A 115,343-nucleotide genomic window follows, 5' to 3' on the forward strand; every position below is an offset into this window, starting at 1 on the left:
ATTAATTCATATCAAGGTTATTATATAATATCTTATAACAGGATTAGAATATAAATATTGTAGGGAGAAATCATCGTATGCTAAGTCTAAGAACAATAAAAACAACTTTTATGTTAATATCTACATTAATGATTTTTAACGGATGTACAAAAAAATCAACCAAGATCAATTTTAAAGATATTGGCTTAAATAGCAATAAAATGAATTCTTTAATAATAACTTCAATGAGCTCAACAGAAGAATCACAATTTTATGAATACAATATTCGAATCCCTAAATTAATAATTGAGGGAAAAGAAAAAGGAAATCTTGAAGAATTAAATACCGAGCTTAATGAATATGTGAGCCAAATTGTAGCAAGACTTGAAATTGTTAGTAAAGAGCTTAAACCCGAGAATAAAAAATTCAACTTAAAAATAGACTATGAAATTCACCATGGATACAATATTTATACAATAATACTTATTGCAACTCAAGAAATCAATGAAAGCCCTATTACAAATTACAGAAGCTATTACATTCAAGATAAAGGAAATTATATTTATAACATTGACGACATAATTAAAACAAACGAAGCATTTCCATTTTTTATAAAAAAAATTAAAGAAAAAATTTTACCTAACGAATTATTATTTGATTTACAACAAGCAGTAATTTACTTTGAAAACAAAAACCTTATTATTAAATTCCCTGAATATACATTTAAACTAGACGACACAGAGGAGCTGCCAAACATATTTGAATTTAATGAAAGTGAAATAGCACAATTTGTAAAGTAAGGATTAAAAACATAAATGAAAAAGAAAAAAATTTTCAAACTAATTTCGAAAACTTATTTAGAAGAACATGATGCAGAAGGATTGTATTTTAAACACGACAGCGGTCTTGAAGTATTTCACTTAAAAAGTGATTCTTTTAAAGAAAATGCATTTTGCATAGCTTTCAAGACAATACCTTCAAACAATACTGGGGTTGCGCATGTTTTAGAACACACAATTTTTTGCGGCTCTAACAAATATAAAATAAAAGATCCATTTCTTTACCTATTAAAGGGAAGCCTAAATACATTTTTAAATGCAATGACATTCCCAGACAAAACAATCTACCCAGCAGCATCAACAATTGAAAAAGACTACTTTAATTTATTTAATATCTATGCCGATTCTATATTTAACCCATTGCTTAAAAAAGAATCATTTATGCAAGAGGGATACAACATAAATCCAAAAGATTTTAAAGTATCTGGGATTGTCTTTAATGAAATGAAAGGTAACTATTCAAATAAAAATTCTCTAATAAACGAAATAGCAAGTAGTTCTCTTTTTGAAGAAGGAGCATATAAATACGATTCGGGCGGAATCCCAACAAATATTATTGATCTTACCTATGAAAGTTTTTTAGATTTTTATAAAAAATACTATACACTTGAAAACTGCAAAATATTTTTATGCGGAAACACTCAAACTGAAAAAAATCTAAATTTCATTGAAAAATACATAATAAGGCCTTATAAAAAAGAAAAGAGCAATGTTAATGTTGACATAAAAAACGTTAAAAGATGGGATAAGGGGAAAAAATTAACATACAAAATTCCTAAAGAAAACGACAATTCTCTTGGGGTATACACAATAAATTGGCTTTGCACAGAAATTAACAATATTGAAGACAGCATTGGTCTTGAAATTCTCTCAGAAATACTCCTGGATGATTCTTGTTCATTCACAGTCAATATCTTAAAAAGCGGAATAGGTGAAGACATAGCCCATATTAGCGGAATCAATACGGATTTAAAAGAATCGGTTTTCTCATTTGGACTCCAAAATGTTGTTGAAAACAAAGAAAAAGAATTTAAAAATTTAGTTTTCAGCGAGCTTAAAAATTTAGTAAAAAATAAAATCCCAAAAGAATTAATAAAGGGAATTCTTTTTGGCTACGAATTTGCTTTAAAAGAAGAAAAGGGACAAAATTTCCCCATTGCCTTAATGATAAAAAGTCTCAAAGGCTGGTTAAATGGTCTACACCCAATCAAAACATTACAAACAAGCTACTATATAAATGAAATTACAAATAAACTGGAAAAAGGAATTTATTACTTCGAAAATTTAATTGAAAAATATCTAATATTTAATAATCACCATACATTAATAAGCTTTGTTCCATCACACGACAAAGAAAAGGAAATGGAAGAAGAAATTGAAAAAAAATTAATGGCAAAAGAAATTGAACTCAAACAAAATCCAGAAGAATTTTTACAATTTAAAAAAGACTATAATCAGTTTAAAAAATGCCAAAATAAAAAAGACTCTAAAGCAGATATAGCAAAACTTCCCTTACTAAAAATAGAAGATTTGCCAAAAGAAATAGAAAAAAGTTTGAATCTTAATGAAATAAAAGAACTAAATCTACATTCTTTCAAATTTAAGAATAACAATATTTTTAATGTAAATTTATTTTTTAAACTAAATTTTTTAGAAAAAGAAGATTATGTATACCTATCTTTATTCAAAAGAGCTCTCCAAGATTTATCTACAAAAAATTATTCTTACGTAGACATTAACAATAAAATTCAAAATACTTTGGGACAAATAAATATATCTGAGAGTTACGACGAGGATATTGATGGAAATATTTTAAATTCATTTAATATCAGCTTTAAATCTTTTAATAATAAAGTTAAAGAATCATTTGAACTGATAAAAGAAATTTTAACGAATATTAACTTTCATGATTATGAGAGATTAAAAGAAATAACACTAAGCTTAAAAAATGATTTTAAAGCCCTATTAATTCCCAAAGGACATCTTTTGGCAATGTTAAGGTCCAAATCAAAACTAAAATTAAACGAATATTTAAAAGAATTGCAAAATGGAATAACAGGTAGAGAATTTTGGCAAAAAGCAAAAACCGATACAGAATCTTTAAAAGAAATTGCAAATAAATTAGACAATTTAAAAAATAAAATAATTTTAAAAAATAATCTATCTGCACTAATAATGGGAAATACTGATGATATTCTTAAAAACCTAGAAAATGAATTTTTCAATCTAAAAGAAAGCCTGGAAGAGAGTAATTATTACGATAGGTTGCTCAATCTTGATACAAACAACAAAACATTAAGAGAAATAATGATCATCCAATCAAAAGTAGCTTTTAATGCTATATGTTTTCCCAGCTACAAAATCAACGATGAGAATTATCCAAAAGCAAACTTTTTAGAGCATGTATTAAGAAGTGGAATTTTTTGGGAAAAAATAAGGGTAATGGGGGGTGCATACGGAGCAAGTGCATCAATCGCTAATGGAATTTTCTCTTTTGCGTCCTATAGAGATCCTAATTTCACCAAAACGTACCAAGCTTTCGAAAATTCCTTAGAAGAATTAGCTAATAATAAAATGACAGATGAAGAGATTTATACCTATTTGGTAGGTTTAATAGGGACTAACATCTATGTAAAAACTAAAGCTACAGAAGCTTTACAAAGCTATAGAAGAAAAATGCTAAATATTACCGACAACTTAAGACAAGATATTCGAAATGCCTACTTTACAATTACACCGCAAGATATTAAAGAAATATCTGCAAAGATTCTAACACAAATAAGACAACACAACAGCATTGCATCTTTGGTAAATAACCAAACATACGAAGAAGAAAAAAATAACCTAGAAAAATTAATAGGAAAAGAATATAGTGTAAAAAAAATTTATTAATATTTTATCAAAATTTTATACAAAAAAACCAATTTTTAGGACTTTTTATACCTTTTATTAAATTTGTCAATTCTCCCTGCTGCATCAACAAACTTTTGTTGGCCAGTATAAAAAGGATGAGATTTGCTTGTAATCTCCACAGTGATCAATGGATATTCCTTTCCATCAGTATATTTAATGGTTTCCTTTGAGTTTAGAGTAGACCTAGTTAAAAACATTGCTCCATTTGATCCGTCTTTAAATACCACCAAATTATTTTTAGGATGTATATCTTTTCTCATAAAACCTTCCTCTTAATCTTCAATAAAGTTTAATTGACATTAGAAATAATGTCAATTAATTTAATTACCATTGCTCATTGTCTTTAAAAAAATCTCATTGTTTTTGCTTTTTTTCATCTTTTCTATGAGAACTTCAACTCCCTCGTAATCATCAACACCTCCGAGTATTCTTCTAATAAGCAAAATCTTAGAACGTTCCTCTTCACTAAGAAGTAATTCTTCTTTTCTGGTACCTGATTTTTTAATATTAATAGCAGGGAAAAGCCTTCTGTCTGCCAAACTTCTATCAAGAATTAATTCCATATTACCGGTACTTTTAAATTCTTCAAAAATAACCTCATCCATTTTACTACCGGTATCAACCAAAGCAGTAGCTATAATGGTCAAACTTCCCCCTTCTTCTATATTTCTAGCAGATCCAAAAAACCTCTTTGGCTTATGAAGAGCATTAGAATCTACCCCACCCGATAAAATTTTACCAGAAGTTGGCATAGTTTGATTATATGCCCTTGCAAGCCTTGTAATAGAATCAAGCAAAATAACAACGTCTTTTTTGTTTTCAACAAGCCTTTTTGCCTTTTCAATAACCATCTCTGCTACCTGAACATGCCTACTGGCCTGCTCATCAAAATTAGATGCAATTACTTCGCCTTTAACGCTACGAATCATATCTGTAACTTCTTCTGGTCTCTCGTCAATAAGCAATATCATTAAAATAACATCCGAATAATTAGTAGTTATTGCGTTAGCTATTTTTTGAAGCAAGGTAGTCTTTCCCGCTTTTGGAGGAGAAACTATTAAAGCCCTTTGTCCCTTACCTATAGGCGAAAAAAGATTAATAAGCCTTGTAGAAATATTGCAATTTTCATATTCAAGATTCAATTTTATATTAGGATAAAGAGGGGTTAAATTATCAAAAGGTATTCTGTTTTGAGCAAATGTAGGATCTTGATCATTAATAGATTTAATTTTAACCATTGCAAAAAATCTCTCACCATCTCTAGGAGATCTAATCTGGCCATATAAAATATCGCCTGTCCTTAAATTAAAAAGTCTAATCTGAGAAGGAGATACGTAAACATCATTGCCTCCTGAAAGATAAGAATTCGATGCGGTTCTCAAAAACCCATAGCCATCACTAAGTACATCAAGCACGCCCGTAAATAAAACATTAATATTATTCTCGCTTAATATTTTTACCAATAAAAATATTAATTCTGTTTTTTTCATTGTTACAGCAATAGTATGATTAGTCCCAAGGCCTTCAACAATTTTTCTAACCTCTGTAATTGGTTTATCATAAAGTTTTTCAATCTCTACATAATCTTTACCATTAAAAAACTTGATGATATTACTTTGCTCTAAAGTTTTAATATTATTTTCTAAACCTGAAGAAGGAATATCATAATCAAATTCAGGGAATACTACACCGTTTGAATCATTTGCGCTACTTAAATCTGCAGATTTTACCAAGTTAGATGCAGAATCCTTTTTTGCAACAACTTTAACCACTTTTTTTTTCGAATTATCTTCGATCTTAAACTCTTTAGAAACATCAAACCGCCTTACTTCACTTTCTAAATCAAATCCACCATTTTTTTTATCCATATTTTCCTCTAAGAATTAAATTTTTAAGAAAGGATTTTATAAAAATCTACTTATTATTAATTAATAAAAACACTGACCCTATTGCAAAGTATCTTTTATTTGCGAAACGGTGAAAGAAAATAAATCTACAATTTCATTAGACTTTATCATTTCACACTTTCCATCAAAAATTATATTATCATTAATAAATATTTTTTTTGTTTTTACATCCCCATATATTTTACAACCGCTGTTTAAATAAACTTTACTAGTAGCATTAACATTGCCCTTCAAAATTCCTTCCACTATTAATGTATCACAAATCACCACATTGGTAATAACCTTGCTGTTCCTGCCAATAAAAAGCACACCTCCTTTCGAAGATATTTCACCTTCAAAAGAAGAATCAAGATACAAAGTTCCTTCAAATTTTAATTTTCCCCTAAAGGTTAAACTAGAATCCAACTTACAATCCCATTTATAATAATCTACAATATTGACCGGCATTTAACCTTTAATACTCCACACTCTCTCTTTCAAGTCCTTGCCTGGACGAAAATAAGCAACATGATGATCCAAAACCTTAACATATTCCCCTGTTTGAGGATTGCGAGCATTTAAACGTCCCTTTCTTTTTCTAACTTCAAATGTACCAAAAGATCTAAACTCAATAACATTATTCGAACAAAGATTACTTTTAAGCTCTTCAAAAAAAGCATCTATTACAAGTCTTATGTATTTTTTTTCTAATTTTAGATTATTATTTCTAATATTTAAAGATATTTGATCAACAATGTCTGACTTAGTAACCTTTGGTCTTCTTGAAAAAGACATAAACTAATTTCCTTACTTTAACAGCAAAACACTTAAACGAGATTTTTTTCTAGCAGCTTTATTTTTATGAATTATTCGCTTTCTAGCAGCAGTATCTAGTTTTTTTGCAACAAACTTAAAAAATTCAATAGCTTCGTCTTTTTTGCCCGCTTTTATCATGTTGACACAGCGTTTTTCTATTGTTTTTAATTCACTTTTTACACTTACATTTCTAATCTTTCTTTTTAAATTTTGACGAGAGCGCTTCAATGCAGATGCATTTTTTCTCAAATTATACTCCTTAATCATATTATTAAACAACAATTTTAATATATCAACTAATTTAAATATAGTCAATCAAGACTCTTAAGTTAATTTGGTGCAACAGTTTTGATTAATATATTCAAAAACCTTATGCATGGAATAAGAAATTTTTTTATTCAAAATATATACTTTTTTTGTTTGATGATTTCTTTTATACAAAAAGCATAAATAATTTTCATTGTTAAATTCAAATTCTCTAGCAATAAAAATTTTTTCAAAAAATTCATAAAAATAAATTTCACTTTTAAAAATTTTCCTTTCACAAACTGAATCTTTTCTAAACTCGTAAAACAACACTATATTGCTAATAACTGAAAAATCCCCCAATAAAACTTTAATATCAATCAAACAAATAAATAAAAAAATAAATATATTGCTCAATGAAATATAATAAACAAACAAACCAATTATAATGCGCGCTAAAAACATGAAAAGATAAGTATAAGACAAATAATATCTTATTGGAAAATTTTCCAATTTTGAGACAAACAAATCTTTTCTTTTGATTTTAAGTTCTTTGAATAATTCACTTGAACCATTGCCAGTCCAAAAACAAACCTTAATCTTTTTTTTATTTTTTAATTTTAAAATCAAAACATTGTCTGATAATCTTTTTTCAAACAAAACAATATCATCAAAATTAAAATTATAACTTAAAAAAATACCCTTATAATAAATTTTAGATCCCTTAAACAAAATAGAACAAAAATATCTTAAATAAAAAAAAATTACAAAAAAATTTACTAAAAGAAGCGCCAGAACAAAATAAAAAAAACTTGCATCATAGAAAAACAAATACAGCAAACAAATCACACTATTAAAAACAAACAAACTAATTAATTTCACATTATTGGAAAATAAATTACGCATAATATAAAAATAAATCTATACATTAAATTTAAAAAAGATTACATCTCCATCTCTTACAATATATTCTTTGCCTTCAATTCTAACAAGCCCCTTCTCTTTTAGTTTTTGAACACTCTGATGTTTAAATAAATCTTCACAAGAATAAACTTCTGCTTTAATAAAACCTCTCTCAAAATCACTATGAATTATTCCAGCAGCTTTAGGTGCTCTCATTCCCTGCTTGAATGTCCAAGCTCTAACTTCTTGCAAACCTGCTGTAAAATAGGTTCTAAGGCCCAAAGTATAATAAGCTTTTTTAATTAAATTACCAAGGCCACTACCATTTATTCCAAATAATTCTAACATTTCATTTTTGTAAGATATATCCTTTATTTGGGCAAGTTCAGATTCAATTTTCGCACATAAGATTAAAAAATCATTTCCTTCTTTTAAGGCAATATTTTTTACAATATCTGTATATTTATTGCCGCTAAGTGAATTTTCATCAACATTACAAACATACAAAACTTTTTTAAAAGTCAAAAGATTTAATGATCTAATAAAGTTGTATTCAAAATCATCAAATTTAAACTCAACAGCCGGATTCATATTGCTTAAATGGTCTTCAAGTCTTTTTAGCATTAAAACAATTGCCTTAGAAGATTCACTAATTTTTTTATCGGTGCTTTTAGCATTTTTCTCTTGTTTTTGAAGACTTTTTTGAACAGTTTCAAGATCAGATAGACAAAGCTCAACATTAATCGTACTTATATCTCTTTCGGGATTAATATCATCATTAATATGAATAACCTCTTTTTCTTCAAAACATCTTACAACATGAACAATAAGATAAACTTCACGAATATTAGCCAAAAATTTATTGCCAAGCCCTTCGCCTGTTGATGCTCCTTTGACAAGGCCTGCAATATCCACAAATTCCATAACAGCAGGAATAATTTTGCGTGGAACAATGCACTCTGCAATTTTTAAAAGCCTTTCATCAGGAATCTCTACTATTCCTATATTTGGCTCAATGGTACAAAAAGGATAATTTGCGATCTCAACATTAGATGATGTCAAAGATGAAAATAAAGTAGATTTACCCACATTGGGAAGTCCTACAATCCCCGCATTAAGTCTCATAACCTAAACCTCTAATAAAATCAAAAAGCAATCTAATTAACAAAATATGCAAACTCTCCTCTTCCCGTCTGTTGATTTATATTTGCCTCAACAGATAAATTAAAATATTTATTGGGCTCTTGAGGGCCTGGATAATAATATTCCAGCAAATAAGTACCTGTTTTTTGTTCTAAAATTAAATCATAAACTTTAGATACTCCTTCATAAGATGAAAAAGGAATTATGGCGCCGCCTGTTTCATTAACTAAATGCTGAAGCTTACTATTAACAGGATCATTGCCAAATAATATTAAATAAAACCTTATATCATTATTTTTATAATAGCTTACTATTGTATCTAAAGAGTACTTTTCAAAAGCTTTACGATTTAAAATACCACCACTAAAATAAACTACGGCTCTTCTTGAGCTTTTTGACATAAGCCCAGAACCTGCCAACTTCAAACTAACGTCTGTTTTTACAGCATCTGTACTATAAGGGCCAAGAGAACTTGTGTTTCTAATGCTATTTGTCAAGCTTTCAATATTATCTATAATAGGCACACTTGTTGCATTTATAAAACTAAAGTTTTTATTTTTTGATAACTCCATTAAAGCATTCAAACCTACGATTTGATCTAGATCATATTTTTTCATATAAGAAGATTTATCAAAAACAACTGCTATATTAATGTCTTTTGAAGCATTTACATTATACGCTACCTTAGGATTGACAATGTAATAATTTTCATTTGAAATTGAAAAATTTTCACTTTTAAGTCCAACAACTGGTAATCCGCTTTTGCTGCTAACATTAAGCTCAACGTAAATTTTAGGCCCCCCAAGCCTAACTATTCTCCTAACATCAACATTTAAACTGTCATAAAGACTTGAATCACTCTTGTAAACTGAAACTTTGGCATTATTAAAATCTGAAACAATCATCTGATAATTAGCATCCAAAATAGATGAAGAAATTTTAGAATTCATTTTGTCTGCTTTTAAAATTTTTGTAATTGTTTTTTTAGCAATATTATATTTATAAACACCATCTTTTGAGGATACTATAACATTGTTGCCGACAAAATCACTACTAAGTCCCTCTATTCCCTCAATAGCAGTAAAAACTGAATACAAATGATTACCACTAGTATCAAAAACTTCAATGGTATTTCTCAGAGAATCTGCAACATAAATGTTTTCATTTAAATACGCAATGCCTGTGGGACCCAAAAGACCCTTATAGCCTAAAGTCCTAGAGCCAAAATGCAAAATAAAATCACCCTCAAGCCCAAACTTACTTACTCTTTTATTTCCCCATTCGCTTACATAAATGTAGTTTCTCTTATCAATAGCCATATACTGAGGAGCAAGTAATTCGCCATCTTTTGTACCCTTTTTCCCAATAGAATTCCTTTTAACTCCAAGAACCTTGTCATAAACACCAATTTCATCACTTGAATAAAGAGTCACATAAAGCAAATTATTAGCTTCAACAACATCATAAGGTGATTTTAAATAACTAAAGCCATCTTTAACCAAAGTATTAACATTATTATTAACATCAAAATACAATATTTCATTACCTACAAAATTAGCAGCATAATATCCACCGTACTTATCAGCCCTCAAAGATGTAATCTGATACCCGTGAGGCCTTTTATAAATAGAATTATCAAGAGAAGCAACTTTTACAAGTTTTTTAAAATTAAGTTCATAATTTGAAAAAATACCTCTCCTTTGCTCAATAGTAGAAATCAAATGTCTAAGATAGGGAACCTTATAGCCTTGATCTTTTAAATTTCTCCATTCCATTAAAGCTTCTTCAACATAACCCAATCTATAATAAACATTACCAGTCCAAAAATGATAATCAAGATTATTAGGATCAAAGCTTAAAATTTTTTTAAAAGATAAAAGAGCATCATCATAAATTCCATTATTATAAGAATTAAGAGCCCATTTAAACTCTTCTTGAGCATCTTTATTGGTAACTATTCCTTGAGCATGCAAACTAAAAATATTTAAAAAAAACAAACCAATAAAACCAAAAAATAACATAATCCCCTTTACTCTTTAAAAACCTATTATAAGTGTAAATTTTCCAAAAAATAATACAAAAAAATTAATACTATCATATAAAATTATTAATGATAATGTTAAACATATTACACCATTATGTTACTAATAATAGTAAAAAAGAGGAAAAATGAAAACTAGATGCTTTTGCCTAGCCGCATTTTCAGGAATTCTTACAACACTTGCAATTCCAAATGAAATTAAAGAAACCGGATACTCAATCCTGGGATTTGTTGCTTATGTGCCACTTTTTATAGCCTTAAGAAAACTAGAAGATAAAAAAACATTAATAGTATTAACAGTATTTTACTTCATAATAGCCAACAGCTTGCAAAATTTTTGGCTTGGATTTTTTCATGCATTTGGATGGATTACATTCATCGGGGTGGTAATAGGGTACATTCCATATTCATTAACTTTGAGCTATTTCCTTTATTACTCTTTAAAAAGCTTTAAAAATAAAGCCATGAGCATAACAATGCTTTTTACATTTTATGATTATTCAAGATCAATTGGATTTTTAGCATATCCCTGGGGACTTGCAGCTTTTACCGTAAATAATTTCAATAATTTAATCCAAGTAGCAGACATTTTTGGCGTATTTTTTGTATCATTTGTAGTCTATTTTTTAAACTCGGGAATTTCAGACTTTCTAATCCATAAAAACAAAACAAATTTGCTAAATATAACACTTCCAACATTATTAATAACAACATCTTTTATTTACGGAATGTTTAAAAAAACAGAGTTAAAAAGCTTATTAGCAAAAGAAATAGACAGCCTAAACATTGCAGCTATTCAGCTTAACACTGATCCATGGTTGCCAGGAAATGACAAAAAAGGAATAAGGGATTCTATTGAAATCACAGAACAAGCTTTAAAAGAAAATCCAAAAATAGAATTTGTAATCTGGAGCGAAGGAGTACTAACATATCCTTTTGGCGAAGAAGATCAATACTTTAAAAGCTCTGACTTGCATAATGAGCTTAAAAACTTTATAAAAGAACGAAAAATCCCATTTGCTATTGGAGCCCCCTCAAATGTGAACAAAACCATAGGGGTTCAACAAAATTCTATTTATATGATAGAATCAAACCTTAACATTGCAAACATATACTCTAAAATATTCTTAGTCCCTTTTGCAGAAAAAATTCCATTTTACGAATATGAATTTGTAAAAAACTTTTTTTTACAAAATTTTAGAATTTTAGGACAGATAGAAGGAAATAAAATTGAAATATTAAAATTGAAAAAGTTTAAATTTGCTCCCTTAATATGTTATGACGATGCATTCCCAGAACTTTCAAGGTTTTATAAAACCCAAGGCGCTAATACATTGCTAAATTTTTCAAACGACTCTTGGTCAAAAACAAATTCAGCAGAATGGCAACACTTTGTTGTGGCTAAATTTAGAAGCATTGAAAACGGAATCAAAACTATTAGAGCTACAAACTCAGGAATTACTGCTGTTATCAACGAATACGGAGAAAGCATTAAAAGATTAGAAACTTTTAAAAAAGGATACTTATTATCAACTGTAAAACTGTCCCCAACATTTACAACCATTTATGAAAAAATTGGAGACTTGTTTATACATATATTGGTGATGATGTTTTTAATTACAACACTAAGATTTCAATTTATAGAAGACAAAAACCAATTATTATCATCCTCTTTAGTAAAAATTAAAGTCTGATGTTCTTTCCAAAATGGAAAATTTTTAGTAACATCATTTTTTTTGGCATTTACATTAACAGAAAAAGAAGTATCGTTTGATTTTGAAATTTTCAAAGACTTTAAATCATAATAATCATCAACTGATAAATACTCCAACTCATCAGCATCAACCTTGGATGAAGCACTTGATAAAGTTGATATAAAATCATTTTTTGATTCAAATTGGCCCATTACATTAACTTTATTTGCAATAACAGAATCAAACAAATCAAAGTTTCTGGAAATTAAAGCTCTTGCAAACTTTCCAAATTGAAACTTAATAATTTTATCTTGATTTTTGGCTCTCTCTTTTTGAGCAATATATTCTATTTTAGGAGCATTTGTAAACTCATTGATTTCTATTTTTTCGTGCACTATTCCAGGTATCTCTTCAAGCTTAACATCTTCAAGCATAACAACCTTGGAATTGTCATCCTTAATCCTAGCATCAAGCTCTTTAACTGCAAGCTTGATATTAACTCCCTTTTTCAAATCTGGATAAATTTTTAAAGCTTTTGCTTGGAAAAGCTTTCCCTTTTTAACTTTACCAACGTTTATATATCTTTGGCCAACCTCGTAATAAAAAATAGCAAGCTCTTTTTGCTTATCAACATAAGAAGAACTACCTTGAGCAAACAAATTCAAAAAAACAAAAGAACATAAAAAATACAGAAGAAATAATCTTCTCATAAGAACCTCCATTAACACTCAACCTTAAAATAAAAGAATGTCAATCCACTATAAATAATTATAATACAAGTTTATCTCTAATTAAAGAAATCACTTTATTCTTATCTTCTTCACTAAAAATATTTATATTATCGTAAGAAAATTTTATTTTTGACGACAAGTTGTATTCATCGTACCACTTTAAATATTTCCTATTAAGCCCCTCAAGATAATCCCTTGGAATATTCATTTCAAAGCTTCTATTTCTATTTTTAATTCTGCGCTCAACCTCATCAATACTACAATCAAGGTAAACAAGCAAACTTGGTCGCTGAGAATGTTCAAGCATATTGTCAAGAAGATCGATATATATTTTATATTCCTCATCAGAAATGTGCCCATCACAATTTAAAAGAGACGCAAACACACAATCACCATAAATAGATCTGTCTAATATGCCCCCTTTTGTTCTAAATACACCTTTTATTAATTTAAACCTCTCATTAAGAAAATTAATTTGAACTGGAAATGCCCATCTGGATTTATCCTTATAAAATTTGTCCAATACAGCCAAAGTAAAATCATTATTCAGTTCACTGTAAAAAGGAACTTCCAGCTCCCTTGATAAAATATTTCCAAGAGTAGTTTTTCCTACCCCAATTAAACCTTCTATTACAATCACCAAGTCTACCTCCAAAATAACTTAAATAAATTCACACACAAATTAAAAAAGAATTACTAAAGAATAAAACTTCATTAATCAAAAAATCCAATGTAAAAATTTTAATATAAAATAAAAAATCCTTAAACAAATTTTAGAAAAGAAATCCACAATTTAAAAATTAAAATTCTTAAATTATTGACATTAATCTTAATTAAAAATAAGATATTAAATATAATTTTAATAAAATTTTTATTAAAAATATTAATTATTTTTAGTAAAAAAGACTAAAATATAAAAATTCTAACCATCTTGCAAAAAATACAGTGATATTTAATTAAAAAATTTAATATATTCGAATTCAAAAATCAAAAATTAAAACTTTTTAATAAAAAATAAAAATTATTATAAAAATAAGGAGATATAATTATGAATTATACAAAATTCCAAGAATTTATATCGGAATTTTTGGGAACATTCATTCTATTGGCTTTAGGAACTGGATCTGTTGCAATGACAGTATTATTTCCCTCAAGCCCCGAAGTACCAGGAGAAATAATAAAAGGCGGATATACAAATATAGTATTTGGATGGGGATTAGGTGTAACTTTCGGTATTTATACAGCAGCAAGAATAAGTGGAGCACACCTAAATCCGGCTGTTAGCATAGGATTAGCAAGTACTGGAAAATTTCCCGTTTCAAAACTTTTGCATTACATTGTGGCGCAAATATTAGGGGCGTTTACAGGCGCATTAATGACACTTGTCGTATTTTATCCTAAATGGATAGAAATGGACCCTGGGCTTGAAAATACTCAAGGAATAATGGCAACCTTCCCTGCTGTTCCTGGATTTTTGCCTGGATTTATTGATCAAATTTTTGGAACTTTTTTACTAATGTTTTTAATTTCTGTTGTTGGAGATTTTACAAAAAAACACAGCGACAACCCATTTATTCCATTTATTATAGGAGCAGTGGTTTTATCAATAGGAATAAGTTTTGGAGGAATGAACGGTTATGCTATTAATCCTGCAAGGGACTTGGGACCAAGACTTTTACTCTTATTTGCTGGATTTAAAAATCACGGCTTTAACAACCTTAGTATATTTATTGTACCAATAATCGGCCCAATAATTGGAGCAATTTTGGGAGCTACAATTTACGAATTTACACTAAAAAATAACAAAGACTAAAAGAAAAGATATTTATCTTTTTTAAAGAAAAAAGGAAAAAACTATGAAATACATTTTATCTATTGATCAAGGTACTACTAGCTCGAGAGCAATGGTATTTGACAAAAATGCCAACATAAAAGGGTTTGCTCAAAAAGAATTTACTCAAATTTATCCACAACCAAGTTGGGTGGAACATGATCCTACCGAAATATGGGGGTCACAACTTGGAGTTATAACAGAAGCTATGGCAAATGCAAGAATTTTACCAAATGAAGTTGATGCTATTGGAATAACTAATCAAAGAGAAACTACAGTTGTATGGGAAAAAAATACAGGAAAGCCCATCTATAATGCAATAGTGTGGCAAGACAGAAGAACTGCAAAAATTTGCGATCAATTAAAAAACGAAGGGAAAGATAAAATTATTTTGGAAAAAACAGGCTTGGTGCTAGATTCTTATTTTAGTGGAACAAAAATAATGTGGATCTTGGATAATGTAGAAGGAGCCAGACAAAAAGCTGAAAATGGCGAATTGTGCTTTGGAACAATAGATACATGGATATTGTGGAATCTGACTCAAAAAAAAGAACATGCAACTGATTACTCTAATGCTTCAAGAACATTATTATTAAACATTAAAACATTAAAGTGGGATGATGAACTTTTAAGCATATTAAATATTCCAAAAGCAATTTTGCCTAAACTTAAAGAAAGCTCTACAATATATGGCAAAACAGACAAATCACTATTTGGAGCAGAAATTCCTATCGCAGGAATTGCTGGAGATCAATTTGCAGCAACATTTGGACAAGCCTGTCTTAAAAAAGGTATGGCCAAAAATACCTATGGAACTGGCTGCTTTTTAACAGTTAATATAGGAAAAGAGCCAATCATTAGCCATGACAAGCTTTTAACCTCAATTGCATGGGGAAGAAAAAAATCTGTAACTTATGTTCTTGAAGGAAGTGTTTTTATTGGCGGAGCTGTAGTTCAGTGGTTAAGAGACGGTCTTGAATTTTTCAGAAAAAGCTCAGATGCAGAAGCATTAGCAAGCTCTGTCTTAGATAATGGTGGGGTTTATTTTGTGCCAGCATTTGTTGGACTTGGTGCACCCCATTGGGATTCTTATGCAAGAGGAACAATCATCGGAATAACAAGAGGATCAACAAAAGCACACATTACAAGAGCTGCTCTTGAAAGCATCGCATTTCAAAGTTTTGATATACTAAATACCATGAAAAAATCCATTTCCAACTTTGAAATTCAAGAATTAAGAGTAGACGGGGGAGCAAGTCAAAACAATCTATTAATGCAATTTCAAGCTGATCTTTTAGAATGCAAAGTTGTAAGACCAAAAATAACAGAAACAACCGCTCTTGGGGCTGCCTACCTTGCAGGACTTGCAACAGGTTATTGGCAAAGCGCAGAAGAAATTATAAGTCTTTGGCAAGTAGATAAAATATTTGAACCTTCAATGCCTAAAAATCAAAAAGAAATGCTCCTTGAGAATTGGAACAGAGCAATTGAAAAATCAAAATCCTGGATACAAAATTCTAATGGTCTATAAAAATTCAAAACAAGGCTTTGAATATCTATTGATATTGTGCATGCATTCAAGAAATAAACTGCCTAAACTTTATAAAAAGGTCAATTCATTGGAGTAATACAAAAAATGATTAATATCATATTAAATCTAAAGAAAAATCACAAAAAATTGAAAAATTTATCAGCGCAATTGGTCTATAGTGCTTATTCAATAAAATTAAAACAAATGGTCTGTCTTTTCGAATTTCTTAAATCTAGCATTTAACTAAAAAGAAAAGAAATTAACCAAAACGGAGGAATATTTAAATTTCATGAATAATAACAAAGAAACAAAATTAAAAGATCTTGAAAATCAAGAATTTGATCTTATAATAATTGGAGGAGGCGCAACAGGGCTTGGCATTGCAGTAGACGCAATTACACGGGGATATAAAACAATACTTATAGAAAAATTTGATTATGCAAAAGGCACTTCCTCTAGGTCAAGCAAATTAATTCACGGTGGAGTAAGATATTTGGCCCAATGGAATATTTCTTTAGTTAAAGAAGCTTTACACGAAAAAGCCATTCTTGAGAAAAATGCACCCCATTTAATTAACGAATGCGCACTTATCACTCCTATTTATAATGTTTTAGAAATACCTTATTATTATTTTGGATTAATTTATTACCACAATCTTATGGGTAAAGAAAAAACGGCCAAATACAAAACTAAATTACTATCCAAAACATCTACCATTGAAAAAGCTCCTAATATTAAAACAGAAGGCCTTAAATGCTCTATTCTATATTACGACGATTCATTCGATGATGCTAGAATGGCAATAACATTGTTAAGAACTTTTACCGAGAAAGGGGGCATTGCTCTTAACTATACAGAACTTAAAAAATTCAACAAAGAAAACGGAAAACTTTCGGGGGTTCTCATACAAAACAAATTGTCAAAAGAACAAATTTCATTAAAAAGCAAATGTATAATAAACGCAACAGGAATATTTTCAGATGAAATAAGAAGATTGGATGATGAAAAAGCCTTAAACATTATCAAACCTTCCCAAGGTAGTCATTTAATAATCAAAAAAGACAAATTTCCCAAAAATCATGCAATATTAATACCTAAAACTAGTGATAATAGAATTTTATTCGCTATTCCTTGGTATGATAGTGTTGTTTGTGGAAGCACTGATATTCCAATAAAAGAAATAGAAGAGGAACCTAAAAGATTTGAAGAAGAGATTGACTTTATAATAAATAATTTAAATGGCTATTTAAATATTAAAATAGAAAAATCTGATGTAAAAAGCGTATACACCGGAATAAGGCCATTAGTAATGGATCCAAAAGCTAAGGGAAACACTTCAAAAATCTCAAGAAATGAAAAAATATTTATATCAGATTCAAATCTTATTACAATAGCGGGGGGCAAATATACTACATACAGAAAAATGGCAGAAAAAACCTTACTTAAGGCAATAGAAAAAAATTTAATACCAAATTGTGCACCAACTACAGAAGATTTAAGGTTACACGGCTACCTTAAAAAAGAAGAGGCAATGAAAATTCCTGAACCTTTTCGAGCTTATGGCAGTGACTTTGAAATTCTAAAAAATATGCAGGGTTTTGACAAAAAGATACACGAAAACTTGGATTTAAATGAAGCTCAAATAGCTTTTTCAATTGACTTTGAACAAGCCAAAACGATTGAGGATGTTTTAGCAAGAAGAACAAGATCACTGCCTTTAAATCCTCAAGCCACAATTGAGGCTGCTCCAAGGGTTGCTGAAATAATGATGAAAAAATTAAATAAATCTGAAGAGTGGAAAAATGAACAAATAAAAAGCTTTTTAGAAATAAGTAAAAAATATATAATTTAAAATTAATTTAATTTATGCTATTAAACAAAGGGATTGTTAAACAATCCCTTTTAATTTAAAACTTAAAATATTAAAATCCTCAAACCCAATTCACATTAGCAAATTCACAAGCAAGCCTTGAATCTCTTCAATGCTATCTAAAAGTTTAATCTGGGTCATTTGATTTTGTAAAACAGAATAAGCAAGTCTATCCAACTTATCGTTAATAATTTTAATAATTCTATACTTAGGACGCTTAGGATCCCCCAAACTTCCCCCTTTTTGTTCTTTCAAGCAAACAGAAGATGATATAATAATGGATATAAACTCTGAAATAACTTTTTTGTAAAAAATCACATTTTGCCTGGAAGGTTCACTCAAAAGTTTCTCACCAGTCTCATTAATTCCATCCAACATGCTTTTAATTAAATCAAGATTAAATTCTCCATTTTCAAGTAAAATAAAATGCTTATCCTCTTTAACACTTTCGGTCTGAAACACCGAAGAAAAAAGATTGTTCTTATCAAAAGATACCTTTTTGCCACTTTTTTTATAATCTTTTGAATTAAGATTTAATGCCCCAGCAATCAAATTATTTACTTTCATCTATTTTGTTCACAATACTTGAAAAATATTTATCATCTTCCCCTTCTAAAAGTTGAAAAGATTTTTTTTCTTCTTGATGTTCCTTATTGATTTCAATTAAAAAATCTTCGTTGACCTTGTAAGAGCCAGTATAAAAAAATGTATTTCTTTCAGGAGCTCTAAGATACTCAGCACCAATATCCATATACCCATCAATAATGGCGCCCTCTTCAACTTCAATCGATTTACAAGAAATATTTCCAATAACACACCCCGATGCAAATATTTTAATCTTGCTTTTAGCATAAATATTACCCACAACCATTCCAGAAATAACAAGTTCATTAGCATCAATGCTAGATTTAACTCTACCACTCTCTCCAATAATTACCCTTTTAGTAGAGCTAATAGTGCCCATAAAATCACCATCAAGCCTAATAAAATTATTTGAAACCAAGTCTCCTTTAAAAAAATCACCAACACCCACTATTGTTTTTATTTCATCAAAAATAAACAAAGGCGGGGCTTTTCTTTCTTTTTTCACAGTCAAAAAATTTAACATCTATTTCGAAGCTCCTGTTGCTAAATTTAAATACATATCGGGATTAATAACTTGAGAACCTACACGAACCTCATAATGAACATGAGGACCTGTTGCATAACCTGTCTGCCCCATAAATCCAATTATCTGTCCCTTTTTAACATAAGACCCTTTAGAGGTATTAAGACGCGACATATGTGCATAAAGAGTCGCAAGCCCATACTTATGCTTAATTTGAACAAAATTGCCGTAGCCTGCCGACTGATAACTTGCTCTAACAACTTCCCCATCAGCAGTTGCAACAATAGGAGTTCCAATTCTAACTCCCCCAAGATCTATGCCCTTGTGAATATACCACTGCCTAGTAAAAGGCTCAATAGCAGGGCCAAAATGCAAAGTAATAATTCCAGCTCCACCAGCAAGAGGCCAAAGAGAAGGAATATCATTTAAAAGCTTGTCCTGAGCATGCAAGACCTTAACTATGCTTTTAAGAGGAGGAATTGAACTTTCTATTTTGCTTTTAATATTTTTAAGATCGCTAAGCTCTTTTATTGAATTAGCTTCTAAAATTTGCAAATCAATAAAATCAGAAAGATCTCCATCTAATTTATTTTTATTTAAATCAATGCCATTAGAATTGATTTTTAAAGAAGTTTTAAGCTCATCTAAAACTTTAGAAAAATTTTTTGCAACAGAATTAATTTCTACAACTGTATTTCTAAAATCTTCAATCTCAGATTCTGCTAAAGAGTAATTTTTCTCTGTGGATTTAACAATTGATGAGAGAGTAACATAATTAACGGCAAGCAAAACAAACCCTATAAAACCGCCTAAAAAAAAAGTAGAAAAGAAAAATAAAGTCAAAAAAGAAATCTTAATATTTTTTACATTCCCTTTAACATGGGGAATAATAATAAAGCTAATATTTTGCTTAAAAAAAGAATGTATAACTTTAAGGGCTGTAAACAAAGAATTATAAATAGCTAAAAAAAACTTTAAAATTCCTTTAAAACCCAAAATAATCTTAAATTTAATTCTTTTCTTCATAACAAACCTTATCAAAAATTACCATGCTCAAACAAAAAAATTAAAAATTTATTTTAATACCTTAGACAAAAATCCAAATTTTTCGATAAAAACCTGGTACAAAAATACTTAACAAATAAACAAAATTAAAAAGAATAATACTTAAAACCAATATAATTATACAATTCAACTCATAAATACTTTATTATTATATAGATGAAAACACTATTTTTTGCAACAACAAATGAAAATAAAATAAATGAAGTAAAAAATATATTAGATATACCTAATTTAAACTTAATAGTCCCTCAAAATTTTAACATAAAAGAAACAGGAAAAACATTTAAAGAAAACTCTTTGATTAAAGCAAAAGCACTGTTTGAAATTTTAAATAAAAATCAAAATGTTTTCGGAGAAGACTCTGGGCTGTGCATTGAGGCACTAAACTTGGAGCCTGGAATTTACTCTAAAAGATATGATACTTATAAAGTATGTAAAAAATTAAGCACTAATGAAAAAAATCAACTAATTTTAGATTTAATGAAAAATGAGAAAAACAGAAAAGCATATTTTATATGCAACATAAGCTATATATCAAAAAATGGACAAATATTAAATTTTGAAGGAATTATTAAGGGAGAAATTGCCCTAAGTTTAAATGACAAGCAAAACTATGGATTTGGTTATGATTCAATATTTTTAACTAAAAATAATAAAAAACTTAGTGATTTAACACTTGAAGAAAAAAATAAAATATCTCATCGAGGAATAGCATTTTTAAAATTTAAAAAATTTTTATTAGAATATTTATTCAACAGTTAATCTTAAAGGCTTTTTATATATAAAGTTTAGACTTTATTGTAAAATAAAAAGCACAATGTTTATAAAATTTCGACTTATTATTTCTTTAAAAACAATAAAAAAAGATAGAGGAGAATTTAGTGATAAATAGAAATGAAATCAATGAGAATGATAAATGGGATTTATCTTTTCTATTTGCAAATGAAGAAGAATATACAAAAGCAATCAATACTATTGAAATCAAAACCAAAGAATTCAAAAAATATGAAAAACTGGAATTAAATTTTGATTTGTTTAGAGAAACTTTAAACAAATACTACGAAATCATGGAAGATTTAGAGAAAGTCTCTTATTATGCAATGCTTCAATTAGAAACAGATGTAACCAATACGGATTCAAATAAAATATACTCTATATGTGTCAATTTATCTACAAAAGTATCTGATGCTACCTCATACTTCATGCCCAAAATACTAAAAACAGACGAAAAAAAAATTCAAGCTTGGATAAATGATCCAGAGGTTAAGGATAAAAAAATTGCAATTGAAAAAATACTAAGAGAAAAAAGTCATATTTTAAGCGAACAAGAAGAAAAAATACTTGCTAACTACACCCCTCTTTATTCATCTTATCAAAACATATTCTCAGCATTAACAAATGCCGATATGGAATTTGGAGAAATTAATGGACACCCTTTAACCAATTCTACCTACACGCTATTTCTACAAAACGAAGATCAAAAAATACGAAAAGAAGCTTTTTTAAGATTTTATCAAAAATACAAAAATAATGAGAATACACTTGCCAATCTTATTATATCAGACTTTAAGAAAAGCCATTTTATTGCAAAGACAAGAAAGTTTCAAAATACTTTTTCAATGCAACTCTTTTCAAACAATATTGATAAAAAAGTTTATACAAATTTAATCGAAACTGTCAATGAAAATTTATCTGTGCTTAATGACTATTATGAGTTTAGAAAAAAAGTTTTAAACCAAGAATATCTATATCACTACGATGTTTATGTACCACTAACAAAAGGAATAACATTTAAAAATTCATTTGAAGAAGCTTGTGAAAAGATATTAAAATCTTTAGAGGTACTAGGAAATGAATATACAAAAATCTTAAGAAACGGCCTTTTAAAAGAAAGATGGGTTGATAAATACGAAAATACCGGAAAAAGATCGGGAGCTTTTAGCGCCGGATCATACAACGGCAAACCTTATATACTTCTTAATTACAAAGACGAATCAATAAGAGATATGTTTACGCTTGCACACGAAGCAGGGCATTCAATGCACTCTTACTTTAGCATAAAAAACAACCCATTCCCGCACTACAATTATTCTATTTTTGAAGCAGAAATAGCATCAATAATCAACGAACAAATATTAGCAGAATATTTGCTTAAAAACGAAACCGATACTAAAAAAATAAAATATATAAAACTCACACAAATTGACGACATGATTTCAACATTCTTTAGACAAACAATGTTTGCTGAATTTGAGTACATTATTCATGAAATGATTAGTAAAGAAGAGCCCGTGGTAAAAGAAACACTAACAGAAACTTATATGAATTTGCTAAAAAAATACTTTGGCCCTAGCCTAAAATTTGATGAATTAAGTCCCCTTGAATGTCTAAGAATCCCCCACTTTTATTCACCCTTTTATGTGTATCAATATGCTACAGGCATTGCAGCTGCTCTTTCAATATACAAAGACATTAAAGAAAGTAAAAAAGATGCGGTAGAAAATTATATAAAATTTTTAAAAACGGGTGGTTCCAAATACCCACTAGATTCCTTAAATATTACCGGCGTAGATTTAACAAAAAAATCAACAATAGAAAACACTATTAACATTTTCAAATGTAGACTTGAAGAGATAAAGAAAATATTCCAATAAAAGGAGATTTACTGTGAAAAATATCAATTTGATTTTAGCTTGGCTTGTACATATTTTTACAGCATCTGGCTTGATTGTAGGACTTTACTCAATAATTTCAATTGTAAATGGTGATTATTCTCTTCTTTTAAAGCTAACAGTAACGGGACTTATAATAGATGGAATTGACGGAACTATGGCAAGAAAACTTAAAGTTAAAGAATTAATACCTGAAATTGATGGCACTCTGCTTGATAATATTACAGACTACATAAACTATACATTCATACCTGTTATATTTTTTTATTTAGGAGAATTCATTGAAGAAAAATATAAAGTCGTCATTTGCATTGGAATTTTGCTCTCATCAGCTTACCAATTTTCAAGAACAGATGCAAAAACAAATGATAACTACTTTAGGGGATTTCCTTCCCTATGGAATCTCTTTGTGATATTAAACATAATCTTTAAAATGGAACAAATAACAAATTTTATTACAATGTCAATATGCATTATAACAAGCTTTATCCCAATAAAATTTATTTATCCATCAAAAACCAAAGAATTAAGGAAAATTACCATACCAATAACAATAATAAGTTGCTTAATATTTGTTGTATCAATATTTTCAGAGCTGTCCACAACAGCGTTAAAAATAGCAAAAACGGTTCTTATCTTTTACTTTGCATATTTAACTTTAGCAAGTATATATTTAACTTATAAAACAAGAAATAGATGATAAAAATGTATATAAACACAATACTAGAATCGATTGATTCAAACATAGCTTATTCCCCAATAGTATTTTTTTCTTTACTAATTTTAGCAGGACTTAATGTTCCTATTTCTGAGGATGCAATAGTACTAATGGGGGGAATTTTATCTAGCCGCAAAAATGAATATACTGTATTAATATTTTTAGGAATTTTTTGGGGAGCCTATCTTGGGGACATAATATCTTTTTACATTGGAAAATTAATGGGAAATAAATTGTTTAAAAACAAAAAAGAAAATAACCTGCTTGACAAAATAAATTACTATTATGGTCAATACGGGGTATTAACTTTATTTATAGGAAGATTTATACCCTTTGGAGTTAGAAACGCAATATTTATATCAGCAGGAATGGGTAATATGAAATCCAATCTATTTATTGTTTCTGACTTTTTTGCAACTTTGCTCTCAGTAATCGTTTATTTTACCCTAAGCTTTAAACTAGGACAATCATTTGAAATGATATTTTCAAAAATAAAAATAATTATATTTGCAATATTTATTATTTTAATATCAACAATAATAATAATCTGCGTAATTAAAAAAAAGAAAAAAGTTGACAAAAATTTAAAATAAAAAATATAATGGTTAATAACGCTGTGGTGGTGGAAATGGTAGACACGCTAGCTTGAGGGGCTAGTGGGCGCAAGCCCGTGCTGGTTCAAGTCCAGTTCACAGCATCAAAATTATTAGCAGCTTATTAAATAAAATTAACATAAATAGGATCTAAAAAGATACTAGAAAATAAGTTGCTGTTATAGGTTAATTTTCAAGAGGACAAATGTCTAAATACGAATTCATAAAAATTGAAAAAAAATGGCAAGAATTTTGGGATAATAACAAAACATACAAAGTAGAAGAAGATCCAAACATTCCCAAAGAAAAAAGATTATATATACTTGACATGTTCCCCTATCCTTCTGCCAACGGACTTCATGTTGGTCATCCAGAAGGATACACAGCCACTGATATATTTGGAAGATACAAGCTTTTGAATGGATTTCATGTACTTCACCCAATAGGGTTTGATAGCTTTGGGCTTCCTGCTGAAAATTACGCAATACAAACAGGAACTCATCCTCAAAAAAGTACAGAAGAAAATATTAACAAGTTTAAAAAACAAATAAAAGCTTTGGGGTTTGCCTATGATTGGGATCGAGAAATTAGAACACACGAGGAAAATTACTATAAATGGACACAATGGATTTTCTTGCAATTATATAAAAAAGACCTGGCTTATGTAAAAGAAATGCCTGTATGGTACTGCCCTGAACTTGGAACAGTACTAGCAAATGAAGAGATCATTCAAACTCCAGACGGACCAAAATCTGAGAGAGGATTTTACAACGTCGAAAAAAAATATTTAAGACAGTGGGTTTTAAAAATTACAAAGTATGCTGAAAGATTGTTAGACGACCTGGAAGAATTAGAATGGCCTGAATCTGTAAAAGAAATGCAGCGAAATTGGATTGGCAAATCAACAGGGGTTGAAATTGACTTTGAAATTGAAGGTCACAGCGATAAAATCAAAGTTTTTACAACAAGACCAGACACAATCTTTGGCATCACATATTTAGTAATAGCACCGGAAAATAAACTAATAGAAAAAATAACAAAAAACAACTTTAAAAAAGATGTCTTAAAATATGTAAAACATGAAGAACTCAAAAGTGATCTTAAGAGAACCTCCCTTGAAAAAGATAAATCGGGGGTTTTTACAGGATCTTACGCATTTCATCCAATAACAAATGAAAAAATTCCAATTTGGGTTGGAAGCTACGTACTGGGAACTTACGGAACCGGAGCTGTAATGGGCGTTCCAGCACATGATGAAAGAGACTTTCAATTTGCTAAAAAGTATCAATTAAAAATTTTACCTGTGATATCAAAATCGGGGAAAAATGAAATATTAGAAAAAGCATTTATTAATGATGGAATTTCAATAAATTCTCCTAATGAATTTAATAATCTTAAAAATTCTGAGGTAAAAGAAAAAGTCATAGAATGGCTTACTAAAAACAAAAAAGGGAAAGAAAAAGTTACCTATAGGCTTAGAGATTGGATTTTTTCAAGACAAAGATACTGGGGTGAGCCTATCCCCATTTTGTTTGATAAACTTGGAAACGCAATACCTTTAGAGGAAAATGATCTTCCCTTAAAGCTTCCAGAAATTGCAAACTACAAACCTTCTGGAACAGGAGAATCTCCACTGTCAAGAATTAAAGACTGGGTAAACATAAAAGAAATGGATCTTACAAGAGAAACAAACACAATGCCTCAATGGGCAGGCTCTTGTTGGTATTATTTAAGATACCTAGACCCTAAAAATCCAAAAGAGTTTGCAAACAAAAAAAAAATTGAATATTGGATGCCAGTTGACCTATACGTAGGTGGAGCTGAACATACAGTATTGCACCTGCTTTACTCAAGGTTTTGGCACAAGGTTCTTTATGATCTAGGGTACGTAAATACCAAAGAACCTTTTAAAAAGCTAATAAATCAGGGCATAATAACATCATTCTCTTATCAAAAAGAAAATGGAGTTTTAATACCTAATGACCAAGTTGTAGAAAAAGACAATAAATTTTTTGACAAAAAAGATAACAAAGAAGTAACCCAAGTAATTGCCAAAATGTCAAAATCTTTAAAAAATGTAATAAATCCAGACGACATCATTAAGGAATTTGGAGCAGACTCAATGAGAATTTATGAAATGTTTATGGGACCGCTAACAGATTCTAAACCTTGGAACACTAAAGGCATTATTGGAGTTTTTCGATTTTTAAACAAAATTTGGAACTTAAGAGAAAAAGAATTATCAAAAGACAATCCTCCAAAGGAAATAATATCTGAACTACATAAAGTAATTAAAAAAGTCACAGAAGACACAGAAAACCTAAATTTTAACACGGCAATCTCTGCTATGATGATATTTATAAATGAACTTCTAAAGTATGAAAAAAATTATTTAAACATATTTAAGCCGTTTATCATTATTTTATCTCCCTATGCGCCTCATTTAGCAGAAGAGTTGTGGGAATATATTGGAGAGCTTCCAAGTTTATTCAAAAATTCAAAATGGCCAAAATTCGATGAAAGCCTTATTATTAAAGATAAAAAAGAAATTGTTTTACAAATAAATGGAAAAATAAAAGACAAAATTTTACTAAACAAAGAGATAGACGAAGAAGAACTAAAAGAAATAGCAATGGAAAATAGCAAAATAAAATCAAATTTATTCAATAAAAAAATAGTAAAAATAATTGTAATTAAAAACAAGCTTGTCAACATAGTGATAAAGTAAAAAAGAGGCATGATATGGACTTTGAAGGTCTAAGCATTAAATATAAAGGAATTATATTTACAATATTTATCCTAATTACTATCTTTTTAGGATTTTTTTTAAAAAATCTTAAATTCGATGCAAACATCTTAAAACTTATACCCAAAACTAAAGAAACTGAAAGCTTAATAGACATTGACAAAAGTAATTCACTTTTATCTACAATAGTAATATTCCAAGATAAAAAAAATATTTTCAATAAAAAAAATTTTGAAACAATAAACAGCGTAATCGATGAAATAACCAGAATTTTAAAAGTATCTCCAAATGCAGTTACAAGCATATTTTCTTATTTCCCACAATTTAAAAAAGAAATCTACACCGATAAAGATATAGAAGAAATAAAAAATAAAATAAAGTCAACTCCATTTGTAAAAAACACATTCTTAGGCAACTCAGAAAATTTAATATACTTCATAATAATCCCAACAGAGAGTGACAAAATCAACTTCAGTAGAAATTTAAAAACTGAACTTGATGAGATGGAAAAAACAATTAAAAAATATGAAACTGACGATTTAAAGTTATATCTTACAGGAGATTTAATAGTAAGAGAAAAAATCCTAAACTATATGGTTGAAGACTTCAAGATCTTAGGCCCTCTTGCTACTTTTGTAGTAATAATTTCTCTTTATCTTATTATAAAAAATCTAATTGGAGCATTAATTCCTATTTTTATTGCATTATTATCATTGATTTGGACTTTTGGAATTAAAGGGCTTGTACAATCCCCTATTACAGTACCAGAAACCTCAATGATTGTTTTACTTATTTCAATCGGGTGCGCCAATGCTGTACACATAATAAATGAAATATTTAAATTAATAAAAAAAGAACAACTCTCAAAAGAATCCATAAAAGCAATAATTAAAAAACTCAAAACTCCCATTCTGCTAACATCTCTTACAACTGCATTTGGATTTTTATCTCTTACAACCTCTTCAATTAATGCTTACAAAACAATGGGTATTTTCATGTCAATTGGGGTCATTATCTCAATGATAATTTCATTAACTGTTTTACCTGGAATAATCACATTAATCCCATTTGCAAAAAAAAGATCTTTTGAAAAAGAAAAAGAAAATAAACTAAATAAAATATTTTTCCTTGAAATACTTGCCAAACTAAATACACAAATAACAAAATCCATATTAAAAAGAAAATATACATCCTCTATAATGGTCCTCATTATACTGGGAATTTCTTTTGTGGGTCTTTTAAAAATCGAAATCAATTTTGATGAAAAAGACTACTTTAAAGAAAGCACAAGTGTAAAAAAAACATTAAACCTAATGCAAAAAGAAATGGGAGGAATATCGATTTTCAAAATAGAGCTTGAAGGAAAACCCGGTGAATTTAAAAATGCTAAAGCAATGCAAACCTTAGACTTAATTACAGATAAACTTGATGCATTCTCTGCAAAAACTCAATCCAGCTCTATTAATGGAATTTTAAAATTTACAAATTTTAAAATCAAAAAAGAATCCCCACTAGAGTATAAACTACCTGAAAACAAAATTATACTAAACAAACTAATAAACTTGGTAGATAGAAGCGATTGGACTAAAGACAATAAAAAAATGTACATTAATGACGATTGGTCATTAATATCTATCATAGTAAGAATTGAAGACAACTCAACTGAAGGAATAAAAAAATTTGAAAAATATGCTATTAAAACAATTAATGAACATATGAAAAATAATAAATATCATTTCTCAGGAGTTTATGATAAGGTGTTAATAGCTAAAACAATGGTAAAAGAACAGGTTATGAACATTATAACAACTCTTGGATCAATAACACTGCTACTTATGTTTTTCTTTAAATCTATAAAAACCGGAATAATTATTGCAATCCCAGTAGCATGGTCAGTGTTTTTAAACTTTGCTGTAATGAGATTATTTGGGATAACCTTAAACCCTGCAACAGCAACAATTGCATCTGTAAGCATGGGAGTAGGAGTAGATTATTCAATTCATTTTTTCAATACGTTTATTTTACAATACCAAAAAAACCAAATCTACAAAACTGCACTTCTTGAATCAATACCCAGTGTATTTAATGGAATATTTGCAAATTCCATTTCTGTTGGAATAGGATTTTTAACTTTAACATTTTCGTCTTATAAAATAATATCAACTCTCGGAGCAATAATTGCTTTTACAATGCTAACGACATCTCTTGCATCGCTAACTCTTCTCCCATTATTAATTCATTTATTTAAACCTAGAGTAAAACTCGTCTCAAACAACAATTTTAAAAAATTAAAATAATAATTTAATGACCTCGCGCATATTATCTACAAGATAAAAATTAATGCCGCTTTTAATGTTAATAGGAATTTCTTCTAAATCAACTCTATTTGCCTTAGGAACAATAATATGCTCAACACCACTACGCTTTGCTGCAATTATTTTTTCTCTAAGGCCCCCTATCATCATTACATTCCCAGTAAGAGAAAGTTCTCCTGTCATAGCCAAATGGGGTCTAACAACCTTATTAAGAGCAAGAGAAATAAAAGCGCTAGCTATTGTAATTCCTGCAGAAGGCCCATCTTTTGGGGTTGCTCCTTCTGGAATATGTAAATGAATAATATTTTTTTCAAAAAAAGATTTACTAATACTCAAATCCTCTTTAATGCTATTAACATAAGTATAGGCAATATTAGCAGATTCTTTCATAACATCCCCAAGTCTACCAGTCAATTTAATTCCACCCACCTTGGACTCTGTCTTTACAGTCTCAATCATTAAAGTTGAACCTCCATAATTTGTCCAAGCAAGGCCCATTACCATCCCTGAATACATAGCATTGGGCATACTTTCCTTTCTAAAAACAGGCACACCAACATATTCTTCTAGATTGTCATTGGAAATTTGATAAGACTTAACCTCAGTATTCTCAATAAGCTTTCTAGCAACCTTTCTTACAATTTTGTTTAAATATTTTTCAAAATTTCTCACCCCATTATCTCTTGCATATTCTTGAGCAATTTGAACAAGAGATGAACTTTGAAATTTTAAAGAATCTTTATCAACTCCGTTTTCACTTAAAACTTTGGGAATTAAATACTTTCTTGCAATCTCTATTTTTTCGTTATCAACATATCCAGAAATTTCAATAACCTCCATTCTATTTAACAAAGGTCTTGGTATTGTTTCAACGGAATTAGCGGTTAAAATAAAAAATACATTCGAAATATCAAAAGGAAGATCAAGATAATGATCTCTAAACCTAACATTTTGTTCAGGATCTAAAACTTCAAGAAGAACTGAAAAAGGATCCCCATAACTTGAAGATGAAATTTTATCCACCTCATCAATTAAAAAAACAGGAGAATTTGTCTTGGTAATTCTTAAGCCCTGAATAATTTTTCCAGGCAAAGCACCAACATAAGTTCTTCTGTGCCCCTTAATCTCTGACTCATCACGCATTCCACCAACAGAAAATCTAAAAAACTTGGTACGCAAAACCTTTGCAATAGCTGCTCCAATAGAAGTTTTCCCCACACCAGGAGGCCCCACTAAAAGAATAATTGCTCCCTTTTGAGTCTTTCTTAATTTAAGAACAGAAATATATTCAATAATTCTATCCTTAACTTCGTTCATTCCATAATGAGTTTTATCTAAAATTTTTTTAGATTTTTGCAAATCTAATTTATCAAAATTTTTTTTCAAATCTCGCCAAGGAAGCTCAGTAATAAGTTCAAGATAATTTCTAACAACAATGTATTCAGCAGAACTTGTCTCAAGAAGTGAAAATTTTTCTAACTCTTTTTCAACTACCTCTAAAGGTTCTCCCTTTAATTCTAAAGCCTTTAGCTTGGTTTTAAGCTTTTCTAAATCGCTGTTTTTTTTATCTCCTATGCCAAGTTCGGCTTTAATAGCCTTAAGCTGTTCTTTTAAAAAAAACTCTTTTTGCTGTTTTTCTAATCTCTCTTGAATGCCTTTAGCAATTTTATTTTGAATTTCAATTAAATTAAGCTCTTCATAAATCAGTTCTAAAACTTTTTTAAGCCTATCTTTTACATTCAAAGTTTCAAGAACTATTTGATGATCATTTTTTGAAGATGAAATAGTGCTGGCCACAATATCACATAGCTTTCCCTTATCCTCAATATTAACCATATTTAATTGAATTTCCGGCATTTTTCTATGCGCAAATATTTCTTTAGTTCTAAGCAAAATACTACTGTAAACTGCCTTTGACTGAACATCATCTTTTCTAACTGGAATTTGCTTTAAATAGTCAATCTCAATTATGGGAAACTTGTCATTAAGAACAACTTTAACAAATTTAATCCTATCAAAAGTTGAAACAAATATATTGTAGCCGCCGTCCGGAAGATTAATTTTTTTTATTATTTTTCCAGTAACTCCAACAGAATAAATATCTTTACTATAATCAATAATTAATTTCTGTTGAGCATTATTGTTGTTTTTCCCTAAAAATTTATCATTCAAAACAAATAAAGCAATGATTCCATTGCCTTTCATAGCATAATCGATTGCTTTCATATCAGAATCAGAGATTATAACAATCGGAATAAACATCCCTGGAAAAACTGGGTGAGAAGGAACCGCTATTAAAGGAACTCTTGCGGGCTTATTAGAATGAGGCAAAATTCCAGCTACAACTTTTTCTTTTTTTTTATCCCCTGACCTATCTTTCTTAGATTTATCCATAAAACTTGAAATCTCCTAAGCTAATTATAACAAAACAAATATTTTATGGAAATTCATTTAATAATATTTTTTTTTATTATAAAATGATAAAATGAGAATTTACACAGTTAAAATTATGCCCATGAATTTGGATTACAGTAAAAATTACAATCCACTAAAACTACACCATTCAATAAAAAAAATAATGCTACTACTTAAAATTAATCTATGGTGAAGTTAGTAAAGAAGAATCCTTGAAAAATCGATTAAAAATGAATTCTAGAGAAGTAAATGAAAATTTGGAAACAAAAAGAAACTAATATACAAGCCCAAGAATTAACTCGCATTGCCAAGCAATATAATATTAATACCTTTGAAGCAACTTTACTCATAAAGCGAGAAATCAAAGAAGAAGATTTTATGTTTTTTCTTGAAGACAGTGTAAATCTATTACACAACCCATTTTTATTAAAAAATATAGATAAATTTATAAACAGAATTAATAAAGCAATCAAAAATAATGAAAACATATTAATCTTTGGAGATAAAGATGCTGATGGAATCACCGCAACAATAATAATGTATGAAACTCTTAAAGACTTTGGGCTTAATGTAAGCTATAAAATACCTTCAAATGGGGAATTTTATGGACTTTCAAATGAATTGATTAACAGAGCTTTAGAAAAAAAAATCTCTTTAATAATAACTGTTGATAATGGCATTTCTAGCATTGAAGAAATAAATTATGCAAACTCTAAAGGAATAGAAATAATAATAACAGACCACCATCTTCCAGGCGAAGACTTTAAAACTGAAAGCATAGTTATAAATCCTCATCTAAAAGATGACAAATATCCATTCAAAGAAATAGCGGGATGTTGTGTAAGTTTTAAAACTTGCCTTGCTCTTAGCATATCCTTTACAGACCTTTATTCTAAAAATCTTGTATTTTTATTTTTAGAAAACACAAAAAATGAAATTATTCTTCATGCAATAGAAATAAACAACTACATTCTAAAACAATATTTAAGATTAAATAATAAAAATGAACCCTTAATTAACTCAAACAAACTAGAAAAATTTGTACAAAACAAATACGTAGTAATCTTTAACAAAGAAGATCAAGACCAATTACTAAATAAACACTTCGCAAGAAACATAAACACAATTGATATTAGTGAAAATTTTATAAAAAAATATCCAAATTTTAGAAAAAAAACATTAACTGACTTAATCCAAGCAACTAAATATTTCAAATATAAAGAAATTGAGATTAAAGACAAGCTTTACTATATATTTTACAACATAATTTTTGAAACTAACAAAAATTTGCTCCAAAAATGTCTAAAAAGACTTAGCTTTGTTGCAATAGGAACAATAGCAGACAATATGCCCATTATTAATGAAAACAGAATAATCCTAAAAGTAGGGCTTAAAGAAATCGCACTAAGAGAGAGAATGTCTATTAACTATCTATTAAAAGATGCAAACATATTAACAAAACCAAATATAAATTCAATGGATGTTGCATATAAAATTGCACCAATACTAAATTCAACAGGAAGGCTTGAAAAAGCAGATATTGCAATAAATTATTTACTAACTAACGACATTAATCAAATAGAAAATAAATTTAAAGAAATAAAAGAAATCAACGAACTGAGAAAACACAAAGAAGAAAAAGCTTGGAATTCACATAATAAAAATACTATTTTTAAAAACGATAAATTCATAGTCTGCTACGATAAAAATACCCCAAAAGGAATAAGCTCTAGAATTGCAACTAGACTTTCTGCTTACTACCAAAAAGTTGCTATTTTTTTAACAAAGCAAGACAATATTATTAAAGGATCAATTAGATCAAACAATAAAATCAATTCAAAAACACTAATATCAATAATACCTTCCCATTTAGTAATAAATTCGGGGGGGCATAAAGCTGCTGCTGGATTTACGCTGCATGAAAATTTACTAGAAGACTTTATTAAAGAATTGGAATACGCAACTACAAAAGTTGAATATGAACCTGCTGATGAAAACAAATCAATACTAATAGATGCCATTCTTCCAAAGAATTTAACAAAAGATTCTCTTTTCAAAACAATAGAAATATTTGAACCTTATGGCTATGAATTTAGAGAGCCAATCTTAATGATGGAAAATGTTTATCTTCAAGAACTCAAAATAATTGACAAAAATCATAGCTCAAAACATATAAACATGCGCATTAAATCACAAAACGATTACTATAAAGCCATTTTTTTTAACGGAACAAAAACAATAGAAGAATTGGATATAAAAGAAGATCAATACTTGGACATCATTTTTACAGTTAATGAAGATTTTTATTGTCCTAGGGAAAAAATTTTGAAAATCATAGACATAAAAAAGAGCGCTCAAATCAATGCATAGAATACAAAAAGCTTTACTTATATTATGTATTCTAGGAATAGAAAATATAAATTCAGAAATAACAAATACTGTTCCTAAAGTCCAATATAAAAAAGAAGCATTTCAAGGAGATTACATATACTTTGCAAGTAACAAAAATTTTAAAAGTTTATCACTTTTAAGCACAAATAAAAATCCAATCATAAGCTCTTCTCCATTTAAATTTACAGTGGGAAATAAAATTTATTACATAGCATTTATGGGGATTACACCAATGATAAAAGAGGGTAAAAGAAAAATTCAAATAGAATTCGAAAATAAAAGCTACATCAAAGAAATAGAAATAAAAAAATTTAACTTCAAAAAAACAAAAATTAGCTTTAATAAAGAAAAAGCCAAGCTTATAACCCAAAAAAAATCAATAAAACAAAAAGAACAGGCTTTGGTTTTGTGGAATATTATTGGCAATACTGGAGACACAACAATATACCACTATGATGCTTTAGTTAAACCAATAAAAGATCAATATATTGTAACAAGCCAATACGGAGATTTAAGGCTTTACATGCAAGGTAGCAAAAAAATTTCAAATTATACAATGCACAATGGAATTGATTATGCCCCATTTAAAAGAGAAAATACTCCAATTTTTGCTGCTGGTAAAGGAAAAGTTGTATTTGCACAAAATAGAGAGCTAACGGGTAATACCCTTATAATACAACATTTACCGGGCGTATTCACAATTTACCTTCACCTCTCAAAATTAGGAATAAGTGAAAATAAAATAGTTAGTGCTGGGGAATATATTGGACATACTGGAAATACAGGCCTCTCAACAGGCCCTCATTTACACTTCGAAGTAAGAATTAATGGCATAGCAATAAACCCAGATTTCCTTTTAAATGACATGCTTATTGACAAAAATAAAATAATAAATAATATTAAAAGAATAGAGTAAAAGGAGGTGATTTTTTGGTAACAGTCACTGTGGACAAAAATGAAAATCTTGAAAAAGCATTGAAACGTTTTAAAAGAATGATTGAAAAAGAAGCAATTATTCGCGAATGGAAAAGAAGAGAATACTATGAGAAACCATCCACAATACGTGTAAAAAAGGAAAAAGCTTTTAAAAGAAAACAAGCAAAAAAAGTAAGAAAGTTAAAACAAAAAACTAATAGATAGAGATCACAAGAGATGTTCAAATGGATATCTCTTTATTTTAAATTAATACCTCTCTTGGTTTTGATCCATTAACGGGTCCTACATATCCCATATCTTCCATAATTTCAATAATTCTAGCTGCTCTATTGTAGCCTATCTTCAACCTTCTTTGCAGATAAGATGCTGATGCTTTTCTTGTGACTTTAACAATCTCAAGAGCTTCATCAAACATTGGTTCATCAGAAGGTCCAAGAGCAACTAAATCTGACTCTTTTGCGCTATCAATAAATATTTCATCATCAATATAATTTGGAGAACCAAATTTTTTAACCTCTTCAACAAGTCTGTAAACTTCTCTTTCCTTTAAAAATCCACCCTGAATTCTTTGGGGAAAAGGATTTAAAGAGCTAATATAAAGCATATCCCCTTTTCCTAAAAGCTTTTCAGCACCAGAAGACCCAAGAATTATTCTAGAATCCATAGAACTGGCTACCATGAAAGAAATCCTTGAAGGAAAATTGGCTTTTATTACACCCGTAATAACATCGACTGAGGGTCTTTGGGTTGCAAGAACCAAATGAATCCCCACAGCTCTAGCCATTGCAGCAAGCCTAGAAATTAAATTTTCCAAATCTTTTCTTGCAGAAAGAATAAGATCTGCAAATTCATCAATAATTATTACAAGATATGGCAAAACCATTAAATTTAAATTCTCATCTTTTATTTTTTTATTATAAGAAGAAATATCTCTTACCAATAAATTATCAAGAAGCACATACCTTCTCTCCATTTCATCAAGACACCATCTAAGAGCTTCTAAAGCTCTCTTGACATCTGTAATAACTGGGGTTAATAAATGAGGAATATCATTGAAAAGTTTAAGCTCAACTATTTTGGGATCTATCATAATTAATTTCACTTCATCTGGAGATTTTGAAAAAATAATTGAAGCAATTAACGAGTTCACACAAACAGATTTACCCGCCCCTGTTGCACCAGCTATCAACAAATGTGGAGAATTAACAAGGTCAAAAACAATATTTTCACCACTAATCTCTTTTCCAAGAGCAAAAGGAATTTTAAAATCACCTCTGAATTCCTTACTGTCTATTATCTCTGAAATCAAAATAAACTCACGCCTTTTATTAGGAATTTCAATTCCTACAGCTTCTCTGCCAGGAATTGGAGCAATAATCCTAACCCTAATAGCCGCAAGCCTTAAGGCAATATTATCAGAAATAGAAGTAATCTTAGAAAGCTTAATTCCCTTATCTGGACGAACAGCATACATTGTCACAACAGGGCCCTTAATAATATCAATTAATTTTGCATTAATATTAAACTCTTTTAATGTCTCTTGGAGAATCATTGATTGCTTTTGAATTTCTTTATCATATTCAATGTCCTCTACATCATTTTTAATCTCTTTTTGATCAAAAACTGAAATATCAATAATGTAAGAATCGCTTTTTTTATTCAAAGATACATTTTCGTTATAAACATGAGAAGTAGTAACTTGACTGATTATGCCCTTAGTCCTTATCTCACAGGCTTTAACTTTTCCACTAAGAATTAACTTATTATCCTCAAGATTGTCTAAATATTTATACTCACAAGACCCATCAATTTCATCTACATTTTCATCTGAATTTAAAGCGCTATCATTTGAAGTCTCCTTATTTAAAGGGCTTGCTTCTTCGAGTTCTGAGCCTTCAAAAACAGTTTTGTCTAAATTAATATTGGAAGGCTTTTTATTGTTTCTTAAAAAAGCGCTAAATGACCATAAAGCCTGATATTCCTCATCATTAATAATATTCTCTTTATCATCAAAACCTTGAGAATCTTTTAGATCATCTGCAGAATCTCCATAAACTTTAATATCTTTTTTTACATCTAATGAATTTGAAAAGGGGAAATAACTTAATATATTTTCAAACAAAATTTTAATCTTAAACTCTAAAAACTTAAAAGCATCTAAAATAAAATTTATATCTTTAAAAAAGATATAATTCAAGTAAATCCAAACAACAAATTCTAAAATTAAAAGAGTAAAAATAAAAAAATTCCCTAACACTATACCAAAATTAATAAGAAATATCTTAATAAAATAAGACTTTTCAACATTAGAATTAATTTTTATTAAAAATATTAAAGTGAAAAACAATATTACAGTATAATTCCAATTAAATACAAATCGTTTAGTAAAAATATGTTTTTTATAAGCGTACCAATTAACAATTGGATATACTATTAAATAAAATGACAAAAATGAAAACACATTAAGAAGTATTTGTCCTAATAAATTAAAAACAAAAAATATAAATACATTGTTTAAAGGGGTCAATGCTACAAAAAGAGAAAAAGAAATAACCGAAAGCATGAAAAAAAACAAAAATTGAAAATACTGATAAAAATCTTTCATATTCTAAAAAATAACAAACTTATAATTGAAAGTGCAAATAAATATATCGAAAAATAATACAGCTTTTTGTTATTAAGCATTTTAAAAAAGAAATTTATTGAGAAAATACCAACAACAAAAGCAACCAATGCTCCTAAGTTTATTTCAAAAAAATTTAAAACCATAAAAATATCATAAAATTCTTTATGTTTTAACAAAATTGCTCCAAAAACTATTGGGATTAAAGATAAAAATGAAATTTCAAATGCACTTTTTCTATTAAATCCAATAACCGAGGCAGAAAAGATTGTAACTCCCGAACGAGAGATTCCCGGGAATGCACCTAAGCCCTGCATCAGCCCCATAAAAATTCCCACTAACAAAATATTGCCTTTAAAATCAATTTTTAAAAAATTAAATTCTAGCATCAAGATTAAAATCCCTGTTATAATAAAATTAATTAAAACAAAAGGCAATGTAAACATTCTCTCGTATTTTGAAATAAAAATTCCAACAACTCCGGTAACAATAGTTATTATTAATATCAGCAGCATTAATTTTAAATTTTCTAAATCAGATTTATCAGTTTTTCTTATAGAAAATCTAATAAAAGTTAAAAAAAGCTCTAAAATCCTTTGGCGATAGTAAATAATAATCACTAAAACTGTTGCAAGATGTAAATAAATGTCAAATATTATTGAGAGCTTTAAATTCATAAAATGCCTAAAAAGTAATAAATGTCCCGAACTAGATATTGGCAAAAACTCTGTAATGCCTTGAACAATGCCCAAAATAATTGCATTTAAAATATTTGTCATTAAATGCTCCACACTAATTTTTGGGAAATTCGCCCATAATTTCAACTATTACCGAATCTATTCCCTTTTTTTCATACAAAGCGTCATAAAATACCGAATAAACCAATATTTTTTTAATATAATTTCTAGTCTGACTAAAAGGAATTGCCTCAATAAAAAGCTCTTTTGACAAATGTCCATAACTTTTTTCCCACTTTCTAACATTGCCAATGCCTCCATTGTAAGATGCAAGAGCCTTATAAAGACTGCCGGTTGTAGATATTCTTTTTTTCAAATAATATGTTCCAATTATTATATTATCTTTTGGAATCTTTAAATCATAATTAAAATACTTAAGTTCTTTAGAAATATCATTTGCTGTTGATGGCATAACCTGCATAAGGCCAACAGCACCTGGTTTTGAGACAGCATTTTTCTCAAAACTACTCTCCGCTTTTATTAAAGAAAATACAACGCTGGTTTCAAGCCCTCGCCTTTTAGACCAATATTCTACCAAAGATCCATACAAATAAGGATAAAGCCTTTTATAATCATTTTCCATCAAAGCCGATTCATCTTGATTTACAAGATAATTAATCACAAGAGTTGCATCGTAGTAATTTTCACTCTTTAAAAGCTCATCATATACTTTTCGATAAAAATCGAGTGAAAATTTATATCCATTCCTAAAATCCTCAGAAATAAACCCTCTAACATAATTGCAAAGATTGAATTTTAAAAACCCTTCCAAAAAAATCTCATAATCGGATTGTTCATATTTAATATCAGACCCACCTATAAAAAATTCATCAATATTTTGATCTAGCAAGTATCTGCTCATAAATGAAGAATAAGACCATTTATCATAATTAACAGCAGAATGCAACAGACTCTTATATTCTCCGTTTACACCAGGTTTAATTAATTTATGATATATAAGCCTTGCATTAATAAAAGCAAGCTTAGACAAAATAGAATTAGAAATAACTTTTTGAGCATTAGAATAAAGTTTATAAAGATTGTCATAGTCTTCAAGCTGAATTGATTCTAAAATATAATCTTCTAAAATCTTAATAAAAGTAGAATTTCTTTTATCGCTTTCAGTATAAAACTTGGCTACGCTTTCGGCAAAATAATCTCTTGCACTCTTAGTAAAAATTAAATTGCTAAAAGCAGTATTAAGCAAATCAAGCCTATTAATCTCATTATTAAGATTTAAACCTTCAAGATATTCTTTTAAAAGAAGAAGTCCTAAATTATTTTTTTCTCTAAGATTTAAAATACCTAAATAATAATTTTTATATTTGCTCTTTATTTTACTAAAAAATGTTAACGCATTTGAAACTTTGCCAGAACTAATAAAAGCCTTATAAATATCACTTAATACAATGTTATTATCATAATAATCATTTAAACCATTTTTATTTAATATATTTATTGCACTATTAAAATTGCCATTTGCCACTTCATACTTAAATCTAACAAGATTTAAAAAATTTGCACCAAAGTATTTAGACTTATTTTCAATAATAAAATAATCATAAGCTCTTACATGTAAATAATTTGCAGGTAAATTCTCAAAAAGTTCATTAAAGTAAATTTTTGACTCACTTACATTAGAAAGATTAAGATAAAGAGCTGCTTTTAATAAAATATTTTCATTTTCCTGATAATCAGGAAATTCCATCTTATCAAGCTTATTTAAAAGACTAAGTGCCTTATCATTTTTCTTTTGCCAATAAAGACTTTTAAAGTAACCTAAGATAATAAATTTATTATTTTCGTATTTTTTATAAAGCTTCTCCCCAATCAATTCAGATGCAAAATATTCTTTTATTGAGTTAAAATATTCAATAAGCTTAATTCCAGCAAATTGAGATGCAATACTATCCCCGTTAGCTATAGCCTTTTTCATATACTCTACAAATTTCTCTTCAAATCCTATTTTTTTAAATAAATAAGCAACATATATATAAGAATTTGGATCTATATTAAAATGCTTGTCAAAATTTTTTTTTGAATAATCAAAATTCCATAACCAATTTAAATTATTTAAATCAAACTCTTTTGAATGCGCCCTAATAAAATTATTGCCTGAGATTTCTTTTTTTGCAAAGCAAGAAACTAAACTTAAAAATAAAAAAAGAAAAAGAAAATTTTGTAATACGAAAGAACTTCTATTAAATATATTGATCTTTTTCATATCTCTCAATTCTCTTTTTACCATATTCAAAGTAATATGAAACAAAATCTCTAGGCTTTAAAATTTTTGAAAAAACTAAAAACAAAGAAAAAAAGATCAAAAGAAAAAGAGAAATAAGGCTCAAATACAACATAGGAGAATGAACCACCCCTTCACTTGAATTTAATTTAAAACCATTTTTCATCTCATCATTTTCAAAATCTTCTCTAAGATCTCGTTCAACATCTTCATCTGAAGTATCTATTAACTCCTTGTCAATATCTGCAATGATGTCTTCAACGCTTAAATCACGCAAATCTTCCTCTTCCTCTAAAGAAGAATCTTCTAATTTTTGAAACTCAAAATTATTAAGATTTAAAGATCTCTCGTCAATATGCTTGATTTTTTCAGTTTTTAAATTAAGCTCTTTAGAATCAACAAGACTATCGTCGTCATTATCATCAAAATCTTCGAAATCTGAGTCATTTGTTTCAATTTTTTGATCTTTTTCGGTTTTTAGATCTAAAGAATTAATAGTAGACATACTTACATCAGAAACATCTTTTTTGACAAAATCATCTTTTTCTTCAAAATTTAAATCAAATTCAGAACCCAAATTTTCAACAGACAAATTATTGCCAATATTACTTTTAAAATCATTTAAAGGGTTATCCCTATTAGATCCTTTAAAAGTTTGATTAAAATCTACAAGACTTAAATCAAACTTCGATTTATCTTGAATCCCATCAGACTCACTATAAACATAAAGTATTTCATCCATAACTTTAAAATAAACATTGATACTCAAACTTTCCTTTTTTAAATTATCTAAGAAAAAAGAACCAACTAAAAAAGGATCTGAAAAATCTTCATATTCACTAACATAAAAATTCAACTTAATACTGGTATCACCTTCAACCTTGCCCAATATTATTCTCTTAACAGAACTATCATCTAAATTTAAAACCGAATAATACTCATTATTAGATAATTTTATCGCTAAAAACCCTTTCAAAAATCATAACCTCTTTGCTTTGTTAATTTTATTGAAATCAAACTTATGCACTAAATTATAGTTATCATTATTATTATAACTATAATATAATATAAATAATGTGATATTCAACTTACAAATTACTTTTATTTTAAGCAAATAACTTTTATTAAAAGTAACTATGATGATGCAAATTAATGAGATATTTTTAATTTAGGAGCAATACAAGTGCTGTCACTATTTATATTAATCTCTTCATTTACAGTATTTATTTTAGTATTTTTATTTTTTAAAATAGCATTAAAACTTACAATAGGCAAAAATATAGGAAAAATTAAAAAAGATGATGAGAGAACCCGAAAATTAATCGAAAGAGCAATTTCTCTATTGAAAACAAATCCAAACGAAATAGGTGCACTTGAAACTTTAAATAATTACTACTATAAAAATAAAGACTATGAAAATGGTATAAAATATGCAAAAAAATTATGCCAATTAATAGAAGACAACCCAATAAGTCAAGAAATAAACACATTTAAAGCTTTTTTAAGCTATGGATTTTATAATCTTAAAAGAAATTTTAACAGAGAAGCTTTGGAATATTTAAGAAAAGCTTTTCTGATAAAAAAAACAGATGAGGATGCAAATTATTATCTTGGCATAGCATTTTTAAAAAACGAAATGTATAAAGAAGCGCTTTACTATCTTAAAAAAGTTCACAATTTTAATAAAAATAATAAAGATGTCCTAAAATACTTAGGAATAACTTTATTTAATCTAGAAAGCTATAGACAAGCTGTTATGATATTTAACAATATAAAAAAAAATATACAAGACGACATTGAAGCTCTTTTGGCATATGCTAAGTCTTTGTCAAAAATGAATCAAGACCATTTAGCAATAGAGATTGCTAACAAAATAAAACAAAAAGACGGAATGATTTATGAAGCTTTATTGATTACATCTGAGATTCATTCAAAAAATAAAGAATTAGAAAAATTAGAACAAAATATTAAAGAAATAATAAAAGTAAAACCTGACTTGCCTAAAAAAATTTTCCTTGAATTATTTTATAATCTTGGAGAACTCCAAATCTCTGTTGAAAATTATCAAAAAGCTACAGAAGCTTTTACCAAAGTTGAAGAGATTGATCCAAATTATAAAAATATTAAAGAAAAATTAGAATTTAGCAAAAGGTTAAACGAAAATATCGCCTTAAGAATATATTTACGCAGCTCAAAAGAAAATTTTGAAAAAATAGCAAATGAAATTATTTTAAAACTATATTTAAATAAATTTCAAATAAGAGATTCTAAAATAAACGAAATAACAACACAATTTATTGATATAAACTTTCACCTAGCTAACAATCAATGGGAAGAAAATTTAATAGTGCGCTTTGTAAGAACTGAACAAGATACTTTTGGTGAATTGTTCTTAAAAGATTTCATTTCAAAAATAAAAGAAAATAAAATAAAAGGACTCTGTATTGCTCCATCAAAATTCTCTTTAAAGGCAAAGCAAATGATTGAAGGAAGGCTTATCGATCTAGTAGAAGGCAAAAAACTAACTCAAATACTTAAAAAAATTAACATATCTAAATACACATGAAAAAATATTATCTTAAATATTTCATAGGATTTTCAGTTTTGCCATTCTTAAAAATAGTAAAATGCAGATGATTGCCCGTACTATAGCCAGTGCTCCCCATATAACCTATTACCGATCCCCTTGAAACTTTTTTACCAACCTTAACGGCAAAAGAATTCAAATGTGCATATAAAGTTTGAAATCCGTTGCTGTGAGAAATAACAATATATTTCCCATACCCTCCCGCATTAAATCCAACAGTTACAACAATGCCCTCTCTTGAAGCTTTAATAGGGGTATTAGCTAAATTTGCAATATCTATTCCATTGTGAAAACTAATAACTCCTGTAAAAGGATCTGGTCGATAACCATATCCGGAAGTAATAACACCCTGCACAGGATAAATAAAAGTCTCTCCTAACACCTCCTTTAAAAAATCTTTGGGCAATCTTCCTCCGGGAATAAACAATTTTTGCCCTAAAGACAACACTTCATTATCAAGATTATTAGAATCTAAAATATCAACTTTGGGAACATTATAAACACTGGCTATAGATGAAATAGAGTCATTTTTTTTAACAACATAAACAATTCCTTTCATATTAGGAACTTTAATAATTGAATTTGGCTTAATACTTCTTACATCTTTAATTTCATTAAAAGAAATCAAGGTTTCACTAGTTATTTGATATCTAGCTGCAACATGTGAAAGCGTTTCTCCAGGCTTAATTTTATGATCAAATACCTTTAATACAAAATTTTTTTTAAATCTAGGAACATTTGAAGAAACATTAGATTCGGGCAAATAACTACTAATTTGAGCTACATCTTGATCGCTATAATATAAAAATGTATCAATAAAATAATCTTTGGGTAAAGAAAGCCTATTTAAAAAAACATACGAACCATAATAAGAAAAAATATTAATATAAAATGTTAATATAAAAACAAAGATTATTGCATTAAGCTTAAAAATAAGCTTATAATCAAATTTTACACTAAAGATATCAAAAATTTTCTCTCTTAAGCTCTTATAATAATATTTATATTCATAATGATTAATATTTTGTATTTTAAGATTATAAAAAAATAAAGAAACTTTTTTAAAAAAATTGATTTTTTTTTTAAAAAAGTTCTTAAACTTGAAACCTTTTTTTCTTCTTTTGCCAATATTAGAAATATTTGCAAAATCTTTTAATTCAAAATTAACATTCTTTTTATTATTGAATAAAAAATTTTTTTTACGTTTTTCTACCCTTTGTTTTTTTTTTGGTATAATCATAACATGCTATTTCATTATACAATAGAAAATTGCATTTGACTGAAAGCATCGTTTAAAAGTTATGAGAATATTTAAAGCCCACAAATATGAACTAGCGTCGATTTTAGCCGCTTGCTTATTTTTAATAACCCTAATAAAGTTGTTCTTATCATTTTACATAGTAAAAGGCGAATCAATGAGCCCAAAAATATTTGAAAAAAATTGGATTGTAAATCATAAATTTGCATATGGAATTAGGCTTAAAAAACGCCAAAAATACCTTTTATTATGGAAAAACCCCAAAAAAAATGAAATGGTACTTATTAAAGACCCCATAACAAACAAAATTGCCGTTAAAAAAATTTTTGCAATTCCAGGAGAAAAATTTAAACAAATAGAAAAAAATAAAATATGCATACATGATTTAAACTTTAAAATAGATGAAAATTTTTTTAAAAAAAATATTAAAAAAATTCCTGAAGACCACTATTTAGTTATAGGAGAAAACAAGCAGATCTCATTAGACTCAAGAGATTACGGATTTATAAAAATTGACAACATATTGGGAAAAATAATTTATTACTTTTAAAAAAATCTTTGTTTATTTAAGCTTTTAATCAATAATACTTGTAAAAGTGCTTGAAAGGCTTTCTTTTGCTACATTGTCAGATGAGCTTGTAATTTTTATTTCAATAAAATTAGAAGAATTGGTTTCTAAATCTTTAGCATTAACACTCAAAATACCACTTTCATTTAAAGTAAAGAGTACCTCTATTTTAGGAATTCCTCTTAAAGCTTTTTGAATATTGCCAAAAGAAAACCTACCTATAGAATAATTCAAAGAGGCTTTTTTATATTCACCTTGAAGTATGTGAATCTCAATTTCATCTTGATAATCATTGGTAGTCGTAAATAGTTTACTCCTAGAAATTGGTAAAGCAGCATTTCTCTCTATTAAAGTAAAAAATTCATTGTCTTTTATCTCAAGTCCAAGAGAATAAGGAGTCACATCCTTAAACTTGATAACAGAGTCATTTCTAGAAAGACTAAAAGCATGAATACCAGCACCAATAGCTACAACTTCATCTTGATTTAAAGCATCTAAAATTGAAACAGAAGGAAAAGATTCTTTTAAAACTTTTTGGATCAAGGGAATCCTTGTTGAACCACCAGAAAGTATAATTTTTGAAACACTACTAATATCAACTCCAGAATCAGCAATACATTCCATAGATAACTGAATAGTTTTGTCAATATATTCACTTATCATTGAATTAAATTCATCCCTTTTAAGATTATAATTTAAATGCTTACCATCAAGGAAAAGCAAAGTAATATCAACCTCTTCCATAACAGATAAATTTTTTTTACCCTCTTCAATTCGTTCTCTTAGTTGTTCTAGAAGAAAAATATCTTCTAGATTAAAATCAGGATATTCATTTTTAAAACTATCTAAAACATGCTTTTCAATAATTTTATTAAAATCATTGCCTCCAAGCCGACTTTGCCCTTTAACCGAAAGAACAGTATAAGTGTCGCCTTGTTTTTCCATAAGAGTTACATCAAAAGTCCCACCCCCAAGATCATAAATAAGAAAAATTCCATCGATCTTTCTTTCAAAGGCATAAGCAATAGCAGCTGCGGTTGGTTCATTAAGTATAGCCTTACAATTCAAACCAGCAATATTTGCAGCCTCAACAACACATCTTCTTTGAATCTCAGAAAAATATGCAGGAACTGTTATTACAACATTTTCGATCTCTTCATCTAAAAATTTTTCAGCATTCTTTTTAACACTAGAGAGCAAATGTGCTGAAATATATTCTGCTCTATAAAATTCGTCATCTACTTTATAAAAGTTATTAGAACCTATGTTGGTTTTAAAATCATAAAATGTTTTTTGTGGATTGACTAATATTTGATTTTTAGCGGCACTTCCAACAAAAACATCCTTATCTGAGAAAGAAACAATGGAAGGAGTCATTCGCTCGCCCATTTCATTTAATATTATCTTAGAACTAACATCAAAATACGATGCCACAGTATTTGTGGTTCCAAGATCAATACCTATCCATTTTTTCATGAATACCTCCCCTATGTATTGAAATAATTAACTCAACCTCACCTAGATCTAATTTAAACTTTTTAGCAATAGCTTCAAAAGACATGCCTTGTTCATGAAGTAAAATAATCTGATTGCGAACATTATAACTTTCTTTTATTATATTCTTTTCAATAGTAGGCATAGAATAATCCAAATTGCTTTTATAAATTTCATCATTTTTCGATCCAAAGCTAGAAGAACTATTACCAGGAAGAGTACTGTTAAACCCCAGCAGTCTCTGATCAAGAATTTCAATTCTCTCGTCAACCTCTTTAATGATTCTATTTAAACTTTCAATTTTTATTTCAATAATATTTATATTTCTATCTGTAGCTTGATTAATTTCAATAATTGTTTTATCTACCTCACTTTTGAACTTTCTAAGTATGCTATTAGATTTTATTTTCAAATTAACATACACATGAAAATATATAAACATAAATATAATTAAAATAAGATAAAAAACAATAAACATATAAAAACCCTAAAACATTTTATCTCTTAATATTAACATTTTTGCCAATTTTAGGATCTTCAAATTTATCAGAATATAAATTAAGCATTACCTTCTCTTTATTCTTATTTTTTTTAACTGGAAACGAAAGCAAATAATTATCCTCGACCTTGCTAACTACACACACATTGCTAACCTCAGAGTCAGCATGACAATCTCTTAAAAATCTATATCTAGCATTTTGATTAATTTTTAATCTTTTACGCTTTTCACTTTCACTTAAAAATTGTCTAGCTTTAAAAGATCCAACAACAGAAATCTTAAAAACTTCAAATGTATCCATATACAAATCCTTATATTAAAGATCATTCACCTAGCCTTAAAAGGAATATAGGTCATAACTTTAATATAATTATCATCCTCGACAAAAGTAACATTGTTGTAATCTTTTGAAAGCTCATAAAAAGCATTTTTAATATAAAGTTTAACACCTAAACAAGCTATATTTTCAACAGAAACTTTACCTTCTATCTTAGTATTTTCAAGCTCATTTTGCAAATCAATTCGCTTAGCCTCTATCATTTTTATTTCCATTCTAAGAATTTTACTCTCATTAACAAATTCATTGTAACTATCAATCTTTAAGGATTTTTCTGCCTTATCTGTAATAAGCACAATATTCTTTTTTAAAGCAACAATATCTTTAGTTAAAACTTCTAATCGCTTTTCAATCTTTTCAAGATGACTAGTAAACCTAGTTAATAAATCTTTAATTTCAGGATCATAGCCAACATCAATGCAAGTTTCACAACTTCTATCAGAACCTATAGAATAAGCCCTAACCTCTTCTTTGGCATAAACATTAGAACCAACTATTTTTGATTTTTTACCGATACAAAGAACTCTCTTTTTAGAAGAAACTGAAGAATTCACAATACCCCTTAAAACTTCAACTTCCCCGCCACAATTTAAAGTAACATTTTCTAAAAACTTAGCCCTAACATTACCTCGAGCATAAATTTTAGAATCACCCTTACCATTCACACCACTATGAAAAATAATAGACCCATCCGTTTTTAAATTGCACCGGCCCACCAATCCTTTCACCTCTATTCCACTTTTGGCCATAATATTGTATCCGTCCAAAACATTGCCTTGCACAAGAACCATCCCATTATTTACTATATCCCCAGTAGCAGGCCCAACATCACCTTTGACTAAATAAATATTATGAACAGATATTACACCATCTGAAACAGACATATACCCATTACATTTTGCCCGAATTTTGTAGCCATCTTTAAAAGTATTCTCACCCAAAATAAAATTAATATCCTGTCCACTATCTGATTTTAACACTTTGCCAAAAACGGTATAACCATCTACACCTTTGCCAAAAGGAATAATTCTGGCTAACTCCTCGCCTTCAATAACATTTCTAAATCCTATGCTTGAAACCTCATACTCACCAAGCCTATTATTTTCATCAACAATAAAATCAATATAAGAATCCTTGCCTTTTACTGGCTCTAACCCTTTTGCAAGTTCAACAGGCTCGCCATAAACAGGATAATCCACAAATTTTGCTACTTTATCCTTAAGTATTGCAATATCTATTACTCCATATTTTCTAAGAATATTAAAAATATCTTGCGCAAAAATTTCAGCCCCATTAATTCCAGGCGCAGTAAATTCAATGGTAACTGACATTGAATTTTCTGATATTTGAACCATCATTGTAACATTTTCAGAAGGATCAGATTCAAAATCAGCAATTTTTTCATAATATCCACTAGCATTCTCAACTATACCCTTCACAATGTCTTTATTAAAATTTTCAATATTGCTATGTAATTCTAATTTAGAAATAACATCTTGACAATTAATAGAAATTCCTTGTCCCTTTGGAGAGATAACCTTTAGAAATACACCTTTTGAAGATTTCCTGATAAAAAATTCACCATCTGATGAAATCACCTCTTCTTTGCCCGAATCATTTTTTGAATCAAGAGACACTTTGGGCTTGCTAGAAGAATTCCTATAGGCAACTATTTTCCATTTTTTCTTCCCATATCCCAATATACCACCACTACCTTTCGACAAAATCTCATAGTCTAATTCTTTATAAGGCACCGAGAGCTCCAAAGAAGCACTATTTAAGGCTTCTTCAAGGGTATCTGCTTCTATTTCCATCAAATCAACATGATTTTCTCTTTCTAAATAAGATCGCATCTTATCACAAAGTTCAGAAAAATTTATAGCCCTGTCATCCATATCTATTCCTTCTTGCTCATTAAAGTTTTAATAGCATCCGCAACAACTTTAGGATCATTATCTTCAATAAATGAAATTTTTTTATTTTTGTCACTCCCCCTACTCATGTCTTCAGTATCAAATTTATACTTTTTAACCTCTTCTATAAAATCAACACTACCACTGTTATTTTGAGACTTATCATAAAGAGAATTTTTATTTTGAAAATTAAGATTCTCTTTAAAATCCTTGTCACTTTTCTTATCATCTTTAAGCTTATTTTCCATATCACCCGACAATTCCGTTGAAAAAAGATTGGATAAATATTTCTTATAGATAAACTCAATTAAAAGTCCAATAATAAAAAAAAATACAAACTGTAAAAAAGATCTAATTAAGATTGTAAAAAATGATAAGCCACAAAACAAACCTAAAACCGCTGAAATAAACAGTGCTGACACACTAGCTAATAAAATATACTTTAATTCCCTGCTTACAAACATAATGTCTTATTCCACACCAAAAAATCTTAATATAAAACCTATAACCCCTCTTCTTTTTCTGTTATCTAGAGAAACCTCCTCAAGGGTGGCAACAATAGAATCAAGACAATAGCTAGCTTTGCTATTTGGATTTACCAAAACAAAAGGCTTTTGCTTAAAAACAGAACTTCTAATGTTTTGATCCTCATAAATATGACCCAAATAATCAATATTTAAATTTAAAAATTGCCCCGAAATATCTATAACCTTTTTAGCAACTCCCTTAGCCTCACTAACATTAGCTACTCTATTAACAATAAGCCTTAAATTTTTTAAATTCTCCATCTTATAAGACAAAACCTTTATTATTCCATAAGCATCGGTAATAGAAGTAGGTTCTGGAGTAGTAACAATAACAACATCGTCACTAGAAAGCAAAAACGAAATAACTTGCCTTGAAATTCCAGCACTAGTATCTATTACAACTATATCATATTCATATATTTTTAATAATTCTTTTATAAATTTATTAACATCAACATCAGAGAGATCTAAAAGCTCCATTGTACCAGAAGCACCGGCTAAAAGATCAATATTGTACTCGGTCTTTGTTATTACTTCTCTGATATCACGACTTTGAGCAATCATATGATATATACTATACTTGGGAATAACTCCAAGCAAAATATTAACATTAGCCATTCCAATATCAGCATCAAGTATTAATACCTTTTTACCAAGCTCAGAATATTTAAGAGCAAGTCCAATTGCAATATTACTTTTACCAACACCACCTTTGCCACTACTAACAGCAATAAATCTTGTTTTACTGTTTTGAACTTTCTCATCAACTGAAAAATTAAATTTACCGTTTAATCTCATCATATCTCTTAAACTTTGAGCTTGATCTTCCATTATAACTTTCCTTAATAATAAGATTTACTTTTTATCTTCTTAATAAACTCTGAGTCATCGCTTATTCTGTAGCCATTTATTCTTCTAATAAAAGTAAGTGGTTCTGCAACACTGATATTATGAGGAACAATTTGCCCATCCGTAACATAAGAAACTACTTTCTTCATTTCATAAATCAAACTTATCAAATTTCCAACACAAGTGGTTTCATCCACTTTGGTAAAAATCACAGTTTTATAATTAAAAGGGGAAAATTGGTGAAATATTTCTTTAACATCTGATGTTTTTGTAGTAGAACTTACAGCCAAATGAAATTCGGCATCTCTTCCGCAAGCATTAAGAAGTTCCTTCATTTCAGCAAGCTTCATAAAATCTTTAGGACTTTTACCAATTGTATCAACAAGTATAAGATCGAAATCCTTTGAATCAGTAATTTCATCTTTTAAATCTTTAAAAGACTCAATTGCTCTAACCGGAATACCCATAATATCACCATAAGTTTGAATTTGTTTTTTAGCTCCAATACGATAATTATCAATAGTAATAATTTTAATATTTAAACTCTTAGATTCTCCATTAATACCATAAATTGCTGCAAGTTTTGCAATTGTAGTAGTTTTTCCAACACCTGTTGGACCAACTAAAATAAAAACCCTTTTCTTAAGATTATCAATAATAGATCCTGAACATTTAATTGTCTTTGCAATATACAAAACAACATCCTCTCTAACCCTCTCATAATCATCAAGATCTGACAAACTAAATTCTCTCTTAATAAACTCATTAATGTCTTTAATATAATTTTCAGAAAAATCATTTTCTCTTAAAATGTCTTCAATTTTTGTAATTGTTGGATGATTAATATTTTCTTTTTTATGAGCAAGTTCTGTTTTAAGAGACTTAACTTCTTTAAGCACATCTTCAATTGAAGAATTTTCTTCTCTTTTAATGCTTTGAAGAATTTTTCGCTTTTCATCTTCAACATTAATCTGTTGATTACCAATGTCATATCTAACATAGCCTGAAACTTCAACCCAATCTTTGCTAAATAAACCTAAAATTCCCCCATGAGGAACGGTTTTATAAGTCATAACCCTAGCATTCTTACCATATTTTTTCTTAATTATCTCTATGACTTCATTATAAGTTGGACCTTTTTCTGTAAAATACTGAACCATATATTATTCTTCAACCTCTACTGTTTTAAGAACATTAACTTTAATATTTTGGGGAACCTCTAAAACAGACATAACAACAAGATCTGGAATCTCTCTACTTGTTATCACTTTTATTATAGGTCTTGACGATTCGCTTGAGAGAACAACTGGATAAAATCCTTCTGCTTGAACTTCGTTTACAATTTTGAAAAGTTCATAAATAAATTTGGTTTTTAAATTAGGATCAATTGAACTTATAAGATCGTGATTAGATTCTACACGAGAATCAATTATTATTTGCTCAAAACCGGGATTTAAAGTTATTACATTAAGCTCAGAATTTAAATCTAAATATCCACTAACTATTTGCCTTCCAATTGATTGCCTACATTTTTCAATCAAGAAAAATATGTCCTTGGTAATACTTGTGAAATCTGCAATTGTTTCAAAAATTGTAACCAAATTGCGAATTGAAACCTGCTCTTTTAAAAGACCTTGTAAAACTCTTTGAATCTCACCAACTGAAAAATTCTTAATAACCTCTTCAACAATAGCCCCATAATCCTTTTTAAAAACATCAAGGGTATTTTGAACATCTTGACGAGTCAAAATTTCGTAAGAATGTCTTTTAATAAGCTCTGTCATATGAGTAGCAATAATCGAAGGAGGATCTACAACAGTATATCCTAATTTTTCAGCAGTTTCTCGCCCATCATCACTTACCCAAAGAGAAGGAAGTCCAAATGAAGGATCCTTAACAAGATCTCCATCTATTCCAGAATCAATTCCAACATTTATCACCAAAAATTTTCCAAGCTTAATCTCGCCTCGCCCAACCTCAACCCCTCTTAGTTTAAAAGAATAAGCGTTGGGCTCAAGCCGCATATTATCAACTATTCTAATCTTAGGCACAACTATGCCAAATTCAAATGCAATCTCACGCCTTATCTTAACAATACGATCAAGAAGTTCAGAAGTTTTTGTATCATCAACTATTGGAACAAGATTATATCCAATCTCAAGAGCCAATGGATCAAGCGGAACAACAGGGGCAACATCTTTATCTGAATAAATTGACGCTTGTTCTTCTTCGAGTTTCATTTTTTTTTCTATTTCTTCTTTTTGTCTTATTCCTGACAGAGAATACGCTAAAAATGCAATTAACAAACTTAAAAAAATAAGAATTGGGGTTGGAAATCCAGGAAGAAAAGCTAAAAAAAACAAAAACCCAGAAACAATCCAATAAATTCCTAAATGATTTGTGAATTGCTCAAAAATCTCGCCACCAAAACTATTTTTTGAAATCGATCTGGTAACAATCAAGCCTGTAGCTGTTGAAATTAAAAGAGCCGGCAATTGAGACACAAGCCCATCACCAACTGTTAATGAAACATAATTATTAAGAGCTTCGCTAAAGTTAAGACCTTGCAAAGTTATTCCCACCAATAAACCACCAAGAATATTTATAAGGGTTATTAAAAATCCAACCTTAACGTTTCCTGATACAAATTTAGAAGCTCCATCCATTGCCCCATAAAAATTTACTTCTGATTGTAAATCGTTTTTTTGCCTTGTAGCCTCTTCTTCTGTCAAATTTCCAGAACTGTAGGCAGAATCAATGGCCATTTGCTTGCCAGGAAGTGCATCAAGCGCAAACCGAGCTGCAACTTCAGCTACCCTTGTTGCTCCTTTGGTAATTACAATAAATTGAACAGCAATAATTATTATAAATATTATAAATCCAATAACAAGTCCTTGAATTCCAGAACTACCCACAACAAATGTCCCAAATGTTCTTATCATTTGCCCATCAAAATTTATACCTTTAGTTAAAATTAACCTAGTAGAAGAAATATTAAGAACGAGTCCAAAAATAGTCATCACAAGCAGCAATGTGGGAAAAACAGAGAAATCCAGAGATCTCTTAGAATAAAGAACAATTAAAATAATTAAAAGACTTATTACTAAATTAATCGTAATCAAAACATCCAAAATAACTGCGGGAAGAGGCAAAATAAATCCAGCAACAACAAATATCAAGCCGATCGAAATTATTAAATCAGACTTATTATCAAGCCTCAAATACCCTAATATAGAATTTTTTCTAGCATCCAACAATAGAACCTCTAATTAAACTTTTTAGTAATAGAATATACTCTCACAAGAATTTTTGAAACAATCTCCCAATATTCTCTTGGAATCTCTTCATTAACCTTAACATTAGCATAAAGCGCTCTTGCAAGTAGCTTATTTTCCATTAAAGGAACATTATTTTCTCTTGCAATTTTTTTAATTGTGAGAGCTATTTCATCTTGACCTTTTGCAAGCACCCTTGGAGCTAACATTGTTTCGCTATCCCACTTAATAGCAACTGCAAAATGTTCTGGATTTGTAATTACTACATCTGCTTGAGGAATAGCTACTCTTAAATTGGTATTTAAAATAACCCTCATTCTCTCTTTTATCCTAGATCGAAGTAAAGGATCACCTTCCATTTCCTTTCGTTCCTGCTTTACCTCTTCTTTTGTCATTTTCAAACTCTCAATGTACTGAGACCTTTGAAACAAATAATCAAACACCCCCACAATTGCCAAAAACATTACTGAGAAAAAACATATCTTATAGGCAAGCACCAACACAATAGAAATCCCAGATTGGAGCGTATACTCCGAAAGTTTAGAAATTTTGCCTATATTGTTTTCTATAATAAAATAATATATTAAGCATATTATAACAACTTTTAACAAACTTTTAAACAAATTGAAAAAAGCCCCTGATGAAAAAAAAGAATTTTTTGCCCACCTGGAAAAATTAAAACTAATTCTATCCCACTTTGGTTCTAAAGATTTAAAAGTAATAAAAAAACCTACTTGAATAATATTGACAAAAAAATTAACGGCTAAGGATGCAAAAAAAAACAAAACAACATAGCCCAGGATAGATCTAATATATGCAAAACCCATAGCATGAATACTCATACGCATAACTTCAGGAAGCTTGCTGGCCTGCTCTTTAAAAACAGCTATTAAATCTAAAGCAAAATACGAAAGCATGAAAAAAAACAATGCAAATAACAACAAAAGGCTAACGGCAGTATTAATTTCAGTAGACTTTAATACCCGTCCTTCTTCTCTTGCTTTTTGCTTTTTCTGATCAGTAGGTAATTCGGTTCTTCCCTCATCATCTGCAGAAAAAAAATCAAGAGGAATATACCAACTTTTAATCAAAAATTCATCTTTTGTCATTATTTTAAAACTCTAGAAAACAATTTTAAAAAACTAGCAAGAGAATCTAGGGAAAGTTCAATAACTCTTTTTGCAGATATTACTAAGCTTGGAAATCCAATATACAAAATTAATAACCCTAAAAATAGCGAGGTTGAAAAACTAATTATTAATAAATTAATTTGAGGCGATGACTTTGAAAGTATCCCCAATACCAGATAAAAAAGCAAAAGCAAAGACAATATTGGAAACGAAATTAATAACGCTTTTTCAAAAAGAAATCCAAAAGATATAAGCAAAAGCTTAATAAATTCTGAATTTTTCATATTAACCAAATGTTCAACCCTAATATTTAAAACAGAATCATGTATGCCAATCACAAAAAACCTAAGTAAAAAATCGCTTGACAAGAATAAAAGCAAAAACATATAAACAAAAATTTGTGAAATAATCATGCTTTCTTCTTCTGAAAAAACATCAAAAATATTTGCATAAGCAAGCCCAATTTGATTAGAAAAGAAAAATCCAACTAAATGAAAAACATTAAAAATTATATTAACAAAAAATGCTTGAATAAGGCCTAAAATAGCTTCTCCTAATAAAATCAACGTAAAAGAAAGCATATTGTCTAAAGGATAAATAATTTGAATCTTTTCAACAACAATTACAGAGAGTATCAAAGAAAAGAAAAAATTAAAATATCCAATTTTTATTGTTGAAAACAATGGAGAAAATTTTAAAAACATAAAAATTCTAACCATCACAGGTAAAATTGTAAAAGATTTTAAAACCAAAAAACTCAAATTCAAAACTTTATCCCAATAGTACAATTAAGCATAAATTAAACATTTTGCAATTGACTAAAAATCATATAAGTAAACTGCATAAGTTTATTCAAAATCCAAGGACCAAAAATCACAATAGTTAAAAGTATAACAATAATCTTTGGAATAAAACTTAAAGTTTGATCTTGAATTGAAGTAATAGCTTGAAAAATTGAAATCAAAAGACCAACTATAAGAGCTATAATCAACATTGGAGCTGATAAAATAATAATGTTTTCAATAGAAATTCTAATTAAATAAAGAATGTGTCCTGCAGTCATATATAACCTTACATAAAACTTTTAATAAGACCACTAGTAATTAAAGTCCAGCCATCTACCATTACAAAAAGAATAAGCTTAAAGGGCAAAGATATCATTACGGGGGGCAACATTATCATACCCATAGCCATTAAAACAGACGCAACAATAATATCTAAAACTATAAAAGGTAAAAATATCAAAATTCCCATCTTGAAAGCTACTTTAAGCTCATGCAAAATAAAAGCTGCAATTAAAACATGTGTTGGCACTTCGCTAAAATTTTTTGGTCGATTATAATTACTCATACTCATAAATAATCTAATCTCTTCATGACGCCCATCAGACATCTGCTTATACATAAAAATTCTAAGAGGGGTAATTCCTTTGTTATAAAACTCATCAAAATTTATTTTTGACTCTTTAAGAGGCAAATAAGCTTGTTCATATATAGAATTAAAAGTTGGCCACATAGTAAAAATGGTTAAAAATAAAGCCAATCCCATTACTATCTGAGTAGGAGGAGATTGTTGAAGAGATAAAGCACGCCTAATAAAATCCAAAACTATGGATATTCGCAAAAACGAAGTCATTAAAACTAAAAACGCTGGAGAAAGGGTAATAATGGTTAATAGAATTAAAATCTGCAAAGAAAAAGCTATTTCTGAGCCACCAATATTGTCAAAATTTAAAAACGGAAAATTAAGCCCATTAGTAGCCTGCAAAGATTTTGTTTGAGCAAAAGATAAGCTTGTTGCACTAAAAAATAAAAAAAAATTAAAACACTTTCTCAAAATAAACCCTCTAAAATTTTTTTAATCTATCTTGTTTATCCTTAAGTGAAATCTCAATTTTCTTCTCAAGTTTAACATAATCACTCCCAGAAAAAGGAATCTCTTCTTTTTTGAGTAACATTTTCTTAAAGATTGATTGAAAAGAATCTTTCTTAGCGGAATTATTAATTTTGCTAAGCCTAAGTTTCAAATCCTCAAGCTCTTCTTCAGATTTAATCTCTTTAAGCAAAGTAGAGGAATTGCTAGAAACTAACAATATGTAAACATTGTCTAATATGTTTATGATTCTTATTGAGTTTTTAACATCTATCTCGTAAAAAACAAGCTCCTTAATTAAATTAGAATTTTGTTCATATTTGCTTTTTTTTGAATAAAAAATCAACTTCTTTAATAAGAAAAAGATAAAAAAAGCAATAAGTAAAAATAAAACTATTTTAACCAAATCCGAAATATTAAAAAGAGAAACTGCCTGAGCGCTACCATTGTTAGCAAAATTTACCTTATCATCTTCAAAGATTGGTAAACTAGATTCATTTTCCAAGCCAGCAGATGCTGAATTTAGCTGCTCTTGTGAATTAGCATATGTAAAAAAATTAAAAAACGCTAAAAAAACTAAAAATTTATTATTCATTTTTAGTTTTAATTATCTCAGTAATTCTAACTCCAAAATTTTCATCAATTACAACTACTTCGCCCCTGGCAACTATTTTACCGTTTACTAAAATATCCACAGGCTCACCGGCAAGTTTATCAAGAGTAATAATCGTGCCCTCAGACATGCCAAGTATGTCTTTTATTTTGCGCTCTGTTCTTCCAAGCTCTACAGTAAGCTGCATAGAAACATCCATTAAAAGCCCAAAATTACTAGGATCAACTCCTTCTGGCAAAGTATCAATTAAATCAGGAAGCTTAACCCCTTTTATTTCTGGTTTTTCTCCATTATCGCTTTTTTCATCTACGCTCATAATTTCAACCTCTTAATAATTTAAGTTTAAATAAATAAAATAACTATCACTCAACCTCTTCTGTAAGCTCTTTTAATAAATCAAAACCCTTTATATCTCCAATTTTTTCTGTAATTTGCACTGAAACTTTATTTCCCATTAACCCCATTCTACATTTAAACTTTTCTTTAGTACCAACTTTTAAAGTTAAATCTTTATTTATTAGAGAAGATTCAAGATTTAAAACATCGCCTTTGTCAAGCGATAAAATTTCTCTTACTTTAAGTTTAACTTCTCCTATTTCTGCTATCAAAGGCATTGCTGTATTTTCTAACTTCTCACGCAAAGCATCAAGATTCTCACTGGTAGTTCCAACCCCAATCAAAGAATGCCAATATCTTGTTGATAATTTTGAAACAATAGGTTCTATAGTAATATAAGGTAAGCAAAAATTCATAAGCCCTTCTACTTTTCCTATTTTAACCTCAAGAGTTACTAAAATAATCATTTCTGTAGGAGGAACTATTTGAGCAAACTGTGGATTGACCTCAATATGCCCAAATCTTGGTCTTAAATCAACCACCTGAGACCAAGCCTCTCTCATATTGGCAAGTATACGAATAATAACACTTTCCATGACAGACTGCTCAATTTCTGTTAAATCTCTACTTTTATCTTTAATCGTGTCTCCATCTCCCCCAAAAAGCCTATCTACTATAGCAAATGCTATGGTTGGATCAACTTCAAAAATAGCAGACCCTTTAAGGGGGTCCATATTTATTATTGCTAAAGTTGTAGGATTGGGTATTGACCTAATAAACTCTTCATAGGTTAATTGGTCAACTGAAGCTACATGAACATGAACCATTTTTCTCAAAAGAGCAGAAAGTGAGGTTGTAGTATATCTGGCAAATGCCTCATGAAAACTTGAAACTGTTCTAACCTGCTCTTTTGAAAATTTATCTGGCCTTTTAAAGTCATAAACCTTAACTTTTTGCTTTTTGCCTGTAGGACTAGATATGACATTAGAAAGGGATTCGTCTAAGGATAAACTTTCAGACGAGTTGATAGACTCTAAAAGACTATCTATATCATCTTGAGACAAAGCTCCTGGATTATTTGCCATTTAAAATTCCTTTAAATTTAAAATTCCTTTAAATTTATTACATATCAAAAATATCAATTTGGGTTAATGCTATTTCTTTAATTTCTCCATTTCTAAGAATACTATTAATTCTTGCCTTAATTTCTGCTTTTATTTGACTTTCATTCTTTATTTCTTGCCCAGTTCTTTGGCTAAAATATTCTCTAATAATATCTTTTAAGCGCACTTTTTGCCTTCCAAGCTCATTGAGAATATTAACATTATTCTCTGCATACCCTAAAGCAAGCTTTACAACAAAAGTTTTTGGAGGAACATCTAAAGTATTGCCTCTAATCTCATCTATACTTTCATACCATATAAGCATAGGTGGCTTTCCTAGGTATTCATTAGAAAAAACTGGAAAATCGCTAGGAGCCCCACTTTGGCTTACAACCATTTTAGAAACAAAATAAGAAACAATTATCATTATTGCAACAGTAAATATTCCTATTGCAAGTATTTGCAAGATTTTTATTATAATATCGGGCAATAAACCGCCTTTTCTACCAATATTGGAATCTCCCATATCTAAATTTTCATCGTCTTTATTAGGCATAATAAAATTCCTCCTATTAATTTCTTCTTCACAGTTTAAAAGAATTACTTACTGCTTAATTTCCTTGGGAAAACTTAAAGATGCATCCGTAGTAATTAATATATCAATTCTTCTATTATAAGCTCTGCCCTCAGGAGTATCGTCTGTTGCAATAGGCCTGCTTCCGCCAAAACCAGATACTTCAAACTTATTTTCAATGCTTTTAACATCAGATTGATCTAAATAGTTTAAAATATGTTCTAGCATATTAACAGATCTAGCAGCCGAAAGCTCCCAATTGCTTTTCCAAGGTCCATTTACATCAGTATCAATATTGTCTGTATGCCCTTCTATTTTAAAATTATAGCCTCTAGAACTTAAAACGCCAATAAAAGATGCTATTTTTTGAATAGAATCTCTATTCTCTTCAAGTTTAACATCTGCACTAGCAGAATCAAAAAATGCATCTGCTGCCAGAGATATCACAATACCTCTTTCTTCTTGTCTAACCACAATATTTTTAGACTGAATCTTCTCAATAAATTCAATCATAGATTTATTTTTAGCAGTCTGAGATGCTTGTTTATTGCGCACAGTAGAAGGTAAAGACATAAAACTATTACTCAAATAAGATAATTTACTAAAATCTAAAGTTTTACCACCCTTGAAAAATCCCGCACCCGTGAAAGAAGCAGACATTATCCTTATCACATTTTCTTGAAAAATAATATCATTTAATGAAAACATTGTAACAAAAAATACAAGCAGTAAAGTAACCATGTCTCCATAAGTCAACATATAATCTGGAGCACCATCATCACATTTTGAGGGTTTTTTAATTCGCAAAGCCATTATTCACCCCCAATGCTACTACTAAGCTGACTTCGATCTTTAGGAGTCAAAAACGTCATTAATTTTTGCTCTAAAATTCTAGGATTATCTCCAGATTGAATTGATAAAACACCCTCAATTATCATTGTCTTTACTGCAGCTTCCTCAGAATCGATTTTTTCCAACTTAAGTTGAACAGGAATAAACATTAAATTTGCCATTATAGTTCCATAAAGAGTTGTAATAAGAGCAACAGCCATAGAAGAACCAAGCGCAGACTTATCTTCTAGATTGCCAAGAAGAGCTACAAGCCCAATAAGAGTACCCGTCATACCAAAAGCTGGAGCAAGCTTTGCCCAAGTTTTAAAAAGATCTGATCCAACCTTATGCCTTTCTTGCATTTGATCAAGCTCTAAATAAAGCATAGTTCTAATTACCTCAGGATCTGCACCATCAACAACAAGCCTCATTCCTGACTTAAAAAATGGATCATTTATTTGTTCAAGCTCATCATCAAGAGATAAAAGACCTTCTTTTCTGGCCTTTTCTGAAAGCTCTACTAATATTTTTATAATGGAAATCTTAGCATATGAATTTCTTCTAAAGAAAAATCCCAAATACGTTGGAATTTTTTTTACAGCAATAACCTCTGAAGAAGCCATAAGAGCAGAAAAAGATCCAACAACAGTGATAAAAACAGAGCTTAAATCCCAAAAAACACCAAGTCCTGTGGGGGTAAATGCCATAGAAATTAAAATAGCTCCAAATCCAACTCCCCACCCAATTATACTAGCTAAATTCATAATTCAACGCCCCCATTTCCTTCTCCTAAAATTTTTTCAAAAGAAGCAACTTCTTTCCTATACAACTTAATCCTATTGACCACCTCTTCAACTTTTTCTTTCACAATTAACTTCTTACCGTTCATAAGAAGAATTGTAGTATCAGGATTAGCTTCAATACTTTCAATATGATAAGGATTTAAATAATATCCATCACCATTAAGCTTAGTTACAAAAATCATATGCTAAAAAACAATCTTAGATTAATTTTTTAATCTTACAAGTTCTTGCAACAATTGATCAGAAGTAGTAATGGTTTTAGCGTTTGCTTGAAATCCTCTTTGGGTCACTATCATATCTGTAAACTGCTCTGCAAGATCAACATTGGCCATTTCTAAAACACCAGATCTAATATCGCCAAGCCCAGCAAGTCCAGTTTCGCCTATTCTAACTTGACCTGAATTACTTGTTTCTACAAAATTAGTATCGCCTGATTTCGCAAGTCCTCCGGGATTCATAAAAGAAGCAAGAGCAATTTTGCCAAGATCTCGTCTTATACCATTTGAATAAATGCCAACTATAACACCATTTTGATCAATTTCATAATTTTCCATATATCCCATGCCATATCCATCTTGAATAATAGCCTTTGTACTACTAGAATCAGCAAACTGAGTGATTGAATCGGTATAACTTCCAACTGTTCCTAATTTCAAATTTACAGTTTGCTGCTCACCAACTTCACCTACATTTGCGCCCAAAACATTAAATGTTATAGGAATTTGAAAAATATCTCCTTTTTGGCCTGGTTGGCCATTTAAAGACGCCAGTGCTCCTTCATTGTCAAACCCAAGTGTAAAATTTGAATTTTGTTCGCCATTTATGAACACCGTTGCATTCCATAAATTAGGCGTATTTAAATCTTTTACAACCCTAAGTTCAAGAGTGCTAACATTTCCAAAACTATCATACAATGACTTATTGACAACCCAAGTTCCACGTGCAATATCTGCAGGACTTGCACCTTCTTGAATTAAAGGCAATCTTTTATCAAGATTACAAGCAAAAGTAACGTTTTTGGTAGACTTTGCTCCCTCTTTATCTCCAATCGGAATAATCAAATCCTCAATATCAGCCGCTGTATTGATAACTTTTTCACCTTCTAAATCTCTTGCCATCCAGCCTTGAATTCGCATTCCATTTGCAGGATTTACAAGATGTCGATCAGAGTCCACATCAAAGGCCCCAGCTCTTGTATAAAACAAATTTTTACCTTCTTTTAAAATAAAAAATCCATTGCCACTAACCCCAAGATCAGATGCTTTTTGGGTGCTTTGAAAAGCTCCTTGAGTGTGAATAGTGTCAATTGAGGCAACATTCATACCTAATCCAACTTGCTTGGGATTAGTCCCACCACGAGAATCAGTAGGGCGAGAAGCCCCAGAAATAGACTGCGATATCATATCTTGAAAATTCACTCTTCCCTTTTTAAAGCCAATTGTATTTACATTAGCAATATTGTTACCAACAACATCCATTCTTGTTTGATGGTTCTGAAGCCCAGAAACACCAGAATATAAAGACCTCATCATATAATTACTCCTCCAAACCTACCGATAATATGTTTTTATATACATAATAATTACCATTAACCATAACTTGAGGTATTGCGCCTGTCTTAATGTTTGTAACACGACCTTCAACAATCTCCCCATCACCATGCTGAAACTTAATTACTTTACCTAATAAATCCAAATCTTTTCTTATTCCCAAAGAAGATGAAAGTTTTTCAAATGATTTGCTCATATTAGTCATTTGCTCAAGAGCTGAAAATTGAGCCATTTGAGCAACAAATTCTTTATCCTTCATTGGATTTGTAGGGTCTTGATACCTAAGTTGAGTAATGAGCAACTTCAAAAAATCATCCTTACCAAGATTAACCTTATTAGATATATTCTCAACATTAAAATCTGTTTTTTTTTTAATTTTACTACTAATATTTAAATTAGAAACACTTTCAACACCGTTCATTTTATTCATTTAACTCCACCCTCTAAACAATTAAATTAACATTTTTATCTACATCGTAAGAAAATTCAACTTCTTCTTCAATTTGAAAAAATTTATTATAACCAAAATGAAAATTTTGATCCTTAGGGCCATCTTTAAAATCTTTAGAAAAAGAATTTAAATTCTCACCCGCAAGAAAAAGATTTAAGCTGGCATTAAAACCACTCTCACCAAGCATTTTATTTAATGAATGCATATTTTGGTCGAAAAGCATTTTAACATTTTGATTATCCACTACAATCTTTCCCAATAAATTATTATTCGAATCAAGGTTTAAATTAATTCGTATACTACCAAGCTCTTTGGGCTTTAAAACCAACTTAATCTCTCCTGTATTATTCGATTTTAACACAACTTTAGCTTTATCAACAATATTTTTATTAATCTTAATATTCCACTCAGGCTTTAAGCTGCTGACAAAATCAAAACCCTCAAATTCTTTAGCGTTTTTTATATTATAATTAGCAAATTCTTCAACAAAGCCCTTTAAAGAATCGTTTGATATTTCTTTAACTTTATATCTATCAACAAAATTTTGACCATCAATTGCATTCAAGCCAAACTTTGAAAAAGCAAAATCATTATGATCACCATTATTCTTTTTGAAATTTTTCACATCAATGTTAATGACATTCTTTTCTTCCTTTTTATCATTTAAGCTTATCTGATTATGATAATCATCAATCAAAGCAGTTAAAAAATCAAATCCCAAAAAAGAACTCAAATCATTAAAAGATAAACAAAGTTTTTCAATTGTTTCAAAAAATTTTTCTTTGCCAAGAAAATCAAAATTAGATGATAAGTTTTCTTTAATGCTATTCAAACCTTCAAAATCTACAAAAGCACTCATTCTGGCAATTAAAGATTTCAAATCGGAAACAAAAGCCTCATTTTCAAGTTTTTTTAAAAAAAGGGATTTATCTAAAGGTGATTTTTTTAAATTTTTAGCAATAAGTCCATTGTCCTTAAAAAAATTTAAAAAATCAAATATCATAAATTTTGCTTTAGCTAATTTTTTAGATTCAAAAGACAAGACATTTAAAAAAGAGTTCGAATTTTCTCTAGATTCCATTTTAGAAACATTTAAATTTAACCCTTTAATTGTATTCAATAAATTTAATTTGTTACCATAAGCTTTACCTAAATTTAATAAATTACTCATACAACACTACTCCAACGAACTAACAGACATTTTTCTAATCAATATAGCAGCTTTTTTAGAATCCATAAGAGACAACCAATAAGGAACAATTGATAAACGACCCTCTTTTTTGGAAAGCTCTTCAATTTTTCGCATATAAGATATTGCAAGCTCAGGATTTAAATCCTCAAGCCGCTTAACAGCATCTTCTGGTGGCATATTCATTAAATATACAGCTGTTTGCAAAATATTTGCTTCCTCATCATTATATTTATTTATAATGTCATCTATTACCTTTTGTTTTAAATCTAAATCTTTCTGCTTTTGTTTAAGCTCAAATTCAAGCTTATTTAAGCTGTCTTCTTTTAACTTTAAGTCTTCTTTAAGCTTTTCAATCTGCTGATTCTTAATATCAATAGCTTCCCTTTCCTTCACAAGTCTAGCTTCATCAAGAATTATATTAGAATTATGATCAAAAACCAGAGAAGTTTCTCCTAAAAACTTAGTTCTTACAAATTCAGGGAAATATCTCTTAGTATTATACATCCCAAGAAAATCAATAAAGAATAATACAAAGCAAAATAACACAACAATTATAAATAACAAAAAAAATACCCTAAAAAAGAACGATAAAAAATTATTCACTTTCAGTCCTTAAATTTTGACAAACTTTATAATTTACATGTTCATCTAGCAATAAACTTTCCTTTTTTTCTCTATTTTTAATTATAGAATTATTTAAAATTTTTATTAATATCTTAATCTTTTTTTCTTGCCTATATTTATCCACGTAAATATCATAACACTCGTTATAATGCTTTCTCAGTTCTTCAAGAATTTTAAAATTTTGGTTTTTTTTATAATTTAAACAGTCTATATAACCTCTTATGTAAAGATCATTAAAGTTGTTCAGATTTTTTAAAAGATTAGGAATTCCATCTGAAAACTGATTTATTTTTGAAATTTCCTTATTTATATTCATTAAGTCTCTCTCGCTTAGCTTTCGAAAGTAAGATCTAATCGTCAATATTTTATTAAGCTTTTGTCTTCTAAAGTTTAAGTCATTCAAGATAATATTTCCTTTATTTCATCTTCTAAATTTTCAAAATTAAATGTTTCATTTATTCCTTGAGAAATAAAATCAATAATCTTAGGATACTTGGAAATTGCAAAATCAACATCCTTATTAGATCCTTTAAGATAAATTCCTGTTCTAATAAGATCTTCATAATCTTTATAAATAGACAATAAATTTCTAGCTTTCAAAATTAATTTTTGTTTTTCTAAACTCATTATTCTATGAATAGATCTTGAAGTTGAACTTAAAACATTTATTGAAGGATAAATCCCTCTGTCAAACAAATCTCTGTCTAAAATAATGTGACCATCCAAAACAGCCTTAATATTATCAGCTACAGGTTCTGTAAAATCATCTCCCTCAACAAGAACAGTATAAAACCCGGTAACACTTCCCCCATTGCCATTAAAACCTGATCTCTCAAGCAAAATTGGAATTTCAACAAAAACAGAAGGCGGATAACCCTTAGCTACTGGGGGCTCTCCTAAAGAAAGAGACATCTCTCTTTTAGCATTTGCAAACCTAGTAATAGAATCAAAAAGCAAAACCACATCTTTGCCTTGCTCTCTAAAGTATTCTGCTATCATAGTAGCAACATAAGCTCCCTTATACCTTGATATGGGCGATTCATCAGAAGTTGAAACAACTAAAACGCTTTTTTTTAAACGCTCTTCACCAAGTTCATATTCAATAAACTCATTAAGCTCTCGACCTCTTTCCCCAATAAAAGCAATAACGTTTACATCTGCATTTGAATTTTTTGCAATCATGCCAAGCAAAGTAGATTTACCAACTCCAGAACCAGAGAAAATACCAACTCTTTGCCCTTTTGCGACTGGCAAAAACCCATCAAGAACTTTAACCCCTGTTAATATTTGCTCTTCAAAAATACTTCTATTAATTGGATTAATTTTTTCAAAAATTAACTCTTTATAGCTACTGTTCAAAAATGACCCTTTATTATCAATGGGTCTGCCAAGAGAATCAATAACTCTTCCTAAAAGCTCATCACTAAGATTTATTTCTAGCCCTTTGTTTAAAGAATAGACTTTATTTCCAACTTCAATCCCGCTAAATCCTTCATAAGCCATAAGGCTAACATAAGGACCATTAAATCCCAAAACCTCAGCACATACCTTTTTATCATTTCTTTGATCAATTAAACATAAATCCCCAATAGCACACTGAGGCCCCAAACTTTCAACTAAAAGACCTTTTATTTTTTGTACCCTGCCAACAAAAGAAACAGTTTCAATATTATCTACTTGTCTTAAATAATTTTCAAAAAAATTGCTCACTAAAATTCCTTTAGATACTTAACTTAATAACGAAAAATTTTTAAACTTTTCCTCTATTTTATCAAGTTGAGAAGAAATGCGCGCATCAATCTCTCCAAAATTAGTTTCAATTATACAACCACCTTTGCCTATGTTGGGATCTTCTATAATCTCTAAATTTTCTATAACATCAAATCTAGAAATAAAATCATTCTTTTTATGTCTAACAATATCTAAATCGTCAAGATTTACGCGGATGGTAATCTGTGTTTTATCTTTTACCCTTTTTAAAACTTCATTAACATTTTCCAAGACAATATCTTTTTGAGAATCTGTAATCCTCTTAATAACCTTAATTGCAATTTGCATAACAAGACTTACTATCTGAGCACTCGAAGATTCAAGAATACCTTTCCTTTCAGCGATCAGAGATGCCATTATAGAATGCAATTTTTTCATAACCTTGTCAAAATCTTCAAAACCACTTTCATAACCTTTTCTGTATCCTTCTTCTCTTCCTTTAGCTGTTGCCATCTCAAGATCTGTTTTTAATTTTTCCTCATACTCTCTTGCTAATCTTTCAATCTCAGCATTAGATTCAGCATTAATAGATTCTTTCTTATAAATAGCTTCTCTTTGCAGAAGATCTGCTTCTTGCTTGGCGACCTCTAATACTTCATTGGCCTTTGCCTTAGCCTCTTCAATAAGTCGCTTAGATTCAATTTGAACCTCCTCTTTGGCAAGCTCTTGCCTTTTAGCAAGCTCTTCCTCAAGTCGTAATTTTTCATCTCTTAAAAGTTGCAACTCTTCTTTAAGATTGGTGATTTGACTGTCTATGTCATAAACCTTGCCTTCCTTCTCCTTGATTTCCAAAGATTCAAAAACAGGCTTTGCTATCTCAACAAACTCAAACTTTACTAAATTATCAACTTCTGATGATTTATATAAAACCTTAGGCAAACAAAACTCCTTTATCAGACAAGCACATCTTCTTCACCACCCCTTGAAATAACTATTTCTCCCTGTTCTTCTAATTTTCTAATAAGAGAAACAATTTTTTGCTGCGATTCCTCAACATCTTTTCGCCTAGTAGGTCCCAAAAATTCCATGTCCTCCTTAAGCATTGAAGCTGCTCTTTTTGACATGTTTTTGAAAATTTTTTCTTGGACAGGAATATCTACAGATTTTAATGCTTTTGCCAACTCTTGACCATCTATTTCTCTTAAAACCCTTTGTATAGATCTGTCATCAAGCAAAACTATGTCCTCAAATACAAACATCTTCTTCTTAATCTCTTCTGCAAGCTCTGGATCTTCTTCTTCAAGAGATTCAATAATAAACTTTTCCGTCTTTCTATCAGCCATATTAATTATTTCAACAACATTGTCAACTCCTCCTGCTGATGTATAATCTTCTGAAGAAAGAGAAGCTAGTTTTTTTTCAAGAACTCTCTCAACCTCTCTTACAACTTCAGGAGAAGTTCTATCCATCAATGCAATTCTTCTTGCAACATTGGTCTGTACCTCTGTGGGCAAACTAGAGAGAATAAAAGAGGCCTTTTGGGGGTCAAGATATGAAAGGATTAAAGCAATTGTTTGGGGATGCTCTTGTTGAATAAAGTTTAAAATATTTGCAGGATCTGCTCTTCTTACAAATTCAAAAGGTCTAGACTGTAAAGCAGAACCTAAATTATTAATGATATCAACTGCTTTTTGAGTTCCAAGAGATTTTTCAAGAAGCTCTCTTGCGTAATCAATTCCACCCTTTTGAATAAATTCTTGAGCCATCATTAATTCTTTAAACTCTAAAAGAACATTATCTTTAAGCTCAGAAGTAATTGTCTCAAGCTTTGCTATCTCAAATGTCAAAGACTCTATCTCTTCTTGAGAAAGATACTTAAACACTTTAGAAGAGATTTCAGAACCTATTGAAACCAACAAAATAGCGGCCTTTTGCTTACCTGTTAAAGCAGAAACATCCAGAATCTCCTTTTCTTTCTTTTCTTCCATATCAATTACTACCTTTTACGCGTTTTTCAAAAGCCATGTTCTTATAAGCTTAGCAACATCTTCTGGCTTTTCTCTGGCCAAAAGCTCAGCATTGCTTTGAAGCTCATCGCCTTCTCTAATCCCACCAACAACATCGTCAACGCCAATATCATCACCACCATCCATTAAGGCTTGCTGACGTCTTAAATGTGCTTGCTTTGCCAATTCTTCTTCTCTAAGACGTCTTCGTCTTTCAAGCTCTCTAGAAATAGCAAAAAATATCGTAAATACTAAAATTAATAATGAAAATACTATGCTTGCAATAAATAAAAAATATTTAAACCTTTCACTTGCAAAATAATTTTCATCTATTTTTCTAAATTCATTCATACGATCAAAAGATATATTTCTAACCGTTATTGAATCGCCTCTTTCTGGCTTATATTCAAAAGAACTTTGCAAAACATCTTCAATATTTTTTATTTCTTCTAATGCCATAGGCTTATATTCTCGTTTTCTCATTCCATTTTCTATTACGAAATCTCCCTTCTCGTCATACACAAAATTCCAAATACCATCCACGAAAATACCAAGAGAAACGCCTACAATCCTAGCAGGCTCTTTTTCGCTTGTAGATTTTTTTTCATTCAAAGCAACATTTTTAATCTCTTGAGACTCATTATATTTACCAGTAATATCACTTAAATCTTGATATTCAGGAGGAGTATTGCCTTCCTGCCCAGGAGGTCCCCAAGGACTATATCCTTGACCCTGATACTCTTTTTTTTGAGTCTGAGAAGAAATAATAGTTGAATCGCTTACTTTTCTGGTATTATAAGAAGCTTTTGGATCTTGGGATTGAAGCTCAATAGGGGCATACTCTTTAGACTCTGTGGTTTCTTTTGAGGTATCAAGCTTTACATTTACTCTTGCTATCATAAATCTATCAACTGACAAAACTTTGCTTAATGCAGAGTCGATTTCACCCCTAAGCATGGCTTCATACTTAAGCTTTAACTTACGTTCTTTTTCTGCTAAGTCTATTCTATCTATTCCATCTAAATTAGAAAAATCATTTAAAATTGTTCCGCTATTATCAACAATAGCAATATTATCAGATTCAAGACCCTCAATGGCATACTGAATAAGCTTAACAAGTCCTTCAACTTTTTTTCTATTGGTAATAATATCCGAACCAGGCCTTGGGGTAATTCTAACAGATGCCTTAACAGGCTCTTGAGACTCTTTAAAAAGGGCTTTTTCGGGCATAACAAGATTCACGCTAACAGCATCAACGTCATCTAAAGCTACAATATGCTGTTCAACCGCTCTTGTAATAGATCTTCTAAGATTAATGCTCCTTTCAAAATCAGTAATAGTCCACCTATCAATATCAAACAAAGCCCATGGATCCATATGAACAGGCACAAGCTCTTCTCTGACAAGAACTGCTCTCATTTTTTTTGCAAGCTTTTCATCATCTAAATAAATTCTTCCATCGGAACTCAAAAAATATTTAACATTTTCTCTGTCAAGTCTTTGCGATATCCTGTCTAAGAGATATTGATCTTTAATTTCAACTCCAAAAAGAGCAATACTTTGTCTTTTAGTAGAAAACCCTATTAAAAAAATAAGCGCAAGAATCACAAAAAAAATAATCAATCCTAAGGCTATTTTCTGAACTGTACTAGCTTTTTTGAAGATTCCTTTTGCTGAAACAAAAAATTTAGTAAAAAATTTGCTCAAAATCTTATGGCTCCTTAACGAATATTGATTATATCTTGATAAGCCTTAACACCTCTCTCAACAACGGCCTTTAAAAGGTTTAAATTCATATTCGCTCTAGACATTGCTATTACAACATCATGAACATCAATGCTACTAGGCCTAAGAATAGCTTGTTCTGTAACTTTAGAAACATTTAATTGGCTTTTGTTGACATCTGTAATCGAATTTATTAAAACATCCTTAAAGGTTTTAATATCATTGTCTTTGGCATTGCTTTTAGAACTAAAAAGATTCGCATCAAAATGCAAAGGATTTTTTTTAACCAAATTGACATTATTTTCTTTAAAAAAAGCATCTGTTCTCACCAATAATCTCTCCTTTAGCCTTGAAGTATAGCTAATGCACTTCTAAACATAGATTTACTACTATTGATGACAGTAGAATTTGCCTCATAAGCACGAGAAGCTGAAATCATATCTACCATTTCTTCAACTAAATTAACATTAGGAAGCTCAACATAACCTTTTTTATCCCCAGAACTTATTGAATCGGGATGAGTGGGATCATATTTTAACTTTAATGGAGATTTGTCTTTTTCAATGCTAGCAACCCTAACTCCTTGACCAATGCCATTATCAAGATAATCCGGAATAAAAGGCCCTTTCCAATAAGGATTATTAACCCTTGGTACAAAAATAATCCTTTGCCTTCTATAAGGTCCACCATCAGGGGTTCTAGAAGTAGAAACATTTGCAATGTTATTAGAAATAACATCAATCCTCAACCTTTGTGCAGTTAATCCCGTTGAAGCTACATTAATGCTTGAAAATAATCCCATTTTACATTCCTTAAGATATTAATTTATTTTAATACAATATTTATACTTTTAAAATAATGCGCTTGAACATTAGTCATAAGATGATACATCATTTGATTTTGTACAAGTGCCTTAATTTCAGAATCGATATCAACATTATTGCCATTATTATTCATAGTTGAAAAATGGTCAAGAACTCTGTGGGGCTTGACATCTGAATACTTTAGATTTTTAAACCCAGACAAGTGCTTGTCACTAGATTTAATTAAGCTTAGATCATTTTTATCTTTATTTAAAAAAGCCTTTTCAAACTCTGATTCAAAAGAAATTTTACTTCTTTTAAAATTTGGAGTATCTACATTTGCTATATTATCAGAAATAACGCTTTGTCTTAAACTTAGAACATCTAAATACCTATGTGAGAAATCTAAAGACCTTTCAAAATCATTCAAATTAAAACCCTCCTCTGTTTAAAATTGCTTTTAACTAAATTATATAATAATTTAAATCTTTTTGTTCGCTAATTTGTATTTTTTTATTAACATAGTCCAAGTTTATTTCAAATTTTTTCAACTTACTACCAGGCACTTCAAAAAAAAGATCTGCAAGAACCCTTTCCATTACACCGTGAAGTCTTCTGGCGCCAAGATTTTCATTCTCAAGATTCATATTAAAAGTAAGCTCTGCAATTCTATCTATAGCCTCTTCGCTAAACTTTAAATCTAAGTTATAAACCTTAAACATAGCAACATATTGTTTTATTAAAGAATTTTTTGTTTGTTTTAAAATTTTTTTTAAATCGTCTATGCTTAGGCTCTTAAGTTCAACCTTAATCGGAAATCTTCCTTGAAGCTCGGGTATTAAATCAGAGGGCTTGGCCAAATTAAATGCTCCTGCTGCAATAAATAAAATATGAGAGGTATCAACTATTCCATATTTTGTATTAACTTTAGAACCTTCAATAATTGGCAAAATATCTCTTTGAACACCTTCTCTGGACACATCATTGCCACTTCTATTCTTAGCAGCTATTTTATCGATCTCATCAATAAAAATAATTCCCATATTTTCAACTTTAGATTTTGCAATATCTGAAATATTTTCGTGATCGACCAATTTTTCAAGCTCTTCTGCTAATATTATCTCTTTTGCCTTTTTAATCTTCAATTCTCTTTTCTTTTTTCTATCAAATATATTCCCCAGCAAACCACCAATTCCCATATCAATCTCTTCAAAATTACCGCCTGTAAATATTTCTATTGTGGAAAATGGCATTTTACTAGAAATTTGTATTTCAATAGTAGTATTATCAAGCTCACCTGCTCTAAGCTTTTTTCTAAGTTTTTCTTTTACCTTTTCTTCTGCCTTTATTTCATTTGGATCCATATTCTCAGAATTACCAGATCCTTTGAAAAGACTTTCAACTATTCTCTCCTCTGTTCTTACTAAAGCATCATCTCTTACAGTGCTATACATCTCTTCTTTTACCATATTAACTGCAATGCCCATTAAATCTCTAACCATAGATTCAACATCACGACCAACATAACCAACCTCAGTATATTTTGTAGCTTCAACTTTAATAAAAGGAGCTTTGATTAATTTAGAAAGTCTTCTTGCAATCTCAGTCTTACCAATGCCAGTTGACCCAATCATAATAATGTTTTTAGGCATTACCTCATCTTTTATTTCTTTTGGAAGTCTAGACCTTATATATCTATTAACAAGAGCAATTGATACTAATTTTTTAGCTTCATCTTGACCTATTATATATTTATCAAGTTCTGCAACTACATCTTTGGGAACTATGTGGTGCTCCTCTAATTTATTCATTTTCAATCTCCTCAAGCACAATGTTAGAATTAGTATATATACACACTCTTGCTGCTATTTTCAAAGATCTAAGTGCAACCTCAAAAGCACTTAATTTTTTGTTCTCCATGTAAGCAAGAGCTGCTGAATATGCATAATTGCCACCACTGCCAATTGAAATAACATCCTCTTCAGGCTCAACAACATCACCGGTGCCAGAAATCAAAAGAATATTGTTAGAATCAGCAACAAGCATCATAGCCTCAAGCTTATGAAGTATTTTGTCAGAACGCCAATCTTTTGCAAGCTCAACAGCTGCCCTTTTAATGTCAATCAAACCATCACCTTTTGCCTTGATTTTTTCTTCAAATTTTTCAAAAAGAGTAATTGCATCAGATGTTGACCCTGCAAATCCTGCCAAAATTTTCCCATTAAGCAATTTTCGTATTTTAACAGCATTACTCTTTAAAACAGTATGTCCAAAAGTTACTTGTCCATCTGCTGCCACCACAGTCTTACCATTTTTTTTTATTGCAATAACTGTGGTTCCTTTAAAGCCCATATTACCCCCCTATTTATATATCTCTTTTAAAAGCTCTCCAATAAGAACATCAGATACATTTTTATAATCACAACACTCTTTAGAATCATCTTTAATATTGTTGGAATCTACATATTTAATATTTAATAAAGCATAAAGATCCTTAACGGTTTTTATCTCTTGCGCGCCACAATCATGCAATTTTACGGCTCCATCACCACAAAAATCCAAATCATAAACATAAATGTCAAGTCCCAAGTCAAGGCCAAGTTCGGCCGTAATTAAAGCTCCAGATTTTAAAGGCGCATAAGTTATAAAAATAGCATCAGAGAGGCCCGAGACCAATCTATTTCTTTTAGCAAAAAAATACTTTTGAATTTTATCAAATGGTAAAGTCTCAGTAATTATTCCCCCACCTTGTTCTAAAAGCTTGAAAACATATTTTCGATTTTGCTTAGGATAAATATTATCAATATCTGTTGGAATAACGGCAAATGTTCTCTTGTTCTCATTTATTGCTGCTATATGGGCCTCAATATCAGCCCCAATTGCAAATCCAGAAACAACCTCAACACCATTTTTTGCAAGATGAGAAGAAAATTCTCTTGTTCTCTCAGCAAGAGCTTTACTAATTCTTCTAGAACCAACAACAGCCCAAGACAATGAAGAATAATTTGGCAAATTGCCTTTGTAGTAAATCGCAAAAGGAGGGTCATAAATTCTTTTAAGCTTATTAGGATAAAACTTAGACCCTAAAATAGCAACTTTGGCCTTTGTCCTTTGAATAACTTTTTCTTGCAATTCTACTAATTTTAAATCGGGCAATTTAAAAAATCTTCTAAATGATTTTAGAAGATAAGACTCAATATCCCTTTGGGTCAATTTAATAACATCGTTAAAATCAAAATTATTAAAAAGTTTTAACTTTTCTTTACCTTTTAAAAATTTCAAATTATCAATATAAAGCAATTTCATCATAAATAATTACTTCAAATTACTCATGATCCTAGAAACACTTTCTTTTTGCTCCTCAGTTGAAGCCTTTTTGCTAGCTTTATCATAAAACAATATAGCATTACCAAGATCACCTAGCGAATAATAATTTGCGCCCCTTAACATGAAAAACTCAAAATAGTCCTCACCCATATCATAAAGTTTGTTTAAATAATTTCTAGCTTCAAGTTGTTTGTCAAGATCATATACATACATATTAGAAATGGCAAAAAGAGAATCTTTAAAATCATCTCTAATTGAAAGTGATTTTAAAAAAGAATTTTCAGCAAGAATTATGTATTTTTCAACCTCATCCTTTACTCTTAAATTTTTAGCTAAATTATAAGAAGCAACACCTATGTAAAAGTGAGATAAATAATTATTGGGATTGATTTCTAAATTTTTAGCAAAATATTCAATAGCAGGTCCGTACTGACCAAGCCTAAAAAATTCAAGACCAATTAAATTAAAAAATCTGGCTTTCTTATCGATAGAATTAACTATCTTTAAAATATTTTTATCTTCTTTTTCAATAAATTCTTTATAAACTTCAATCTTAGATTCAGATCCGCCACCTGAAATTTCCAATTCTCTTAATCTAAGTCCAAGATTTGATTTTTCTTTAGACTCACTGCCACAAGATAAAAATAAATTAACAAAAATTATTAACGACAAAATTTTCATCTAATCATCGCTACTTTTTTTATTTAAATTTCTAAGAAATGTTGGAACATCAATGTCATCATCAAAATAATTAACATTTTTGGATTTTGCCGCAAAAGAAGAATCTTGTCGCTCATAAGATCCAGAAGGAATATTTTGATTGCCTGACATTAAAGTATCAAACTCTTTAGAGCTTAAGGTATTATTTTCTGGTGCACTTGAAATTTCTTTTTGCTTTTTAGATGCAAAACCAGTAGCAACAACTGTAACGTAAATTTCATCTTCAAGATTTGAATTAATGGCATGACCATATATTACAGTAGCCTCATCATCAACACTAACCGTGATTATTCCCATAATCTCTTCAAGTTCGAGCAATGAAAAATCATCTCCACCAGTAACATTGACAAGAAGCCCTTTAGACCCTTCAATGCGAACTTCTTCAAGCAGTGGATTACTAATAGCAGAAGTCGCAGCATCAACGGCTCTATTTTCACCCTTGCCATATCCTATTCCCATTAAAGCATCGCCTTGACCTTGCATAATGCTTTTAACATCAGCAAAATCAATATTAACCTCTCCATGCTCAATAATAAGCCCTGCAATGCCTTGAACGCCCATTCTAAGAACATCATCTGCACGCTTGAAAGCATCTTTAATGGTGGTTCTTTTGTCAACAACAGTTAAAAGCTTTTGATTTGGAATAATAATCAATGTATCTACAGACTTCCTTAAGTTATTTATTCCTTGCTCAGCAAGTCTAAGCTTTTTAGGACCTTCAAACTTAAAAGGCTTTGTTACAACTCCAACTGTTAAAATACCAAGCTCTTTTGCAACTTGCGCAATAACTGGCGCTGCTCCGGTTCCTGTCCCACCTCCCATACCAGCAGTAATAAAAACCATATCGGCACCAGAAAGATGGTTGCGTATAACATCTATGTCTTCCTCTGCTGCAGCTTGCCCAATCTCAGGCTTTCCCCCAGCACCAAGTCCTGCTGTAACTTTTGCTCCAAGAGCAATTTTTATGGGAGCAATAGAAGTTTGGAGTGCCTGCAGATCAGTATTGGCCACAATAAATTCAACATCTCTTACCCCATATTCAATCATACGATTAACAGCATTACTACCTCCTCCGCCTGCACCAATCACCTTAAGAATTGTAGGATTTGTAGTAGAATCAAATCTTCTTGTATGGCTATCAATCATATTATAATCTTTCATTAACGCTTCCTCCATGATTGGTCAAAACCATTCTTTCAAAAACCAACCTTTCAACTTTGAAGATATTTTATTTTTTCTTTTAACTTTACTGCTCACCTTCTTTAATTTATTGAATTTTTGTTGCTCGTGCTTATAAAGAACAAGACCAAGAGCCGAAGAAAACTTGGGATCTATATGCTCTTCCCCAATTCCATTAATACTCATTGGTAAACCTATTCTTGCAGGATAATTAAATACCTCTTCTATTAAATTAGAAATACCTGGGAATAAAGCTCCTCCACCTGTTAAAACTATCCCACCATTAATTTTATTATAAAGTCCGCGCCTAAGTATTTCCGCTCTCATCATTTCAAAAATTTCTCTTAGTCTTGAATTAATTATTACAGACAACTCTTTTCTACTTTTCTCTTGGGGAGGTCGAGTTCCAAGATTTGGAATAATTACAGTTTCCATTTGACTCTCAAGAATAGACGGATGAGCAAGGCCAGCTGTTATTTTAATATTTTCAGCAACATCTTCGGGAACCTTCCAAACTTGCGCAATATCAAGAGTCACTCTATTAACACCAATAGGAATTACGCCTGTATAATAGGGAGAGCCATCAATATAAAGAATAATATCTGTTGTCCCCTTGCCCATATCAATAAACAAAACACCCATCTCGCGCTCTTCTTTAGAAAGAGTTGCATAAGATGAAGCTAAACTTCCAAGAACAACCTCATCAACGGCAAAGCCAGCTCGATTTACGCATCTGACTAAATTTTGACTAGAAGAGCTAGAGCCCGTAATAATGTGCACTTCTCCTTCAAGACGAATACCCATCATGTCTATTGGGTTTTTTATATGGGGTATTCCATCTACAATAAATTCTTGGGGAATAACATGAAGAATTTCTCTATCCATTGGAATAACAATTGCCTTTGCTGCTTCGATTACTCTTTCAACATCTTCTTCGTTAATCTCTCTTGTTCTTGAATTTATTGCAACAACACCACGTGAATTGGTTCCCTCAACACTACTTCCAGACATAGAAACTGAAAGTGACGTAATGTCACACCCTGAGATAAGCTCTGCAGCCTCAATAGAATTAGATATTGAATCAAGAGCCGCTTCAATATTTATTAAAACTCCCTTCCTAACTCCTCTTGATATACTAGTGCCTATTCCAACAATTTCTAATTGATCATTTAAATTTACCTCAGCAACAACAGTACAAATTTTTGAAGTCCCAACATCTAAACCTACTATCAAATTCCTAGACACTAACTTTCTCCTAACAAAATGATATCACCACTTCTTAAATCTATAACGCCGGGTTTTCCTTTAAGTAAATTAACCGCAAGAAACACTTTATGCATCACATCCATTAAATCCATATCAACTGTTATCAATATTTTATTATATATACTTTTAATATACAAAATTACATTATAATCATAGAAATTCAATTTTAAAAAATTGACCTCTGATATTAAATTATACAAATATTTTTGATTTATTTTAAGATAATCAAGGCCTCTTACAACATTAAGCATTCTATCCTCTAGAAAATCTCCTACATTATTGTCACTTAAAACTAATCCGCTAATTATAGGTAAATCATAAATTAAATGCTTACTTTTTTCCAAAATTACACCATCTGATGCAATACAATAATAAGTAACACTGCCATTTGCGTTTTCTAAAGCAACAGCAACGGGTATTCTTTTTTCTATTTTAATATTAATTTTATTGGGAAACTTAAGATCAACCTTAACATTTTTTACCCTTAAATCTTTTTTAAGATTCTCCTCATATATTTTAACATTGGCGTTATGATAATATGTATTGGGCTTGATTCCTGAAATCTTAATTATATCCTCTTTGGAAAGAGAAATATCATTATTTATACTAATATACCTAATCAAAAAATAAGGAGATGCAAAAATAATAATTATTATTTCAAAAAAAATTAAAGACGTCAAGAAATATACATACTTAATTAAAAATTTTCTCTCAAAAATCATAACCTAACTCAATTTACGCTACTGGAAAAATCCAATCAATTATTACTTAAATTTTTTGAAACATTTGAAATAAGGCCAGAAAGCGCCATAGTAACAATAATAGAAGATCCCCCAGACGAAAAAAACGGTAAATTTATCCCGGTGGGAGGCAAAAGACCAATTGCAATTAAAATATTCATTATGCTTTGAAGAAAAATTGCAAGACTTGAAATAAATGCAATAAAAAATTTAAACCTACTATTAGAATGAATAGCTATAAAATAACCAAAGTAAAAAAACAAAAAAAATAAGCTTATGGCAAACAAAACACCTAAAAATCCCAATTCTTCTCCAAGAACCGAAAAAATAAAATCCGAATTGGCCTCTGGCAATTTTCCAAGTTTTACCTCTCCCATTCCCAGCCCCTTACCTAAAATTCCTCCACTTTTTAAAGCATTAAGAGATGCTATTATCTGGTAACCTTTTCCAGAAGGATCGTCGTAAGGATTAAGAAAGGCAAAAATTCTAGAAACCCTATAAGGCTCAAGCATCAAAAATATAGCAGAAACTGGCAAAAAAGTAATCACAATAGCAAAAACATAACTAAATGCCATATTAGAAACAAACAAAACAATAAAAAAAAGAATGGCAAAATAAATAGCTGTTGAATAATCGTTTTGCAAAATTATTAACACCCAAAAAATTGCAAAAATCAACATTGGCTTTATCCAGTACGAAATACCACCGTTTTTTCTTGGATCAAACTTACTCAAATACGCTGAAAGATAAATAGTAAAAGATATTTTAAAAATCTCAGAAGGTTGAATACTAACACCTTGAAGGAATATCCATCTCTTTGCTCCGGAAATACTTGGGGATAAAAAAGTTGCCATAATTAAAAACAGAGTTATAACCAATACAGGAAATATTGATTTTTTTAAAAAATTTAAAGAAATTCTCTCAAAAACAAGAAAAACTATAAAACTTAAAAAAAGATAATTAAGTCTTGTAAAAAATAAAAAATTTGGATTACCTGTCAATTCCAAGCTTAAGAAAAAGGAAGAAGTATAAAAAACTACAAGGCCATAGGCTACTAATAGTAGCAAAACAAGTAAATAGCATGTCCTAAGTGAATTTATCTCTACAACCATAATATAATTATCTGATTTTTATCGTGCTTAAAGCAATTATAGCAAATATTAACCCTATTATCCAAAATCTAATAACAACTTGCATTTCAGACCACCCAAGCTCTTCAAAATGATGGTGAAGTGGGGCCATTTTAAATACTCTTTTTTTAGTCTTTTTGTAAACAAGGACTTGAATAATTACAGACATGGTTTCAAGAATAAAAACACCTGCAAGAATTGAAAAAAGTATTTCACTTTTTAAAATCAAAGCTGCCATTCCAAGAATGGCACCCAAAGCCAGACTACCCGTATCTCCCATCATAATTTTAGCAGGATAGGCATTAAACCATAAAAATCCAAAACTACCTCCAAGCAATGCCCCAAGAAATATTACAAGCTCCTCAGAGCCCTTAATATTTGGAATATGCAAATAAGCTGCAAAATCAGCTCTGCTTGTAAGATACGCAATTATTATTAGAGCTCCTGTTATAACTATGCTCAACCCAATTGCAAGACCATCAAGTCCATCTGTTAAATTAAAAGAATTAGAAGCAGAAATTAAAATAAACATGCCAAAAGGAATGTAAAATATCCCCAAATCTATTTGAAAAGACTTAATAAAAGGAAAGTAGATTATACTAACATGCTCACCACCAAAATAATATAGAATGCCAACAGAAAAAAAAGAAAATATTATTTGTCCATAAATCTTAAATCGAGCTTTAAGTCCATCTGAGGTTTTATTTTTAATTTTCAAAAAATCATCTATAAAGCCCAAAAAAGCAAATCCAAGCATAACAAAAACCATAATCAAAAAATAAACATTTAAAATATTGCTCCAAAATACTAAAGATATAAAAACACAAAAAAAAATAAGAATGCCTCCCATGGTAGGAATTCCTACTTTTTCACTCAGATGTCTTTTAGGACCATCTTCTCTTAAAATCTGATCAGCTCTTAATTTTTTTAACCTTAAAATAATATAAGGGCCCACAATCAAAGAAAGTAAAAATGCAAAAATTGTAGCATAAGCCATTCTAAAAGTAATATATTTGAGTAAGCGCAAACCCAAAAGGTAAAACATAAAAACCCCATTATCATCTAAATATAATTTAAAATTCTCTCAAGCCTGTTAAACCTTGAACCTTTAATGACAATAAAAACTGAAGGTTCCAAGCTTTTTAAAAAAAAATCAATAAATTTATCAAATTCGCTAAAGTAATATAAACACTTTTCAACTAAATTCTCAGAATCTCTAACATCTAAAAATTCTTCACCTATTAGAAAAATTTTATCAAAATTCATTAAAATAGCCTCTTGAATTAAATCTTTGTGCGTTTTGTATGCAAATTCTCCAAGCTCTTTAAAAGATCCAAGAACTATAAATTTTTTGTTTTGGATATTAAGATCCAAAATCATATTTTTTAAGGCCATAAAAGAACCCATATTGCCATTATAAGAATCATTTAAAATCAAATATCCATTTTTTGTCAAAATTTCTGCCCTACCCTTTTGAAAAGCAGTTCCAATAAGTCCTTCTCTTATTTCTTTTTCTTTCATTCCTAAAAATAAAGCTAAATTAATGCACCCTATTGCGTTAAAAATATTATGCCGACCTAGCAATAAAATAGAGTATTCAAACCCTTTGTAAACAAAATCAAAAGAAAATTTCCCTTCTAAAACAGAAAATGATTTAATATTAAGATTTTCAAAATCAAAATAAACGATTTTAACATTTGGATTTGCGATTTTTGCTCTGTTTTCAAGATAACCACAATAATCATTCATTTCATTTGCAACAAAGATTTCAATGTTTTTGCCAATTATTTTGCTCTTTTCAAAAGCAATAGCTTGCAACTCCTTGAAGGCTTGCATATGTGCATAGCTTATATTCGTAATAATAACAATTTCTGGTTTTAAAATTTGAGATAAAAGATCCATTTCTCCAACATAACTAACTCCAACTTCAAAAACAGCATATTCTTCATTGCCCTCTACCCTTAAAATACTAAGAGGAAGCCCAATGTCAGAATTTAAATTACCCCAAGTTTTGTAAGTTTTAAATTTTTTTGAAAGTATGCTATAAAGCATCTCTTTGGTTGTAGTTTTACCATTGCTACCTGTAATAGCAATTCTTTTAAAGCTTGTTTTTTCAATTAAACACGATGCTAAAGTTTGAAGAAGTTTTATTACATTGCTTGTAAGCAAAAAAACTAACCCTTCATTGTCATTTAAATATTTAACACACTCAGATTCATGATCTCTTGAACATACAAAACATTTAACACCCAAATCAATTAAATATTTAACAAAAGAAAATCCATCTACTTTATTTCCCTTATATGCAAAATAAAGACTACCACTGATATTATCATCCTTTATTTCTCGACTATCTAAGGAGTAAAAAGATACTACTCTTTCAATATTTTTTATATTCCCCACAAATTTCACATCTTTAGAAGAGATTAAAATATCCTTAATCTTTATACGCATCGAAACCTCATTCTAAAATCTTTTATTCAACAAAAATATTTATATCTTCATTAGCTTTTTTTTCCAAATTTAATTCTCCAAAACAAAAACTCTCTATTCTATCAATATTTTCAAGTTCATATATTACTGTCAGCAATCTTAAATTATCATCAATAATATTTTCCTGTTCATTGTCTAAGTGATTAAATTCTCTAAGCTTTACAACATATCTGAAATTTAAGTAAATATTAAAACACAATATAACTGTTAGTATCAAAATTAAAATACAATAAACTTCAAATTCAATCTTACTTATGCTATTCATAATTTTTTTACAACTCTAAGTTTTGCGCTCCTTGAGGATTTGTTTTTTTTAATCTCATCAAAACTTGGGATGATGGGCTTTTTTGAAATCTTAGCATACAAATCGCAGTTCAAATTTCTAAAAAAATCTTTTACAATACGATCTTCTATTGAATGAAACGTAATAATAGCTAAAATTCCATCTTTGGCTAAATTTTCTACCCAAAAAGGCAAGCTCCTTTTAAGCCTAGCAAGCTCATCATTTACATAAATTCTTAACGCTTGAAAAGTTTTTGTAGCTGGATTTATTTTAATTTTTGAAAAAGGATAAACTTTGCTTATTATGGATTCTAGCTCTTTTGTGGTTTGTATTTTTTTAATTTTTCTATATTCTACAATAGCTTTAGAAATTTTTCTAGAATAATGTTCATTGCTTAAATTATAAATTAAAGCTTCAAGGTCATATTTACTAAAAGTGTTTACAACCTCGGCTGCACTAATTTTGCAAGAAGAAGAACAAAGTCTCATATCCAAAGGTTCATCTTCAAGAAAAGAAAATCCTTTTTTACTGCCCTTGTAATGAAACATAGAGATACCAAGATCAACTAAAATAAAATTGGCTTTAATATTTAAAGGATAATTGACAAAAAAATTATCAAACCAATCATTAAAATATGTAATTCTCTTTTCAAAAGCAAGAAGAAACTGCTTTGCTCTTTCTAAAATTTGAGAATCTCTTTCAATTCCAACCAAACTTAAAAAGTCATATTTCTCAAGAATCGCTTTTGCATGAACACCTTCTCCAAGAGTAGAATCAATGTATATTAAATCACTTTTTACGGGCAAATCTTCTATAAGCTTACAAATTGCATCAAGAAGTACTGGAAAATGAAAAGCATTATTATTCATTTAATTTAAACCTATAAATTATTTTTTTTTCATTTCCATAAACATCGCCATATTTTATTTTAAGCTCATTCTTACCCTTAATAAAATTAAGATCATTTATCTTAAGACATCCCCCATCTTTTTTAATATTCAAAATATCTAATCCATAATTTTTTTCTTGAGCTAAAATATGTGCATTATTAATCAAAAAAATATTTTGAAAATCTGAACGAAGAATGTTTTTATTATTCAAAATAGCTTCAAAATAATAAATTCCCTTAAGAGAATTTTCAAAAGATTTTGCTTTTTGTGTATGAAAATATAACAAAAGACTGTATTGACCAGAATCGACATTTAAATTTATGTTTTTTGACAATTCCAATCTTTCATCATCGCCCTTTCCCTTTAAAAAAACCCCGCCTAAAGTATAAACTGTTTCAGCAACTACATTGTTCCAATTTTTGATAACAAACAAAGGATTGATAATCTTCTTAGTACCAGGATCATTAACTACTAAGTCAATAACGCTATTTTCATCTTTTAAAAAAATCTTTCCAAGCTTATAAAAAAAGCCCCCAAAAACCTCTAAATTCAAATTTAAATCATTATCAAAAATGATTAAAATACTACTATCCTTATTTAAACTATTTTTTGAATATAAAATTTTATAATTATTGGAAAAAACAGATACGGCCTTTTCCAAGGGCCTTAAACTTACCCCAATATTCAATTTATTATTATCCAACACACCAAAATCTTTAACTAAAGCAAACTTTTCATCATTTCTAAATTCCAAAAATGAATACAAATCCAAAATATTAAAGAAAAATATAAAAATAATTAAAATCACTGTGCCAATCCCAAGTATTTTAAATCATTATTACTATTAAAATACAAAAGTCCCTTTCCAAATTCAACAAAAGAGCTTATTTCATCTTTAATAAAAATATTATCAAACAATTTAAAAAAATTTGCAGAATAAGTTTTTATATTAATAATTTTTTCACTCTCAGAATAAAAATACACTCTATAAACATTTTGAAAATAATCATATGACGCTCTTAAAATAGAATTTTTGTTTTCAACTTTAAATATTCTACCATTTTTAATATTTATCACCACAAGTGAATTTTTACCTTCAATAAATAAATTATGATAATCATCTATTTTTATAAAAGTCTCAAAACTATTAATCGTTAAATTGTTTAATTCTAAAATTTTTTTATAATCATTCTCTAAATCAATTATTTCTAAAAAATACTCAGAATTACCTTTTAGTGAAACCAAATATTTATTATCAGAGCTTAATTTAACAAAACATGTTGGAAATTTTCTCTCTAAAAAATTTTCCATATAAATTATTTTGCCTTGTTTGTATACATGAATCTCGCCATTAGAAAGCCCCAAAACCAAAACTTCATTATTGTAGTCCACACTTAAAATTGAAGATAGAAAATTGAGCATTAGTATATTATTTCCACTAGAATCATAAACCTCTAAAGTTTTATATAAATTGTTTAAAGTAAAAATTAAATTATTTATTGCAAAAACAAAATCCTTTAACTTGAGTGTAAATAAAAATTTATTGTTTTTAACAGAAAAAATAGAATAATACTCCCCAGAATTAAAAAGCACATAATAATAGTCTGAGTAGCTTATTAAGTTATCACTTAAAAGAGAATAACAAGATTCCCTGAAATTAAGACTTAAAACCTTATTTGATACAAAAACATTCTTGCTTAAATTTATATTTCTACAATCAGATTTATTTTCAAAATTCTTAAAATCATAAAAATTAGATACATTCATAGTAGATCTTATAAAAAAATCAATCAAAATTATAAATAATAAAAACAAACTTAAGGTCAAAAAAAATTTTAATTTTTTGATCTTAATAGCACCTTCTTCTTCATTAAAATTCAATATAACTACTTTCCCCCACCTTAATTTATCTATTTTACCTTAACCAAATCTGAACTAAACTTTGAAGACCAAACTCCATGAAACCTTGAAAATTTTTCAGCAGCTTCTTTTTGAGAGGCTATAGTAGCCAAAGCTCTTCCGGCTTCAAGATACGCAAGAGAATGAAGTCCAAATTCATGAGATCCACTAATCTCATATTTGCCCCTTAAAATAAAAGCTCCTTCTTCTAAAAGCTCCAACACTTTAACAAGGTGTTCAAATTGAAATTTATAATAAGGACTCTCAAGTTTTAAATTCTTAGAAAAATCTCTAAAATCAATAATATTTTTAGAAAAAACAATAAATTTGAGATACATATCCTCAAGAAAAACAAGAGTTTTAGAATCTTTTTTGCTAAAAATTTTAGCCAAATCAATTAAATAGCCTAGTTTTTTAACAATTAAAAACCTCTCTTCAGGATTTAAATTAAGAGCCTGAGGCATTTCAATTAACTCCCTTGGGGTAATGCTAAGAGCAGGACTAATAACTAAACTAAAATCAGAAATCAATCCAGACAAAATTTTTTTTATAGAATAATTCACTTTCAATCTAGGCCTAGTATAAAAATAATTTAAAGAAGAAATATAACTTAAAACATTTAAATTGAAATCAACAAGATTAAATGAAAGTTTAGCATTTGATGTAAATTCGTCAGTCTCTTTTATAGCTGCTATATCATTTAAAGTCCTTAAAATAAGATTATTAATATATACTATTTTTTTATAATTTTCATTATCAATTAAATCCATAAACACCTGCCTAACTCATACAAAGATGATCTATCAGCTATCCAATATATTGATTTTAGCAAAAAACATATTAAATATTTTAACAAGTTATAAATTTATAAAAAACACCCTTGAAACATTAACTATGCGAATAAACAAAACATTAAAATACTTATAATAAATTATGTAAAATTTTAACTAATTTTTAAAATTACCAAGTATTAAAACATGAAAAACCTTCTAGCATTATTAAAAATTAGATTAAATCAAACCAAACATAACCAAGAAAAACTTTTATTAAAAAGAACATTGTTTAAAAAACATTGAACTTACAACAATTTGTTTTTTAATCTCTTAACAAAAGTATCTGTACAAAATGAAACAAAATTCAAGCTTCGAGAAGAAATTTTAAATTCAAAAACAACATCAACCCCGAAAGAACCAAAATTAATTCCATCCAAAAAAATTGATGCTGATGATATAAAATATTCCTTTGGAAAAGAAATAGAAAGTTTACTTAATTTAGAAAACACAAAAGAACGATTATAAACAGAATGTGGAGAAATGGGCGTAAGTAAAAATCCTTCAAGATCTGCTTCTAAAATAGGACCCCCTGCTGAGAAAGAATATCCTGTTGAACCTGTTGGAGTAGATACAATTATCCCATCACTTTTATATGATAAAAAACTCTCAGAATTAACCATAAGATCTACATAAATCATCTTATTAAGAGCGCTCGATCGAATAATAATATCGTTTAAAGCATATTTAGAAATTAAATCTTTACCCTGCTGATAAATTATTACATGAAGTAAAAATTTTTTATTAATAACCAAAGAATTGTTAAAAAATCTATCTATGACTTTTTTAAAATCCTCAATCTTAATATCTGCTAAAAACCCCACCTTGCCCATATTAATTGAAATAATTGGAATATCAATATTTTCATTTTCAAGAAGCAAATTAACAGCCAAAAGAACTGTACCATCCCCCCCTAAAGTTATCAAAAAAAGGAAATTTTCTTTTGGGAAAGAAAATAAAGGTCCACCAACATCTATTAAAACTGCCTCAACAAAATGCCTGGTTTCTAAATAAACCTTAATATCATTGCCTAAAATACTAGCTCCCGACTTTAAGGTATTAATGCAAATAAGAACTTTATTCTTCATGCTGATCTTTATAAGGAATATCGTCAAATTCGCATTTATCAAAAATTTTTGCGATATCAATTAATACTAAATATTCACTCTCAAGATTATCAGTCTCTTCAAGTTTTACAACTCCAGATATATATTTTCTATCTAAAGTTTGTAAAGTAGCAGGAGGTTCTTGAACCCTAGATTCATCAAAGCTAATAACCTTAAGAACTCTATCAACAAAAATGCCTAAAAGTTTGTTTTTAATCTTAACTATTAAATATCCTGTTAAAAGCATATCTTCTTCGGTTTTTGAAATAGAAGGAACCCCAAATTTAATATTTAAATTAACCAAAGGAATAATACTGCCTCTAAGATTATAAATACCTATAATATATTCAGGAACATTTGGTATAGCATAAATTCCTTCTGATGGAACTTTGATAATTTCTCTAATGTGCTCTATTGACACCCCATAGCTTTCTTTTCCTATTTTAAAACCTGCAACTTGCAGCTGTGAATTTGTGCCTTTAGAACTTTCTTTTCTAAACATATTTTTACCTTTAAATTTGTTTATAACAATTTGATTAACTTGCTACTTGCCAAAACTTTTACCTAAAAAATAAATTTCAAAAGAATTTTTCCTTACAGCCTTGGGTCTAATTTTTTTTACAAATTTAAAATATTTTTCAAACTTTTTAAAAATTTGCATCTCGTCTCCTCCCTGAAAAACTTTAACAAGCAAATTTCCTTTTTTAAGTAAAACTTCAAACGATAAATCTATTATTCTCATGCTTAAGTTAAAAGAATTGCTGGTATCTACAAGTCTATTTCCAGTAGTCTTTGGAGCCACATCGCTAATTACAAGACTATAGGGTCCAAACGTATTAATTTTAAAAAATGTATTATCTGAAAAGATATCTCCCTTTATAAAATAAAAATTATCAACATATCTAAGACCAATATCATTAATATCAACAGACACTAGAACTCCTCTTTTAAGCTTTTTATAAGCATATTGAGAAAAGCTGCCAGGGGACGCACCAATATCTAAAACATTGCCAGAAGAAAATAAAGAAAATTTTTCATTAATTTCTATCAACTTATATACAGACCTTGCCAAATATCCTTCTCTTTTGGCTTTTCTAGAATATTCATCATCCAAGCGATACACATCAATCCCTTTAATACACTTTATTATACTTTTTCATTATAATTCTTATTATGCAAAATAAACTATTTTTAAAAAATATTGAAAAAAATATTAATAAAATCTTTTCAACAACTAATTTTTTAAATTTATTCAAAGATAACGATTTAAAATTTACTCTTAAAATAAAAAAGAATACCCTTGATTATATTAAAGCGCCAGCAATTGAAATTATTAATAGGGGCGGGAAACGAATAAGGCCAATGATAATGATTCTTTTGGCATATGCATTGGGGTTAAAAGAAAAAAATGCTAAATTAATCTATAAATTAAGTTTACTGCTTGAACTTCCTCATTCTGGAAGCTTGATTATTGATGACATAGAAGACAATTCGCTAAAAAGACGGGGCACAACAGCAATACATTTAATCTATGGAATAGATAACAGCATAAATGCTGGTAATTTAATTTATTTTTTACCTGCAAAATTAATAGAAAGATCAAATTTAAAAGAAAATCAAAAATTACTAATTTACGAAAATTTCTTTACAACTCTTTCAAATCTCCACCTGGGACAGGGAATTGATATTAAATTTCACAATGAATCATACATCCCAAGCATTAAAGAATACATTTCTTTAGTAGAATTAAAAACAGCTTCACTTTTTGGAATGGCTAGCTTTCTAGCTGCAATACTTACAAATAATGAAGACAAAGCTAAAAAAATTTACAGTACATTTTTAAAGCTTGGTGTTTATTTTCAAATAATAGACGATATTAAAAACATTAAAAATAAAATTAATGGTAAAGAATTCGGAGATGATTTGCTTGAAGGGAAAAAAAGCTTGCCAATAATTTATTTTTTACAAGAAAAAAAATTTGAACCAAAAATTATTTCAAAATTTAATCAAATAAAAAATACCAAAACTACTAAAACAAGAAAAGAAATATTTAAACTAACGGAAATGATAAATTCATCAAAATCAATAAGAAAATCAACTATTGTTGCCTTAAAATATTTAAACGAATTTAAAACCGAACTCAATTTGTACCCGCTAAAAAATAAATATAAAAATCTACTAATAGATACTATTGAACAAATAAAAGAAGGAATATAATGAGAAAAACAATCATAATGGCACTTTTTTATGGCCTAATAGCAAATATTTACTCTGCTACAATAAAATCAACATTAAAACTTAATGAACAAGAAAGCAAATATATAATAGAAAAACTTTATCAAAAATCAATGTTGCTAAAAAATTTAAAAAAATATAACAAAGCAATAGCAAATCTAAAAAAAATAATTAACATAGATCAAAATCAAGTTGATGCTCATCTTTTGCTCTCAGAATTAGAATATTTAAATAAAAATTGGAAAAAAGCAATTATTAAATCTAAGGATTACTTAAAAATAATAAACTTTAAAGATAAAAAGAACTTTTTAGATATCTCTTGGGCATACTTTTTAATAGGAGAAGTTGAAAATTCAATGGACTACATAATTAAATTTTTCCAAAGCGGTAAAAAATTGTTCAGAGAAAATATATTTATAGCAATTGATGCCCTTTTTAAAAAAAGTATTTATCATTTTATAAACAATGAAAATGCAGCATTTAATACAATATTATCCTCAACGTTTCAATTAGCACTAAATGACGACACATTGTTTATAATTTTTTTAAATAATTTAGAAATAATAAAACAAATACCCTTTTATTATTTTAATAGAAAAAAATTAGAAGAATTATATCTACAAATCAACACCCTAAAAACAATTCAAAACACAACCTGCAGAACTTAAACTAAGGTCTATCTTTTCTCTTAATCAACGAAACCAATATATTTATTATTATTGCTACATAAAATTGAAAAGAAAGAGCAAAATAAGAATTTACATACTCTTGGGTGCGAAAAAATTGATATTCAAAAAAAACTATCAAAAAAGAAATTGGGAAAATTAACAAAGGATTTGAAAATGCAATATAAAGAATGCAAATAGCAAGCCAACCATTGTTTAATCCCAAATTATAAGAGTAGGCATTAAGACTTACCGCAATAAATGAACCGGCAAGACTTGCCGTGAAAATTGATACAAAAATTGCAAAAGACTTAAAGAGGTTGCTTATTTTCTCACCCAAAATGTCTTCATAATTACCCGAAAAGATAAATTCAAAAACTGCTCTAATTCTTGAATAATTTATAACATAAACAGTAATAAATAAAAAAATGAAAAAAATAGCAATAAAAACAAAAATCTCAAAATTGCCAGATAAATTTAAAGTAAAACCAGGAATAAAATTAAAATTACTCTTCATCAAATAATCAACCAAAAAATAACAAAAAATATTAATACCTATTCCTGCTATAAAAATATCATAATTTTTCTTTACTACAAAAAATAAAAAAAATCCAAACAAAAAGCTAATAAAAAGAGTGAAAATAGTTGACATAAAAATGCCATATCCCAAATAGATGAAAAAAGACGTTAAAAATATTGAAAGATACGAAATGCCCTCAATAGATACATTCAAAAACCCTATTTTTTCCGTATAAAGAACTCCAAGTGCTAAATACGAAAATACAAGAGCCTGCTCAAAAATACCAAACATCTACTTTTTCCTAACTTTAATCAAAAACAAAGATAAAAAAATTGCAATAGATTGACAAAGACCAATAAATTCATACTTAAAGTCATAATTTATATTAAGAAAATTATTAAATTCGATTAATATTGAAAACAATAGGCTGAAAAATAATACACAAATATAATTAAATCCTGAAATTACAGCAACAATTAGGCTACCCCAACCAAGTCCTGAGGTTAGCCCTAAAACCAAATACGGTTTAAAAAACACTACAAACATAGAACCTGCAAGACCATTTAAAAAAGCACTGCCAAATACAGCGAAAAATTTATATTTAAATTCATTTATATTAAAAAAGATATCTATCTTTTTTTTATTACTTAATATTTCAAGCTGAAGCCCGTAAATAGTTTTTTTGTGCATAAAAACATAGAAAAGCCAAACTGATACACCAAACAAAACTAAGTAAATAAGTGATGAATCTAAAGCAAATAAACTATTAATCCTTTTTGTCTGATTCGACAAACTACCTGTTTTTAACATATTTAAAATAAATCCATCTACCAATCTTTGATTTCCATAAGATATTAAAAGACCTGTTAGAGCGCTATTTAATCCGAAAAAAAAAGTAATAAAAAAGGGAATAAGCCCCAAAAGTCCTACAAAAAAAGAACTTAAAAATATCCAAAATATAAAATTAAAATAGGTAAATCCAAAAAAACTTGAAAATATATAAACGAAAAATGCCCCAAAATAAACCTGACCTTCATTGCCGAGATTTAATGAATTACTCTTAGCACAAGTGACAATGCCTGTGGCCATGATTAAAAATAAAATAAAGCGCCAAGATATCATCTTAATATAAGAAAATTGAAAAAAATCACCAAAAAAATAACTAATACTTAATATCGAAAAAGAAAAAATTAATGCCATAAAGCTATTTCTAAATAGGGTCATAAAAATAGCAATTCCTTTAATTTTTCTTTACTAATCTTTTCTCTGGATATGTTTAACAAAACTTCTCCCATTTTCATTGCTAAAATGTTATCAGAGAGTAAAAATAATTCATCTAAATTTGAAGTAATCAAAAGAACTGGCTTTTCTTTTGAATAATTACGAATAGCAACAGACATTTCATTATAAGCTTTGTGATCTAAATTACTCAAAGGAGAAAAACAAATTAAAAAACTTTTTGCAATATACATCTCTCTGTAAAGAGCAAATTTTTTCAAAGTTCCTCCAGAAAATGCCAAAGATTTGGAATAAAGAATTTTATATATTTTCTCTTCACTATAAAATTCCATTTTCTTTTTAAAAAAATCTTTAATCTGATTAATGTAAGATTGCCTGATAAAAATTTTATTTTCAAAATTCATAAATTTCGCCAAAAAATTATCTAATATGCTGCTATTATCGGGGAATAAATTGCCAATACCCAAAGGTAAAAACCCCGCTTTACACTCAAAAATATTTATTCGCTCATATCTAATACCATCAATTTTTATGCATCCAACAAAAACAAGCTCTCCTAAAAATAATTTTTCCCAAGTTTTAATTACAGCTTCTTCACCAATTATTCCTAAAACACCCCTTTTATTTAAAGAAAAGCTAACATCATATTTCCAAAAATCTTCGAAAAACAGATTGAACTTAATAGGATCTTTTTCAAACTTATTAAAATTAATATTTACAAAAAACATCTTATCACTAGAGGATTCAAGCCTGCTTAAAATAGATTCCTTGTTTATTGTTCTAAAGCACTTTCCATCTTTTAAAACAATAAACTCGTCGCTAAACTTTACAGCATCTGTAATTTCACTATGGGTAATAAAAAGAGACGCAATTCCCGATTTCTTAAGCAATACAAGCAATTTTATAAAAGCTTGCGCTTCTTTTTGAGAAAAATAAGCAGCACTCTCATCAAAAATAATTATTTTTGCATTCTCTTTAAGAGCGGCAATAATAAGCAGAAAATAAATCTCTTTAATATTTAAATCTTTAATTTTCTTATCTAAATCAAAAGAAATTTTATAAAATTGCATAAGCCATCTATAATATTTATAGGTCTTAGATTTATTCATCGGCATGAAAAATGCATAACCAAACCAATATATACTCAAATATTCCCATACTCTTAAATTCATTTTCAAATTAGGAACTTGAGAAACAAGATAAATGCCGTTATTTTGAGCTTTATCTACATTCCAAGTTTTTTGCTTAATGCCATTTACCAATATTTCCCCAGCATCAAATTCAATAAGTCCAGCAATAATCTTGGCTAGAGTACTCTTTCCTTCTCCATTTTTACCAACTACTGTAAAAATTTTAACTTCCCCCATTTTTAAATTAATGCTGTCTAAAATAGGCTTATCAATATCTGGGAAATACTTAACTATGTTTTTAAACTCTATCATTAATTTTGTTCCAAATTAATTTTTATCCCCTTTTCGCTAACCTCTTCTATTTTTTTTAAAAGATCTTCTTTTAACTTTTGACTAGTTTCCTCTAAATAAAAAACATTTGAAATATTAAATAAAACTCCTTTATGCTTTATGCCAAAAATATCAGAACTTCCATAGTTAATCTCTGACTTAAGGGCCCTATCTAAAATATATGAAACATAATATTTTTGATTTGTAATTCCTGAACCAATAATATTTTCTTTATTGTCCAAATAATCTTCGCTATCAAAAAGAACCGCAAAGACATTATTCTCTCTAACAGAAGAAAGCACTCCTTCAACAGCAGGCCCCACAATAGGAAGTATTACCAAAGCCCCCGAATCTTTAATTAAAGAGTCTGATAGCAATTTAGCTAAATTGCTATCATGCCAATTGCCCAAAACTCGATAATAAACCTCAGATCTCATGCCAGTATCAAGAATGCCTTTTTTGAAATAACGATAAATATAATCACTCATGACAGGATAATTTTGACCTGCAATCAAAGCAGCATTCCCAAAGCCAGATTCAATAAATTCCTTTAAAAAAAGGCCCACATAATACCCTAGAATATACGCCTCTTCTGCAACATTATAAGAAACTGAATAAACTTGTTTGTTGGTATTCTTTACTAAAGAATCAAAAATGAGAAACTTGGTATGAGGATAATTACTTGAAACACTGTCAACAATGTCTTGCATAGCATTATTTGTAGTTATTAAAAAATCATATTTTTTTGAGGTTAATAGTTTTTCAAGTATTTCTATCCAATCGCTTTGATTAAATCCAGCTTCTAAAACTTTAATTTCAAGACTTTCATGCTTTTTTTTAAATTCAAACAAAGAATCATACATTTCTTTATAAGATGGAGATCCTGAAATAACACCAGGAATAAATAAAGCAATATTAGTTTTATTAGAAATATCAAACTTTTGCTTCTTAAAAAAAATTAAATAAACAAATAAATATAAATGAAATATCGTAAATAAAATCCAAAACCCTTTAAAAAACACGTTTTTACTCATACAAAAAAAACATCCTTTTATTAATTGTTTATTTAATTCGCCTTAATGCCACAAAAATCGAAGAAAAAAATATCAATAACAAGCCACAAAAAATAAATCCGCCAAAACTAATTAAAAAATTAATTATCCGAACACCTGAAGAACACATCTCTCCCCCTATTATAAAATTTTCGCAAAAAATTTATGCGCCCAAATTTACTAAAATTAAGTAAATTCTGAATGTGAATTTTAAATTTCGTTGTATATCATCTCATCTAACAAATAACTTTAACATAAAGCCAAATATATAAAAATTAAAATTCTCTAGGACGCAATAAATACAATTCATTAGCATTTAAATTGCTAGTAACATCATCACTTGAGCGTCTTAAATACATCTTTAGAGAATGGATTGTTTTAAAAAACTTATTTTTTAAAATATTTTTATTAGTTTTGTAATCTTTTAAAAATTTTGAAATGGGTTCGTGAACAGTTATTGAATTATCCAAAAAAGTAGAAAAATATTTCAAAATATCATCTACAAAATAAAACCTATTAGCCAAATCAACAAAATTATTAAAAAGTACTCCAATTCTACCCTTTAAATAATTAACATTTTTAATCATATCAACCCTGTTACCAAATTTATAATTTTTATCTTCCAGGCTCCATTTTGAATATATAGAATTAAATTTAAAATCTTTTATTAAATAATTATACATAAAGTCAAATCTAAAACTATCTTCAATATATTTTAAAATAAAAAAATATAAAAACCCTTTATTTAAAGACATAAAATTATCTTTAGCCATCCTTATAAAATTTTGATTAATACCATTTAGAGTGCCTTCATTAACTTTGTGTAAAAAAGAATTTCCATTAAAAAGCAAAAGACTAGTATTAGGAAAAATTAAATATTCGGCTTTATTAATATGCCTGATTCTACCCTTGTAAACATTAATAAAAAAATTATTAAAATAATCGCTATTGACATAAAATTTTGAAGTATTTTCAGCTTTAAACAGATTATTATCTGTTACAACAGAAAGTGAAGATCCTTTAACAATGTCATAAACTATAGCATCAACACTTCCTCTAAATAAATACACTTTTGCATCTTGCAAATCTTTAAGAGAAGAATAAAACACAAAACTATTTGTATTTGAATAAAAAATTAAATCTGCAGAAATACCATTTATTTCATATAAATTTATTTTAAGCTTTGAATTTTCTCCAACCTCAATAAAATCATACTCAAAAATTTCGTCATCTAAATCCAACTTAACAGAAAATGAATTTCTAACAACATTAACTTTACCTTCTATTTCTTTTACAACTGCCACTTGAGAAAATAAAGCTCCACTTGAAAGCAATATTAAAAGGACACAATGATATATTCTAAAAATATAGTTCTCCTGATCTTTGAAAAACTTATAAATTTAATTATACCTTGTTTTATATAAATTTATTACACTTTGAACAATAGCAAAAAAGAAGTATAATTTAATTTAAGAATTAAAAATATTAAGTTTTTATTGACATACTATAATTGCTATACTAATAAAAATAGTTAAACTAAGAACTTTAATATTTAGAGGTTCTTACTTTAAAAAGATAATAGAAGCCAAGTTATTAGAAGGGTGTATTTATGAATATAAAGAATAAATTAATATCGCTGCTGCTAATTGTAGTAGCAATCTCTTTTATCGCATGCAAAACGCCTCCAGAATCAAGAGAGAGTAAAAATGCTAAAATTGCACAACCAGATAATAAAAATTTTCAATTAAGAGATATAAAAGACATTAAAAATGAACTAATAAAAGAACGGGGACATCTTTTTTATTCCAAAGAGTTTAATGAAGCTGAAAGATTAGAAGAGGCAATGAAACAAAGTTTTTTTAAAAAAAAAGCAATAGAGGGAAATGAAATTGCCCTTAAAGTACTTGAAAGATACAAAACAATAATAAAAGAAACACGGGAGAAAAAAGAAAAAACAAATTACCTTAAAGAAAATATTGAAAAGTATCTAAACGATGCAGAAGCAAATGAGGCATACATATGGATTCCATTGGAAATCGACGAAGTAAATAACTTATATTTTGAAGCAACAAGAAAATATAAAAATTACGATCTTGACAATGCCCTTGACATGTATAGCAAAGCCTTCAACAGAGCACAACAAGCAGCAAAAAATGCTAAAGAAGCCAAAGCTTTAAAAGAAACTGATGAGAGAATGTACAAGCAATTAAAAGCGCTTGAAGCGGCTTCCAACTTGCCAATTTATAGCAATAATAAGCTTATAAAGCCATCTCCATGGAATGGTAGAGCATTTATCAAAGAAAGAAACAGTAACTTAAACTTTTTAAATACTAATAAAGACGCTTATCTTCTTGGAGATGCAGAAACTTCAATTCCAATAGTACTCGCATACGAAGAAAGAGTAGAAATAGGAAAAAATTCCAAACCTCAAGAACAATTCAAAACACTAGAACTTATTGAACGATCTAGAACATTATGGGAAAAAGGGGTTGAAGCTAAAAATGTAAAAAACTTTAGACTTGCTAATGAACTATTTTTAGAATCTGCAAGATACCTTGAAGCTTATCAAAGCAATGCAAGCAGTGAACTTTATGTAATAAAAATAGGCAATACCTTATGGGGCATTTCTAAAAAATTATACAACGACCCTTACTTATGGCCAAAAATTTGGTTTGCCAACAGACAAAAAATACAAAATCCAGATCTAATTCATTCTAACTGGAAGATAATAATTCCTGCCAAATAAGCAAAAACGATCATATAGCAAGGCCGTTGGCCTTGCTTTCTTGTTTTATATCTAATAAAATTAAATAATAAAAATATTCTAAAAAGAGACAGAAATGAAAAAGCTAATATTACTAAACTTAATATTTATTTCCTGCTATACAATTAACTTAGAAAAATTAACAAAAGAAACTCCTTATGGAATTTATCTCAGAGAGGCTCAAAAAGCTATCAATGTTAATGATTATAACTCTGCCTTAAAAGCATACGAAAAAATGATTCAAAATTTTGCTCACAATCCAAATATAGTTGCTACTGGCAAATATGAAATTGCATTCATATACTATACAACAAACAAAACAGAAAAAGCAAAAAAAATCTTCCAAGAGTTAATAGAAAATAATATGGAAATGCCTAAATGGATTAAACCTTTAGCCAAAAAAATATTAAATAAAATAGAAAATAATAAAAAATAAGAATTTAAGAAATAAAATTTTTACTGAAAAATTATTCCATAAATTGTAATATCTTTTTCCTTTGCAGAATTAATAACATCTTTATAAACAACAGATCCTCTTGGATACTCATGAGGAGGCGCATCTCCTATAACAATAATAAATCTTCTTTCTGCCCGCCAATCAAATTGAGTCACAGCAGCATCAATCCCCTCAAACACAGCTTCTGGATAATCTCCCCCGCCACCAACATTAACATATTTAAGAATATTATTTAAATAAGGAATGGTATTAAAATCAAAAGCTTTGGTTAAAAAATCTTCAAGATAGTCTTTATAAAAAACAAGACCTATTCTGTAAGACTTAAACTTTTGAAGTTGAGGCTCTATTATTGAAAACAAATGCTCTTTTAGAATCTCAATATTGCTTTTCATGCTGTCAGTAACGTCAATAACAAGCACTAAATCTAAATCATAAACTGAATCTTCTGATTCTTTTAAAATTTTGTTTATTTTATCAACAATATCAATGCCATTATTAGCAATAACAACTTCATCTGAAAATTTTGTAAAAGTGTCCTTTAATTCATTAAATTCAATTTTTCCATGCTTTTGGTTATCCTTGAAAAGCAATTCATAAGCATTGTCTTGATACCTACCCAAATAATCATTATACTTTTTCTCAAAAGATCTTATAGAAAACCAAAAGGGTTCTTTTTTGTTTTTTAATATTTCTAAATCAATCTCACCACTTCTTGTTGAAAAATTTGGAAATCCGTATTTTAATTTTTTGGGAATCAATATATGAAAGGCTTCTCCAAACTTTTTATTAGGAACAGGGGTGGAAGATGTCAATGATAAAAGTTCTTTATTCTTAATAACTCTTCCATTTAAAATCCGAATTTCATCGCCATTAACCTTATTATAACTTAATGTACGAAATGAATAAGTAGCCACATCTTTTTTCTTATCGGGAATTTCAAAAGACTCTGTCAATATTACTGATTTAATTGCAGGTTTTTTTCTAATAAAAAGATGAAATCCCTCTTCATGGGCTTCAACATAAACATCATCGATGCCTATTTTTAAAGAACCATCTTCAAATCCAAACAAATAAAAGCTAATAAAAAGAAATAAAAAAATTTTCTTCATAAGGAAACCGCCCTCATAAATAACTCAAAACCAATGAATAATATCTATAATTAAAGTTTTTCAGATAAATTTTCATAAAATAAAACATTTGATTTAGAAAAACTATTCTTAAAAATATTCCTGAGATTTAAACTAGCAAGATCTTTTTTAACACTTTTTACCATATCTTCATCTCTATTTAATATATCAAAAATCCTAGCTGATTCACTTAAATTACTAACTCCGGAATTAAAAAGTTTAGCATCTCTTATGGATGAAAAAGAAGCCATTACTTCTACAACCCCAAGATTATTATAAGTTTCAATTTCTTTTAATAAAAGAGTTTTATGATAATCATTTTCTTTGGGATTAAAATTTAAAACATTGGCCTTCTCTAGTTCTAAATTCTGCATAACCCTTAAATAATAGCTCCTAGAAGCTAAAAAATCTCCTATCTTATAAAGGGTCAAGGCAATAGAATTTAAAACTTCGTTACTACTTGAAAACCCGGCCATGCTCTCTACTTTAAATAAATATTTCAATGCATCATCATAATTATTTTCTCTGTAACTAAGTAGTCCAACTTTATAGTAAACATCTGGATAATCAACACCCTCATTTATTGCCAATTTGTAAGAAGATATCGCAGACTTAAAGTCATTTAAAGATCTAAGAATATCGCCTTGCTTTTCATAAATTGAAGAAATCTCCTTAGATCCTTTTATAAGATTGTGTTTTTTATAAAAAGAATAATCGCTCAAGGCCAAACCAATAATATTGCTAGCCCTAAGAGAATCTCGAGATTTTTCATAAATGTCTGCTAAAATTTTATAAGCCAATATCTTGTCCCCAGCATCCTCAATTGAATTTTTATGCCTAAAACTATTTAATGCTTTAAGTAAATAAACTTCGGCTTTCTTAAAATCCCCTATGTAATACGAATATCTTCCACTTTCAAAAAGCGCCTTATCGTAATTAGGATTTTTGTTTAATATTTTTCTGAGAATGTATTCAATCTCTGAATTCATATTAACATTATTGTCAAGCTTAAAAACAGTTCTACCATCATTTCTTTTAAAATCAGAAAATTCCTTATTCAATAAATTTGTTTGCCCATTAAGATAATTTAAATTTATAGCAAGATTATTTGCTCTTTGATTATAAGTCACAAGAGAAATATACTTGTCTACAAGCTTTTTAGCATATTTTGTATAAACAACCTCATCAATATCTACAATTTCATTTGACTTGATAAAATTATTAACATTGTTAGACTCAGTATCTAAATTAGCCTCAATATAAGCATTGAAAAGTTTAAATAAAATTTCCTTTTTTTGTCCATATTTAGAAAGAACAACCGTATAGCTATTAATACTATCTTTATAGTAATTAGAATTTATCTTAGCCCATTTAAAATAATTATCTCCCTTTAATACTAAGGCATCATAATCGTAAAGATCATAAGATATAATCTCATCAAGGATTGAATTAGCCTCAGAATGTTCTCCAAGACCAATTTTCATAGAAGCATACGCAATATATCCTTCCTTATTAAACTTTTTTCGCCTTCTATTTGTAGAATTTTTAGAAAAAGGTTCAATCGTAAACAATTCCTCATACTTCTCTTCAGCGCTATCAAAATCTCTAACGTCTTCAAACGCTTTAGCATAATTAACAAACCATTTATCATTAGGCCTAATATAATAAGCATCTCTAAAGATAGCTTTTGCAAGCTCTCTCTTATTTGCATATATAGATTCTATGCCCTCTTTATACTTGCTCTCAGAAGCAACATAAAAAAATACTACATCTACTATAAAGTACAAAGAAATTAAAACTAAAACAACAAAAAGAGAGGCTATTTTTATCAAAGGTAGCAAAGCCCTTGAGACTCTATAGCTTAATTTTTGTTGAAGTTTGCTAAATTCTTCCGCCTTAAAATAAATTAAAGGCAATTTAATAGATCGCCCAACAATATCCCCTACAAATTTAGCAATAAATTTTAACCTTTTTGTATTTTTTTCAACAAGGTCAATTAACGCTTCAAGCTTAAACCTTGAAACATTCTCCTTAGTTAAAGCCTCAGCAATTGCAATTCTTAAATTTCTAGGATAGGAATTTAAATGTTTTAAAAATAATGGATAATTAACTTTAAATTCTAAACGTTTAAAATTTGAATTTTGATCATACTCTAAAAATTTAAAATCATCTGCAACATTTTCTAAATCATCCTCATCAGCACCTAAATTCAAACTATCTTCAGTAAACATCTCTGACTGTTCGTCTGCTTGGGTTTTACCATTAACCACATCACCAATATTAAACTCATTAGATTCATTGAATTGTAAAAAATTACTATCCCCCGAAACAGAAGATTCATTGCTAGCTTCAAAAAAATTATTATTATTACTCTGATTATTAATCAATTCTTCAGAATCAAGTTCTGAAGAATTGATTAAATTATCAAAATCAAGCTTAGAAGCAATTTCTAAATCAACAGAATTATCATCAAGAACTTTGTCAATATCATTCTCAAAAGAATCGCCAGAAGAAACGTCAAAATCGTTATCCAAAGTTGAAAGCTCTGAGTCCACATCAACCTTCAAGTCAGAACCACTTAAAGGCAATTTGGCATTAAAAATGTCAGAATAGGGTAATTTATCCTCATTCTCAAGAGCATCAAGCATAAAATTTAAATCAAGCTCATCATCATTTTCTTCTAAAGCAAGATCTTCACCTATCCAAGGAACAATACTCTCTCCAGGCTCAGGAAGCTTAACCTCCATACTCACGCCAAAAGATTCTTTAGATAATCTTTCATTAGAAAGATTATCTAATATTTCTCTTTTAAACTGTATTATCTTATCTAAATCAGGCATATTGCAATCAAGTTCCTAGCTCATAAAAAGCTCTTTTTATAAAATTCAAGCCCTTCTGCATGAAGAACATTAAAGCGATTTTCTAAATCTTCAGCAATTTTTAAACCCAAAACTTCCTTTGTAATCTCTGTCTGAGAATCTTTCAAGGTGTTTAAAATTTTATCCCTATATTCAACAATGCTTACAACCTTGTCAGCATTATAAATAAGGGAGTCTCTTTTAAAAACATCATGAGACATATCTCCATCCTCAGAAACTTCTAAAACATTTCCATTGACTCCGATCATCAAATAATAATCAAAAATTTTAAAATAATTGCCAATTTCTAAAATTACTTTTTTTGTTTCAGGTCTTCCTTTTCTATACCTAGTAGCGGTAGGAAAAATAAGTATAATATACCCACTATTTTTCTTTTCATAAATATACTTCATAGAATTAGCATTAAAAACACGCCTTTGCCTAGCATGTTCTAAACCAACCCCAACAAATGCGTGCGGTGGATACACCAATATTGCATTGTATCCCAAAGAAAGAGTTTTAACAAACAAATTATCTCTGAAAAGCTTAACTCCAGCTATTGGAATAATATGATCTGCAATATCACGGTAACCCATTTTATAAAGTAAAAATTGAAAACAAGGAAAATCAAAATTACTATAATGCTCCATTAATATAATTGAAGACTTGCCAGATTTAGTCTTTTGGTAAAGTTCTAAAATATTTTGCATGCCAACAATGGTAGATCCACTCTCAAGAAGTCTCTCTATCATTCTGTCTACTAATCTTCTACTATTAGAATCTGCATTTCGATAAGATTTATCCAAATAATTAACATTTTCAACAGACTTAAATTGACTTAAAAAGTCGCTTTCCATGTCTTTAAAATATTTATCAAAACTTTCATTTTGTACAAACATAAAACCAGCACCCTTTAAAGCATTCTATGTTGCCACTTAACCATTAGTTAATTCATTTTATTTACTACAGACAAAAAGCTCTCTAAGACTAACAATAAATAACTAATATTAAACAAGCATACATTTTTGAAAACATTTCAAACCATTATACCTTATTTACTACACAAATTAAAGTAAAATTTTAGCTTGTAACAATAGATAAATAACACTAAAAACTATTAAGGCTATTTAGACTTTTTTTATTGAAAGAATTAAAGTAAAATTTAAATACAAGACAAATTAAAGTGCTGGAGGCATATATATATTTAAAATTAAAACAAAATAAATATTCTTTATTAAAATTTATTAAAAAAGATTAATAAAGAATGAGAACAAAAGATATATAAAATATTGAAAAAGGAAAATCCCATGAAATATACAAAAATAGCCTTAATGCTAATAATTTTTTCTTTAATAGCATGTATTAATAATGCAAAAAAAGAAAAAATGGTTTTCAGAGTATCAAACTTAAGCGAGCCATCATCACTCGATCCTCAACTCTCAACAGACCTTTACGGTAGCAATATTATTACAAACCTATTCTTAGGCCTAGCAGTAAAAGATTCTCAAACCGGAAAATATAAACCAGGACTTGCAAAAAGTTGGAACATTTCTGAGGATGGAATTATTTACACATTTCACCTAAGAGAAGATATAGTTTGGAGCGATGGAGTTGCCATTACTGCTGAGGAGATAAAAAAATCATATCTAAGAATTTTAAATAAAAAAACAGCCGCAATGTATGCTAATTTAATAAAATCTACAATAAAAAACGCACAAGAATACTTTGATGAGACAGTACCTGAGTCTGAACTTGGCATAAAAGCTATTGACAGCAAAACCCTAGAGATAACATTAACATCTCCAAAGCCTTATTTTCCTGATATGCTAACAAACACAGCATACATACCAGTTCCAATGCATATTGTTGAAAAATATGGAGAAAATTGGACAAATCCTGAAAATATGGTTGCTAGTGGCGCATACAAACTTAAAGAAAGATCAATTAACGATAAAATCGTAATAGAAAAAAATGATAAATATTATAATGCAAAAAATGTAGAAATTGATGAAGTAATATTTTACCCAACAGAAGGTAGCGTAGCTTACAATATGTACATAAACGGTGAAATCGATTTTCTACAAGGAGCAGAAAAGAATAATTTAGAAGAAATTAAAATAAGAGATGATTATTACTCTGGATTAAAAAACGGAATGGCATACATAGCATTCAATACAACAAAAAAACCACTAGACAATTTAAAAGTTAGACAAGCCATCTCCCTTGCTATTGACAGAGAAACTTTAACTAACGTGGTTTTAAAAGGAGGTTCAGATCCAACAAGAAATTTAACTCCAAAATTTGATGATTATTCTTATGGAAAAACTTTAATACTATTTGATCCTGAGAATGCAAAAAAGCTTTTAGCTGAAGCTGGATATCCGGATGGGAAAGGATTTCCCACATTAAAATATAAAATCTCGGGAGGCAGACCAACAACAGCAGAATTCTTACAAGAACAATTTAAAAAAATACTAAACATTAACTTAGAAATCGAAAATGAAGAGTGGACAACATTTCTAGGAAGCAGAAGAACTGGAAATTACCAAATGTCAAGCGTGGGATGGATAGGAGACTATTTTGATCCTTTAACATTCTTAGACAGCTTATTTACAACAGAAAATCATTTTTTTGGAGCATACAAATATTCAAACAAAGAGTATGATGCTTTAATAAAAAAATCTAATTTTGAACTTGACCCAATAAAAAGACAAGACATTTTAAGACAAGCTGAAGAGATAATAGTAGAAAAAGATTTTCCTATGGCACCTTTATTTATACCTAAATCCCATTACCTTTTCAGAAATGATAAATGGACGGGATGGGTACCAAATATTGCAGAAAGCTATTTATATGAAGATATTAAAACTAAAAAATAATAAAATTAAGTAAAATAAGTAATTTTAAAATTAAGATTTAAAATTAATATCTATAGAAAGATTAAATTAAAATTAAATTTTAAAGCAAACTTTAAAATGGAGGTATAAAAATTTATGAAATTACAAAAGTCATTATTTTTAATAATATTTTTTCTAGCTTTTCTTTGTTGTACTAATAAGGAAAAAAAAGAAGGAGTATCATTTAAAATAAGCTTGGGGGCAGAGCCAAGCAGTCTTGACCCTCAATTAGCAGACGATAATGTTGCATCAAAAATGATAGACACATTGTTTAAAGGACTTGTTACAGGAGATCCTAATACTGGAGGAAACAAACCTGGACTTGCAAAAGGATGGGATATTTCTCCTGATGGAAAAGTTTACACATTTAACCTAAGAGAAAAAATCACTTGGAGCGATGGAGTTGCGATTACTGCAGAAGGAATTAGAAAATCTTATCTTAGAATCTTAAATAAAGAAACTGGTTCAAAATACGTTGAAATGGTTAAATCAGCAATCAAAAACGGTCAAAAATATTTTGATGGCGAAGTGTCTGACTCTGAACTTGGAATCAGAGCGATTAACGAAAAAACATTAGAAATAACACTAGAATCGCCAAAGCCTTATTTCATTGACATGTTAGTACACCAGTCATTTATTCCAATACCAATTCATGTTACTGAAAAATACGGACAAAGCTGGACAAGCCCCGAAAACATGGTTACAAGCGGACCTTTTAAATTAAAAGAAAGAATTCCTAACGAAAAATATGTCTTTGAAAAAAATGATAAATATTACAACTCAAATGAAGTAGAAGTAGAAGAGATTACATTTTATACAACAAATGACAACATAACAGCATATAAAATGTACGAAAATGAAGAACTAGATGCAATCTTTGGATCCATACCACCAGATTTAATCAAAGATCTAAAATTAAGAAGCGATTATTATTCATCAGCTGTTAATGCCATATACTTTTACGCATTCAATACGCAAATCAAACCACTTGACAATGTTAAAATTAGAAAAGCCTTAACCCTTGCTATTGACAGAGAAACACTTACATATAAAGTTCTTGACAACGGAACTACTCCTACAAGAAGAGCAACTCCCAACTTTAGTTCATATTCTTATACAAAAAATTTAGAATTATTTAATCCTGAAATTGCAAAAACCCTTCTGGCTGAAGCTGGGTATCCTAATGGTAATGGATTTCCAATTTTAAAATTAAAATACAATACAAACGAAGCAAATAAAAAAATTTGTGAATTTATTCAAAACCAATGGAAAAAAAATTTAAATATTGATGTGGAACTTGAAAACGAAGAATGGACAACCTACTTAAATACTAAGGCAAACGGAAATTATGAAATAGCAAGAGCAGGATGGGTGGGCGATTATGCTGATCCTTTGACATTTTTAAGCATATTCACACAAGGATACACACAATTCTCATCTCACAATTACTCAAACCAAGAATACAACGAACTTATTAAGAAATCCGATCTTGAACTTGATCCAATAAAAAGACAAGACATCTTAAGACAAGCAGAAGAAATAATTATTGAAAAAGATTTTCCAATAGCCCCAATATACATATATGGGAATAGTTACCTTTTCAGAAATGACAAATGGACAGGCTGGAATACCAATATTTTAGAAAGATTTGATTTATCTCAGCTAAAATTAAAAAATAAATAATTAATAATTAATTTAATCAAATAAAAATCGTCTATTAATTTATTTCTTATGGACGATTTTTATTGACTTTATTCTAAAAAAAAGATAGCTTAAAATTTATAAATAATTTTATTTTGGGAAAAGGTTAATATGAACTTTAATAAAACTAAAAAAATAGGTAAAAAATTTAAAATAGTAACACTGCTTATGCTTGCCGTGTCTTTAATTGCATGCAATAATAATTCAGAAAAAGAAAAATTATCATTTAAAGTATACATAGGGGGAGCACCTTCATCGCTTGACCCGCATTTGGTAGATGAGACAATCGGAGCAAGAATTTTAGAACAAATATTCTCAGGACTTTTAACATTAAATACCAAAACAGGAAAGATAAAGCCTGGACTTGCTAAAAATTGGGAAGCCTCAAAAGACAAAAAAACATACCAATTTTATCTAAGAGATAACCTTGTTTGGAGCGATGGTGTTGAAATCACTGCTGAAGGGATAAGAAGATCTTTTTTAAGAATTTTAAATAAAACAACAGGATCTACGCATGTTGACATGCTTAAATCAATAATAAAAAATGGACAAGAGTATTTTGATGGCAAAGTATCTGATTCTGAACTTGGAATCAAGGCAATTGATAGCAAAACATTGGAAATAACGCTTACATCTCCAAAACCCTATTTTCTTGAATTACTCCTACATCACACATTCATGCCAGTACCTATTCACGTTATTGAAAAATATAAGGGAAATTGGACAAACCCCGAAAACATGGTTACTAGCGGTCCTTTTAAATTAAAAAAAAGATTACCTAATGAAAAAATTATATTTGAAAAAAACGACCGCTATTATAATGCAAAAGAAGTAGAACTTGATGAGCTTGTCTACATTACATCTGACAATGATCTAACTGTATACAATATGTACAAAAACAACGAAATTGATGCTATTTTTAACAGCATCCCACCAGACATTGTAAATGAAATAAAACTACAAAATGACTATTATCAACACAAAAGTAATGCAATTTATTTATACTCGTTTAATACAAAAATAAAACCTCTTGATGATGTTAGAGTTAGAGAGGCTTTAACACTAGCTATTGACAGAGAAACTTTAACTTACAAAGTGCTAAATGATGGTACAGTTCCTACAAGAGAAATAACCCCTGATCTTGAAAATTACAATTACGGTAAAAAATTAGCTTTATTTGATCCTGAAAAATCCAAAAGGCTTTTAGCAAAAGCTGGATATCCTAATGGAAAAGGATTCCCAATGCTAACACTAAAATATAATACAAACGAAACTCATAAAAAAATTGCCGCATTTATTCAAAATCAATGGAAAAAAATTCTAAATATAAATCTTATGCTTACTAACGAAAATTGGCCTGTTCTTACCAACAGCAGAAATACGGGCAATTTTGAAATAATAAGAGTTGGTCGTATTGGGGAATACTTAGATCCACACACATACTTTACTATATTCACAAGCGAAAATTCACAACTTGCATCCTACAGATATTCAAACCCAGAATTTGACAAACTCATCAGAGAATCGGATTTTGAAAAAGATCCTATAAAAAGAAAACAATTACTCAGAAAAGCAGAATCAATAATAATTGAAAAAGATTTTCCTGCCGCACCAATATACATATATTCTGGGCACTATCTTTTTAGAAACGACAAATGGACTGGGTGGAGCCCTAATGTATCAGAGGTTTATTATCTTTCTGAATTAAAATCAATTAAAAATGCAAAGCATAATTAATTTTTAAAAAGGCTTAATATCAATCAAAATAATATTTAAGCCTAATATAAAAGCAAAGCTGCCTAAATCTTAAGATAATAGCTTTGTTTAAAGCAAAAATACATAAATAATGTGTAAGATTCTATGATAATTTTACTTAGAATCTTACACAAAAAAATTCTTCTAAAATTAAGATAATAAAATTTTAAATAAAAAATTAAAATCAAAAAATACATTTTATTGAAAATAAAATCATTAATTATAATACAAAAAACCCCTTATTCTATCAAAAATTATCAATTACAGCTTGAAAAACAACAAAGACTATATGATATAATTGACTAATACGTAATGTTTGCCAATATCTATTCACAAAGGAGCAAAAATGTTAAAGTTTACTTTAAAAAAATTAATAGGAATGATACCAACTTTACTAGTAATAATTTTTCTATGCTTTTTTGTAATGAGAATGGCTCCTGGAAGTCCATTTGATTCTGAAAAACCCATTGACCCTCAAGTAAAAGCAAGATTGATGGAAAAATATCATCTTGACAAACCTTTTTATATTCAAGCTTTTTATTATATTTCAAATGCTCTCAAAGGAGATCTGGGACCTTCTTTAAAAAAGAAAGATCTTACAGTTAATCAATACATAAAATTAGGATTTCCAAAATCACTTACACTAGGAGTAATATCCCTTATTATATCACTATCAATAGGAATACCAATAGGCATATTGGCTGCTATTTATAAAAATACTTATGTAGATTACATAATAACATCAATAGCAATATTAGGGATTTCCATACCATTATTCGTAATAGGACCAATTTTACAATACTTTTTTGCAATTAAATGGGGTTTGCTTTACACCTCTGGATGGATTTCAGAAAGAGGAGGATTTTCAAATTTAATTCTACCCATAATAACTCTTAGCATGCCTAATGTAGCTATTTTCGCAAGAATAATCAGAGGATCAATGCTAGAAATAATACAAAGTGATTTTATAAGAACTGCACGCGCAAAAGGGCTAAGCTTCAAAAAAATAGTTATAAAGCACATGTTAAGAGGAGCAATGCTGCCTGTAGTAAGCTACATAGGCCCAGCATTTGCTGCTATAATATCTGGAAGCGTAGTTATTGAAAAAATATTTAGAATTGCTGGAATGGGAATGTTTATAACAGAATCCGCACTAAACAGAGATTACCCAGTATTGATGGGAGGATTGTTAGTATATTCAATAATACTACTTATTTCTATATTAATATCAGACATTATATATAAAATGTTGGATCCAAGAGTATAAGGGGAAATAAAAATGAATAACCTTGAAAAACAAAATGAACAAAACAATTCTAAACTTGAAAGAAGAGCTTGGTCAAGATTTAAAGAAAATAAACTGGCATTTGGCAGTCTTTTTGTAATTGGATTTTATATCTTAATTGCCATTTTACAACCAATATTACCAATATATAAATATCATACTCAAATAGTAGAGCATTCCGATTTGCCACCATCTTTCCAGATTGCTGGAGAACTCTGGTATAATAAAGAAAAAAAATTTATTGAAAAATTAGCAAAAAAAGAAAAAAGAGAAATAAATGAAGAAGAACTAAAAAAGCTCGAAGACATTAAAAGAAAAATAGAAAATGAAGTTCAAGTTATAGATAAAAAGAAAGTAAAAATACACAAAAGAGTATATTTGCTTGGTACAGACAATCTTGGAAGAGATTTGCTTGCAAGACTAATACAAGGCAGTCAAATTTCTCTTTCTGTAGGATTTATTGGGGCTTTTTTGTCCATGATAATAGGAACTATTCTTGGATCAATAGCGGGATTTTTTGGGGGATTGACTGACAAGGTAATAACTAAAATAATCGAAATTCTTTATGTATTACCCTATTTACTTATTGTAATAATACTAATGGCAATAATGGAAAGAAGTATAATAGGATTATTCATAGCACTTGCATTTGTATCATGGTTAACAGTAGCTCGAGTTGTACGAGGTCAAGTACAATCACTATCAAGTTCAGAATTTATACAAGCGGCCAAAACTCTTGGCGCAACAAATCAAAGAATAATCTTAAAACACTTAATCCCTAATAGCATTGGAATGATAGTTATATTCACAACAATAAGGGTTCCAAGCTTTATTATGGCTGAAGCATTTTTATCCTTTTTGGGTCTTGGAATTTCAGCTCCAATGACAAGCTGGGGAGAATTAGTGCAAAATGGAATTGCAACATTTGTTGAATATCCATGGAAAGTTTTTATTCCAGCTATAGTTATGACAATATTTCTATTATTTATGAACTTTTTAGGTGATGGGCTAAGGGATGCTTTTGATCCAAAAGACAGTATCTAAGGAGAAATTGAATGGAAAAAGATAATATATTGGAAATAAAAAACTTAACAATTGAATTTAGATTAAAACATACAACAATCCATCCCGTAAGCAATGTTAACCTATCTGTAAAAAGAGGAGAAATTAGAGCTATTGTTGGAGAATCTGGAAGTGGAAAATCAGTAACAAGCATGGCTATTTTAAAATTATTGCCGGAACTTACAACAGTATATAAAAGTGGAGAAATACTATTTGAAAATCAAGATCTGCTAAAACTTAGCGAAAAAGAACTTTTAAAAATTAGAGGTAATAAAATATCAATGATATTTCAAGACCCAATGACTTCATTAAACCCATTTTTAAGAATATCAACGCAACTTGAAGAAACAATAATCTTGCACCAAGGATTAAGGAAGAAAGAAGCCAAAGAAAAAGCAATCGAAATGTTAAAAACTGTTGGTGTTGTAAACGCAAAAGAGAGAATAAAACATTTCCCGCATCAATTTTCAGGAGGAATGAGACAAAGAGTTATGATTGCTATGGCTCTTAGCTGTCATCCATCCTTACTAATAGCAGATGAACCAACAACAGCCCTTGATGTTACAATCCAAGAGCAAATATTATTATTAATCAAAAACCTATCTAAAAAATTCAATACTTCTACCATATTTATAACTCATGATCTTGCGGTTGTTGCTGAAATTTGTGATACCGTATCTGTAATGTATCAAGGAAAAATTGTAGAAGAAGGAACAGTAGAGGAAATATTTAACAATCCTAAACATCCTTACACCATTGGGCTTTTAAAATCAATTCTTACGCTAGAACACGATCCAAATAAAAAGCTTTATTCAATAAAAGAAAACCCCATTAAGATCACAAAAACCAGCGCTGAGGAGTTTTAAATGAGCAGTAAAAAAGAAATAATTCTTAAAGTAGAAAACTTAATGCAAACATTCACAACAGGAGAAGATTTTTTATTTTGGAAAAACAAACAAAAAGTAAATGCGGTAAACAATGTTAGCTTTGAAGTTGAAAAAAATAAAACTTTGGGACTCGTAGGAGAATCTGGGTGCGGCAAATCTACTACTCTTCGATCAATAATGCAACTTTACACGCCAACTTCTGGAAATATTTACTTTAACGAAAAAAACATAACCAAACTTTCAAAAAAAGAACTCTTAAAAACAAAAAAAGATATGCAAATGGTATTCCAAGATCCTCATACTTCGCTTGATCCAAGAATGACAATAAAGGAAATAATAGCAGAACCGCTAGAAATATACAATGAAAACAAAATTCTTCCAAAAACAAAGCAAGAAATAGAAAAAAGGGTAAACGAACTAACAGATATCGTCGGATTACATAAAAGCATGTTAACCAGATATCCTCATGAATTTTCAGGGGGACAAAGACAAAGAATAGGAATTGCTAGGGCACTAGCTTTAAATCCTAAGCTTTTACTTTTAGACGAAGCCGTTTCTGCGCTTGATGTATCAATCAGAGCTCAAATTTTAAATCTGCTAAAAACTCTGCAAAAAGAATTCAATTTGTCTTATTTATTTATTTCTCACGATCTTGCTGTAGTAAAATACATGAGTGATAAAATTGCCGTAATGTACCTTGGAGTTATCCTAGAGCTTGCACCCAGAGAAACACTATTTTCAAATCCAATTCATCCATATACTAAAATGCTAATAGCATCAATTCCCGAGATCAACCCCGAAAAACGAAAAAATAAAAATATAAAACTGGATGAACAAACTCTAGCAAACATTAGAAAAATTCATTTATCAACCCAAGTACACCCAAAACTTGAAGAAATAGAAAAAGATCACTTTGTATCTAAATACCTTTTTGATGAAATGAATAAATAAATAATTAAATGATTTAAAAGTTACTTATGGTCAAAATAGGAGACTTCAAAATCTATTTTATTATCAATTCCCTCAACAAAGTACAAATTAATTCTATTAACATTATTTTTATCTATTACTTTGTTACCAGAATCAATAAAATAATAATAAATTCTATCTTTTGGTAAATTTTTAAGCTTAATAGTATAAATTCCCTTATTATCCTCTTTTTCAATAAGCCTATTTAAAAAAGGATTAAAATTATTAAAACTACCAGCTATTGTAACTATTTGTCCGGGACGACCTATATAAAAAATTTCAATTTCATTGTTATCATATGATTGTATTGGATTTCTCAAAGAAATATAACTGGACTTTTCTTTAGCAACCTTAATTTTAGAAAATGGGATTAAATCCTCATTATAAACCACATTTTTATTATACTCATCATTAGTCCAAACACCATCTACAATAAGCCTATATTTTATATTGCTTGTGCCATGGGGAATATTGACCTTAACAAAAAAAACTCCATGTTCATTTTTTTTGTATAAATATTTCTTAGAATACTGATCAAAGTCAAAAGCAGCAAAAATTTTTCTAATTTCCTTATTGGGAGGATAAAACAATAATATACGATTGGAATCAACCATAGGCTCAAAATTGTCTTTTCTTGTTGAAACTTCTAGAAATTCATTTAAACTTAAATCAAAATCATAAATTAAATAATCATCTGAAAAAAGATTGTTAACGCATAAAGCTACAAAAACCAATAAATACAAACACCTTTCTTTCATCGATTATACGCAAAACTCACAATAATAATTCTTTTGGTAAAATGCTACACATTTAAACTTTTTAACATTATACTAAAAACATACATTAAAGTAAATAATTCAAGGAGTATAAAAAATGGGTTTTCACATTTATGAAATCAAAGCCAGACAAATTATTGATTCTAGAGGGAATCCAACGGTTGAAGCTGATGTCATTTTAGAAGATGGAACTTGCGGGAGAGCTGCCGTACCATCAGGTGCATCAACAGGAATTAACGAGGCTGTTGAGCTTAGAGATGGAGATAAGTCTGTATATATGGGGAAAGGGGTTTTAAAGGCAATTGAAAATATAAAAAACATAATTGCCCCAGAACTTGAAGGCATGAGCGCCTTAAATCAGGTTGCAATCGACAGAAAAATGCTTGAACTTGATGGTACCCCTACAAAAGAAAAACTTGGCGCTAATGCAATCTTAGCAGTTTCAATGGCTACAGCCAAAGCTGCTGCAAAATATCTTGGACTTAAGCCTTATCAATATCTTGGAGCGTACAAAGCTAACATTTTGCCTACACCTATGTGTAATATTATTAATGGTGGTGCGCACTCAGACAACTCTGTTGACTTTCAGGAATTCATGATAATGCCAGTAGGGGCGAAAACTTTTAGTGACGCAATAAGAATGGCAGCAGAAGTTTTTCATACACTAAAAGGCATTCTAAGCAGCAAAGGATATGCAACTTCTGTTGGAGATGAAGGGGGATTTGCTCCAAATTTGAAATCAAATGAAGAAGCTTGTGAAGTGATTATAGAGGCAATAAAGAAAGCAGGATATGAGCCTGGGAAAGACATTGCAATAGCTCTTGATCCAGCAACATCTGAGCTTTATGATCCAAAAACAAAAAAATATGTACTTAAATGGTCAACAAAAGAAGAACTTACCTCCGAACAGATGGTTGAATATTGGTCAAAATGGGTAGAAAAATATCCAATTATTTCAATTGAAGATGGCATGGCCGAAGAAGATTGGGATGGATGGAAAAAACTTACAGACAAAATTGGAAACAAAATACAACTTGTTGGAGATGATTTGTTTGTAACAAACACCTCGTTTCTTAAAAAAGGAATTGAAATGGGAGTTGCTAATTCAATCCTTATTAAGGTCAATCAAATTGGCACACTAACAGAAACATTTGAAGCTGTGGAAATGGCTAAAAAAGCAGGTTACACAGCAATAGTCTCCCACAGATCAGGAGAAACAGAGGATACAACAATAGCTGATCTTGTAGTGGCTCTTGGAACAGGACAAATCAAAACCGGTTCACTCTCAAGAACAGACAGAATAGCAAAATACAATCAACTCATAAGAATAGAAGAAGAATTGGAAACAATTGCTGAATACCACGGTAAAAGCGTCTTTTATTCTATTAAATAGAAATAAATCAAATCCCTGCAAAGGGATTTTTTTTAATTAAATAAAAATGTAAAATGTATAAAAAATAAAATTATCTTTTAGAGAATTGGAAACTTTTTCGTGCTTTTTTCTGTCCAAATTTTTTACGCTCAACCTTCCTTGAATCTCTTGTTAAAAACCCATTAGATCTCAAAATCATCTTATTAGATTCATCAAGTTCAAAAAGAGCTCTTGAAATGCCGTGCCTTATTGCCCCTGATTGACCTGAAATCCCTCCCCCATAAACATTAATATAAAGATCATATTTTCCAAGTGTATTTGTCAAAACTAAAGGCGATAGAGCCATTGTTCTTAAATTTTCAAGTTGGATGTAAGAGTCAAAGTCTCTATTATTTACTTTGATACTACCACTGCCCTCTCTAATGTAAACTCTAGCAACAGAAGATTTCCTCCTACCAGTTCCCATTGATAAATTAACATTGCTAAAATTTGATTTTTTCATTTTACCTCTCTAAATTAGCTTCCAGCTTTATAGGATTTTGAGCTTTAAGAGTATGCTCTGAACCAGGAAAGACTTTTAAATTTCTAAAAAGATCACGCCCCAAAGGACCTTTTGGCAACATACCCTTAATAGCAATCTCAAGAGGTGCACAAGGCTTTCTCTCTGACAATGTTCTAAAAGTATCAGAATAAAGACCTCCGGGATATCTTGAATGCCTATAATAAAGTTTTTGTTGATATTTTTTCCCCGTAAGCCTAACCTTAGAAGCATTAATAATAATAAC

The 115,343-nt window shown here is 29.1% G+C and carries 108 protein-coding genes and 1 tRNA gene (1 of these 109 cut by a window edge); 30 read left to right on the plus strand and 79 right to left on the minus strand.

The window, feature by feature from the left end; all coding sequences use genetic code 11:
* Positions 1-77: 77 nt before the first annotated feature.
* Both QIA46_RS01120 and QIA46_RS01125 read left to right on the plus strand, forming a co-directional pair.
* Positions 78-779, plus strand: coding sequence for a hypothetical protein (locus QIA46_RS01120; RefSeq protein WP_317268146.1), 702 nt, complete (start codon positions 78-80; stop codon positions 777-779).
* Positions 780-794: 15 nt separating this feature from the next.
* On the plus strand, positions 795-3,710 hold the full coding sequence (locus QIA46_RS01125; RefSeq protein WP_317268147.1) for an insulinase family protein: 2,916 nt from the start codon (positions 795-797) through the stop codon (positions 3,708-3,710).
* 35 nt (positions 3,711-3,745) lie between these two features.
* On the opposite strand, the gene QIA46_RS01130 is transcribed toward QIA46_RS01125, so the two are convergent.
* The 8 genes from QIA46_RS01130 to QIA46_RS01165 form a co-directional block, all read right to left on the minus strand.
* Positions 3,746-3,991, minus strand: coding sequence for a type B 50S ribosomal protein L31 (locus QIA46_RS01130; protein ID WP_014023479.1), 246 nt, complete (start codon positions 3,989-3,991; stop codon positions 3,746-3,748).
* 60 nt (positions 3,992-4,051) lie between these two features.
* The gene (gene rho, locus QIA46_RS01135) at positions 4,052-5,599 is read right to left on the minus strand and encodes a transcription termination factor Rho (RefSeq protein ID WP_317268148.1); all 1,548 of its coding nucleotides are present in this window, start codon (positions 5,597-5,599) and stop codon (positions 4,052-4,054) included.
* Positions 5,600-5,677: 78 nt separating this feature from the next.
* Positions 5,678-6,085: a bactofilin family protein gene (locus tag QIA46_RS01140; RefSeq protein ID WP_317268149.1), complete on the minus strand. Its 408-nt coding sequence runs from the start codon at positions 6,083-6,085 to the stop codon at positions 5,678-5,680.
* Positions 6,086-6,412 carry an HU family DNA-binding protein gene (locus tag QIA46_RS01145; protein ID WP_301341408.1) on the minus strand — a complete coding sequence of 109 codons (327 nt, stop codon included), beginning with the start codon at positions 6,410-6,412 and terminating at the stop codon, positions 6,086-6,088.
* A gap of 12 nt (positions 6,413-6,424) precedes the next feature.
* Positions 6,425-6,682, minus strand: a complete 258-nt coding sequence (gene rpsT, locus QIA46_RS01150; protein WP_317268150.1) for a 30S ribosomal protein S20 — start codon at positions 6,680-6,682, stop codon at positions 6,425-6,427.
* A gap of 75 nt (positions 6,683-6,757) precedes the next feature.
* The gene (locus tag QIA46_RS01155; RefSeq protein WP_317268151.1) at positions 6,758-7,585 is read right to left on the minus strand and encodes a hypothetical protein; all 828 of its coding nucleotides are present in this window, start codon (positions 7,583-7,585) and stop codon (positions 6,758-6,760) included.
* 15 nt (positions 7,586-7,600) lie between these two features.
* Positions 7,601-8,707 (minus strand): redox-regulated ATPase YchF, encoded by a 1,107-nt coding sequence (gene ychF, locus QIA46_RS01160; RefSeq protein WP_317268152.1) that lies wholly within the window; start codon positions 8,705-8,707, stop codon positions 7,601-7,603.
* A gap of 32 nt (positions 8,708-8,739) precedes the next feature.
* Complete coding sequence (locus tag QIA46_RS01165; protein WP_317268153.1) at positions 8,740-10,746, minus strand: hypothetical protein; 2,007 nt, start codon at positions 10,744-10,746, stop codon at positions 8,740-8,742.
* Between the two features lie 148 nt (positions 10,747-10,894).
* Here QIA46_RS01165 and lnt point away from each other — a divergent pair, with 148 nt between their 5' ends.
* Entirely contained in the window at positions 10,895-12,460 is a 1,566-nt protein-coding gene (gene lnt / locus QIA46_RS01170) for an apolipoprotein N-acyltransferase (RefSeq protein WP_317268154.1), read from the plus strand.
* On the opposite strand, the gene QIA46_RS01175 is transcribed toward lnt, so the two are convergent.
* Both QIA46_RS01175 and QIA46_RS01180 read right to left on the minus strand, forming a co-directional pair.
* A complete protein-coding gene (locus tag QIA46_RS01175; RefSeq protein ID WP_317268155.1) occupies positions 12,400-13,170 on the minus strand; it encodes a hypothetical protein in 771 nt (256 codons plus the stop codon). The genes lnt and QIA46_RS01175 overlap by 61 nt on opposite strands.
* 58 nt (positions 13,171-13,228) lie before the next feature.
* Complete coding sequence (locus tag QIA46_RS01180) at positions 13,229-13,831, minus strand: deoxynucleoside kinase (RefSeq protein ID WP_014023488.1); 603 nt, start codon at positions 13,829-13,831, stop codon at positions 13,229-13,231.
* A gap of 408 nt (positions 13,832-14,239) precedes the next feature.
* Between QIA46_RS01180 and QIA46_RS01185 the strand changes: the two genes are divergently transcribed.
* The 3 genes from QIA46_RS01185 to QIA46_RS01195 all read left to right on the plus strand — a co-directional run bounded on the left by QIA46_RS01185 (position 14,240) and on the right by QIA46_RS01195 (position 18,405).
* Positions 14,240-15,004, plus strand: coding sequence for an MIP/aquaporin family protein (locus QIA46_RS01185; RefSeq protein ID WP_301341415.1), 765 nt, complete (start codon positions 14,240-14,242; stop codon positions 15,002-15,004).
* A 43-nt stretch (positions 15,005-15,047) separates the two neighbouring features.
* Positions 15,048-16,553 (plus strand): glycerol kinase GlpK, encoded by a 1,506-nt coding sequence (gene glpK / locus QIA46_RS01190; protein WP_317268156.1) that lies wholly within the window; start codon positions 15,048-15,050, stop codon positions 16,551-16,553.
* Positions 16,554-16,842: 289 nt separating this feature from the next.
* Complete coding sequence (locus tag QIA46_RS01195) at positions 16,843-18,405, plus strand: glycerol-3-phosphate dehydrogenase/oxidase (RefSeq protein ID WP_317268157.1); 1,563 nt, start codon at positions 16,843-16,845, stop codon at positions 18,403-18,405.
* Between the two features lie 90 nt (positions 18,406-18,495).
* On the opposite strand, the gene QIA46_RS01200 is transcribed toward QIA46_RS01195, so the two are convergent.
* Genes QIA46_RS01200 through QIA46_RS01210 form a run of 3 tightly spaced genes read right to left on the minus strand, consistent with a single transcriptional unit; the run spans position 18,496 to position 20,557 of the window.
* Positions 18,496-18,990 carry a DUF327 family protein gene (locus QIA46_RS01200; RefSeq protein WP_316256062.1) on the minus strand — a complete coding sequence of 165 codons (495 nt, stop codon included), beginning with the start codon at positions 18,988-18,990 and terminating at the stop codon, positions 18,496-18,498.
* Positions 18,977-19,531: a bactofilin family protein gene (locus QIA46_RS01205; RefSeq protein ID WP_317268158.1), complete on the minus strand. Its 555-nt coding sequence runs from the start codon at positions 19,529-19,531 to the stop codon at positions 18,977-18,979. Before QIA46_RS01205 ends, QIA46_RS01200 begins: the two co-directional genes overlap by 14 nt.
* Complete coding sequence (locus tag QIA46_RS01210; RefSeq protein WP_316256064.1) at positions 19,532-20,557, minus strand: M23 family metallopeptidase; 1,026 nt, start codon at positions 20,555-20,557, stop codon at positions 19,532-19,534.
* A gap of 195 nt (positions 20,558-20,752) precedes the next feature.
* Between QIA46_RS01210 and rdgB the strand changes: the two genes are divergently transcribed.
* The 7 genes from rdgB (at position 20,753) to QIA46_RS01245 (ending at position 29,622) form a co-directional block, all read left to right on the plus strand.
* Positions 20,753-21,358 carry an RdgB/HAM1 family non-canonical purine NTP pyrophosphatase gene (gene rdgB / locus QIA46_RS01215; RefSeq protein WP_316256065.1) on the plus strand — a complete coding sequence of 202 codons (606 nt, stop codon included), beginning with the start codon at positions 20,753-20,755 and terminating at the stop codon, positions 21,356-21,358.
* 119 nt (positions 21,359-21,477) lie between these two features.
* Positions 21,478-23,250: an oligoendopeptidase F gene (gene pepF / locus QIA46_RS01220; protein ID WP_317268159.1), complete on the plus strand. Its 1,773-nt coding sequence runs from the start codon at positions 21,478-21,480 to the stop codon at positions 23,248-23,250.
* Positions 23,251-23,263: 13 nt separating this feature from the next.
* Entirely contained in the window at positions 23,264-23,968 is a 705-nt protein-coding gene (pcsA, locus tag QIA46_RS01225) for a phosphatidylcholine synthase (RefSeq protein ID WP_316256067.1), read from the plus strand.
* Positions 23,965-24,579, plus strand: a complete 615-nt coding sequence (locus QIA46_RS01230) for a DedA family protein (RefSeq protein WP_317260112.1) — start codon at positions 23,965-23,967, stop codon at positions 24,577-24,579. The genes pcsA and QIA46_RS01230 overlap by 4 nt, the downstream gene beginning before the upstream one ends.
* A 20-nt stretch (positions 24,580-24,599) precedes the next feature.
* Positions 24,600-24,683, plus strand: a tRNA-Leu gene (locus tag QIA46_RS01235).
* A gap of 101 nt (positions 24,684-24,784) precedes the next feature.
* The gene (gene leuS, locus QIA46_RS01240) at positions 24,785-27,307 is read left to right on the plus strand and encodes a leucine--tRNA ligase (RefSeq protein ID WP_317260113.1); all 2,523 of its coding nucleotides are present in this window, start codon (positions 24,785-24,787) and stop codon (positions 27,305-27,307) included.
* Between the two features lie 14 nt (positions 27,308-27,321).
* Complete coding sequence (locus QIA46_RS01245) at positions 27,322-29,622, plus strand: efflux RND transporter permease subunit (RefSeq protein WP_317268160.1); 2,301 nt, start codon at positions 27,322-27,324, stop codon at positions 29,620-29,622.
* Here QIA46_RS01245 and lon read toward each other — a convergent pair.
* Positions 29,614-32,034: an endopeptidase La gene (gene lon / locus QIA46_RS01250; protein WP_317268161.1), complete on the minus strand. Its 2,421-nt coding sequence runs from the start codon at positions 32,032-32,034 to the stop codon at positions 29,614-29,616. The two genes, QIA46_RS01245 and lon, sit on opposite strands and share 9 nt — an antisense overlap.
* 270 nt (positions 32,035-32,304) lie before the next feature.
* On the opposite strand from lon, the gene recJ reads away from it, so the two are divergent.
* Genes recJ through rpsU form a run of 3 tightly spaced genes read left to right on the plus strand, consistent with a single transcriptional unit; the run spans position 32,305 to position 35,586 of the window.
* A complete protein-coding gene (gene recJ, locus QIA46_RS01255; RefSeq protein ID WP_317268162.1) occupies positions 32,305-34,425 on the plus strand; it encodes a single-stranded-DNA-specific exonuclease RecJ in 2,121 nt (706 codons plus the stop codon).
* A complete protein-coding gene (locus QIA46_RS01260) occupies positions 34,418-35,362 on the plus strand; it encodes a M23 family metallopeptidase (protein ID WP_301341429.1) in 945 nt (314 codons plus the stop codon). The genes recJ and QIA46_RS01260 overlap by 8 nt, the downstream gene beginning before the upstream one ends.
* A 14-nt stretch (positions 35,363-35,376) precedes the next feature.
* On the plus strand, positions 35,377-35,586 hold the full coding sequence (rpsU, locus tag QIA46_RS01265) for a 30S ribosomal protein S21 (RefSeq protein ID WP_002656880.1): 210 nt from the start codon (positions 35,377-35,379) through the stop codon (positions 35,584-35,586).
* Positions 35,587-35,623: 37 nt separating this feature from the next.
* On the opposite strand, the gene QIA46_RS01270 is transcribed toward rpsU, so the two are convergent.
* The 4 genes from QIA46_RS01270 to QIA46_RS01285 are packed head-to-tail and all read right to left on the minus strand — an operon-like array spanning position 35,624 to position 41,960.
* Positions 35,624-37,987 carry a DNA translocase FtsK gene (locus QIA46_RS01270; protein ID WP_317268163.1) on the minus strand — a complete coding sequence of 788 codons (2,364 nt, stop codon included), beginning with the start codon at positions 37,985-37,987 and terminating at the stop codon, positions 35,624-35,626.
* On the minus strand, positions 37,984-38,784 hold the full coding sequence (locus QIA46_RS01275) for an undecaprenyl-diphosphate phosphatase (RefSeq protein ID WP_301341431.1): 801 nt from the start codon (positions 38,782-38,784) through the stop codon (positions 37,984-37,986). The genes QIA46_RS01270 and QIA46_RS01275 overlap by 4 nt, the downstream gene beginning before the upstream one ends.
* A gap of 13 nt (positions 38,785-38,797) precedes the next feature.
* Positions 38,798-40,951, minus strand: coding sequence for a flagellar assembly lytic transglycosylase (locus QIA46_RS01280; RefSeq protein WP_317268561.1), 2,154 nt, complete (start codon positions 40,949-40,951; stop codon positions 38,798-38,800).
* Entirely contained in the window at positions 40,944-41,960 is a 1,017-nt protein-coding gene (locus QIA46_RS01285) for a hypothetical protein (RefSeq protein WP_317268164.1), read from the minus strand. The genes QIA46_RS01280 and QIA46_RS01285 overlap by 8 nt, the downstream gene beginning before the upstream one ends.
* 207 nt (positions 41,961-42,167) lie before the next feature.
* On the opposite strand from QIA46_RS01285, the gene QIA46_RS01290 reads away from it, so the two are divergent.
* The gene (locus tag QIA46_RS01290) at positions 42,168-43,550 is read left to right on the plus strand and encodes a tetratricopeptide repeat protein (protein WP_316256077.1); all 1,383 of its coding nucleotides are present in this window, start codon (positions 42,168-42,170) and stop codon (positions 43,548-43,550) included.
* Between the two features lie 7 nt (positions 43,551-43,557).
* Here the strand turns inward: QIA46_RS01290 and QIA46_RS01295 are convergent, their stop codons facing one another.
* Positions 43,558-44,811 carry a M23 family metallopeptidase gene (locus QIA46_RS01295; protein ID WP_317268165.1) on the minus strand — a complete coding sequence of 418 codons (1,254 nt, stop codon included), beginning with the start codon at positions 44,809-44,811 and terminating at the stop codon, positions 43,558-43,560.
* Positions 44,812-44,872: 61 nt separating this feature from the next.
* On the opposite strand from QIA46_RS01295, the gene lepB reads away from it, so the two are divergent.
* A complete protein-coding gene (gene lepB, locus QIA46_RS01300) occupies positions 44,873-45,379 on the plus strand; it encodes a signal peptidase I (RefSeq protein ID WP_317268166.1) in 507 nt (168 codons plus the stop codon).
* Between the two features lie 24 nt (positions 45,380-45,403).
* Here lepB and QIA46_RS01305 read toward each other — a convergent pair whose 3' ends face one another.
* The 49 genes from QIA46_RS01305 to QIA46_RS01545 form a co-directional block, all read right to left on the minus strand.
* Complete coding sequence (locus QIA46_RS01305; RefSeq protein ID WP_317268167.1) at positions 45,404-46,873, minus strand: Hsp70 family protein; 1,470 nt, start codon at positions 46,871-46,873, stop codon at positions 45,404-45,406.
* Positions 46,851-47,369, minus strand: a complete 519-nt coding sequence (locus QIA46_RS01310) for a DUF6115 domain-containing protein (RefSeq protein ID WP_317268168.1) — start codon at positions 47,367-47,369, stop codon at positions 46,851-46,853. The genes QIA46_RS01305 and QIA46_RS01310 overlap by 23 nt, the downstream gene beginning before the upstream one ends.
* A gap of 19 nt (positions 47,370-47,388) precedes the next feature.
* Positions 47,389-47,691, minus strand: a complete 303-nt coding sequence (locus tag QIA46_RS01315) for a hypothetical protein (protein ID WP_317268169.1) — start codon at positions 47,689-47,691, stop codon at positions 47,389-47,391.
* A 26-nt stretch (positions 47,692-47,717) separates the two neighbouring features.
* Positions 47,718-49,622 (minus strand): FapA family protein, encoded by a 1,905-nt coding sequence (locus tag QIA46_RS01320; protein WP_317268170.1) that lies wholly within the window; start codon positions 49,620-49,622, stop codon positions 47,718-47,720.
* Positions 49,623-49,624: 2 nt separating this feature from the next.
* Entirely contained in the window at positions 49,625-50,104 is a 480-nt protein-coding gene (locus QIA46_RS01325) for a hypothetical protein (protein WP_317268171.1), read from the minus strand.
* Positions 50,105-50,110: 6 nt separating this feature from the next.
* The gene (locus QIA46_RS01330) at positions 50,111-50,998 is read right to left on the minus strand and encodes a MinD/ParA family protein (RefSeq protein ID WP_002556868.1); all 888 of its coding nucleotides are present in this window, start codon (positions 50,996-50,998) and stop codon (positions 50,111-50,113) included.
* An 11-nt stretch (positions 50,999-51,009) separates the two neighbouring features.
* A complete protein-coding gene (flhF, locus tag QIA46_RS01335) occupies positions 51,010-52,176 on the minus strand; it encodes a flagellar biosynthesis protein FlhF (protein WP_014023517.1) in 1,167 nt (388 codons plus the stop codon).
* A 3-nt stretch (positions 52,177-52,179) separates the two neighbouring features.
* Positions 52,180-54,273: a flagellar biosynthesis protein FlhA gene (gene flhA / locus QIA46_RS01340; RefSeq protein ID WP_317268172.1), complete on the minus strand. Its 2,094-nt coding sequence runs from the start codon at positions 54,271-54,273 to the stop codon at positions 52,180-52,182.
* A gap of 8 nt (positions 54,274-54,281) precedes the next feature.
* The gene (gene flhB, locus QIA46_RS01345) at positions 54,282-55,400 is read right to left on the minus strand and encodes a flagellar biosynthesis protein FlhB (RefSeq protein WP_317268173.1); all 1,119 of its coding nucleotides are present in this window, start codon (positions 55,398-55,400) and stop codon (positions 54,282-54,284) included.
* Complete coding sequence (fliR, locus tag QIA46_RS01350) at positions 55,400-56,188, minus strand: flagellar biosynthetic protein FliR (RefSeq protein ID WP_317268174.1); 789 nt, start codon at positions 56,186-56,188, stop codon at positions 55,400-55,402. The genes flhB and fliR overlap by 1 nt, the downstream gene beginning before the upstream one ends.
* A 32-nt stretch (positions 56,189-56,220) precedes the next feature.
* On the minus strand, positions 56,221-56,484 hold the full coding sequence (gene fliQ / locus QIA46_RS01355) for a flagellar biosynthesis protein FliQ (RefSeq protein WP_002556873.1): 264 nt from the start codon (positions 56,482-56,484) through the stop codon (positions 56,221-56,223).
* An 8-nt stretch (positions 56,485-56,492) separates the two neighbouring features.
* Positions 56,493-57,257 carry a flagellar type III secretion system pore protein FliP gene (fliP, locus tag QIA46_RS01360; RefSeq protein WP_301341447.1) on the minus strand — a complete coding sequence of 255 codons (765 nt, stop codon included), beginning with the start codon at positions 57,255-57,257 and terminating at the stop codon, positions 56,493-56,495.
* Between the two features lie 10 nt (positions 57,258-57,267).
* Positions 57,268-57,888 carry a flagella biosynthesis regulatory protein FliZ gene (locus tag QIA46_RS01365; RefSeq protein ID WP_317268175.1) on the minus strand — a complete coding sequence of 207 codons (621 nt, stop codon included), beginning with the start codon at positions 57,886-57,888 and terminating at the stop codon, positions 57,268-57,270.
* Positions 57,881-58,222 (minus strand): flagellar motor switch protein FliN, encoded by a 342-nt coding sequence (gene fliN, locus QIA46_RS01370; protein ID WP_014023523.1) that lies wholly within the window; start codon positions 58,220-58,222, stop codon positions 57,881-57,883. The genes QIA46_RS01365 and fliN overlap by 8 nt, the downstream gene beginning before the upstream one ends.
* Before the next feature lie 46 nt (positions 58,223-58,268).
* Positions 58,269-59,327 (minus strand): flagellar motor switch protein FliM, encoded by a 1,059-nt coding sequence (fliM, locus tag QIA46_RS01375; protein ID WP_004791557.1) that lies wholly within the window; start codon positions 59,325-59,327, stop codon positions 58,269-58,271.
* A gap of 37 nt (positions 59,328-59,364) precedes the next feature.
* The gene (gene fliL / locus QIA46_RS01380) at positions 59,365-59,901 is read right to left on the minus strand and encodes a flagellar basal body-associated protein FliL (protein WP_014023524.1); all 537 of its coding nucleotides are present in this window, start codon (positions 59,899-59,901) and stop codon (positions 59,365-59,367) included.
* A gap of 48 nt (positions 59,902-59,949) precedes the next feature.
* Positions 59,950-60,732, minus strand: coding sequence for a flagellar motor protein MotB (gene motB, locus QIA46_RS01385; protein WP_044054945.1), 783 nt, complete (start codon positions 60,730-60,732; stop codon positions 59,950-59,952).
* A complete protein-coding gene (locus tag QIA46_RS01390; RefSeq protein ID WP_014023526.1) occupies positions 60,732-61,514 on the minus strand; it encodes a motility protein A in 783 nt (260 codons plus the stop codon). Before QIA46_RS01390 ends, motB begins: the two co-directional genes overlap by 1 nt.
* Positions 61,511-61,735, minus strand: coding sequence for a flagellar FlbD family protein (locus QIA46_RS01395; protein ID WP_014023527.1), 225 nt, complete (start codon positions 61,733-61,735; stop codon positions 61,511-61,513). Before QIA46_RS01395 ends, QIA46_RS01390 begins: the two co-directional genes overlap by 4 nt.
* 21 nt (positions 61,736-61,756) lie before the next feature.
* Positions 61,757-63,085 (minus strand): flagellar hook protein FlgE, encoded by a 1,329-nt coding sequence (gene flgE, locus QIA46_RS01400; protein WP_317268176.1) that lies wholly within the window; start codon positions 63,083-63,085, stop codon positions 61,757-61,759.
* A 4-nt stretch (positions 63,086-63,089) separates the two neighbouring features.
* A complete protein-coding gene (flgD, locus tag QIA46_RS01405; RefSeq protein ID WP_301341452.1) occupies positions 63,090-63,533 on the minus strand; it encodes a flagellar hook assembly protein FlgD in 444 nt (147 codons plus the stop codon).
* 13 nt (positions 63,534-63,546) lie between these two features.
* Positions 63,547-64,725, minus strand: a complete 1,179-nt coding sequence (locus QIA46_RS01410; RefSeq protein WP_317268177.1) for a flagellar hook-length control protein FliK — start codon at positions 64,723-64,725, stop codon at positions 63,547-63,549.
* A gap of 6 nt (positions 64,726-64,731) precedes the next feature.
* The gene (locus tag QIA46_RS01415) at positions 64,732-65,349 is read right to left on the minus strand and encodes a periplasmic-type flagellar collar protein FlbB (RefSeq protein ID WP_317268178.1); all 618 of its coding nucleotides are present in this window, start codon (positions 65,347-65,349) and stop codon (positions 64,732-64,734) included.
* Complete coding sequence (locus QIA46_RS01420) at positions 65,342-65,773, minus strand: flagellar protein FlbA (protein WP_317268179.1); 432 nt, start codon at positions 65,771-65,773, stop codon at positions 65,342-65,344. Before QIA46_RS01420 ends, QIA46_RS01415 begins: the two co-directional genes overlap by 8 nt.
* Positions 65,770-67,080: a flagellar protein export ATPase FliI gene (gene fliI / locus QIA46_RS01425; RefSeq protein ID WP_317268180.1), complete on the minus strand. Its 1,311-nt coding sequence runs from the start codon at positions 67,078-67,080 to the stop codon at positions 65,770-65,772. The genes QIA46_RS01420 and fliI overlap by 4 nt, the downstream gene beginning before the upstream one ends.
* Before the next feature lie 18 nt (positions 67,081-67,098).
* Complete coding sequence (fliH, locus tag QIA46_RS01430) at positions 67,099-68,019, minus strand: flagellar assembly protein FliH (RefSeq protein ID WP_317260136.1); 921 nt, start codon at positions 68,017-68,019, stop codon at positions 67,099-67,101.
* Positions 68,020-68,033: 14 nt separating this feature from the next.
* Positions 68,034-69,068, minus strand: coding sequence for a flagellar motor switch protein FliG (fliG, locus tag QIA46_RS01435; protein ID WP_002556889.1), 1,035 nt, complete (start codon positions 69,066-69,068; stop codon positions 68,034-68,036).
* A 15-nt stretch (positions 69,069-69,083) separates the two neighbouring features.
* The gene (fliF, locus tag QIA46_RS01440) at positions 69,084-70,793 is read right to left on the minus strand and encodes a flagellar basal-body MS-ring/collar protein FliF (RefSeq protein WP_317268181.1); all 1,710 of its coding nucleotides are present in this window, start codon (positions 70,791-70,793) and stop codon (positions 69,084-69,086) included.
* A 14-nt stretch (positions 70,794-70,807) separates the two neighbouring features.
* Positions 70,808-71,143, minus strand: a complete 336-nt coding sequence (gene fliE, locus QIA46_RS01445) for a flagellar hook-basal body complex protein FliE (RefSeq protein WP_317268182.1) — start codon at positions 71,141-71,143, stop codon at positions 70,808-70,810.
* A gap of 11 nt (positions 71,144-71,154) precedes the next feature.
* Complete coding sequence (gene flgC, locus QIA46_RS01450; protein WP_317268183.1) at positions 71,155-71,613, minus strand: flagellar basal body rod protein FlgC; 459 nt, start codon at positions 71,611-71,613, stop codon at positions 71,155-71,157.
* Positions 71,614-71,636: 23 nt separating this feature from the next.
* On the minus strand, positions 71,637-72,044 hold the full coding sequence (flgB, locus tag QIA46_RS01455) for a flagellar basal body rod protein FlgB (RefSeq protein ID WP_014023538.1): 408 nt from the start codon (positions 72,042-72,044) through the stop codon (positions 71,637-71,639).
* A 34-nt stretch (positions 72,045-72,078) separates the two neighbouring features.
* Complete coding sequence (gene hslU, locus QIA46_RS01460; RefSeq protein ID WP_301341460.1) at positions 72,079-73,425, minus strand: HslU--HslV peptidase ATPase subunit; 1,347 nt, start codon at positions 73,423-73,425, stop codon at positions 72,079-72,081.
* Complete coding sequence (gene hslV, locus QIA46_RS01465; RefSeq protein ID WP_014023540.1) at positions 73,418-73,966, minus strand: ATP-dependent protease subunit HslV; 549 nt, start codon at positions 73,964-73,966, stop codon at positions 73,418-73,420. The genes hslU and hslV overlap by 8 nt, the downstream gene beginning before the upstream one ends.
* A gap of 9 nt (positions 73,967-73,975) precedes the next feature.
* Positions 73,976-74,920 carry a DNA-processing protein DprA gene (dprA, locus tag QIA46_RS01470; protein ID WP_317260141.1) on the minus strand — a complete coding sequence of 315 codons (945 nt, stop codon included), beginning with the start codon at positions 74,918-74,920 and terminating at the stop codon, positions 73,976-73,978.
* Positions 74,921-74,929: 9 nt separating this feature from the next.
* Positions 74,930-75,622, minus strand: a complete 693-nt coding sequence (locus QIA46_RS01475) for a tetratricopeptide repeat protein (protein ID WP_317260142.1) — start codon at positions 75,620-75,622, stop codon at positions 74,930-74,932.
* On the minus strand, positions 75,623-76,822 hold the full coding sequence (gene ftsZ, locus QIA46_RS01480) for a cell division protein FtsZ (protein WP_317268184.1): 1,200 nt from the start codon (positions 76,820-76,822) through the stop codon (positions 75,623-75,625).
* 21 nt (positions 76,823-76,843) lie between these two features.
* The gene (gene ftsA / locus QIA46_RS01485) at positions 76,844-78,085 is read right to left on the minus strand and encodes a cell division protein FtsA (RefSeq protein WP_301341463.1); all 1,242 of its coding nucleotides are present in this window, start codon (positions 78,083-78,085) and stop codon (positions 76,844-76,846) included.
* A complete protein-coding gene (locus tag QIA46_RS01490) occupies positions 78,085-78,828 on the minus strand; it encodes a cell division protein FtsQ/DivIB (RefSeq protein ID WP_301341464.1) in 744 nt (247 codons plus the stop codon). The genes ftsA and QIA46_RS01490 overlap by 1 nt, the downstream gene beginning before the upstream one ends.
* 35 nt (positions 78,829-78,863) lie before the next feature.
* The gene (ftsW, locus tag QIA46_RS01495; protein WP_231011357.1) at positions 78,864-79,958 is read right to left on the minus strand and encodes a putative lipid II flippase FtsW; all 1,095 of its coding nucleotides are present in this window, start codon (positions 79,956-79,958) and stop codon (positions 78,864-78,866) included.
* A 7-nt stretch (positions 79,959-79,965) separates the two neighbouring features.
* Complete coding sequence (gene mraY, locus QIA46_RS01500; RefSeq protein ID WP_317268185.1) at positions 79,966-81,021, minus strand: phospho-N-acetylmuramoyl-pentapeptide-transferase; 1,056 nt, start codon at positions 81,019-81,021, stop codon at positions 79,966-79,968.
* A 17-nt stretch (positions 81,022-81,038) separates the two neighbouring features.
* Positions 81,039-82,430: a UDP-N-acetylmuramoyl-tripeptide--D-alanyl-D-alanine ligase gene (locus tag QIA46_RS01505; RefSeq protein ID WP_317268186.1), complete on the minus strand. Its 1,392-nt coding sequence runs from the start codon at positions 82,428-82,430 to the stop codon at positions 81,039-81,041.
* Positions 82,431-82,452: 22 nt separating this feature from the next.
* Positions 82,453-82,734, minus strand: coding sequence for a hypothetical protein (locus tag QIA46_RS01510; protein WP_316256104.1), 282 nt, complete (start codon positions 82,732-82,734; stop codon positions 82,453-82,455).
* Positions 82,731-83,621, minus strand: a complete 891-nt coding sequence (gene rsmH, locus QIA46_RS01515; protein WP_317268187.1) for a 16S rRNA (cytosine(1402)-N(4))-methyltransferase RsmH — start codon at positions 83,619-83,621, stop codon at positions 82,731-82,733. The genes QIA46_RS01510 and rsmH overlap by 4 nt, the downstream gene beginning before the upstream one ends.
* Positions 83,614-84,450, minus strand: a complete 837-nt coding sequence (locus QIA46_RS01520) for a hypothetical protein (RefSeq protein ID WP_317268188.1) — start codon at positions 84,448-84,450, stop codon at positions 83,614-83,616. Before QIA46_RS01520 ends, rsmH begins: the two co-directional genes overlap by 8 nt.
* Entirely contained in the window at positions 84,447-85,523 is a 1,077-nt protein-coding gene (locus QIA46_RS01525; RefSeq protein WP_317268189.1) for a hypothetical protein, read from the minus strand. Before QIA46_RS01525 ends, QIA46_RS01520 begins: the two co-directional genes overlap by 4 nt.
* A 29-nt stretch (positions 85,524-85,552) precedes the next feature.
* Positions 85,553-86,311 carry a hypothetical protein gene (locus tag QIA46_RS01530; RefSeq protein WP_317268190.1) on the minus strand — a complete coding sequence of 253 codons (759 nt, stop codon included), beginning with the start codon at positions 86,309-86,311 and terminating at the stop codon, positions 85,553-85,555.
* Between the two features lie 308 nt (positions 86,312-86,619).
* A complete protein-coding gene (locus QIA46_RS01535; protein ID WP_317268191.1) occupies positions 86,620-87,459 on the minus strand; it encodes an NAD(+)/NADH kinase in 840 nt (279 codons plus the stop codon).
* Positions 87,449-87,979, minus strand: coding sequence for a chemotaxis protein CheW (locus QIA46_RS01540; protein WP_317268192.1), 531 nt, complete (start codon positions 87,977-87,979; stop codon positions 87,449-87,451). Before QIA46_RS01540 ends, QIA46_RS01535 begins: the two co-directional genes overlap by 11 nt.
* Before the next feature lie 42 nt (positions 87,980-88,021).
* Positions 88,022-88,600 (minus strand): SAM-dependent methyltransferase, encoded by a 579-nt coding sequence (locus tag QIA46_RS01545; protein ID WP_317268193.1) that lies wholly within the window; start codon positions 88,598-88,600, stop codon positions 88,022-88,024.
* 50 nt (positions 88,601-88,650) lie between these two features.
* On the opposite strand from QIA46_RS01545, the gene QIA46_RS01550 reads away from it, so the two are divergent.
* The gene (locus tag QIA46_RS01550) at positions 88,651-89,694 is read left to right on the plus strand and encodes a polyprenyl synthetase family protein (RefSeq protein WP_317268194.1); all 1,044 of its coding nucleotides are present in this window, start codon (positions 88,651-88,653) and stop codon (positions 89,692-89,694) included.
* On the plus strand, positions 89,694-90,380 hold the full coding sequence (locus QIA46_RS01555) for a tetratricopeptide repeat protein (RefSeq protein ID WP_317268195.1): 687 nt from the start codon (positions 89,694-89,696) through the stop codon (positions 90,378-90,380). The genes QIA46_RS01550 and QIA46_RS01555 overlap by 1 nt, the downstream gene beginning before the upstream one ends.
* 1 nt (position 90,381) lies before the next feature.
* Here the strand turns inward: QIA46_RS01555 and QIA46_RS01560 are convergent, their stop codons facing one another.
* From QIA46_RS01560 to QIA46_RS01580, 5 genes are all read right to left on the minus strand, one after another.
* Positions 90,382-91,188: an ABC transporter permease gene (locus QIA46_RS01560; RefSeq protein WP_317268196.1), complete on the minus strand. Its 807-nt coding sequence runs from the start codon at positions 91,186-91,188 to the stop codon at positions 90,382-90,384.
* Positions 91,189-92,121: an ABC transporter permease gene (locus tag QIA46_RS01565; RefSeq protein WP_317268197.1), complete on the minus strand. Its 933-nt coding sequence runs from the start codon at positions 92,119-92,121 to the stop codon at positions 91,189-91,191.
* A complete protein-coding gene (locus QIA46_RS01570; RefSeq protein WP_317268198.1) occupies positions 92,118-93,578 on the minus strand; it encodes an ATP-binding cassette domain-containing protein in 1,461 nt (486 codons plus the stop codon). Before QIA46_RS01570 ends, QIA46_RS01565 begins: the two co-directional genes overlap by 4 nt.
* Entirely contained in the window at positions 93,578-94,630 is a 1,053-nt protein-coding gene (locus tag QIA46_RS01575) for a BMP family ABC transporter substrate-binding protein (RefSeq protein WP_317268199.1), read from the minus strand. The genes QIA46_RS01570 and QIA46_RS01575 overlap by 1 nt, the downstream gene beginning before the upstream one ends.
* A gap of 293 nt (positions 94,631-94,923) precedes the next feature.
* Positions 94,924-95,982 carry a FecR family protein gene (locus QIA46_RS01580; RefSeq protein WP_317268200.1) on the minus strand — a complete coding sequence of 353 codons (1,059 nt, stop codon included), beginning with the start codon at positions 95,980-95,982 and terminating at the stop codon, positions 94,924-94,926.
* A 275-nt stretch (positions 95,983-96,257) separates the two neighbouring features.
* Here QIA46_RS01580 and QIA46_RS01585 point away from each other — a divergent pair, with 275 nt between their 5' ends.
* Together QIA46_RS01585 and bamD are read left to right on the plus strand one after the other, a co-directional pair.
* Positions 96,258-97,394, plus strand: a complete 1,137-nt coding sequence (locus QIA46_RS01585; RefSeq protein ID WP_317268201.1) for a LysM peptidoglycan-binding domain-containing protein — start codon at positions 96,258-96,260, stop codon at positions 97,392-97,394.
* Positions 97,395-97,488: 94 nt separating this feature from the next.
* Complete coding sequence (gene bamD, locus QIA46_RS01590) at positions 97,489-97,848, plus strand: outer membrane protein assembly factor BamD (protein WP_071983318.1); 360 nt, start codon at positions 97,489-97,491, stop codon at positions 97,846-97,848.
* A gap of 20 nt (positions 97,849-97,868) precedes the next feature.
* On the opposite strand, the gene QIA46_RS01595 is transcribed toward bamD, so the two are convergent.
* The 3 genes from QIA46_RS01595 to QIA46_RS01605 are packed head-to-tail and all read right to left on the minus strand — an operon-like array spanning position 97,869 to position 102,753.
* Complete coding sequence (locus tag QIA46_RS01595) at positions 97,869-98,978, minus strand: vWA domain-containing protein (RefSeq protein ID WP_316256107.1); 1,110 nt, start codon at positions 98,976-98,978, stop codon at positions 97,869-97,871.
* 50 nt (positions 98,979-99,028) lie between these two features.
* Entirely contained in the window at positions 99,029-101,836 is a 2,808-nt protein-coding gene (gene flcA / locus QIA46_RS01600) for a periplasmic flagellar collar protein FlcA (protein ID WP_317268202.1), read from the minus strand.
* 20 nt (positions 101,837-101,856) lie between these two features.
* Positions 101,857-102,753, minus strand: a complete 897-nt coding sequence (locus tag QIA46_RS01605) for a 1-acyl-sn-glycerol-3-phosphate acyltransferase (RefSeq protein ID WP_317260163.1) — start codon at positions 102,751-102,753, stop codon at positions 101,857-101,859.
* A 408-nt stretch (positions 102,754-103,161) separates the two neighbouring features.
* Here QIA46_RS01605 and QIA46_RS01610 point away from each other — a divergent pair, with 408 nt between their 5' ends.
* The 7 genes from QIA46_RS01610 to QIA46_RS01640 all read left to right on the plus strand — a co-directional run bounded on the left by QIA46_RS01610 (position 103,162) and on the right by QIA46_RS01640 (position 112,392).
* Positions 103,162-104,733: a peptide ABC transporter substrate-binding protein gene (locus tag QIA46_RS01610; protein WP_317268203.1), complete on the plus strand. Its 1,572-nt coding sequence runs from the start codon at positions 103,162-103,164 to the stop codon at positions 104,731-104,733.
* Between the two features lie 114 nt (positions 104,734-104,847).
* On the plus strand, positions 104,848-106,434 hold the full coding sequence (locus QIA46_RS01615) for a peptide ABC transporter substrate-binding protein (RefSeq protein WP_316256111.1): 1,587 nt from the start codon (positions 104,848-104,850) through the stop codon (positions 106,432-106,434).
* A 129-nt stretch (positions 106,435-106,563) separates the two neighbouring features.
* A complete protein-coding gene (locus QIA46_RS01620; RefSeq protein WP_317268204.1) occupies positions 106,564-108,189 on the plus strand; it encodes a peptide ABC transporter substrate-binding protein in 1,626 nt (541 codons plus the stop codon).
* Positions 108,190-108,553: 364 nt separating this feature from the next.
* The gene (locus QIA46_RS01625) at positions 108,554-109,474 is read left to right on the plus strand and encodes an ABC transporter permease (protein WP_316256113.1); all 921 of its coding nucleotides are present in this window, start codon (positions 108,554-108,556) and stop codon (positions 109,472-109,474) included.
* 12 nt (positions 109,475-109,486) lie between these two features.
* Positions 109,487-110,536 carry an ABC transporter permease gene (locus QIA46_RS01630; protein WP_316256114.1) on the plus strand — a complete coding sequence of 350 codons (1,050 nt, stop codon included), beginning with the start codon at positions 109,487-109,489 and terminating at the stop codon, positions 110,534-110,536.
* Between the two features lie 11 nt (positions 110,537-110,547).
* Positions 110,548-111,420, plus strand: coding sequence for an ABC transporter ATP-binding protein (locus QIA46_RS01635; protein WP_317268205.1), 873 nt, complete (start codon positions 110,548-110,550; stop codon positions 111,418-111,420).
* On the plus strand, positions 111,421-112,392 hold the full coding sequence (locus tag QIA46_RS01640; protein ID WP_014023576.1) for an ATP-binding cassette domain-containing protein: 972 nt from the start codon (positions 111,421-111,423) through the stop codon (positions 112,390-112,392).
* Between the two features lie 20 nt (positions 112,393-112,412).
* On the opposite strand, the gene QIA46_RS01645 is transcribed toward QIA46_RS01640, so the two are convergent.
* Entirely contained in the window at positions 112,413-113,144 is a 732-nt protein-coding gene (locus tag QIA46_RS01645; RefSeq protein ID WP_014023577.1) for an early set domain-containing protein, read from the minus strand.
* Between the two features lie 139 nt (positions 113,145-113,283).
* Here QIA46_RS01645 and eno point away from each other — a divergent pair, with 139 nt between their 5' ends.
* Positions 113,284-114,579 carry a phosphopyruvate hydratase gene (gene eno / locus QIA46_RS01650; protein ID WP_317268206.1) on the plus strand — a complete coding sequence of 432 codons (1,296 nt, stop codon included), beginning with the start codon at positions 113,284-113,286 and terminating at the stop codon, positions 114,577-114,579.
* A 70-nt stretch (positions 114,580-114,649) separates the two neighbouring features.
* Here eno and rpsI read toward each other — a convergent pair whose 3' ends face one another.
* Positions 114,650-115,060: a 30S ribosomal protein S9 gene (gene rpsI / locus QIA46_RS01655; protein ID WP_317268207.1), complete on the minus strand. Its 411-nt coding sequence runs from the start codon at positions 115,058-115,060 to the stop codon at positions 114,650-114,652.
* 1 nt (position 115,061) lies between these two features.
* On the minus strand, positions 115,062-115,343 hold the 3' portion of the coding sequence (rplM, locus tag QIA46_RS01660) for a 50S ribosomal protein L13 (protein WP_301341495.1). 177 nt of this gene lie beyond the right edge of the window; the window shows 282 of its 459 coding nt (coding positions 178-459); its start codon lies beyond the right edge, outside the window — the gene reads right to left on this strand; the stop codon is at positions 115,062-115,064.

Source organism: Borreliella carolinensis (assembly GCF_032595855.2).
In the GTDB taxonomy this organism is placed as follows: Bacteria; Spirochaetota; Spirochaetia; order Borreliales; family Borreliaceae; genus Borreliella; species Borreliella carolinensis.

Excerpts from the sequence above, each read along its gene's own strand:
- QIA46_RS01120 (WP_317268146.1), top strand. The coding sequence starts at position 78 with ATGCTAAGTCTAAGAACAATAAAAACAACTTTTATGTTAATATCTACA.
- QIA46_RS01125 (WP_317268147.1), top strand. The coding sequence starts at position 795 with ATGAAAAAGAAAAAAATTTTCAAACTAATTTCGAAAACTTATTTAGAA.
- QIA46_RS01130 (WP_014023479.1), bottom strand. The coding sequence starts at position 3,991 with ATGAGAAAAGATATACATCCTAAAAATAATTTGGTGGTATTTAAAGAC.
- rho (WP_317268148.1), bottom strand. The coding sequence starts at position 5,599 with ATGGATAAAAAAAATGGTGGATTTGATTTAGAAAGTGAAGTAAGGCGG.
- QIA46_RS01140 (WP_317268149.1), bottom strand. The coding sequence starts at position 6,085 with ATGCCGGTCAATATTGTAGATTATTATAAATGGGATTGTAAGTTGGAT.
- QIA46_RS01145 (WP_301341408.1), bottom strand. The coding sequence starts at position 6,412 with ATGTCTTTTTCAAGAAGACCAAAGGTTACTAAGTCAGACATTGTTGAT.
- QIA46_RS01155 (WP_317268151.1), bottom strand. The coding sequence starts at position 7,585 with ATGCGTAATTTATTTTCCAATAATGTGAAATTAATTAGTTTGTTTGTT.
- ychF (WP_317268152.1), bottom strand. The coding sequence starts at position 8,707 with ATGAGACTTAATGCGGGGATTGTAGGACTTCCCAATGTGGGTAAATCT.
- QIA46_RS01165 (WP_317268153.1), bottom strand. The coding sequence starts at position 10,746 with ATGTTATTTTTTGGTTTTATTGGTTTGTTTTTTTTAAATATTTTTAGT.
- lnt (WP_317268154.1), top strand. The coding sequence starts at position 10,895 with ATGAAAACTAGATGCTTTTGCCTAGCCGCATTTTCAGGAATTCTTACA.
- QIA46_RS01175 (WP_317268155.1), bottom strand. The coding sequence starts at position 13,170 with ATGAGAAGATTATTTCTTCTGTATTTTTTATGTTCTTTTGTTTTTTTG.
- QIA46_RS01185 (WP_301341415.1), top strand. The coding sequence starts at position 14,240 with ATGAATTATACAAAATTCCAAGAATTTATATCGGAATTTTTGGGAACA.
- glpK (WP_317268156.1), top strand. The coding sequence starts at position 15,048 with ATGAAATACATTTTATCTATTGATCAAGGTACTACTAGCTCGAGAGCA.
- QIA46_RS01195 (WP_317268157.1), top strand. The coding sequence starts at position 16,843 with ATGAATAATAACAAAGAAACAAAATTAAAAGATCTTGAAAATCAAGAA.
- QIA46_RS01200 (WP_316256062.1), bottom strand. The coding sequence starts at position 18,990 with ATGAAAGTAAATAATTTGATTGCTGGGGCATTAAATCTTAATTCAAAA.
- QIA46_RS01205 (WP_317268158.1), bottom strand. The coding sequence starts at position 19,531 with ATGTTAAATTTTTTGACTGTGAAAAAAGAAAGAAAAGCCCCGCCTTTG.
- QIA46_RS01210 (WP_316256064.1), bottom strand. The coding sequence starts at position 20,557 with ATGAAGAAAAGAATTAAATTTAAGATTATTTTGGGTTTTAAAGGAATT.
- rdgB (WP_316256065.1), top strand. The coding sequence starts at position 20,753 with ATGAAAACACTATTTTTTGCAACAACAAATGAAAATAAAATAAATGAA.
- QIA46_RS01230 (WP_317260112.1), top strand. The coding sequence starts at position 23,965 with ATGATAAAAATGTATATAAACACAATACTAGAATCGATTGATTCAAAC.
- leuS (WP_317260113.1), top strand. The coding sequence starts at position 24,785 with ATGTCTAAATACGAATTCATAAAAATTGAAAAAAAATGGCAAGAATTT.
- QIA46_RS01245 (WP_317268160.1), top strand. The coding sequence starts at position 27,322 with ATGGACTTTGAAGGTCTAAGCATTAAATATAAAGGAATTATATTTACA.
- lon (WP_317268161.1), bottom strand. The coding sequence starts at position 32,034 with ATGGATAAATCTAAGAAAGATAGGTCAGGGGATAAAAAAAAAGAAAAA.
- recJ (WP_317268162.1), top strand. The coding sequence starts at position 32,305 with ATGAAAATTTGGAAACAAAAAGAAACTAATATACAAGCCCAAGAATTA.
- QIA46_RS01260 (WP_301341429.1), top strand. The coding sequence starts at position 34,418 with ATGCATAGAATACAAAAAGCTTTACTTATATTATGTATTCTAGGAATA.
- QIA46_RS01270 (WP_317268163.1), bottom strand. The coding sequence starts at position 37,987 with ATGAAAGATTTTTATCAGTATTTTCAATTTTTGTTTTTTTTCATGCTT.
- QIA46_RS01275 (WP_301341431.1), bottom strand. The coding sequence starts at position 38,784 with ATGACAAATATTTTAAATGCAATTATTTTGGGCATTGTTCAAGGCATT.
- QIA46_RS01295 (WP_317268165.1), bottom strand. The coding sequence starts at position 44,811 with ATGATTATACCAAAAAAAAAACAAAGGGTAGAAAAACGTAAAAAAAAT.
- lepB (WP_317268166.1), top strand. The coding sequence starts at position 44,873 with ATGAGAATATTTAAAGCCCACAAATATGAACTAGCGTCGATTTTAGCC.
- QIA46_RS01305 (WP_317268167.1), bottom strand. The coding sequence starts at position 46,873 with ATGAAAAAATGGATAGGTATTGATCTTGGAACCACAAATACTGTGGCA.
- QIA46_RS01310 (WP_317268168.1), bottom strand. The coding sequence starts at position 47,369 with ATGTTTATTGTTTTTTATCTTATTTTAATTATATTTATGTTTATATAT.
- QIA46_RS01315 (WP_317268169.1), bottom strand. The coding sequence starts at position 47,691 with ATGGATACATTTGAAGTTTTTAAGATTTCTGTTGTTGGATCTTTTAAA.
- QIA46_RS01320 (WP_317268170.1), bottom strand. The coding sequence starts at position 49,622 with ATGGATGACAGGGCTATAAATTTTTCTGAACTTTGTGATAAGATGCGA.
- QIA46_RS01325 (WP_317268171.1), bottom strand. The coding sequence starts at position 50,104 with ATGTTTGTAAGCAGGGAATTAAAGTATATTTTATTAGCTAGTGTGTCA.
- QIA46_RS01330 (WP_002556868.1), bottom strand. The coding sequence starts at position 50,998 with ATGGAAGATCAAGCTCAAAGTTTAAGAGATATGATGAGATTAAACGGT.
- flhF (WP_014023517.1), bottom strand. The coding sequence starts at position 52,176 with ATGGTTCAGTATTTTACAGAAAAAGGTCCAACTTATAATGAAGTCATA.
- flhB (WP_317268173.1), bottom strand. The coding sequence starts at position 55,400 with ATGACAAAAGATGAATTTTTGATTAAAAGTTGGTATATTCCTCTTGAT.
- fliQ (WP_002556873.1), bottom strand. The coding sequence starts at position 56,484 with ATGACTGCAGGACACATTCTTTATTTAATTAGAATTTCTATTGAAAAC.
- QIA46_RS01365 (WP_317268175.1), bottom strand. The coding sequence starts at position 57,888 with ATGAATAATAAATTTTTAGTTTTTTTAGCGTTTTTTAATTTTTTTACA.
- fliN (WP_014023523.1), bottom strand. The coding sequence starts at position 58,222 with ATGAGCGTAGATGAAAAAAGCGATAATGGAGAAAAACCAGAAATAAAA.
- fliM (WP_004791557.1), bottom strand. The coding sequence starts at position 59,327 with ATGGCAAATAATCCAGGAGCTTTGTCTCAAGATGATATAGATAGTCTT.
- fliL (WP_014023524.1), bottom strand. The coding sequence starts at position 59,901 with ATGCCTAATAAAGACGATGAAAATTTAGATATGGGAGATTCCAATATT.
- motB (WP_044054945.1), bottom strand. The coding sequence starts at position 60,732 with ATGGCTTTGCGAATTAAAAAACCCTCAAAATGTGATGATGGTGCTCCA.
- QIA46_RS01390 (WP_014023526.1), bottom strand. The coding sequence starts at position 61,514 with ATGAATTTAGCTAGTATAATTGGGTGGGGAGTTGGATTTGGAGCTATT.
- QIA46_RS01395 (WP_014023527.1), bottom strand. The coding sequence starts at position 61,735 with ATGATTTTTGTAACTAAGCTTAATGGTGATGGATATTATTTAAATCCT.
- flgE (WP_317268176.1), bottom strand. The coding sequence starts at position 63,085 with ATGATGAGGTCTTTATATTCTGGTGTTTCTGGGCTTCAGAACCATCAA.
- flgD (WP_301341452.1), bottom strand. The coding sequence starts at position 63,533 with ATGAATAAAATGAACGGTGTTGAAAGTGTTTCTAATTTAAATATTAGT.
- QIA46_RS01410 (WP_317268177.1), bottom strand. The coding sequence starts at position 64,725 with ATGAGTAATTTATTAAATTTAGGTAAAGCTTATGGTAACAAATTAAAT.
- fliG (WP_002556889.1), bottom strand. The coding sequence starts at position 69,068 with ATGGAAGAAAAGAAAGAAAAGGAGATTCTGGATGTTTCTGCTTTAACA.
- flgC (WP_317268183.1), bottom strand. The coding sequence starts at position 71,613 with ATGGGATTATTTTCAAGCATTAATGTAGCTTCAACGGGATTAACTGCA.
- hslU (WP_301341460.1), bottom strand. The coding sequence starts at position 73,425 with ATGAATAAATTAGAGGAGCACCACATAGTTCCCAAAGATGTAGTTGCA.
- hslV (WP_014023540.1), bottom strand. The coding sequence starts at position 73,966 with ATGGGCTTTAAAGGAACCACAGTTATTGCAATAAAAAAAAATGGTAAG.
- dprA (WP_317260141.1), bottom strand. The coding sequence starts at position 74,920 with ATGAAATTGCTTTATATTGATAATTTGAAATTTTTAAAAGGTAAAGAA.
- QIA46_RS01475 (WP_317260142.1), bottom strand. The coding sequence starts at position 75,622 with ATGAAAATTTTGTCGTTAATAATTTTTGTTAATTTATTTTTATCTTGT.
- ftsZ (WP_317268184.1), bottom strand. The coding sequence starts at position 76,822 with ATGAAAGATTATAATATGATTGATAGCCATACAAGAAGATTTGATTCT.
- QIA46_RS01490 (WP_301341464.1), bottom strand. The coding sequence starts at position 78,828 with ATGATTTTTGAGAGAAAATTTTTAATTAAGTATGTATATTTCTTGACG.
- ftsW (WP_231011357.1), bottom strand. The coding sequence starts at position 79,958 with ATGGTTGTAGAGATAAATTCACTTAGGACATGCTATTTACTTGTTTTG.
- mraY (WP_317268185.1), bottom strand. The coding sequence starts at position 81,021 with ATGTTTTACCTTTTGGGTTTGCGCTTACTCAAATATATTACTTTTAGA.
- QIA46_RS01505 (WP_317268186.1), bottom strand. The coding sequence starts at position 82,430 with ATGCGTATAAAGATTAAGGATATTTTAATCTCTTCTAAAGATGTGAAA.
- QIA46_RS01510 (WP_316256104.1), bottom strand. The coding sequence starts at position 82,734 with ATGAATAGCATAAGTAAGATTGAATTTGAAGTTTATTGTATTTTAATT.
- rsmH (WP_317268187.1), bottom strand. The coding sequence starts at position 83,621 with ATGAATAATAATGCTTTTCATTTTCCAGTACTTCTTGATGCAATTTGT.
- QIA46_RS01530 (WP_317268190.1), bottom strand. The coding sequence starts at position 86,311 with ATGGATTTAATTGATAATGAAAATTATAAAAAAATAGTATATATTAAT.
- QIA46_RS01535 (WP_317268191.1), bottom strand. The coding sequence starts at position 87,459 with ATGAAGAATAAAGTTCTTATTTGCATTAATACCTTAAAGTCGGGAGCT.
- QIA46_RS01540 (WP_317268192.1), bottom strand. The coding sequence starts at position 87,979 with ATGTTTAGAAAAGAAAGTTCTAAAGGCACAAATTCACAGCTGCAAGTT.
- QIA46_RS01550 (WP_317268194.1), top strand. The coding sequence starts at position 88,651 with ATGCAAAATAAACTATTTTTAAAAAATATTGAAAAAAATATTAATAAA.
- QIA46_RS01555 (WP_317268195.1), top strand. The coding sequence starts at position 89,694 with ATGAGAAAAACAATCATAATGGCACTTTTTTATGGCCTAATAGCAAAT.
- QIA46_RS01560 (WP_317268196.1), bottom strand. The coding sequence starts at position 91,188 with ATGTTTGGTATTTTTGAGCAGGCTCTTGTATTTTCGTATTTAGCACTT.
- QIA46_RS01565 (WP_317268197.1), bottom strand. The coding sequence starts at position 92,121 with ATGACCCTATTTAGAAATAGCTTTATGGCATTAATTTTTTCTTTTTCG.
- QIA46_RS01570 (WP_317268198.1), bottom strand. The coding sequence starts at position 93,578 with ATGATAGAGTTTAAAAACATAGTTAAGTATTTCCCAGATATTGATAAG.
- QIA46_RS01575 (WP_317268199.1), bottom strand. The coding sequence starts at position 94,630 with ATGAGTAAAAACGTGTTTTTTAAAGGGTTTTGGATTTTATTTACGATA.
- QIA46_RS01585 (WP_317268201.1), top strand. The coding sequence starts at position 96,258 with ATGAATATAAAGAATAAATTAATATCGCTGCTGCTAATTGTAGTAGCA.
- bamD (WP_071983318.1), top strand. The coding sequence starts at position 97,489 with ATGAAAAAGCTAATATTACTAAACTTAATATTTATTTCCTGCTATACA.
- QIA46_RS01595 (WP_316256107.1), bottom strand. The coding sequence starts at position 98,978 with ATGAAGAAAATTTTTTTATTTCTTTTTATTAGCTTTTATTTGTTTGGA.
- flcA (WP_317268202.1), bottom strand. The coding sequence starts at position 101,836 with ATGCCTGATTTAGATAAGATAATACAGTTTAAAAGAGAAATATTAGAT.
- QIA46_RS01605 (WP_317260163.1), bottom strand. The coding sequence starts at position 102,753 with ATGTTTGTACAAAATGAAAGTTTTGATAAATATTTTAAAGACATGGAA.
- QIA46_RS01610 (WP_317268203.1), top strand. The coding sequence starts at position 103,162 with ATGAAATATACAAAAATAGCCTTAATGCTAATAATTTTTTCTTTAATA.
- QIA46_RS01615 (WP_316256111.1), top strand. The coding sequence starts at position 104,848 with ATGAAATTACAAAAGTCATTATTTTTAATAATATTTTTTCTAGCTTTT.
- QIA46_RS01620 (WP_317268204.1), top strand. The coding sequence starts at position 106,564 with ATGAACTTTAATAAAACTAAAAAAATAGGTAAAAAATTTAAAATAGTA.
- QIA46_RS01625 (WP_316256113.1), top strand. The coding sequence starts at position 108,554 with ATGTTAAAGTTTACTTTAAAAAAATTAATAGGAATGATACCAACTTTA.
- QIA46_RS01630 (WP_316256114.1), top strand. The coding sequence starts at position 109,487 with ATGAATAACCTTGAAAAACAAAATGAACAAAACAATTCTAAACTTGAA.
- QIA46_RS01635 (WP_317268205.1), top strand. The coding sequence starts at position 110,548 with ATGGAAAAAGATAATATATTGGAAATAAAAAACTTAACAATTGAATTT.
- QIA46_RS01640 (WP_014023576.1), top strand. The coding sequence starts at position 111,421 with ATGAGCAGTAAAAAAGAAATAATTCTTAAAGTAGAAAACTTAATGCAA.
- eno (WP_317268206.1), top strand. The coding sequence starts at position 113,284 with ATGGGTTTTCACATTTATGAAATCAAAGCCAGACAAATTATTGATTCT.
- rpsI (WP_317268207.1), bottom strand. The coding sequence starts at position 115,060 with ATGAAAAAATCAAATTTTAGCAATGTTAATTTATCAATGGGAACTGGT.